This window comes from Shouchella xiaoxiensis, from assembly GCF_016907895.1.
GTDB lineage: Bacteria > Bacillota > Bacilli > Bacillales > Bacillaceae_D > Shouchella > Shouchella xiaoxiensis.
This window is the reverse complement of the sequence record NZ_JAFBCV010000004.1, coordinates 54,179-169,521: the sequence shown is the minus strand read 5'-3', so window position 1 is coordinate 169,521 and position 115,343 is coordinate 54,179. Positions and strand designations below refer to the sequence as shown.

General features: G+C 40.1%; 118 protein-coding genes, 1 tRNA gene, 1 riboswitch and 2 other annotated features (2 of these 122 running past the window's edge). Of the genes, 33 read left to right on the top strand and 86 right to left on the bottom strand.

Annotated features, from left to right (window positions below; all coding sequences use genetic code 11):
* Window positions 1-188: the 3' portion of a YitT family protein gene (locus JOC54_RS08380; RefSeq protein WP_204465669.1), read on the top strand. It extends 427 nt beyond the left edge of the window; the window shows 188 of its 615 coding nt (coding positions 428-615); its start codon lies off the left edge, out of view; the stop codon is at window positions 186-188.
* Between the two features lie 171 nt (window positions 189-359).
* Here JOC54_RS08380 and mdh read toward each other — a convergent pair whose 3' ends face one another.
* From mdh to JOC54_RS08325, 11 genes are all read right to left on the bottom strand, one after another.
* Entirely contained in the window at window positions 360-1,304 is a 945-nt protein-coding gene (mdh, locus tag JOC54_RS08375; protein ID WP_204465667.1) for a malate dehydrogenase, read from the bottom strand.
* Between the two features lie 61 nt (window positions 1,305-1,365).
* A complete protein-coding gene (gene icd / locus JOC54_RS08370; protein WP_204465666.1) occupies window positions 1,366-2,631 on the bottom strand; it encodes an NADP-dependent isocitrate dehydrogenase in 1,266 nt (421 codons plus the stop codon).
* A gap of 55 nt (window positions 2,632-2,686) precedes the next feature.
* The gene (citZ, locus tag JOC54_RS08365; protein ID WP_035421543.1) at window positions 2,687-3,802 is read right to left on the bottom strand and encodes a citrate synthase; all 1,116 of its coding nucleotides are present in this window, start codon (window positions 3,800-3,802) and stop codon (window positions 2,687-2,689) included.
* A gap of 421 nt (window positions 3,803-4,223) precedes the next feature.
* Window positions 4,224-4,619, bottom strand: coding sequence for an FxsA family protein (locus JOC54_RS08360; RefSeq protein ID WP_204465664.1), 396 nt, complete (start codon window positions 4,617-4,619; stop codon window positions 4,224-4,226).
* A 59-nt stretch (window positions 4,620-4,678) separates the two neighbouring features.
* Entirely contained in the window at window positions 4,679-6,433 is a 1,755-nt protein-coding gene (gene pyk / locus JOC54_RS08355; RefSeq protein WP_204465663.1) for a pyruvate kinase, read from the bottom strand.
* 23 nt (window positions 6,434-6,456) lie between these two features.
* A complete protein-coding gene (gene pfkA / locus JOC54_RS08350) occupies window positions 6,457-7,416 on the bottom strand; it encodes a 6-phosphofructokinase (protein ID WP_204465661.1) in 960 nt (319 codons plus the stop codon).
* Window positions 7,417-7,563: 147 nt separating this feature from the next.
* Entirely contained in the window at window positions 7,564-8,541 is a 978-nt protein-coding gene (gene accA / locus JOC54_RS08345; protein ID WP_204465659.1) for an acetyl-CoA carboxylase carboxyl transferase subunit alpha, read from the bottom strand.
* 15 nt (window positions 8,542-8,556) lie between these two features.
* Window positions 8,557-9,402 carry an acetyl-CoA carboxylase, carboxyltransferase subunit beta gene (accD, locus tag JOC54_RS08340; RefSeq protein WP_035421537.1) on the bottom strand — a complete coding sequence of 282 codons (846 nt, stop codon included), beginning with the start codon at window positions 9,400-9,402 and terminating at the stop codon, window positions 8,557-8,559.
* Window positions 9,403-9,425: 23 nt separating this feature from the next.
* On the bottom strand, window positions 9,426-10,085 hold the full coding sequence (locus JOC54_RS08335; protein ID WP_204465657.1) for a FadR/GntR family transcriptional regulator: 660 nt from the start codon (window positions 10,083-10,085) through the stop codon (window positions 9,426-9,428).
* 9 nt (window positions 10,086-10,094) lie between these two features.
* On the bottom strand, window positions 10,095-11,327 hold the full coding sequence (gene ystJ, locus JOC54_RS08330; protein WP_054794900.1) for an NADP-dependent malic enzyme: 1,233 nt from the start codon (window positions 11,325-11,327) through the stop codon (window positions 10,095-10,097).
* A gap of 129 nt (window positions 11,328-11,456) precedes the next feature.
* Complete coding sequence (locus tag JOC54_RS08325) at window positions 11,457-14,729, bottom strand: DNA polymerase III subunit alpha (protein ID WP_204465654.1); 3,273 nt, start codon at window positions 14,727-14,729, stop codon at window positions 11,457-11,459.
* A gap of 110 nt (window positions 14,730-14,839) precedes the next feature.
* On the opposite strand from JOC54_RS08325, the gene JOC54_RS08320 reads away from it, so the two are divergent.
* Both JOC54_RS08320 and ytrI read left to right on the top strand, forming a co-directional pair.
* Window positions 14,840-15,172 (top strand): YtrH family sporulation protein, encoded by a 333-nt coding sequence (locus JOC54_RS08320; RefSeq protein WP_035421532.1) that lies wholly within the window; start codon window positions 14,840-14,842, stop codon window positions 15,170-15,172.
* On the top strand, window positions 15,172-15,690 hold the full coding sequence (ytrI, locus tag JOC54_RS08315; RefSeq protein ID WP_051991967.1) for a sporulation membrane protein YtrI: 519 nt from the start codon (window positions 15,172-15,174) through the stop codon (window positions 15,688-15,690). The genes JOC54_RS08320 and ytrI overlap by 1 nt, the downstream gene beginning before the upstream one ends.
* Window positions 15,691-15,716: 26 nt before the next feature.
* Here the strand turns inward: ytrI and JOC54_RS08310 are convergent, their stop codons facing one another.
* A complete protein-coding gene (locus JOC54_RS08310) occupies window positions 15,717-16,646 on the bottom strand; it encodes a DHH family phosphoesterase (RefSeq protein WP_204465652.1) in 930 nt (309 codons plus the stop codon).
* Window positions 16,647-16,733: 87 nt separating this feature from the next.
* Between JOC54_RS08310 and JOC54_RS08305 the strand changes: the two genes are divergently transcribed.
* Window positions 16,734-17,018 (top strand): YtpI family protein, encoded by a 285-nt coding sequence (locus tag JOC54_RS08305; RefSeq protein WP_051991962.1) that lies wholly within the window; start codon window positions 16,734-16,736, stop codon window positions 17,016-17,018.
* 24 nt (window positions 17,019-17,042) lie between these two features.
* Here the strand turns inward: JOC54_RS08305 and JOC54_RS08300 are convergent, their stop codons facing one another.
* The 3 genes from JOC54_RS08300 to JOC54_RS08290 form a co-directional block, all read right to left on the bottom strand.
* A complete protein-coding gene (locus tag JOC54_RS08300; RefSeq protein ID WP_035421530.1) occupies window positions 17,043-18,350 on the bottom strand; it encodes a DRTGG domain-containing protein in 1,308 nt (435 codons plus the stop codon).
* A gap of 74 nt (window positions 18,351-18,424) precedes the next feature.
* The gene (locus JOC54_RS08295; protein WP_204465650.1) at window positions 18,425-18,667 is read right to left on the bottom strand and encodes a hypothetical protein; all 243 of its coding nucleotides are present in this window, start codon (window positions 18,665-18,667) and stop codon (window positions 18,425-18,427) included.
* A 90-nt stretch (window positions 18,668-18,757) separates the two neighbouring features.
* Complete coding sequence (locus JOC54_RS08290) at window positions 18,758-19,444, bottom strand: metal-dependent hydrolase (protein ID WP_204465648.1); 687 nt, start codon at window positions 19,442-19,444, stop codon at window positions 18,758-18,760.
* 113 nt (window positions 19,445-19,557) lie between these two features.
* Here JOC54_RS08290 and JOC54_RS08285 point away from each other — a divergent pair, with 113 nt between their 5' ends.
* Window positions 19,558-20,670, top strand: a complete 1,113-nt coding sequence (locus JOC54_RS08285; protein WP_204465646.1) for a M24 family metallopeptidase — start codon at window positions 19,558-19,560, stop codon at window positions 20,668-20,670.
* 44 nt (window positions 20,671-20,714) lie between these two features.
* Here JOC54_RS08285 and JOC54_RS08280 read toward each other — a convergent pair whose 3' ends face one another.
* The 10 genes from JOC54_RS08280 to tpx form a co-directional block, all read right to left on the bottom strand.
* On the bottom strand, window positions 20,715-21,092 hold the full coding sequence (locus JOC54_RS08280; protein ID WP_204465644.1) for a hypothetical protein: 378 nt from the start codon (window positions 21,090-21,092) through the stop codon (window positions 20,715-20,717).
* A gap of 49 nt (window positions 21,093-21,141) precedes the next feature.
* Entirely contained in the window at window positions 21,142-21,912 is a 771-nt protein-coding gene (locus JOC54_RS08275; RefSeq protein ID WP_235194704.1) for an SDR family oxidoreductase, read from the bottom strand.
* A gap of 132 nt (window positions 21,913-22,044) precedes the next feature.
* Window positions 22,045-22,188, bottom strand: coding sequence for a hypothetical protein (locus tag JOC54_RS08270; protein WP_204465642.1), 144 nt, complete (start codon window positions 22,186-22,188; stop codon window positions 22,045-22,047).
* Window positions 22,189-22,266: 78 nt separating this feature from the next.
* On the bottom strand, window positions 22,267-23,643 hold the full coding sequence (gene argH, locus JOC54_RS08265; RefSeq protein WP_204465640.1) for an argininosuccinate lyase: 1,377 nt from the start codon (window positions 23,641-23,643) through the stop codon (window positions 22,267-22,269).
* Window positions 23,640-24,851 (bottom strand): argininosuccinate synthase, encoded by a 1,212-nt coding sequence (locus tag JOC54_RS08260; RefSeq protein WP_204465638.1) that lies wholly within the window; start codon window positions 24,849-24,851, stop codon window positions 23,640-23,642. Before JOC54_RS08260 ends, argH begins: the two co-directional genes overlap by 4 nt.
* Window positions 24,852-25,068: 217 nt before the next feature.
* Window positions 25,069-25,821, bottom strand: coding sequence for an EcsC family protein (locus JOC54_RS08255; RefSeq protein ID WP_204465636.1), 753 nt, complete (start codon window positions 25,819-25,821; stop codon window positions 25,069-25,071).
* The gene (locus JOC54_RS08250; protein WP_204465633.1) at window positions 25,818-26,741 is read right to left on the bottom strand and encodes a CMP-binding protein; all 924 of its coding nucleotides are present in this window, start codon (window positions 26,739-26,741) and stop codon (window positions 25,818-25,820) included. Before JOC54_RS08250 ends, JOC54_RS08255 begins: the two co-directional genes overlap by 4 nt.
* Window positions 26,742-26,888: 147 nt before the next feature.
* Window positions 26,889-28,073, bottom strand: coding sequence for an acetate kinase (locus tag JOC54_RS08245; RefSeq protein WP_054795117.1), 1,185 nt, complete (start codon window positions 28,071-28,073; stop codon window positions 26,889-26,891).
* A 157-nt stretch (window positions 28,074-28,230) separates the two neighbouring features.
* Window positions 28,231-29,214, bottom strand: a complete 984-nt coding sequence (locus JOC54_RS08240) for a class I SAM-dependent methyltransferase (RefSeq protein ID WP_204465631.1) — start codon at window positions 29,212-29,214, stop codon at window positions 28,231-28,233.
* A gap of 89 nt (window positions 29,215-29,303) precedes the next feature.
* On the bottom strand, window positions 29,304-29,801 hold the full coding sequence (gene tpx / locus JOC54_RS08235; protein ID WP_035440260.1) for a thiol peroxidase: 498 nt from the start codon (window positions 29,799-29,801) through the stop codon (window positions 29,304-29,306).
* A 168-nt stretch (window positions 29,802-29,969) separates the two neighbouring features.
* Here tpx and JOC54_RS08230 point away from each other — a divergent pair, with 168 nt between their 5' ends.
* Window positions 29,970-31,154 carry an MFS transporter gene (locus JOC54_RS08230; protein ID WP_204465629.1) on the top strand — a complete coding sequence of 395 codons (1,185 nt, stop codon included), beginning with the start codon at window positions 29,970-29,972 and terminating at the stop codon, window positions 31,152-31,154.
* Window positions 31,155-31,195: 41 nt separating this feature from the next.
* On the opposite strand, the gene ytfJ is transcribed toward JOC54_RS08230, so the two are convergent.
* The 9 genes from ytfJ to ezrA all read right to left on the bottom strand — a co-directional run bounded on the left by ytfJ (window position 31,196) and on the right by ezrA (window position 40,040).
* Entirely contained in the window at window positions 31,196-31,627 is a 432-nt protein-coding gene (ytfJ, locus tag JOC54_RS08225; RefSeq protein WP_054795119.1) for a GerW family sporulation protein, read from the bottom strand.
* A gap of 15 nt (window positions 31,628-31,642) precedes the next feature.
* Window positions 31,643-32,290, bottom strand: a complete 648-nt coding sequence (locus tag JOC54_RS23355; protein ID WP_204465627.1) for a DUF2953 domain-containing protein — start codon at window positions 32,288-32,290, stop codon at window positions 31,643-31,645.
* 95 nt (window positions 32,291-32,385) lie between these two features.
* A complete protein-coding gene (locus JOC54_RS08215) occupies window positions 32,386-32,937 on the bottom strand; it encodes an RDD family protein (protein ID WP_035421899.1) in 552 nt (183 codons plus the stop codon).
* Between the two features lie 10 nt (window positions 32,938-32,947).
* The gene (sppA, locus tag JOC54_RS08210; protein WP_437183523.1) at window positions 32,948-33,919 is read right to left on the bottom strand and encodes a signal peptide peptidase SppA; all 972 of its coding nucleotides are present in this window, start codon (window positions 33,917-33,919) and stop codon (window positions 32,948-32,950) included.
* Window positions 33,900-35,519: an amidohydrolase gene (locus JOC54_RS08205; RefSeq protein ID WP_204465623.1), complete on the bottom strand. Its 1,620-nt coding sequence runs from the start codon at window positions 35,517-35,519 to the stop codon at window positions 33,900-33,902. Before JOC54_RS08205 ends, sppA begins: the two co-directional genes overlap by 20 nt.
* Window positions 35,520-35,622: 103 nt before the next feature.
* A complete protein-coding gene (locus tag JOC54_RS08200) occupies window positions 35,623-35,817 on the bottom strand; it encodes an alpha/beta-type small acid-soluble spore protein (RefSeq protein WP_035421902.1) in 195 nt (64 codons plus the stop codon).
* Window positions 35,818-35,892: 75 nt separating this feature from the next.
* Window positions 35,893-37,095 (bottom strand): tRNA uracil 4-sulfurtransferase ThiI, encoded by a 1,203-nt coding sequence (thiI, locus tag JOC54_RS08195; protein ID WP_204465621.1) that lies wholly within the window; start codon window positions 37,093-37,095, stop codon window positions 35,893-35,895.
* Complete coding sequence (locus tag JOC54_RS08190; protein WP_204465619.1) at window positions 37,092-38,231, bottom strand: cysteine desulfurase family protein; 1,140 nt, start codon at window positions 38,229-38,231, stop codon at window positions 37,092-37,094. The genes thiI and JOC54_RS08190 overlap by 4 nt, the downstream gene beginning before the upstream one ends.
* Before the next feature lie 111 nt (window positions 38,232-38,342).
* Window positions 38,343-40,040, bottom strand: a complete 1,698-nt coding sequence (gene ezrA, locus JOC54_RS08185; protein ID WP_204465617.1) for a septation ring formation regulator EzrA — start codon at window positions 40,038-40,040, stop codon at window positions 38,343-38,345.
* Window positions 40,041-40,280: 240 nt separating this feature from the next.
* Here ezrA and hisJ point away from each other — a divergent pair, with 240 nt between their 5' ends.
* Window positions 40,281-41,075, top strand: coding sequence for a histidinol-phosphatase HisJ (gene hisJ, locus JOC54_RS08180; RefSeq protein WP_204465615.1), 795 nt, complete (start codon window positions 40,281-40,283; stop codon window positions 41,073-41,075).
* Here hisJ and refZ read toward each other — a convergent pair.
* A complete protein-coding gene (gene refZ, locus JOC54_RS08175; RefSeq protein WP_035421904.1) occupies window positions 41,064-41,699 on the bottom strand; it encodes a forespore capture DNA-binding protein RefZ in 636 nt (211 codons plus the stop codon). The genes hisJ and refZ overlap by 12 nt on opposite strands.
* Before the next feature lie 174 nt (window positions 41,700-41,873).
* Between refZ and JOC54_RS08170 the strand changes: the two genes are divergently transcribed.
* Both JOC54_RS08170 and rpsD read left to right on the top strand, forming a co-directional pair.
* The gene (locus JOC54_RS08170) at window positions 41,874-42,359 is read left to right on the top strand and encodes a GAF domain-containing protein (RefSeq protein ID WP_437183522.1); all 486 of its coding nucleotides are present in this window, start codon (window positions 41,874-41,876) and stop codon (window positions 42,357-42,359) included.
* Between the two features lie 223 nt (window positions 42,360-42,582).
* Window positions 42,583-43,185: a 30S ribosomal protein S4 gene (gene rpsD, locus JOC54_RS08165; protein WP_035421906.1), complete on the top strand. Its 603-nt coding sequence runs from the start codon at window positions 42,583-42,585 to the stop codon at window positions 43,183-43,185.
* Window positions 43,186-43,261: 76 nt separating this feature from the next.
* Here the strand turns inward: rpsD and tyrS are convergent, their stop codons facing one another.
* The gene (gene tyrS / locus JOC54_RS08160) at window positions 43,262-44,509 is read right to left on the bottom strand and encodes a tyrosine--tRNA ligase (protein ID WP_204465614.1); all 1,248 of its coding nucleotides are present in this window, start codon (window positions 44,507-44,509) and stop codon (window positions 43,262-43,264) included.
* Window positions 44,510-44,555: 46 nt separating this feature from the next.
* Window positions 44,556-44,754: a binding site (T-box leader), on the bottom strand.
* Between the two features lie 106 nt (window positions 44,755-44,860).
* Here tyrS and JOC54_RS08155 point away from each other — a divergent pair.
* Window positions 44,861-47,404, top strand: a complete 2,544-nt coding sequence (locus JOC54_RS08155) for a transglycosylase domain-containing protein (protein WP_204465613.1) — start codon at window positions 44,861-44,863, stop codon at window positions 47,402-47,404.
* 51 nt (window positions 47,405-47,455) lie between these two features.
* On the opposite strand, the gene acsA is transcribed toward JOC54_RS08155, so the two are convergent.
* Entirely contained in the window at window positions 47,456-49,168 is a 1,713-nt protein-coding gene (gene acsA / locus JOC54_RS08150; protein ID WP_204465612.1) for an acetate--CoA ligase, read from the bottom strand.
* Window positions 49,169-49,385: 217 nt separating this feature from the next.
* Between acsA and JOC54_RS08145 the strand changes: the two genes are divergently transcribed.
* Genes JOC54_RS08145 through JOC54_RS08135 form a run of 3 tightly spaced genes read left to right on the top strand, consistent with a single transcriptional unit; the run spans window position 49,386 to window position 51,888 of the window.
* Window positions 49,386-50,018, top strand: a complete 633-nt coding sequence (locus tag JOC54_RS08145; RefSeq protein WP_204465611.1) for a GNAT family N-acetyltransferase — start codon at window positions 49,386-49,388, stop codon at window positions 50,016-50,018.
* A gap of 50 nt (window positions 50,019-50,068) precedes the next feature.
* Window positions 50,069-50,719 carry an acetoin utilization AcuB family protein gene (locus JOC54_RS08140; RefSeq protein WP_035421910.1) on the top strand — a complete coding sequence of 217 codons (651 nt, stop codon included), beginning with the start codon at window positions 50,069-50,071 and terminating at the stop codon, window positions 50,717-50,719.
* The gene (locus JOC54_RS08135; RefSeq protein WP_204465610.1) at window positions 50,716-51,888 is read left to right on the top strand and encodes an acetoin utilization protein AcuC; all 1,173 of its coding nucleotides are present in this window, start codon (window positions 50,716-50,718) and stop codon (window positions 51,886-51,888) included. The genes JOC54_RS08140 and JOC54_RS08135 overlap by 4 nt, the downstream gene beginning before the upstream one ends.
* A gap of 57 nt (window positions 51,889-51,945) precedes the next feature.
* Here the strand turns inward: JOC54_RS08135 and ccpA are convergent, their stop codons facing one another.
* The 10 genes from ccpA to JOC54_RS08085 all read right to left on the bottom strand — a co-directional run bounded on the left by ccpA (window position 51,946) and on the right by JOC54_RS08085 (window position 62,379).
* Window positions 51,946-52,944, bottom strand: coding sequence for a catabolite control protein A (gene ccpA / locus JOC54_RS08130; RefSeq protein WP_035440243.1), 999 nt, complete (start codon window positions 52,942-52,944; stop codon window positions 51,946-51,948).
* 286 nt (window positions 52,945-53,230) lie between these two features.
* Window positions 53,231-54,322, bottom strand: a complete 1,092-nt coding sequence (locus JOC54_RS08125; RefSeq protein WP_204465609.1) for a bifunctional 3-deoxy-7-phosphoheptulonate synthase/chorismate mutase — start codon at window positions 54,320-54,322, stop codon at window positions 53,231-53,233.
* Between the two features lie 161 nt (window positions 54,323-54,483).
* Entirely contained in the window at window positions 54,484-54,927 is a 444-nt protein-coding gene (locus JOC54_RS08120) for a YtxH domain-containing protein (RefSeq protein WP_035421911.1), read from the bottom strand.
* A complete protein-coding gene (locus JOC54_RS08115) occupies window positions 54,928-55,374 on the bottom strand; it encodes a DUF948 domain-containing protein (RefSeq protein WP_035421912.1) in 447 nt (148 codons plus the stop codon).
* Between the two features lie 135 nt (window positions 55,375-55,509).
* The gene (gene murC / locus JOC54_RS08110) at window positions 55,510-56,814 is read right to left on the bottom strand and encodes a UDP-N-acetylmuramate--L-alanine ligase (protein ID WP_204465607.1); all 1,305 of its coding nucleotides are present in this window, start codon (window positions 56,812-56,814) and stop codon (window positions 55,510-55,512) included.
* Window positions 56,815-56,989: 175 nt separating this feature from the next.
* Entirely contained in the window at window positions 56,990-59,398 is a 2,409-nt protein-coding gene (locus JOC54_RS08105) for a DNA translocase FtsK (RefSeq protein ID WP_204465605.1), read from the bottom strand.
* 63 nt (window positions 59,399-59,461) lie between these two features.
* Window positions 59,462-60,076 (bottom strand): YtpR family tRNA-binding protein, encoded by a 615-nt coding sequence (ytpR, locus tag JOC54_RS08100; protein WP_204465603.1) that lies wholly within the window; start codon window positions 60,074-60,076, stop codon window positions 59,462-59,464.
* A gap of 70 nt (window positions 60,077-60,146) precedes the next feature.
* Window positions 60,147-60,941 carry a DUF1444 domain-containing protein gene (locus JOC54_RS08095; protein WP_204465602.1) on the bottom strand — a complete coding sequence of 265 codons (795 nt, stop codon included), beginning with the start codon at window positions 60,939-60,941 and terminating at the stop codon, window positions 60,147-60,149.
* Window positions 60,942-61,027: 86 nt separating this feature from the next.
* Window positions 61,028-61,345, bottom strand: coding sequence for a thioredoxin family protein (locus JOC54_RS08090; protein ID WP_437183525.1), 318 nt, complete (start codon window positions 61,343-61,345; stop codon window positions 61,028-61,030).
* Window positions 61,346-61,368: 23 nt separating this feature from the next.
* Window positions 61,369-62,379 carry a PTS sugar transporter subunit IIC gene (locus JOC54_RS08085; RefSeq protein WP_204465601.1) on the bottom strand — a complete coding sequence of 337 codons (1,011 nt, stop codon included), beginning with the start codon at window positions 62,377-62,379 and terminating at the stop codon, window positions 61,369-61,371.
* Window positions 62,380-62,524: 145 nt separating this feature from the next.
* Between JOC54_RS08085 and JOC54_RS08080 the strand changes: the two genes are divergently transcribed.
* Window positions 62,525-62,971, top strand: a complete 447-nt coding sequence (locus JOC54_RS08080; RefSeq protein WP_035440241.1) for a YtoQ family protein — start codon at window positions 62,525-62,527, stop codon at window positions 62,969-62,971.
* A gap of 37 nt (window positions 62,972-63,008) precedes the next feature.
* Here JOC54_RS08080 and JOC54_RS08075 read toward each other — a convergent pair whose 3' ends face one another.
* On the bottom strand, window positions 63,009-63,500 hold the full coding sequence (locus JOC54_RS08075; protein WP_204465600.1) for a DUF84 family protein: 492 nt from the start codon (window positions 63,498-63,500) through the stop codon (window positions 63,009-63,011).
* Window positions 63,500-64,570: a M42 family metallopeptidase gene (locus JOC54_RS08070; RefSeq protein ID WP_054793315.1), complete on the bottom strand. Its 1,071-nt coding sequence runs from the start codon at window positions 64,568-64,570 to the stop codon at window positions 63,500-63,502. Before JOC54_RS08070 ends, JOC54_RS08075 begins: the two co-directional genes overlap by 1 nt.
* A 143-nt stretch (window positions 64,571-64,713) precedes the next feature.
* Here JOC54_RS08070 and JOC54_RS08065 point away from each other — a divergent pair, with 143 nt between their 5' ends.
* On the top strand, window positions 64,714-65,016 hold the full coding sequence (locus tag JOC54_RS08065; RefSeq protein ID WP_035421926.1) for a hypothetical protein: 303 nt from the start codon (window positions 64,714-64,716) through the stop codon (window positions 65,014-65,016).
* A gap of 34 nt (window positions 65,017-65,050) precedes the next feature.
* On the opposite strand, the gene trmB is transcribed toward JOC54_RS08065, so the two are convergent.
* A complete protein-coding gene (trmB, locus tag JOC54_RS08060) occupies window positions 65,051-65,692 on the bottom strand; it encodes a tRNA (guanosine(46)-N7)-methyltransferase TrmB (protein ID WP_204465599.1) in 642 nt (213 codons plus the stop codon).
* A 79-nt stretch (window positions 65,693-65,771) separates the two neighbouring features.
* On the opposite strand from trmB, the gene JOC54_RS08055 reads away from it, so the two are divergent.
* Window positions 65,772-66,020 carry a YtzH-like family protein gene (locus tag JOC54_RS08055; protein WP_035421992.1) on the top strand — a complete coding sequence of 83 codons (249 nt, stop codon included), beginning with the start codon at window positions 65,772-65,774 and terminating at the stop codon, window positions 66,018-66,020.
* 36 nt (window positions 66,021-66,056) lie between these two features.
* Here JOC54_RS08055 and JOC54_RS08050 read toward each other — a convergent pair whose 3' ends face one another.
* Window positions 66,057-66,851, bottom strand: a complete 795-nt coding sequence (locus JOC54_RS08050; RefSeq protein ID WP_035421991.1) for a phosphotransferase family protein — start codon at window positions 66,849-66,851, stop codon at window positions 66,057-66,059.
* 394 nt (window positions 66,852-67,245) lie between these two features.
* On the opposite strand from JOC54_RS08050, the gene purU reads away from it, so the two are divergent.
* Window positions 67,246-68,115 carry a formyltetrahydrofolate deformylase gene (gene purU / locus JOC54_RS08045; protein ID WP_204465598.1) on the top strand — a complete coding sequence of 290 codons (870 nt, stop codon included), beginning with the start codon at window positions 67,246-67,248 and terminating at the stop codon, window positions 68,113-68,115.
* Between the two features lie 28 nt (window positions 68,116-68,143).
* On the opposite strand, the gene JOC54_RS08040 is transcribed toward purU, so the two are convergent.
* Window positions 68,144-68,866: an SDR family NAD(P)-dependent oxidoreductase gene (locus JOC54_RS08040; protein WP_204465597.1), complete on the bottom strand. Its 723-nt coding sequence runs from the start codon at window positions 68,864-68,866 to the stop codon at window positions 68,144-68,146.
* A gap of 84 nt (window positions 68,867-68,950) precedes the next feature.
* Complete coding sequence (locus JOC54_RS08035) at window positions 68,951-69,253, bottom strand: hypothetical protein (protein ID WP_051992097.1); 303 nt, start codon at window positions 69,251-69,253, stop codon at window positions 68,951-68,953.
* A gap of 330 nt (window positions 69,254-69,583) precedes the next feature.
* Between JOC54_RS08035 and cysK the strand changes: the two genes are divergently transcribed.
* Together cysK and JOC54_RS08025 are read left to right on the top strand one after the other, a co-directional pair.
* Window positions 69,584-70,519, top strand: coding sequence for a cysteine synthase A (gene cysK, locus JOC54_RS08030; protein WP_035440232.1), 936 nt, complete (start codon window positions 69,584-69,586; stop codon window positions 70,517-70,519).
* Window positions 70,520-70,853: 334 nt separating this feature from the next.
* Window positions 70,854-71,072, top strand: coding sequence for a DeoR family transcriptional regulator (locus tag JOC54_RS08025; protein WP_011247639.1), 219 nt, complete (start codon window positions 70,854-70,856; stop codon window positions 71,070-71,072).
* Between the two features lie 45 nt (window positions 71,073-71,117).
* Here JOC54_RS08025 and JOC54_RS08020 read toward each other — a convergent pair whose 3' ends face one another.
* The 6 genes from JOC54_RS08020 to JOC54_RS07995 all read right to left on the bottom strand — a co-directional run bounded on the left by JOC54_RS08020 (window position 71,118) and on the right by JOC54_RS07995 (window position 77,397).
* Window positions 71,118-71,831: a pseudouridine synthase gene (locus tag JOC54_RS08020; RefSeq protein ID WP_204465596.1), complete on the bottom strand. Its 714-nt coding sequence runs from the start codon at window positions 71,829-71,831 to the stop codon at window positions 71,118-71,120.
* A 39-nt stretch (window positions 71,832-71,870) separates the two neighbouring features.
* Window positions 71,871-73,031, bottom strand: a complete 1,161-nt coding sequence (gene rodA / locus JOC54_RS08015; protein ID WP_035421989.1) for a rod shape-determining protein RodA — start codon at window positions 73,029-73,031, stop codon at window positions 71,871-71,873.
* A gap of 13 nt (window positions 73,032-73,044) precedes the next feature.
* Window positions 73,045-74,187, bottom strand: a complete 1,143-nt coding sequence (gene ftsW / locus JOC54_RS08010; protein ID WP_204465594.1) for a putative lipid II flippase FtsW — start codon at window positions 74,185-74,187, stop codon at window positions 73,045-73,047.
* Between the two features lie 173 nt (window positions 74,188-74,360).
* Window positions 74,361-75,971: a putative polysaccharide biosynthesis protein gene (locus JOC54_RS08005; protein ID WP_204465592.1), complete on the bottom strand. Its 1,611-nt coding sequence runs from the start codon at window positions 75,969-75,971 to the stop codon at window positions 74,361-74,363.
* A gap of 161 nt (window positions 75,972-76,132) precedes the next feature.
* The gene (locus JOC54_RS08000; protein WP_051992092.1) at window positions 76,133-76,999 is read right to left on the bottom strand and encodes an SMP-30/gluconolactonase/LRE family protein; all 867 of its coding nucleotides are present in this window, start codon (window positions 76,997-76,999) and stop codon (window positions 76,133-76,135) included.
* Window positions 76,996-77,397, bottom strand: a complete 402-nt coding sequence (locus JOC54_RS07995; RefSeq protein ID WP_204465590.1) for a secondary thiamine-phosphate synthase enzyme YjbQ — start codon at window positions 77,395-77,397, stop codon at window positions 76,996-76,998. Before JOC54_RS07995 ends, JOC54_RS08000 begins: the two co-directional genes overlap by 4 nt.
* 60 nt (window positions 77,398-77,457) lie before the next feature.
* On the opposite strand from JOC54_RS07995, the gene JOC54_RS22880 reads away from it, so the two are divergent.
* Window positions 77,458-77,715 carry a response regulator transcription factor gene (locus JOC54_RS22880; protein WP_204465588.1) on the top strand — a complete coding sequence of 86 codons (258 nt, stop codon included), beginning with the start codon at window positions 77,458-77,460 and terminating at the stop codon, window positions 77,713-77,715.
* Here JOC54_RS22880 and JOC54_RS07985 read toward each other — a convergent pair.
* The gene (locus JOC54_RS07985) at window positions 77,712-78,893 is read right to left on the bottom strand and encodes a M20 metallopeptidase family protein (RefSeq protein WP_204465855.1); all 1,182 of its coding nucleotides are present in this window, start codon (window positions 78,891-78,893) and stop codon (window positions 77,712-77,714) included. The genes JOC54_RS22880 and JOC54_RS07985 overlap by 4 nt on opposite strands.
* Window positions 78,894-79,027: 134 nt before the next feature.
* Here JOC54_RS07985 and JOC54_RS07980 point away from each other — a divergent pair, with 134 nt between their 5' ends.
* Window positions 79,028-80,287, top strand: coding sequence for a BaiN/RdsA family NAD(P)/FAD-dependent oxidoreductase (locus tag JOC54_RS07980; protein WP_204465585.1), 1,260 nt, complete (start codon window positions 79,028-79,030; stop codon window positions 80,285-80,287).
* A gap of 34 nt (window positions 80,288-80,321) precedes the next feature.
* On the opposite strand, the gene leuS is transcribed toward JOC54_RS07980, so the two are convergent.
* Together leuS and JOC54_RS07970 are read right to left on the bottom strand one after the other, a co-directional pair.
* Entirely contained in the window at window positions 80,322-82,736 is a 2,415-nt protein-coding gene (gene leuS / locus JOC54_RS07975) for a leucine--tRNA ligase (RefSeq protein ID WP_204465583.1), read from the bottom strand.
* 53 nt (window positions 82,737-82,789) lie between these two features.
* Window positions 82,790-83,006, bottom strand: a binding site (T-box leader).
* Window positions 83,007-83,079: 73 nt separating this feature from the next.
* Window positions 83,080-84,279: an MDR family MFS transporter gene (locus tag JOC54_RS07970; RefSeq protein ID WP_204465581.1), complete on the bottom strand. Its 1,200-nt coding sequence runs from the start codon at window positions 84,277-84,279 to the stop codon at window positions 83,080-83,082.
* A gap of 154 nt (window positions 84,280-84,433) precedes the next feature.
* Here JOC54_RS07970 and mnmL point away from each other — a divergent pair, with 154 nt between their 5' ends.
* Genes mnmL through JOC54_RS07955 form a run of 3 tightly spaced genes read left to right on the top strand, consistent with a single transcriptional unit; the run spans window position 84,434 to window position 86,537 of the window.
* Window positions 84,434-85,387, top strand: coding sequence for a tRNA modification radical SAM protein MnmL/YtqA (gene mnmL, locus JOC54_RS07965; RefSeq protein ID WP_204465853.1), 954 nt, complete (start codon window positions 84,434-84,436; stop codon window positions 85,385-85,387).
* Entirely contained in the window at window positions 85,384-85,953 is a 570-nt protein-coding gene (gene mnmM / locus JOC54_RS07960) for a tRNA 5-(aminomethyl)-2-thiouridylate-methyltransferase MnmM (RefSeq protein WP_204465579.1), read from the top strand. Before mnmL ends, mnmM begins: the two co-directional genes overlap by 4 nt.
* Window positions 85,954-85,970: 17 nt before the next feature.
* Window positions 85,971-86,537, top strand: a complete 567-nt coding sequence (locus JOC54_RS07955; RefSeq protein ID WP_035421980.1) for a beta-class carbonic anhydrase — start codon at window positions 85,971-85,973, stop codon at window positions 86,535-86,537.
* Here the strand turns inward: JOC54_RS07955 and brfA are convergent.
* Together brfA and JOC54_RS07950 are read right to left on the bottom strand one after the other, a co-directional pair.
* Window positions 86,468-86,686, bottom strand: a complete 219-nt coding sequence (brfA, locus tag JOC54_RS23540) for a ribosome rescue factor BrfA (protein ID WP_496197761.1) — start codon at window positions 86,684-86,686, stop codon at window positions 86,468-86,470. The genes JOC54_RS07955 and brfA overlap by 70 nt on opposite strands.
* Before the next feature lie 98 nt (window positions 86,687-86,784).
* Window positions 86,785-87,567 (bottom strand): alpha/beta hydrolase, encoded by a 783-nt coding sequence (locus JOC54_RS07950; protein ID WP_204465577.1) that lies wholly within the window; start codon window positions 87,565-87,567, stop codon window positions 86,785-86,787.
* Window positions 87,568-87,656: 89 nt separating this feature from the next.
* Between JOC54_RS07950 and JOC54_RS07945 the strand changes: the two genes are divergently transcribed.
* A complete protein-coding gene (locus tag JOC54_RS07945; RefSeq protein WP_204465575.1) occupies window positions 87,657-88,175 on the top strand; it encodes a gamma carbonic anhydrase in 519 nt (172 codons plus the stop codon).
* 71 nt (window positions 88,176-88,246) lie between these two features.
* Here the strand turns inward: JOC54_RS07945 and metK are convergent, their stop codons facing one another.
* Entirely contained in the window at window positions 88,247-89,452 is a 1,206-nt protein-coding gene (metK, locus tag JOC54_RS07940) for a methionine adenosyltransferase (protein WP_204465572.1), read from the bottom strand.
* A 212-nt stretch (window positions 89,453-89,664) separates the two neighbouring features.
* Window positions 89,665-89,775, bottom strand: a riboswitch (SAM riboswitch).
* Between the two features lie 360 nt (window positions 89,776-90,135).
* Between metK and pckA the strand changes: the two genes are divergently transcribed.
* Entirely contained in the window at window positions 90,136-91,713 is a 1,578-nt protein-coding gene (gene pckA / locus JOC54_RS07935) for a phosphoenolpyruvate carboxykinase (ATP) (protein WP_204465570.1), read from the top strand.
* Between the two features lie 18 nt (window positions 91,714-91,731).
* On the opposite strand, the gene JOC54_RS07930 is transcribed toward pckA, so the two are convergent.
* Complete coding sequence (locus JOC54_RS07930) at window positions 91,732-92,511, bottom strand: alpha/beta hydrolase family protein (RefSeq protein ID WP_204465567.1); 780 nt, start codon at window positions 92,509-92,511, stop codon at window positions 91,732-91,734.
* A 122-nt stretch (window positions 92,512-92,633) separates the two neighbouring features.
* On the opposite strand from JOC54_RS07930, the gene JOC54_RS07925 reads away from it, so the two are divergent.
* Genes JOC54_RS07925 through JOC54_RS07915 form a run of 3 tightly spaced genes read left to right on the top strand, consistent with a single transcriptional unit; the run spans window position 92,634 to window position 95,169 of the window.
* Window positions 92,634-93,629: an ABC transporter substrate-binding protein gene (locus tag JOC54_RS07925; protein ID WP_204465564.1), complete on the top strand. Its 996-nt coding sequence runs from the start codon at window positions 92,634-92,636 to the stop codon at window positions 93,627-93,629.
* A gap of 3 nt (window positions 93,630-93,632) precedes the next feature.
* A complete protein-coding gene (locus tag JOC54_RS07920; protein ID WP_204465562.1) occupies window positions 93,633-94,385 on the top strand; it encodes an ABC transporter ATP-binding protein in 753 nt (250 codons plus the stop codon).
* Entirely contained in the window at window positions 94,372-95,169 is a 798-nt protein-coding gene (locus tag JOC54_RS07915) for an ABC transporter permease (protein ID WP_035440224.1), read from the top strand. The genes JOC54_RS07920 and JOC54_RS07915 overlap by 14 nt, the downstream gene beginning before the upstream one ends.
* A gap of 27 nt (window positions 95,170-95,196) precedes the next feature.
* Here the strand turns inward: JOC54_RS07915 and ytkD are convergent, their stop codons facing one another.
* From ytkD to JOC54_RS07890, 5 genes are all read right to left on the bottom strand, one after another.
* Window positions 95,197-95,676 (bottom strand): RNA deprotection pyrophosphohydrolase, encoded by a 480-nt coding sequence (gene ytkD, locus JOC54_RS07910; RefSeq protein ID WP_204465560.1) that lies wholly within the window; start codon window positions 95,674-95,676, stop codon window positions 95,197-95,199.
* A gap of 60 nt (window positions 95,677-95,736) precedes the next feature.
* Window positions 95,737-96,951 carry an MFS transporter gene (locus JOC54_RS07905; protein ID WP_367617776.1) on the bottom strand — a complete coding sequence of 405 codons (1,215 nt, stop codon included), beginning with the start codon at window positions 96,949-96,951 and terminating at the stop codon, window positions 95,737-95,739.
* Between the two features lie 119 nt (window positions 96,952-97,070).
* The gene (locus JOC54_RS07900) at window positions 97,071-97,562 is read right to left on the bottom strand and encodes a YwpF-like family protein (RefSeq protein WP_035420992.1); all 492 of its coding nucleotides are present in this window, start codon (window positions 97,560-97,562) and stop codon (window positions 97,071-97,073) included.
* Window positions 97,559-97,708, bottom strand: coding sequence for a hypothetical protein (locus JOC54_RS07895; RefSeq protein WP_158332394.1), 150 nt, complete (start codon window positions 97,706-97,708; stop codon window positions 97,559-97,561). The genes JOC54_RS07900 and JOC54_RS07895 overlap by 4 nt, the downstream gene beginning before the upstream one ends.
* Before the next feature lie 51 nt (window positions 97,709-97,759).
* Window positions 97,760-98,980: a MalY/PatB family protein gene (locus tag JOC54_RS07890; RefSeq protein ID WP_367617775.1), complete on the bottom strand. Its 1,221-nt coding sequence runs from the start codon at window positions 98,978-98,980 to the stop codon at window positions 97,760-97,762.
* Between the two features lie 156 nt (window positions 98,981-99,136).
* On the opposite strand from JOC54_RS07890, the gene JOC54_RS07885 reads away from it, so the two are divergent.
* Complete coding sequence (locus JOC54_RS07885; protein ID WP_035420991.1) at window positions 99,137-99,757, top strand: deoxynucleoside kinase; 621 nt, start codon at window positions 99,137-99,139, stop codon at window positions 99,755-99,757.
* 13 nt (window positions 99,758-99,770) lie between these two features.
* A complete protein-coding gene (locus tag JOC54_RS07880; protein ID WP_204465557.1) occupies window positions 99,771-100,403 on the top strand; it encodes a deoxynucleoside kinase in 633 nt (210 codons plus the stop codon).
* Window positions 100,404-100,435: 32 nt separating this feature from the next.
* Here the strand turns inward: JOC54_RS07880 and JOC54_RS07875 are convergent, their stop codons facing one another.
* The 6 genes from JOC54_RS07875 to cyoE all read right to left on the bottom strand — a co-directional run bounded on the left by JOC54_RS07875 (window position 100,436) and on the right by cyoE (window position 104,560).
* Window positions 100,436-101,041 carry a restriction endonuclease gene (locus tag JOC54_RS07875; RefSeq protein WP_204465555.1) on the bottom strand — a complete coding sequence of 202 codons (606 nt, stop codon included), beginning with the start codon at window positions 101,039-101,041 and terminating at the stop codon, window positions 100,436-100,438.
* A gap of 213 nt (window positions 101,042-101,254) precedes the next feature.
* On the bottom strand, window positions 101,255-101,881 hold the full coding sequence (locus JOC54_RS22870; RefSeq protein ID WP_204465553.1) for a phosphatase PAP2 family protein: 627 nt from the start codon (window positions 101,879-101,881) through the stop codon (window positions 101,255-101,257).
* A 162-nt stretch (window positions 101,882-102,043) separates the two neighbouring features.
* Window positions 102,044-102,526 carry a small multi-drug export protein gene (locus tag JOC54_RS07865; RefSeq protein ID WP_204465551.1) on the bottom strand — a complete coding sequence of 161 codons (483 nt, stop codon included), beginning with the start codon at window positions 102,524-102,526 and terminating at the stop codon, window positions 102,044-102,046.
* A gap of 84 nt (window positions 102,527-102,610) precedes the next feature.
* On the bottom strand, window positions 102,611-102,991 hold the full coding sequence (locus JOC54_RS07860) for a DUF1516 family protein (RefSeq protein ID WP_204465549.1): 381 nt from the start codon (window positions 102,989-102,991) through the stop codon (window positions 102,611-102,613).
* Between the two features lie 61 nt (window positions 102,992-103,052).
* Complete coding sequence (locus tag JOC54_RS07855) at window positions 103,053-103,556, bottom strand: CcdC family protein (protein WP_204465546.1); 504 nt, start codon at window positions 103,554-103,556, stop codon at window positions 103,053-103,055.
* A gap of 68 nt (window positions 103,557-103,624) precedes the next feature.
* Window positions 103,625-104,560, bottom strand: coding sequence for a heme o synthase (gene cyoE / locus JOC54_RS07850; protein ID WP_035420987.1), 936 nt, complete (start codon window positions 104,558-104,560; stop codon window positions 103,625-103,627).
* 321 nt (window positions 104,561-104,881) lie between these two features.
* Between cyoE and JOC54_RS07845 the strand changes: the two genes are divergently transcribed.
* Entirely contained in the window at window positions 104,882-105,814 is a 933-nt protein-coding gene (locus JOC54_RS07845) for a manganese-dependent inorganic pyrophosphatase (protein WP_204465545.1), read from the top strand.
* Between the two features lie 35 nt (window positions 105,815-105,849).
* Here JOC54_RS07845 and JOC54_RS07840 read toward each other — a convergent pair whose 3' ends face one another.
* From JOC54_RS07840 to JOC54_RS07820, 5 genes are all read right to left on the bottom strand, one after another.
* Entirely contained in the window at window positions 105,850-107,037 is a 1,188-nt protein-coding gene (locus tag JOC54_RS07840; protein ID WP_204465543.1) for a Ger(x)C family spore germination protein, read from the bottom strand.
* Entirely contained in the window at window positions 107,031-108,494 is a 1,464-nt protein-coding gene (locus tag JOC54_RS07835; RefSeq protein ID WP_204465540.1) for a spore germination protein, read from the bottom strand. Before JOC54_RS07835 ends, JOC54_RS07840 begins: the two co-directional genes overlap by 7 nt.
* Entirely contained in the window at window positions 108,478-109,590 is a 1,113-nt protein-coding gene (locus JOC54_RS07830; RefSeq protein ID WP_204465539.1) for a GerAB/ArcD/ProY family transporter, read from the bottom strand. The genes JOC54_RS07835 and JOC54_RS07830 overlap by 17 nt, the downstream gene beginning before the upstream one ends.
* 138 nt (window positions 109,591-109,728) lie before the next feature.
* Window positions 109,729-109,801: transfer RNA gene (locus JOC54_RS07825), tRNA-Ala, on the bottom strand.
* Window positions 109,802-110,123: 322 nt separating this feature from the next.
* Window positions 110,124-110,360 (bottom strand): hypothetical protein, encoded by a 237-nt coding sequence (locus JOC54_RS07820; RefSeq protein ID WP_204465538.1) that lies wholly within the window; start codon window positions 110,358-110,360, stop codon window positions 110,124-110,126.
* Window positions 110,361-110,721: 361 nt separating this feature from the next.
* On the opposite strand from JOC54_RS07820, the gene JOC54_RS07815 reads away from it, so the two are divergent.
* On the top strand, window positions 110,722-110,946 hold the full coding sequence (locus JOC54_RS07815) for a transcriptional regulator (protein WP_204465537.1): 225 nt from the start codon (window positions 110,722-110,724) through the stop codon (window positions 110,944-110,946).
* A gap of 736 nt (window positions 110,947-111,682) precedes the next feature.
* Here JOC54_RS07815 and JOC54_RS07810 read toward each other — a convergent pair.
* From JOC54_RS07810 to JOC54_RS07795, 4 genes are all read right to left on the bottom strand, one after another.
* Window positions 111,683-113,845 (bottom strand): phage tail tape measure protein, encoded by a 2,163-nt coding sequence (locus tag JOC54_RS07810; protein WP_367617782.1) that lies wholly within the window; start codon window positions 113,843-113,845, stop codon window positions 111,683-111,685.
* Between the two features lie 230 nt (window positions 113,846-114,075).
* Entirely contained in the window at window positions 114,076-114,753 is a 678-nt protein-coding gene (locus JOC54_RS07805; protein WP_204465535.1) for a phage tail tape measure protein, read from the bottom strand.
* On the bottom strand, window positions 114,731-115,099 hold the full coding sequence (locus tag JOC54_RS07800) for a hypothetical protein (RefSeq protein WP_204465533.1): 369 nt from the start codon (window positions 115,097-115,099) through the stop codon (window positions 114,731-114,733). Before JOC54_RS07800 ends, JOC54_RS07805 begins: the two co-directional genes overlap by 23 nt.
* A gap of 65 nt (window positions 115,100-115,164) precedes the next feature.
* Window positions 115,165-115,343, bottom strand: partial view of a hypothetical protein gene (locus JOC54_RS07795; RefSeq protein ID WP_204465532.1) — the 3' portion only. Its footprint extends 130 nt past the window's final position; the window shows 179 of its 309 coding nt (coding positions 131-309); its start codon lies off the right edge, out of view; it ends in the stop codon at window positions 115,165-115,167.

Below are 115,343 nucleotides of genomic sequence, written 5' to 3'. Positions count from 1 at the left end.
GAAAGACAAATTTTGTTTTTGACGCAACCGTTGTACTATTAAGCTTTTATGTAATCGGATTGATTCCAGGGCTGTTTTCTATTTTCTCGATTATTATCATTTCTAAAGTTATTAGCGTGTTTAAAGATAGCTTTGTTAAAAAAGAGAAAGCTGTTACTTTAAAAAAACAACCTGCAAGTGCATCATAATTACCTAAAAAATCAAGCATAAGTAGAGCCTATGCTTGATTTTTTTGATTGATGAAATAGGGCGCCAAGCAAAGCAGCTAACCTACCTTTTATCAATGTTAACCGATCACTTGGGTTGCTGGCAAAAAACCCCCACCTGCGATACAGGTGGGGGTTTAAGTAACATTATGATTATGCTGTTGGTAAAGCGTCCATCACGTTACGGACGGACTGAGCAGATTTTTCAAGCTGCGCTTTTTCTTCATCGGTCAGCTCAAGTTCAATGATCTTTTCGATTCCGTCACCACCAAGAATTGTTGGCACACCAAGATAGAGATCATGGTGTCCATATTCTCCTTCAAGATAAGCGATCGTTGGAATAACGCGCTTCTTATCTTTAAGAATGGCTTCAACCATTTGCGTTAAGGAAGCAGCGGGTGCATAGTAGGCACTGCCATTACCAAGCAAGCTGACAATTTCACCGCCACCTTTTCGCGTTCTCTCGACAATTTCATCCAAGCGCTCTGGCGAAATTAACGTAGATAGAGGTACGCCACCTGCAGCAGAATAGCGAATGAGTGGAACCATATCATCACCATGACCACCGAGAACAAATCCAGTAATATCTTCAACTGACAGGTTTAACTCTTGCGCAATAAACGTTCGAAAACGAGCTGAATCGAGTACGCCAGATTGACCAATCACTCGATTTTTCTCAAATCCAGACTCTTTATACACTGTATAAGTCATTGCATCAGCAGGATTCGTTAAAACGATAATGTAACAGTCAGGCGAATGCTTTACCACTTCTTTCGTAACAGACTTCATAATTTTTGCGTTTGTCGCTACTAAATCATCGCGGCTCATCCCTGGCTTACGCGCAATTCCAGCAGTAATGACGACAACATCGGAGTCTTTCGTATCCTCATAGTTAGAAGTACCGCTAATGACCGAATCCACCCCTTGAACTGGTGTTGATTCTAGCATATCAAGCGCTTTCCCTTTAGTTGGGCCTTCCATATCAGGAATATCGACTAGAACAACGTCACCTAGCTCTTTTTGAGCGACCATCATAGCTGTTGTTGCTCCTGTAAAGCCACTGCCTATTACAGAAATCTTTCTTCGTTTAATCGCCATGCAAAAACACTCCTCAACCGAATAGTGGAACGTAAATTAATCTTCACTCGACCTACTAGTCTTATAGATTCTTAATTAGTTCGTCAGCAAAACCTGAACATGAAACTTCAGTAGCACCGTCCATTAATCGAGCGAAATCATACGTAACTACCTTGCTCTCAATTGTTTTGTCCATTGAAGACATGATTAAGTCTGCAGCTTCTACCCAGCCAAGGTGACGAAGCAATAAATCGCCTGACAGTAATACAGAAGAAGGGTTAACTTTATCAAGACCAGCATATTTAGGTGCAGTTCCATGAGTCGCTTCAAAGATAGCATGTCCTGTATCGTAGTTAATGTTTGCCCCTGGAGCAATTCCAATTCCACCTACTTGAGCTGCAAGTGCATCTGAAACATAGTCTCCATTTAAGTTCATTGTTGCAACTACGTCAAATTCTTTTGGACGAGTTAAAATTTGTTGCAAGAAGATATCCGCAATCGAATCTTTGATTACAATCTTCCCAGCTGCTTCCGCTTCACTCTGTGCTTTATCTGCAGCTTCACGACCACTTGCTTCAACAATTTTGTCATACTCAGCCCAAGTAAAGACTTTATCGCCAAACTCACGCTCAGCTAAATCATAACCCCAGCTCTTAAAAGCACCTTCAGTAAACTTCATGATGTTTCCTTTGTGGACAAGCGTTACGCTCTTGCGGCCTTCATCTAGTGCATACTGAATCGCTGAACGAACAAGACGCTCTGTTCCTTCTTTCGATACTGGTTTAACTCCAATGCCTGACGTTTCAGGGAAACGAATATTTTTTGCTCCTAGCTCATCTTGAAGGAAAGCTACAAGCTTTTTCACTTCATCAGAACCTTCTTTAAACTCAATACCAGCATAGATATCCTCTGTATTTTCACGGAAAATAACCATGTTCGTATCTTCTGGTCGTTTAACTGGTGAAGGCACTCCTGTAAAGTAACGAACTGGACGTAAGCATGTATACAAATCAAGCTCTTGTCTAAGCGCAACGTTGAGTGAACGAATTCCTCCACCAATCGGTGTTGTTAATGGTCCTTTAATAGCAATCAAGTACTCACGTACGGCATCTAACGTCTCTGCAGGCAACCACTCACCTGTTTGGTTATATGCCTTTTCACCAGCTAAAATCTCTTTCCAATGAATTTTACGCTCTCCACCATATGCTTTTTCAACTGCTGCATCTAATACACGAGAAGCCGCTGCCCAAATATCAGGACCTGTTCCATCTCCCTCAATAAAAGGTACGATTGGTTCATTTGGTACACTTAACACACCATTGTTCGTTTGAATTTTTTCTGCTGCCATGTTGTATTCCTCCATATCCATAGTATGTAGAACGGATTTCTCCGCTCTTAAAACGTTATCTAGACTCTACTGAAACATAGTTACGCTTATTTGGTCCGATGTACTCTGCACGAGGACGAATTAAACGATTGTTTGAGTATTGCTCTAAAATATGCGCTAACCAACCAGAGGTACGGCTAACCGCAAAGATTGGTGTAAAGAGATCATGCTTAATACCAAGACTGTGATAAACAGTCGCTGAATAAAAGTCAACATTTGGTAATAAGCCTTTTTCTTTTGTAATCATTTCTTCAATTTGCAAGGACATGTCATACCATTTAGATTCTTTAATGACATCAGTTAATTGCTTTGACATATCTCTTAAGTGTTTTGCACGAGGATCACCGTTTTTGTAAACACGGTGGCCAAATCCCATAATCTTCTCTTTGTTATCCAGTGCTTTTCGTAAATAAGGCTCTACTTCTTCTGGTTTACCAATTTCTAAAAGCATGTTCATAACAGCTTCATTTGCTCCACCATGAAGTGGCCCTTTTAGCGCGCCAATGGCAGCAGTTAAACCAGAATAAACATCAGATAGTGTTGCAACGCAGACACGCGCCGTAAATGTAGAAGCATTTAATTCGTGATCCGCATGAAGAACGAGCGCTTTATTGAATGCTTCAACTGAAAGATCATCAGGCGTTTCTCCATTCAACATGTAAAGGAAGTTCGCAGCAAATGACAAATCTTTATTCGGCTTAATAGGCTCTTTCCCTGAACGAATTCGTTCAAAACCAGTAACAATTGTCGGAATTTTAGCTTGGAGCTTGATTGCTTTTTCATAATTCGCTTCTTCATTCATTACTTCAGCATCTTCATCAAATAGTCCGAGAGTAGATATGGCCGTTCTTAAAGCTGCCATCGGGTGAACTTGTTCAATTGGATAGGCTTTCATTTGCGTGAAAATTTGTTCAGGAACCTCTGCTTCAGAAGCTAGTTTCTCTGTAAACGATTTCAATTCTTTTTGGGACGGAAGCTCACCATTCCAAAGTAAATAAATCACTTCTTCAAAACTTGCATTATTCGCTAAATCATCGATTCCATACCCCTGATACGTTAGTTCATCATCAATAATTGAGCTTACGCTTGACTGTGTTGCAACAATACCTTCTAAACCGCGAGTAGTAGTCACCTATATCTCTCCTTTTCTCTGAAAAATCCTTCACCTGCGTATGGTTTCCTGGTGAAGCGGTTTCGTAAAGAACGACGAAACTCTCAACTCCTTTAATTAGAGCTCAAACAGTTGTAAAAACAATGTAGACCATTTCATTAAAGGAAATGCCCATTACTTCTGTAGCAATGTGGCGATCGTTAATCAATCCATTTCAGCAAATCGATTAACGTTATTACTTTTTCAGCCTGTTCAAACATCAGATTCATATTCAAACAAAAGATGATAGATTAAAACAGAGGGTTCTAGTACAAAAGTTATGTTGGTTAAACTTCTGTGGCAACAATTCGAAAATCCGAATGAACCTCTCTTCCAATCTAGGCACTTCATATAATATCACAATTTCGACATTCCTGCTATATCCAAGCAATGGAAGACCCACTTACCGTCTTCGTAAAACGACAAATTGTCCTTTCGCAATCGCCGAATGAATTCCTTTTAAAAGCCCTGCTTTAACAATTGTTCTTGTCCAAGGGATTAACAAGAATAGACCAATTACATCCATAATAAAACCAGGAAGAACAAGCAGTGCTCCACCGATAAAAATACAAATACTATCTAATAGAGATTGATTCGGCACTTGATTATTCTGCATTTGTACCTGAGCAAGTTTTATTGTTTTTAGTCCTTGGCTTTTTGCAAAAAGTACGCCAATTACGCTTGTTAAAAGCATTAACCCAAGCGTTGACCAAACGCCAATCCAATTAACAAATAAGATAATGACGAAGAGTTCAAGTAACGGCAATCCGATCGCAATTGGAAGAATGAATTTTTTCATGTAAACTTTCCCACCTTACAAGTAGAAAAAAGAAGAGGAACACCTCTTCTTTTTCTTAATTATAGTACACGTGCATGTCCACTGTAAATGTTTCCGGTCACGCTATCAACCGTCACTTCTTCACCGTCTTTAAACAACGTTAAAGCATCTTCAACACCAACAATAACTGGAGTACTTAAGTTTAATCCAACAACTGCCGCATGTGAAGTAAGCCCAGCTTCCACAGTAATAACAGCTGCTGCTTTCTCAAATGCTTCAATCATATCTTTATCTGTTGATTTTGTAACGAGTACAGCACCTTCTGTTATTTTGTCTATGGCTTCTTGAGCATTATGAGCTATAACTACTTTTCCTGCTGCAGAACGTCTACCAATCCCTTGCCCTTTTGCTTTTACTTCCCCAAGCATATGGACTTTTAATAAGTTTGTCGTACCTGTTTCACCAACTGGAACACCAGCTGTAATAATAACTAAATCACCTTGTTTCACATAACCAGCACTAACGGAAGCTTCAACCGTGCGATCAAGCATTTCGTCTGTCGTGCTTGCCTTTTCACCAAACAATGGTGTAACGCCCCAAACCAATGCCATTTTACGAAGAGCTCTTTCATTGCTCGTAATCGCCAAAATTGGCGATTTCGGACGGAATCTTGACGTCATTTGTGCGGTATAACCACTTTCAGTTGCCGTCAATATTGCAGCTGCGTCTAAATTAGAAGCCGTGTGAGCAACAGATTGTCCAATCGCACTTGTAATCGTTTGTTTCGATTCCTTGCTTTTTTTACGTAAAATTAAATCATAATTAAGTGCTTGTTCCGTACGGCTTGCGATATTATGCATTGTCCGTACAGATTCAACAGGATAGTCACCAGCAGCGGTTTCTCCTGAAAGCATGATGGCATCCGTACCATCAAAAATCGCGTTCGCCACGTCACTTGCTTCCGCACGAGTAGGGCGTGGGTTCCGTTGCATGGAATCAAGCATTTGTGTAGCTGTAATAACTGGTTTTGCAAGCTCATTACATTTCTTAATAAGCAGTTTTTGAACAAGTGGAACTTCCTCGGCAGGAATTTCTACTCCAAGGTCACCACGTGCAACCATTAAACCGTCTGATACTTCAAGGATTTCATCAATATTGTCTACACCCTCTTGGTTTTCGATCTTAGGAATAATCGCAATATCTGCTGCGCCATTGGTTTCAAGCAACTCCCGAATCTCTAATACATCAGATGCACGACGAACAAATGAAGCAGCAATAAAGTCAACATTCTGTTCCACGCCAAACACGATATCGGCTGCATCTTTATCAGTCATACCAGGAAGGTTTACGCTGACATTAGGTACGTTAACGCCTTTTTTATTCTTTAACGTTCCGCTATTACGGACAATGGTTTCAAGTTCATTCTGACGAACTGCAGTTACTTCAAGCTCAATTAAACCATCATCAAGTAATAACATGCTGCCAACTTGAACATCGTTTACCAACCCTGGGTAAGTAACAGAAATTTTTTCTTTTGTTCCAGTTACTTCTTCCATTGAAACGATTAGGTTTTGCCCTTTTTCTAACAAAATGGCTCCACCTTCAACAGTCTGTGTGCGAATTTCCGGTCCTTTTGTATCTAATAAAATGGCCACCGTTTTACCAGTTTGCTTTGATGCCTCGCGGATGTTTTTAATACGAGCTCCATGCTCTTCGAAATCTCCATGAGAAAAATTGAGGCGGGCGACATTCATTCCTGCTTCCATTAACTCTACTAGCTTTTCGATCGACTCACTTGCCGGTCCTATTGTACAAACGATTTTTGTTTTACGCATTTTTTTCCTCCTAAAATCTCCTGTTAGATCGATAATTCTTGTGAAAGCTTGTACATATCTGTGTCTATTTTATGTGGAAGTTCCAAGATATCATTAATCGGATGATGAACGAGTTGATTGTTTTGAATACCAACCGTTACGCCCGCTTTTCCTTCTAGTAATAGATCAACTGCTTTAGCAGCTAAACGGCTTGCTAAAACGCGATCAGAACCAGTTGGGGAACCACCACGCTGAATATGACCAAGGACAGTCACTCTCGTTTCCATGTTCATTTCTTTGCTAATCCGTTCTCCGAATTCAAAGCCTGAGCCAACACCTTCTGCAACGATGATGATGCTATGTTTCTTACCCCGATCTTGTCCACGTTTAATATTGGCCAAGATTTGGTCCATGTCATGTTCTTCTTCCGGAATAATTATGGTTTCTGCACCATCTGCAAGCCCAGCCCAAAGCGCCAAATCTCCAGCATGTCTGCCCATAACTTCAATAACATACGTTCGTTCATGAGACGTAGCCGTATCTCGAATTTTATCAATTGCATCTATAATGGTATTTAGCGCTGTGTCAAACCCAATTGTAAAGTCTGTTCCAGGAATGTCATTATCAATTGTTCCTGGTACGCCAATCGTTGGGAACCCATGCTCACTTAGCTTTTGAGCGCCACGATAGGACCCATCGCCACCAATGACAACAAGGCCTTCAATCCCAAACTTTTTTAACTGGGCAATTCCTTTTTTCTGGCCCTCAAACGTTTTAAATTCTTCACAACGAGCTGTATATAACATGGTTCCACCACGATGAATAATGTCACCTACTGAACCAAGTTCCATTTTCTTGATGTCGCCTTCAATCAAGCCTTGATACCCATAAGAAATTCCATAAACTTCTATACCGTGATAAATCGCTTTTCGAACAACAGCGCGGATGGCAGCATTCATTCCTGGAGAGTCACCTCCGCTTGTTAACACACCAATTCGTTTCAACTTTTTTCCTCCTAACACACAATGAAAAATGAAGCACGAGCGTCCATTTCTTCAGTCTCTGCTTGTAAAGATACCACTTTGATTTCATGAATACAAGTAGTTCCCTACTGCAAAAAGTGCTTTCATATCAATGAAAGCACTTCCATCTTATTTAGATCCTGTTTCGACTCGTTTATCTGAAATTCTGCCCATTTTCATGAACTTTTCATAGCGTTCATCAAGTAGTGTTTCAACTGATTTTGCTTTTAATTCTGCAAGCGTATTTTTAATTATTGCTTCTATTTTTGTTGCCTGACTGCATACATCTCGCTGTGCTCCACCCTTAGGCTCTTCAATTATCGCATCAATAATATTTAAGTCAAATAAGTCCGGAGCTGTAATTTTCATTGTTTCTGCAGCTCGCTTTGCCTGAGTTGAATCTTTCCATAAAAGAGCCGCAGCTCCTTCAGGTGAGATAACGGAGTACGTAGAGTTTTCCAGCATAAAAATACGATCTGCAACACCGAGCGCTAATGCTCCGCCACTACCGCCTTCGCCAATAACAATACTGATAGTCGGTACTTTCAAACCAGCCATTTCAAGAAGATTACGGGCAATTGCTTCGCTCTGTCCTCTTTCTTCAGCTGACTTCCCTGGATATGCTCCCTTTGTATCAATAAAACAAATGATTGGGCGATTAAACTTTTCAGCTTGTTTCATGAGACGAAGTGCTTTTCGATAACCTTCTGGATGGGGCGATCCAAAATACCTTAAGATATTTTCTTTCGTATCTTTTCCTCTTTGATGGCCAATAATTGTAACAGGTTGTCCATGAAATGTAGCGATTCCGGCTACGATCGCTTTATCATCTCCAAATAAACGGTCACCGTGCATTTCTAAAAAATCATCAAATAGCGCGTCAATATAATCGAGCGTCGTTGGACGTTCATGATCTCGTGCAATCTGAACACGTTCCCACGGTTCCAAATTTGCATAAACCATTTCTTCAAGTTCAGTTAATCGGTTTTCCATCTTTTGAATTTCCGTGCTTAAGTCTAACTCACGCTCAGAAGCAAACAAACGTAAATCTTCAATCTTCTGCCTTAATTCAATTACTGGTTTCTCAAACTCTTGTTCAGAAGACAACAAAACTCCTCCTTACTACTGATGAATTGCTAATACAGTTGTTAGCAATTCTTTCATTTCTAATCGCGGTACAACTCGATCAAGTTGTCCATGCTCCAGCAAAAATTCTGCTGTTTGAAAGTCTTCTGGAAGCTCTTCACGAATTGTTTGTTCGATTATTCTTCGTCCAGCAAATCCAACCAATGCTTTTGGTTCTGCAAAATTATAATCACCTAATGAGGCAAAGCTTGCAGAAACTCCTCCAGTAGTCGGATGCGTCATAATCGAAATAAATAAACCACCACTGCGGTCTAATCTTTCTAGGGCAGCACTCGTTTTAGCCATTTGCATTAAACTAAGCATACCTTCTTGCATACGTGCCCCACCAGAAGCGGCAATAATAATAATTGGAAAACCCGTGTCAATTGCTTTTTCAATTGCTCTAGTTAACTTTTCACCAACAGCTGAACCCATACTTGCCATTCTAAAGTCAGCGTCCATCACTGAAAGTATAACCGGATAACCATTTATTTGACCTTGACCAGAAACACAAGCTTCATTCATTCCTGTTTTTATGCGATCATTTTCAAGCTTTTCTTCATAACCTGGAAATCCAAGTGGGTTTCCACCAATCACTTCAGAATCCAGCTCTTGAAAGGTCCCTTCATCAATTAAAGCTTCAATTCGTTCCCAAGCTCCCATCCGATGATGATGCCCGCAAGTTCTACATACGCTTAAATTTTTCTTTAAGTCTTTCGTATACATAATCGTTCGACAAGAAGGACACTTCGTCATTAATCCTTCAGGCACTTCTTGTTTTGCTCGATCTGAAGGAATCGTTGCATACCTTTTTTTCTTTTTTTGAAAAATATCTTTTAACACGGTATCACTCCTTGCTTCACCCATTAAAAACGGCTATTTTTTAAATGCTGTCTCATTGCCTCTAGCGCTTGTTCAACACTGCGTGTTTTTATCGCTTCTACGATCAGCTCATGTTCTTTAATTGACACAGGAGGTCGGCCACTTCTCTCAAGCGACTGCTTAATCGCTTCTTTATTGAATGCAACAAGCGACTTCCATATGTTATAAAGGAGTACATTTCCACAAGCTTTCACAATTGTTTCGTGAAACTGATAATCCTCTTCTACTGGATAGTCGCCATTTTTCCATTCTTTTTTGGAACGAGTAATAAATTGCTCTAGCCTCTTTATTTCATTGTCCGTTATTCGAATACAGGCCAATTTTAAAGCTTCCAACTCTACTATTCGTCTTGTTTCACTCAAATCCTGCTTTGCTTGTTCGTCTTTTAAGATAAAAGAAAGAAGCAAGTCTACAAAGCGGTAGCTGGAGGTTGCTTTCATATACGTGCCCTCTCCTCTTCGTGTTTCAATAATATCGAGTAGCTCCAGCCCTCGAAGTGCTTCACGAATAGAGGAGCGACCGACTGCTAGTCGGTCGCTAAGTTCACGCTCTGATGGAAGCCTGTCCCCGCTTACTAAGCCATCGTGTTGAATCATCTCGCTCAGTGCTCGAATAATCTCGATGTAACGCTTATCAGCTGACATAGCCTCTCCTTAATCAATAATTGTTAGTTTTCTAGTTTTCTCAGCAACTTCTTCAGGGTCTACCTTAACTCTTGCAACACCTGTTTCCATTGCTTTTTTAGCGACTGCTGCCGCTACCGCTGGCGCAACTCGTGGATCAAATGGTGCTGGAATGACATAGTCAACTGACAACTCACTCTCAGCAACTAAGTTTGCAATGGCATAAACGGCTGCCACTTTCATTTCCTCGTTAATATGCGTCGCTCGGACGTCAAGAGCTCCTCTGAAAATACCAGGAAAAGCAAGAACATTATTCACTTGGTTTGGAAAATCAGATCTTCCTGTTCCGATAACAGAAGCGCCTGCAGCTTTAGCATCTTCAGGCATAATTTCTGGTACTGGGTTGGCCATCGCAAAAATAATTGGGTCCACATTCATACTCTCTACCATTTCTTTCGTAACGGCACCCGCAACTGAAACTCCGATAAAAACATCGGCGCCTTTCATAACGTCAACTAGCTGACCTTCTTGTTTGTTCGGATTTGTCCGTTTTGCAACAGCTTCTTTTACACCATTCATTCCGTATGGTCGACCTTCGTAAATAGCCCCTTTAGTATCGCACATTACGATATCACGTACACCCATACGTAGCATCAACTTAATGATAGCAATTCCAGCAGCACCTGCTCCATTGGCAACAACTTTAATTTCAGATAGTTTCTTGCCACTAATTTTCAGGGCATTAATTAACCCTGCAAGTGTCACAATCGCTGTACCGTGCTGGTCATCATGGAAAATAGGTATATTTGTTTCTTTCTTTAATCGTTCTTCAATAACGAAACAATCTGGAGCAGCAATATCTTCTAAATTCACCCCACCAAATGTAGGCTCGAGCATTTTTACCGTGTTTACAATCTCATCAACGTCATTTGATCGTAAACAAATTGGAAATGCATCAACACCAGCGAACGATTTAAACAGAACGGCTTTTCCCTCCATTACAGGTAAAGAAGCTTCGGGGCCAATATTACCGAGACCTAAGACTGCCGTACCATTACTAACAACTGCAACCATGTTACCCTTCATTGTATATTCGTATACCGATTCCACGTCTTCAAAAATTTCTTTACATGGTTCAGCAACTCCAGGTGAGTAAGCTAAACTTAAATCACGCGCATTCCTAACTGGAACTTTCGCTTTTGATTCTAGCTTTCCTTGATTAATTCGATGCATGTGTAGTGCTTCTTCTCTTGTAGTAGGCATAACGTTCTCTCCTTTATATTCAGCCTTACTGGTCTGACCACTCAATCTACGTTCTCTATTATAAACAACTCATCGCCATCCGCCAATAGGAGGATAAGAACTTCTTCTATTTTTATTAAAAACAACCCTTCAGCTCTTATCTTTTAATACAACATTTTCCTTTCCAAAAAGCTGACTTAGCAACTGGATGGTTTTGCGACTTGGAGCTACTGAATACTCATCAGCCAGTCGCTTCGTTGTTTTTTCTCTTTCACGATGTAAAATAACCGGTGTCACACCTGAATCTAAACTCAGAATGTATTTTAAATCACTTAGTTTTGTCGGCGTATCCAGGTTCGCTTTCATGCGCACGTATAGTGCCTGTTGTGTCTGGCCTTGACCGACTTGTTTAATATCAATTGCTTTTTGAACAATAAACTGTTTCTTACCGGTTCTTTCTTCCATAAATCCTTCCAAGAAAACAAGTGCATGGTCTTGTAGCACCGATTCGTAAGCTTTCCAAACTTGGGGGAATGCAACACAACTGCATTCATCCGATTCATCACTAGCCGTAAAGAAAGCCATCGCTTCTCCTTTTTTAGTCGATATTTTTTTTACATCAGATAACAGCGCAGCAACCCGAACTTTTTTGCGAGAAGGCCGGCTGTCTGCCAGTTTCGTTCTCCCAAACTGCACAAGGCGCTCTTGCTCATTTTCAATCGGGTGCCCCGTCAAGTAAAAACCTAACACCTCTTTTTCCCATTCCAATTCCTCTATTTTAGAAGAAGGCTCGACTGCAATATAATTTGGCGTAGCAGGCTTAATGGTGAAAAGATCTCCGGCTGATTCTTTAAAATCCATTACTTGATCAGCAAATGCTTTTGCTTTATCTAAGTTGGCTAATAATACCGACCTCGGCTGATTCCATTCATCTAAGGCTCCCGCTTTTATGAAGGATTCGAGTACGTTTTGATTGATCGCAACAGCGTTAACACGGGCATAAAATGAAAACAAATTTTCATCTTCCTCTGTGCGAACCGATTTCAACAATTGAACAGCTTGCAAATTAACACGAGCAATTGGCAGAAGACCAAAACGAATGGCTTCGCCTTCAAGTGTAAAAAGAGCATCGCTTTTAAAGACAGAGGGAGGGAGAACACGAATCCCTTCTCTCCTTGCTTCGTATAGATAGGCATATAATTTGCTGTGGGACTGCCAGCTAGATGAGCAGAGCGCCGCAAAAAACGCTGCTGCATAATGGACACGTAAGTAAGCCAACCAGTAGCTAATAAAGCTATAGGCTGTTGCATGACTCTTTGGGAATCCATAGTTTGCAAATCGTTCAATTAAAGAGAATATAAACGCCGCCTCTTCTTTTTGTAAGCCATTTTGTACGGCCCTTGTCACAAATTGATCTTCATTCATCAACTGACGGTCTTTTTTTGTGATCGCTCTTCGGTAAACATCTGCTTCCGCTAAGCTATAACCCGCACTAACTTGTAGCAGTTTAATAATTTGCTCTTGGTATACGACAACACCTAACGTTGGTTTTAAAATCTTATTGATTTCTTCATTTGCTGAATAACAATCTTTCGGCTGAGCTTTTCCTTTTATATATTCAGGGATAAAGTCCATTGGCCCTGGCCGATAAAGTGCACTTGTCGCTACGATATCACCAAAATGGGTTGGCTTTAATTGTTTTAAGACACTTCTCATTCCAGCTGATTCAAGTTGAAAAATACCTGTTGATTTACCTGCTTGTAACAACCGAAAAGTAGGTTCATCATTAAAAGGAATGCTTTGCAAATCAATCGACTGTCCTGTTTGTCTATAAATTAAATGTAGAATCTGTTCCAGTAAGGTTAAATTTCTTAATCCAAGAAAATCAAATTTCACCAAGCCAAGCGCTTCTAAACTATTCATATCTGCTTGCGTGATAGGAACTTGATCGCTTCCGTGTTGAAGTGCAACCTTATTTTGAAGCGGAGCGTCGCTAATAATGACACCAGCAGCATGTGTTGACACATGTCGTGGAAGCCCCTCAAGTTGCCTTGCAAAAAACAGCAACTGATCAAGTTCGGGTGACTTTAACGATTTAAAAAGCCCTTTCTCAATGGCTTCGATTAATGGAAGCGAGGCAGGAGTTAACGATTTTGCGACTTGATCGACAAAAGAGCTCTTTAAAGAAAGCGCCTTGCCTGCATCACGTATCGCCGCTTTACCAGCAAATGTCCCGAAAGTTAATACCTGCGCTACTTTATCCCTTCCAAAGCGTTCTTTTACATACTGGATCATTTCATCTCTGCGGTAGTCAGGAAAATCAATATCAATATCGGGAAGGCTAATACGTTCTGGGTTTAAGAACCTTTCAAACAGCAAGTCATGCTTTAGCGGATCTACATCTGTAATAAACAAAGTAAAAGCGACAATAGAACTTGCAGAAGAACCACGCCCTGGTCCAGTTAAGATCCCTTGTTCTTTCGCATAGCGCATAAAATCAGCAACGATTAAAAAGTAAGATGAGTAGCCCATTTCTGCGATTACATGCAGTTCTTTTTTTAAGCGATTATGCTGTTGTTCAGTTGGGTCTTCACCATAGCGCTTCGTTAAACCAACTTCACACTCCTCTTTTAGTTTAGCATCTGCTTCCTCTTCTGAGAGCGAATCATATGAAGGGATGTGCGGTTCATTTAAAGGAAGTTCTGTCTCAATTTCTTTGGCAAGTTTATTGGTTGCCTCAAGAACCTCTGTTGAGAAAGACTGTTGCAGTTCTTGAATAGAAAGAAGATAAGCGGATTCCATCCCATCGTCTACCGAGATATGTTCAAGTGAAGACCCTGCGTCAATTGCTCGCACAAGCCGATACACAATAGAATTTCCCTTCTGAAGGAAGCGAATTGGCGGAGCAGCAATACACGTTAACTGGAATGCTTTAGCAAACTGACTCAGCTGATAGTCATCATCTCCCGATAGCTCTATCACACCTGTCGCCCCACTCGTTAAAGCTTGCCAACGCTTTGACCAGTTTTTAGCGCTATAAAAGGAATCTTTAAAGAGGCATACAACGCACTCTGTTGTTTCTTGTTGAAAAAAATCAAGATTGATTCCCTGATTTTTTGGGTCAAGATTTATTTTTGAACTGATAGCGACAAGCTGTCTATATCCTGCCTTACTTTTAGCAAGTAATCGGACTGGCACACGCTGATCACCGGCCATTACGTCGCATTCAAGGCCGATAATTGGCTTAATCCCCGCTTTTATACAAGCTTTATAAAAAGGAACAGCACCATACAACACGTTGCGATCAGTTAATCCCAGTGAGCTATAGCCATTCTGTTTTGCATAAGCTACAAATTCTTCAATTCGATTAATTGATTGAAGCAAACTATATTCGCTGTAAATATTTGAAAGCAATGCTTGCATTTAAATACCTCCTTTCTTTGAATTCGCTCCATGACACTTAAAAAAACGTCATATTTTCGTTAGTTTGTCCTTATATATAAGTATACGTAAAATCGGGTGGTGAATCGACCATGTTAACAAGAGAAATGCTCGCCCATTTAGTTATGAATTTTTTTATCGCGTTCGGCGTTATGATTGGCGGTGCTTTAATTGGTGGAATTGGTGCCTTCTTAATTAGTAAACCGATTTTAAGCGAAATCTACAGTTTATCAAACAGTTTAAAAATATGGGCGATCGTTGCCGCAATCGGCGGTTCGTTTGATGCCATAACAAAAATTGAAAGCGGGTTGTTCAGTGGCGTACACGAGGACATCTACAAGACGTTAGCCATGCTGTTAGTTGCATTTTGTGGCGCTCAGTCTGGCTCAATCGTACTTCGCTGGATTGTTGGAGATCCTGTCTAATGTACATTCCTAATTACAAAAAGCATCGGGGCTGGCTCAGGTTTTTTGCGGGCATTCTAATAGGTGCCCTTATTGGTTGGGGATTCTTTCTTGCTGAATACGGTCAAAAACATGACCATTTCCACGGTGAACTCGGAAAAAAAGAAATCCTTATAAAAGATTTACAAGCAAAAAACGCTCAGTTTATAAACGACCTTACAACACAAAACGAAGAAAATGCAAAACAACTCATTGTTCAAACGCTTTCTGTTACCATTTTAAACGCCGACAAGTACCATTTAAGTCAATTGAATCTATACGAATTAAGGCAACAGATTCTGAAAGAACTTCAGCATTTACAAGGAACCAGCATTGAAACCATTGCTCATTTAACGGAGGTTATGGAAAGTGCTGTACAAAACAAATCTTATTTAATCAATGATAACGTATATACGATTGAAATAAAGCGCACTTACGCATTGCCAGATTTTAGAATTGATGTAGACATCATAAATGAAGAAGCGAAAAGCAGCAATTAAAAAAACAGGCCATGGCCTGTTTCTTTTTATTTCCTGCAAGCATCGATTAGCTTTTTCACAATCAGATCAGTCTCATGCCAACTAAATGCCGTTGCACCAGCTGCAACAGGATGTCCACCGCCGTTATGTTCTTTAGCGATGGTATTAATAACCACGCTTTTAGAACGAATCCTACACCGAATGGTCTCTCCTTCTTCGACAAAAAACACCCATGCTTCCAGTCCTTCTACATCAGCAAATGTATTAACGAGTAAAGAGGACTCATTAGCTGTGACACCACATTCTGTTAATAAGGAGGCAGGTAAACGCATCACACCAACATTTCCATTATGGATTTCAAAATTCTGCAGAATATGTCCTTCTAATCGAACCATTGGTAAAGAGCGCTTGTATAAATGCCGATAGAAATCTTGCGTATCAAAGTCCATCTCCAACAAACGCGCTGTTCTCAGTAACGTCTTTCCTGTCGTGTTGCGAAAACGGAAACGTCCAGTATCGCCAACAATCCCACCATAAAGAAGAAAAGCAGCTTCTTTTGTTAGAATAAGCTCTTTCGTTTCTTCTAAAAGTGCAACAACAAGTTCACTAGTTGAACTAACAGTTGTGTCGACATACACAATGTCACCATACGGTTCTTCGTTCGGATGATGATCTAATTTCATAATCTTCTCGCCCAGCTGATAACGACTATCACTAATACGCGCTGTATTTGCTGTGTCACATACAATGACCAGGGCACCTTCATACATCTCATCAGTAATGTGGTCCATTTCCCCAAGAAAAGATAAAGAGTCTTCCATTTCTCCTACAGCAAAAACGTTCTTTTCTGTGTATGTGGCTTGTATAATCGACTTTAACCCTAATTGAGAACCTAATGCATCAGGATCAGGTCGAACATGACGATGAATAATAATTGTTTTGTATTCTTTTATTTTCGTTAAAACATGCTTTAACATCTTCTCGCCTCTCTCTAAATAAACTAGTCAAAACGTAATAATCACGCTACAATAAAGGTAGAAGCGTTATTTTTGGAGGTTACATGTATGGATCGAATTATGGTCATTCTTGCAATAGGTACTTTTTTATTTTATTTAATGAGTCGCATTCGTTCATTACGATTAGCGGACTCTCTTGAAAAACGAATTTTAGAATCGCGATCCAGAATTGCATTAGGCGTAACGTTAATTGCATTGAGCGTAAACATCCTATTTTTGTCATCCTTCACTGCTGTTCAAATCATTGTAGGAACAATCTTCATTCTATTCGGCGGTGCTAATGCCATATATGGTTTTAAAGCTCATAAGCATTATACAGCACAATTAGATTAAACTTCCTCGAGCAGGAAGTTTTTTTCATTCTATTAATTGTGCTGTAAGAAGCCCTTTGCCAACTCGTTCGCCTTCACGATACAGTTCTACATCAAACTTGCCATGCTTTCTCCCAATTTCTAATATTTGAGGTAAAACTTTTATTTGACTTTCAATCTGCACAGGCTTCAAAAAATAAAGCGTTAGATTCTCTAAAACAATATCCCCTCGTTTATGTTTTCTCATCATTCTTTTAGCCGCTTCAACCATTAATGTGACAACGACCCCGTAAGAAATGGTTCCCATTTGGTCTGTCATTTGCGGCGTAATATCAACCGTAAACTCAATTTCTTGCTGGTTTTCTACTTCTTCCATTCGACTTGTAACAATCTCCTCGATCGTTTCACCCACATGAGGCTGTCGTTGCGTCGTTTGCATCGCTTTTAGTACATCTTGACGACTAACAACACCAATAAGCTTACGCTGACTATCTGTAACTGGTAGCAATTCAATTCCTTGCCAAACCATCATATGAGCAACTGCAGCAATCGAAGTTCGCTCATTTACCGTTATTGGACTAGAGGTCATGACCTTTTCAATTACTAATTCTTTTGGTTGATCAAACACATCTTTTGCAGCAACCATTCCACGAACTTTTAACGTTTGATCAACAACCGGGTAGCGACTGTGTCCAGTTTGCTCATTTAATTCTTGCCATCGGCTTATAGGTGACCCCATTTCCAAATAAAACGTTTCGTCTAACGGAATTAAAATATCGTCTACTAAAATAATTTCTTTTTTTATTAACTGGTCGTAAATCGCTCGATTAATCATTGCTGCCACTGTAAATGTATCATAGGAAGTAGAAATGACTGGCAAATTTAGTTCATCTGCTCGTTTAATAACATCAGAGCTCGTATCAAACCCTCCGGTTATCAAAACAGCAGCCCCCGTTTCAAGCGCTATCTTGTGGACTTGATAACGATTTCCGACAATTAATAAATTGCCAGCCGTAACGTAGCGCATCATTGCTTCCGTTTTCATTGCACCAATGACAAATCGATTAAGCGTTTTATGTAGGCCTTGTCTACCACCTAAGACTTGTCCATCCACAATGTTTACGACTTCAGCATAGGTTAATTTTTCAATATTATCTTTTTTCTTCTTCTCGATTCGTATCGTTCCAACTCGTTCAATTGTTGATACGAGTCCTTGAGTTTCAGATTCTTTTATTGCCCGGTATGCTGTTCCTTCACTAACGGACATGGCTTTTGCAACTTGTCGAACAGATATTTTTCCGCCAATTGGAAGTTGCGAGATGTATTCAATGATTTGTTCATGTTTTGTTGTCACGTTGGGCACCACTCTTTCACCGATTCACTCGTTCCTCACAAGTATACGACTTGATATGGTACCCAAGCAACTTCTTATCCAAACTGACGTTGTTTTTCATGGACGACGTTCGTTTTGCTTTGCGTCTGCCTCCCTTTCTGTTTTTTGACTGAGTGAATAAAGGCTAGTCCATTGCCTACGATGACTACTGCACAAAATCCCAACCAACTATAAGCAAAAACCTGGTTTAAACCGCCCTCATCAAAAGGCAGTCGCTCAAAAGCGTAAGCACCTAAAATGCATGCAAGCAGTATACAAATGATTGAACGTTGTTTCATTTTAGTCCCCTCCTTGTCCTACTTTATGAAATTCCAGCAAAAAAAAGACCAACAAACGGAGCACTTACGCTCCGTCATGTTGGATTTATTTTACAGATTTATGCTTTCACCCACTGCAAGAACTTGCCCTTTGTTCGAGTCTAAACTTTCAACAAATGCTTGTGGGTCTTGTTTTATAGGCGGGAACGTATTGAAATGAATTGGAACTGAAACGTTTGCACCAATCCACTCTACAGCAGTTTTTGCATCTTCTGGACCCATGGTAAAGTTATCACCAATCGGGACAAACGCTACATCAATTTGATTGCGTTCTCTAATCAGCTTCATGTCACTATATAATGCTGTATCCCCCATATGGTAAATAACTTTTCCTTCAGCCTCAAATAAAATTCCTCCAGGCATTCCTGTATAAACGATCCGTTGTTCTTCCTCCTCTGTGTATGAAGAACCATGAAAAGCTTGAGTGAATTTCACACGACCGAAATCAAATTCATACGCACCACCAATTGACATTGGATGAACATTCTCAACCCCACGAAAACTCATGTATGTCGCAAGTTCTGCAACTGCCACGACTAGCGCGCCTGTCCTCTTTGCGATCTCTACCGTATCACCTACATGATCATTATGTCCGTGCGTGAGCAAAATAACATCTGGCTGTTCCTTGTCTGGTACTAAATCTGTTAATTCATTACCTGATAGAAATGGATCAATCAAAATCGTCTTATCCCTTGTTTTTATTTTTACTACTGAATGACCATGATAACTAACTTCCATGTTTAATACTCCTCTCAGATTTACTATCATTAATCTCAATAACCTTTTCACCTTTCCCCTAAACATTCAGACAGATTTCAACTATAATAGAGTTTGAGAAAGGGAGCGTGATGATGGAACTTTTAAGAACAAAGACATTACAAAACGAATTGGTACAGAAACAAGCTGCATTTGCATTTCTAACGAGCAAGGAGAACGTTTATTATTTAACTGGATTACGGGCAAATCCTCATGAAAGGCTGATCGCGCTTCTTGTTTTCAAAGATGAATACTTCCTTGTTATTCCGAAAATGGAGGAAGAGGTTGTACGCGAAGCTGGATACGGTGGAGAATTGCTAACCTACTATGATCATGATAATGTTTGGCAACTGATTAAACAGCGTGTATCTCATTTGCTTTCGCCTGGATCCCTCATTTTAATTGAAGAACGAACCCTCTCATATGAACGAGTTTTAGCATTACAATTATTAGATCGTGATGTAACGTTTGCTGACTGTGAGTCATTAATGATGAAGCAGCGTTTAATCAAAACAGATGCAGAATTAGAGACGCTGCAAGAGGCAGCTGCATTTGCGGATGCTGGCATTGAATTTGGCGTAAACGCACTTTATACAGGCATAACAGAGCTTGAAGTTATTGCGGAAATTGAGTATCAGCTAAAGAAACAAGGTATTCGTGAAATGTCGTTTCAAACAACCGTTCTTTTCGGAGATCATGCTGCTTCACCACATGGCAAGCCTGGAAATCGCCAACTTAAAGAAGATGAATTTGTCTTATTTGATTTAGGCGTTGTTGTTGATGGCTATTGCTCCGATATTACTCGGACTGTCGCATATGGTGAAGTATCGGAAGAAGCTGGCCAAATTTATCAAACGGTCTTAAATGCACAGCTAGCGGCTATTGATAAAGGAAAACCAGGTACCGTTATCGGCCAACTTGATTTAACCGCACGATCTGTTATTGAAGAAGCTGGTTATGGTGCTTACTTCCCCCACCGACTTGGTCACGGATTAGGGATTGATGTTCATGAGTTTCCTTCAATGAGTCAAGCAAACGAAGATGTTTTACTCGAGGGGATGACGTTTACAATTGAACCAGGAATCTATGTACCTCAAGTTGCAGGTGTTCGCATAGAAGATGATGTCGTTGTTACAGCTGACGGCTTAGAAAGCTTAACTATTTTCCCAAAAACTTTATTAACCATCCCTGTTCGTTCAAAAGAATAAGCAAACAGCCTTCCTACAAGTAGGAAGGCTGTTTTTTAACGTGTTTATATGCTCATTTTCCAAACAAATCGCTCACTATCGCGGTTCATCCAATGAATTTCAAATTGTTCTAGCTCGGGAAACTTATGTTTAAGAATAATGGCATAATCCTCTTTTGTTTTCTTTTCTGAAAGCTGGAGCTCTTTCAGCAAGCTTGTTACCTCTGCTTTAGCTTTTTCACCTTTTATCACCGTATTTCCTTTTTCATATTCATAGCGATTTGGATTATCAAACTCCCATTCATGCTCAAGTTCGTTCTCCACGATTGTTATACGAACGGAAAAACAGTTCATCAATTCTGTCCCTGAGGCAGCATGAACTGACAAAGATTGGATAAGCATAAAAACAATGGTAAAAAAAATCATTCTGCTCACGTTTTTCATCACGTCACCTCTTTCTTATAAGGTGCGTTAAAAGAATTTATTTTATTCTCTAACGATAGCGATGAATAACGTCCACTCCACCGGTCACTTCGATTACAGTTCCAGTAACCATATCAGCCTCATCTTCGCTCAAAAATAAAACGGTACGCGCGATGTCTTCTCCAGTACCTGAACGACCGATTGGCGTGTTGTTATCAGTTTGATGCCTTGCTTCTTCAATTGAGGCTTCCTTCATCTCCCCCATAATATTACCTGGACAAACCATATTTGCGGTAATTCCATACTCAGCTTCTTCAATTGATATTGTCTTCATTAAACTAACTAAACCAACTTTAGCTGCTGCATAAGCTGATCGGTAGATCCAACCAGGAGCATTATTGGCTCCTTGAAAGCCATAAAAGACAATTCTTCCAAAATGTTGCACTCTCATAGCAGGCACAATTTGTTTTAAAAGATAATATGCGGAATGTAAATTGCCATTAATCATCTTGTTCCACTCGTGATCTTCATAATCAACCAATTTTTTCTTCTCAAAAATATATGGGCCAGCATTATGAATGAATAAATCAATTCTTCCTTTGAAAAGGAGGGCATTTTTTACAAGCATCTCACAATCTGCTTTATTTCCAACATCGGCCTTTATAAGCTGCAACACATTCTTATCCCATTGATTTGCTAATTCAGCAGCTCGCTTTTCATCACTATAATATGTAACTGTTACTGAATAGCCATTTTTCAACAAAGCCTCTGTTACTTTTAAACCGAGACCTTTTGTTCCAGCTGTAATGAGCGCATGTCTCATAAATGATCCACCTCCCATTCAAAGATACAACATCTTTCAGTTACAAAGCAAAATTAAATGACTATTAGTGTTAGCTTCTGAAAGGATTATGGTTCTCTGTAATAAAAAAAAGCACAAGAAAAATCATATCCTTGTGCTTCCCCTATCTTCTTATTCATTGCTATTCGTACTTTCTTTCTTTTCTACTTCATTTTTTTGATTGTCAATCGTACCTTGCTCATAAGATGCAAGAAGTTGGTGGTGAATTATATCTTCTCCCTCTTCAAGTTGACTAGCAAGTTTATCCTTATCCAATTGAATCGCCTCCTACAATTAGCCTTCCTTCAATTGGTGGAATTTATGACAAAGAAAAAACCCTTTTTAAAGAGTTTTTTAAGGATGAATAATTGTTTTCGCTTTTTCTAATGCTTTCTGAACTTGATCAAATCCCGTTCCACCTGCACTATTTCTACGAGCAACGACGGTTTTCGGTTGGAGCACTTCATAAATATCTTCTTCGAAAAATGAACTAGCCTGTCGATACTCGTCCATTGATAAGTCAAGCAAGTAAACGCCTTTTTGAATGGCCGTTAACACAAGCCGTCCAACGATTTCATGCGCATCACGAAATGGCACACCTTTGATCGCTAGGTAGTCGGCAAGTTCCGTTGCATTAGAAAAATCTTGTGAAACGGCAGCGTTCATCTTTTCTTCTTTTACTGACATCGTTTCAATCATTCCGGCAAAGATTTGAAGTGAGCCCTTTACCGTTTGAACAGTATCAAACATTCCTTCTTTGTCTTCTTGCATATCTTTATTATAAGCCAGTGGTAAACCTTTTAATGTCGTTAGTAGTGCAAAGAGATTTCCATAAACGCGACCCGTTTTTCCACGAATCAGCTCTGCCATATCTGGGTTCTTTTTTTGCGGCATGATGCTTGAGCCTGTGGCAAACGTATCATCCATTTCAATAAACTGAAATTCTTGTGATGACCATAAAATAAGTTCTTCACAGAAACGAGATAAGTGCATCATTAAGGTCGAAGAAGCCGCCAAAAATTCAATAATAAAATCGCGATCGCTAACCGCATCAAGACTGTTTTCATAAATACCCTCGAACCCTAACAATTGAGCGGTCATTTCTCGATCAATTGGGAAAGTGGTACCCGCTAACGCGCCAGCTCCAAGTGGAGAGACGTTTACACGCTTCAAACTATCTTTAAGTCGTCCAAAATCCCGCTCAAGCATCCAGAAATAAGCAAGCAAGTGGTGGGCAAAAGAAACCGGTTGTGCTCTCTGTAAGTGTGTATATCCAGGAATTAATGTTTCCACATGTTGCTGGGCTTGAAGAACGATAGCTTCTTGCAATGCGCGAATCGATTCCATTATTTCTTTCGTTTCAGTCTTAAGGTAAAGATGCATGTCTGTAGCAACTTGATCGTTTCTACTTCTTCCAGTGTGAAGTTTGCCCCCCACAGGTCCAATCTCATCGATCAATTGTTTCTCAATATTTAAATGAATATCTTCTTGCGCTACTTCATAGTCAAGCTGCCCTTGTTCCGCTTTCTGTTTAAGCGTCTTTAGGCCAGCTATAATTTGATCCGCTTCTTCTATAGAAATAATTTGACAGGCTTTGAGCATCGTTACATGGGCTAAACTGCCTTGAATATCTTGATATACAAGTTTTTGGTCAAAGCCGATTGATGCACCAAATTCATCGACCCATTTTTCAGCGGATTTAGTAAATCGACCGCCCCAAAGCTTTGTCACGATGTAACCTCCTTTTTCTCTTGAACGACTTTGCTATGCACCTTTGTTGGCAGGCCCCATAGAGATATAAAGCCAACAGCTGCGTGATGATCAAATTCATCGTCCGCTGTATAAGTTGCTAGCTTCTCATTATACAGTGAATAAGGAGATTTTCTGCCTTCGACAACAGCGTGGCCTTTAAATAATTTCACACGAACAACGCCTGTTACATGCTGCTGTGATTCTTTTAAAAATGCGCGTAATGCTGGTTGAAGGCTTGAGAACCATAGTCCCTCATAAATGACTTCAGTTAATTTCTTTTCAATAATCGGTTTAAAATGAGCAAGTTCTTTTGGTAACGTTAAATCTTCTAATTCTTTATGTGCTTTAATTAATGTCATAGCTCCAGGGCATTCATATACTTCGCGTGATTTAATACCAACAAGTCTGTTTTCAACGTGGTCAATTCTTCCAACGCCATGCTTTCCGGCAATCTCATTTAGCTCAAGAATGAGCTGATCAAGCGGCAATAAAGTTCCATTAATCGCTACTGGTTTTCCTTGATCAAATTTAATTTCAATTACATCCGCGACATCAGGAGTTTGTTCAAGAGGTGCTGTTAATTCGTAAGCACCTTCTGGTGGTGTTGCCCATGGATCTTCTAAAATGCCACATTCATTACTTCTTCCCCATAAGTTCTGATCAACGGAATACGGATTGTCTAAATCAACCGGAATTGGGATATTATGCGCTTTTGCATATTCAATTTCCTCATCTCTTGACCAAGCCCATTCTCGTACAGGTGCCAATACTTTTAAATCTGGATTTAACGCTTGAATGGACACTTCAAAGCGAACTTGGTCATTTCCTTTGCCCGTACAGCCGTGTGCAACAGCGGTCGCCCCTGTCTGTTCAGCAATTTCAACTAATTTTTTGGAGATAAGGGGACGAGAAAGTGCAGATACAAGCGGATACTTTTGTTCATAGAGTGCATGAGCTTGTAATGCTGGAAGCACAAAATCCTCCGCAAACTCTTTTTTCGCATCAATTGTGTACGATTGACTCGCTCCAACTGTTAATGCTTTTTGTTTCACAAATTCAAGATCTTTGCCTTCTCCGACATCAAGTCCAACTGCAATAACATCGTACCCTTTATCAGCTAACCACTTTACTGCTACAGATGTGTCTAATCCACCAGAATATGCCAATACTACTTTTTCTTTTGTCATTTAAATTCCCCTCCACAATGAATAAACATTCTCTTTTTATTATTTTTATACATTTAGTTTTAAAAAATAAACCGAATACACGTGATCGGTTTGCATAAAAAACAAATTAAATTAATTAATATACATTACTTTAACAGTCTTGATCTTTTTTGGCAAGAGATTTTTTAAGAATGAATTCCGAAAAAATAGGCCCCATTTATGAGAGCCTATCCTTGACTTATGTATTCATTATTAACCAACGTTTACTATAAAACATTCTAGAATCAATGGTCGTTGTTTTTACTTGCCGATACGTTGTCCCTGCATTTATAACACCACTTAAAAATCGTTTCCCCGGAAGCTTTGAGTGATTAATTTGACTGATAATGGCCCACTTTGCAACTTGCTTTATTAATACTTGGCCCGTCTCTTGACTAACAATGTCTTCTTTTCCAAAATAAAGCGGCTGGTTGTTTCTTGCATCATTCATTTCTTCAGCTAATAAGTTCCATTCTTCCAGCTTTGCTTTGCTTGGCAAAAAGCTGTAGTTGAGAATTCGCATCGTATAGATTGCCTCAAACGAAGAACGCGATGAAAATCCATAGAAGTGAGCAATACGCTGCACAGCACGTAAACATGCCCATATTTGTAAAGGTAAATCTATACTCATTCGCTTGTTCGATTTCGATAATAGAAAACCTTGTCCAAACGTTATCATTCTTAATTTAGTTAATTCTAAGTCGAGCTGCGCTTCTTTTTCTTGAAAAATTGTAGGCGAATCGGACCGATGCAACTGCACACTTGATTCATTCTTTTTAAGAAAAATCTCTTGATTTAACACATGGTTCAATTGCATACATAAAGGCTCTATCGACTTAATCCAGTCATGTTCATATGATTTTTTTTGTAATGGAGAGTAATCAAGTGCATCACTAAGCAACGTTTTTTCGTACGTCTTTATGCGCTGATTAATCTGTTGATTCACATTCATTCCTTATCGCCCTCCTGCCATTTGGAATAAACGACCATATTCCTTTTAAATAGATCGATGTATGGAAAAATATCCTCTTGTTCACCCATTTGTTCCAGTACTTTTAATTCCGTATTCATTTTCTTAATATAATAATAGAGCAGCGCTTCCGCTGTTTTAGGTTGAATTTGGCCACCTTCAGCTGATGGGTATTGAGCTAAAACACCGTGTTTCAAAGCTTGTAATTCATCTTGATTAGGGTCAATCTCTTGTGAAACTGCTGCTTGATTAATCATTTCAACTGTAAGAACCAACTGTCCTATTAATTCACCTGTCTTTGTGTAGCTTGGGGTTAGTGGATCAGTTAATGCTTTAATTTTGCCAATATCACCAAGCAAACAAAGTGCCAACACAATGTCTTTATTAACTTGCCGATAAAGTGGCAGTACTTGCATTGCTGCGTACATTAATTCTACAATTTGCTCTAAAAGTCCCGCATAATACGCATGATGGTACTTTTTGGATGCAGGCATTGTTGTTATTTTTTCTCGAATTCCACGGTCTCCATAGACTACTTTTATTAATTGCTGAAGGATAGGTGATTCTACTTCATCCATCATCATCCGTAACTCATGCCATAAATCTTCTCTCGATAAACCTTTTTTAGAAATCAATTCTGTTCGATTGATTTGATCTTCTTCTGTTGCTAATCTAATTTTTTGAATCGTTAGTTGCTGTTTTGATCGATATGTCTCCAACGTTCCTTCTACTTTGATTACGGATTTTAACACGAATTTTTCCTGCTGCTCCTCCGTTATATCCCACAGCCTCGCTGATAGAAGGTGATGCTGTTGTTGCAAAGTAAAGTTAGCATATAGAGAACCGTTTGATGCTTGCTTTATGTCTCGATCTCTAATCATATAAAACCCTGTAGTTGTCATTACACGCACCTCTACTTTAATAGTAGCTGACGGCACAGAAAAAGGCAAAACGAATCATAATCATAGGTAACATAATAACTTGAATTGTCCTGGTACTAATTCTCCTTTTTAAGAAACAAAAAAAGCTAGGCTTACGCCTAGCTTTTATCATGTTAAACGCACAGTATCACGAGCAATCATTACTTCTTCATTTGTCGGGATAATCATGATTTTTACTTTTGAAGAATCCGTATGCAGCATGGTTTCTTTTCCACGCACGTTGTTCTTAGAAAGATCCGCTTCAACACCCATAAACTCTAAACCTTTAAGCACTCGTTCACGGATTGTTGAGCTGTTCTCTCCAATACCAGCAGTAAAGATAATGACATCGACTCCGCCCATTCTCGCAGCATACGATCCGATGTATTTATGGATGCGTGATGTGAAAACATCTAAAGCAACTTGTGCACGATCGTTACCTTCTTCAGCTGCTGACTCGATATCACGCAAATCGCTTGAGAAACCAGTGATTCCAAGAAGGCCACTTTTCTTATTAAGCGTAGACACAACTTCGTCAACTGTCTGATCTGTTTTCTCCATAATGTAAGGAATAAGCGCAGGATCAATATTCCCTGAGCGAGTTCCCATTGTTACTCCTGCAAGTGGCGTAAAGCCCATTGACGTATCAATTGATTCGCCGCCTTTAATTGCTGCAATACTAGCACCATTACCAAGATGACAAGACAGAATACGAAGATCTTCAACCGGACGATCTAGAATTTCAGCTGCACGCTGGGATACATATTTGTGTGAGGTTCCGTGAAACCCATATTTACGAACACCGTACTTCTCATAGTATTCATAAGGCAAGCTGTACAAATAAGCACTTTCCGGCATTGTCTGGTGGAAAGCTGTATCAAAAACCGCTACAGCTGGGACAGAAGGAAGAACCTCCTTGAATGCTTTAATTCCAGTTATATTGGCCGGATTATGCAATGGCGCAAGCTCTGTGACTTCTTCAATTCCAGCAAGAACTTCATCCGTAATTAAAATAGAGTCATTAAATTTCTCTCCACCGTGAACAACACGATGTCCAATTCCTTCAATCTCATCTAATGAAGCAATAATAGACAAGCTTGTTAGTTGCTCAAGCAATAATTTCACTGCATCTGCATGATTCGCTATATCAGTTGTTGTGACATGTTCATCGTTATTTGCTTCAATCGTAAATACAGAATCCTTCATTCCAATACGCTCGACTAGCCCTTTTGTGATTACTTTCTCTTCAGGCATCGATAAAAGTTGAAATTTTAACGAAGAGCTTCCTGCATTAATCGCCATAATAGTTGCCATGATTTTTTTTGCACTCCTTTTTTCTATCCATCTATACCATTTAAGCATTGTGAAAGCTTGATTTCAAGCGGGCATAATTGGTAAAGCGCATACATTAAATTAGTGCCAAAAAAGCATGAATTTCGTCTTTTTCGAATACAAAAAAACGCTAGACCTCCTAGCGTTTTAATTGCTCCTCAAACCAGCGATTAATTTGTTTCACCATATCCTGCATCGCTTCTTTATTTGAGAAAGTCGGTAACTCAGCAAATAGCGCTTGTTGCGGCACTGGAATTCCCTCTTTTTTCTTTTGTAGCAGCAAGATACTTTTCTGTTGCTGAACATTAGAAAACATCGATGACGGTAATTGTAGAAGTCCCAATACAACAGCATCCTTTTTTAAATAAGCATGCAAAGCCGCTGACTGATCACTTTCAAACAAGAAGTTTGGAATAACAAATAGCGCAAACCCTCCATCATTTAGGGATTTAATTCCTTGTTCAATCATCAAATGATGAATATAAGAGTGACCTTCTTTCGCTTTTAACTCAAATGAAGAAGCCACATCATCTTTCGGGTAGTAACCTATTGGTAAATCACTGACTACCAAATCTGTTTTCTGAGGGACAACTTGCAAGCTATCTTGGTGATAGAGATGAATCTGATGCTGTTGTAAATTAGCGCTTGAGTATGCGTTTTTTAATAACGTCTCGTCAACTTCAAATCCGCTTGCTTCAATTGGAGTTGTCGCGTTGTTGCAAATAGCAAACAATAAGTTACCCGATCCAACCGCTAAATCGAGAAGCTCTGTATTTTCACGATCCTGTACGAGTTTATTCACTAAGTAGCTTATAAACAAACTGACGGCATCTGGAGTCATGGAGTGATTGGGCTGGACCGCTCCCTTCATCCCTTTTATTACCCCAAGTTGAAATGCTTTGCGTACTTCTTCCTGCTTCCACTCAAGTTGCTTGACCTTATCTAGCAACTCTTGCACTTCTTCCTCGTCTGCAGGGGAAAGAGATTGCAAAATGGTTCCCTCAAATAAATTATCCCCTGCTTCCGCTAGTGCTTCTAAATAGGTTAACTGTGATTGATGAGCTAACTTATCTGACGTTTGGTCAAGATACTCAAATAACTTTGTTACATTCGTTGTTTCCATTATTATCACCTTTTCTGACGCTTTGATCTGCATTGTATTGTACAAGCTTGACGTAAATAAGTCCACTGACTAAGCAGTGGACTTGATCGTTATGCGTTTTTCGCTTGCTTCAGCGCTTCCTCGTAATCTGGATGATCGGTCACTTCTTTTACGTACTCTGCATGAACCACTTCATCCTTTTCATTAATAACAAAGACTGCCCTTGCTAACAGGCGCAATTCTTTGATCGCAACCCCGTAAGCTTGTCCGAAAGAAAGGTCACGGTGATCCGATAACGTTTGGACCTGTTCAATCCCTTCAGCAGCACACCATCTTTTCTGAGCAAACGGTAAGTCAACACTTACTGTTAGAACAACCGTATTTGTTAAGTCTGAAGCCGCTTCGTTAAATCGTCTTGTTTGTGCATCACACACACCTGTATCAATTGACGGAACAACACTTATTAAACGAACCTTGCCTTTCGAGTCATTTAATGTCACTTCAGATAAATCGTTAGCCAATACAGTAAAATTCGGGGCTTGATCTCCCACCTTTACTTCATTTCCAATTAACGTTACTGGATTTTGCTTAAACGTAAGTTGTGCCATTTTAAAACTCCTCCTTTAATCGCTTTTATCTCTTCTAAATAGTACACAGGTTTGGCATTCTAATGCAAAGGACTTGCTCACATAAAGCATTAATCATGAATTTGACTGAAATTGATTTTCATTCTAAACTTGTAGAGCGATTCGTCTATAAAGTGAGGAAGTGACCTTTTGTCTAAACAGCCTTTGTGGACACCCACATTTTTGTTTATTTGCTTTAGTGCATTTACATTGTTTATGATCTTTAATTTATTTATTCCTACCTTACCACTATATGCTCTAACCGTTCTTAGCGTATCTGAAACACAAATTGGCCTCATTATGGCCTCCTTTATTGCTGCTTCTGTTATTGCCCGTTTGTTTGCAGGCTTAATTATTGATCGCTTTGGTGAAAAAAGAGTATTGTTAACATCGTTTTTCGTCGTTTTTATTTCTGCAGTACTTCACATTTGGTCATTATCCTTTGAATGGCTTCTTTTTTTACGCTTCTTGCAAGGATTAGGGTTTGGTGTTGCAACTACTGCAGCAGGTGCTTTGGCGATCGTCCTTTCTCCGGCTAACCGTCAGGGAGAAGCGGTTGGATATTATAGCATGTTCATGAGCTTAGCTATGGTCATTGGTCCTGTTGTTGGCTTACAAGTCGTCGAGCATGGCTCCTTTACTTGGTTATTTATACTAACCGTTGGGCTATCTGGAATTGGTTTTCTTCTCGCTACATTGATTGTTTTTAAAGCAAATCGAAAACCTCCAGAACCTTTGTCCATTAATCGCTTTATTGCACCAAATGCGATGTCTGTTAGCTTTATTTCTGCTATCGCCTCATTCGCTTACGGCGGTATTTTAAGCTTTATAACGCTGTACGCTACATCACTGCAGTTGGAATCAGCTGCAAGTCTCTTTTTTATTGTGTACGCCATTGTTCTTTTGATCTCACGCTTCTTTACCGGAAGACTATTCGATCGCTTTGGTGAAAATGCCGTTCTCTATCCAACATTACTCTTATTCGCATGTGGCTTATTTCTTTTGTCACAAGCAACGAGTTTAGTCGCCTTTTTAATAGCAGCCATATTTATGGGAGCAGGCTTTGGTTCAGTGTTACCAAGCTTTCAAACACTTGCTGTTCAATCAGTTACGCGTAGCCAAGCTGTACAAGCAACAAGTACATTTTATATTCTGTATGACTTAGGAATTGGTGTTGGGTCATTCACATTAGGGTTCTTAGTTACTGGAACCTCATATTCGTTTATGTATTTTGTATCTGCATTCGTCGTTTTGTTAGCCGTCGTTGCCTACCGCTTATTGCATCATCGCAAACTGAAAAAACTGCAAGTAAGAAGAATGGCCGACACACAGTAGCGGCAGAAAAAAGAGAGAAAGCAAATGCTTTCTCTCTTTTTTTAAATTAAAGGATCTTCGTATGGTTTATGCGTTTCATGATGTTGTTCACCGTCATGCTTAAATAAATGTTGAATCTTATCAAACGCCTGCGGAGCTAAATCTAATAGGCGATCATAGAGGTGAGTTGAACTATCTAAATGCACCATATTAATTCCTTTGCTATTCACTACAAGAAATGCGATTGGTGTAATCGAAACACCGCCGCCACTTCCTCCACCAAAAGGATGCCCATGTTCATCATGTGCATGAGAATGTTCTGTGTAAAACTCACTACCACCTGCTGCGAAACCAAAACCTACTTTAGAAACAGGCATGATAATGCTGCCATCAGGAGTCTCGACCGGGTCACCTATAATGGTGTTTACATCAGCCATCGCCTTAATATTCTCCATCGCAGTTTTCATTAATCCTTGAATTGGATGTTCAGACATTGTTTCCACTCCTCCTTATCCTGCTGCTTCTGCATGAGAAACGTTGGATTTTCTTGCTTTTTTTCTTCCACGGTAACTTACCAAGACATATAGAGCTGTATACATAGCGTGTCCGACTCTAAACGACGCTATGCATGAAAAAGAAAATTTAAACCCTGCTGCTTGAAAGTGTGGGATGACGAGAACCTCTTGCTGAGCCTTCCATTGAACTTTTGTTGAGATCCAGCCTATTACATATGAAACCACACCCCAAATAACACCACTCATTTGAGCTGTTAAAGCAGCATCACCAGTGCCAAACTCGGTTTTTAGTGAAAAGGTATGTATGGTAGCATGTTTCAAAAAGCGGTATAACCCTCTTTTAAATGCAGGAAAAAGCCGAACCCACTCTCTGCTCTCTCTTATCATTTTTTTTACTGTGTTAAATGTAAATCGTTTTTTTTTAGTCTTTTTTCTTCCAAGGTTTTGTTGATTTTCTGTTACAGAAACCGAGGTGGTTTTCAGATCTAAATCGATTAAAGGTGCATCGAGTTCATATATTTTCTTTCCAGCAATCGTTATTTTCAACGTTAACTGATCGTTTTTTTGATGTTTCGTATAAAATACTGACAGACGTACACGCAAATTTAGAACAATAATGAACAAAACAACAACAGCTAACACACTAATAATGGACCAAATTGGCAACGTCTCTGCCCCCTTTATTCTCTACTATGTACAAAAACGACCAAAAAAAACCAACTGAATCATTCAGTTGGTTAATCTATATGGACAACGTATGTTTCTGCAATTAAGTCATGAACACCTTGTTTTTTGGGTGTGCATGCAATTACGACATACATAATTAAATTAAAATTGGCAGGAAGTGGCGCTTGATGTAAAAAGCGGCCGACACCTTCTCTAAAGATAATAGTTGACCACGTCAGTCTTCTACCATCCTTTTGCACTACCTTTATCCCGAAAATCATTTTTCCCAGTGTTTGAGAAAAATATCTTGTCATTAAACTAAAGTAAAGAAAGAATAAGGTTGCGTATAAGAACGATGGAATGACGACAACAGACCAAATCATTTCCATCATTGAACTATCGCCCTGAATAAATGGCAACCAGGTACCTACTATGGCACCATTGATTGCACTTACGAGCAACAGGTCAAATAAAAATGCCCACAATCTCATCCAAAATCCTGCATAACGGACCGAATCTATTTTTTCAACCTTGTCTACAGATTCAGAGATTGCATCGCTTATGATTTCTTTCCTTAAATGACGCTTTACCCTTCCATTGCTTGTCACGACGCTTTTATCCAATTAAACCACCTCACTCATAGTTATACATATAAAGTGGACGTGGTTGATTAAAGTCCATTTTTAACTCAGTGTCCCCAAACAACCGATCAACCGTCATGCCAAATAAACCACCGAATCCTTGATTTACTTGAGACGTTACCACTTGATAGTTAGCTCCTAAATGTGCCTGCATCTCATCAATTACATCGTCAATGCTGCCCAAATCGTCAATCAAGCCCTCCTCTAACGCTTGCCTACCAGTGTAAATTCGTCCATCGCCTAGCTCACGTACACGATCTTCATCCATTCCTCTTCCGTCTGCAATTATGTCAACAAACTCCTGATAATATTCATCTACTATTGCTTGAATAATCTCATCCTCTTCTTCCAAAGGCTCACGTGTTGGAGACAAAATGTCTTTATATGGTCCACTTTTATAAACATTTTCTTCTACACCAATGTTCTCTAGTAATTCACTGACGTTAATTGAGCTCATAATAACACCAATTGATCCTGTAAGGGTTTGAGGATGAGCAAAAATTCGTTCAGCCGGTGCTGCGATATAGTAGCCTCCAGAAGCAGCCATTCCTCCCATTGAAACGAAAACGGGTTTTTCATGGACTGACTGTGCTTCCTCAACCAAACGATGAATTTCCGCTGATTCCAGTACCCCTCCACCAGGTGAATCTACACTGATTATGATGCCCTCGACTTGGCGATCAGTCATTACCGCATTTAAACCGTTTAAGAACGACTGATGATTATAGCCACCACTAGCAAAAAAACCTTCTTCTCCTGAGTTGATAATGGGACCACTTATTTCTAGTAAAGCAATTTGACCACTTGTATTCCCTTCACGAACAACCGTTTGCTCACCCCCACTTAAGGCAGTACCTTGCGTGTATGTTTGTAAAGCAAATGATATAGTCGTAATAAATGAGAATATAAGCACAAAAGCTCCAATCCCCAGTGCAATCCATCGTCTAGCTTTCAATTCGTTCATCTCCTATCTCTTCAAACCTCTCGTTATGATAAACCGTTTTTCCATTCACAATCGTCGCCACCACTTCTGCGTTCAAAATGGTCTTTTCATCAGCAATTAAAAGATTTTGATCTAGAATAGTAAAATCTGCATCAAACCCGGGTTTTATTTGTCCTCTTTCATGTTCTTTTCCAATTGCAAAAGCGCTGCCAGTTGTAAATAAAGAAACAGCTTCAAAAGGAGTAAGCTTTTCGCTTTCGCCGTAAACTGGTCCATCCTTACCTGGTTCCTTACGGGCTATTGCAGCGTGAATGCCGAGCAGCGGTTCAACCGGTTCAATTGGAGCATCTGAACCGCCTGCACAAGGTATCCCATTTAAAAGAAGTGTTTTCCAAGCAAATGAGTAAGGTAACCGATCTTGACCAAGCCTTTCAATGACCCATGGAAAATCAGAAACAACAAAGCGTGGTTGAATATCAACAATTAATGGCAGTTGTTTTATTCGCTTAAACAAATCTTTTCGAGCAATTTGAACATGAATTAATCGGTCGCGCATCGAAACGACCGGAGCCTCTTCAATTGCCGTCAAGGCCATATCTAGCGCTTGATCCCCAATGACATGAATTGCTACACCCAGTTGTCGTCCTCTCGCACTCTCAACAAGGTTTTTAAGCTTATCTTCCGTATGTATTAACAAACCTGTCGTTTCTGGATCATCCGAATAGGGTGAACTAAGGGCTGCTGTTCTTCCTCCTAGGGCTCCGTCTGCAAATATCTTTAAAGCACCTAATTCAATAAAAGGGCTGATCTCTCTTTTATTTTTGTAATGAGAATAATCATAGGCATCAAGCTCCTCATGATGAATAAGAAGGTGAGCCCGAAATGGTTGCCTATCATTAATTGTTTCTTCATAAATCTCCATCGTTTCAACGAGTCCATTGTAATAATGGAGATCTTCTGTGTGACCGCCTGTTAATCCATGACGATAACAATCTTGTATAGCGGTTTCTAACGCTCGTTTGACACTTTGTCTAGATAATGGCGGCATACAGTTTTGAACAAGTGTAACCGCAGCGTCATGTAACACGCCTGTTAGGTTCCCATCCTCGTCTCTTTCAATACGACCACCCGCTGGGTCTGCAGTTGACTCGTCAATTCCTGCCATTTGCAATGCTGTTTGATTAACATATGCTGCATGTCGACAGATTCGCATGACAAAAACAGGGCGCGTCTGACTAATTGCATTTAAATCATCGATCGTTAACGTATCATGATTCGGATCATTGTGCTCGTTCCATCCTAACGCTTCTATCCATTCAACATCACGAGCAGACAATATTTTTAACTGATCAAGCGCCTCTTGCTTGTTACACTTGGATAAATCTAATCGCAGAAGCTTTTGTCCATGACCGATTAAATGCAGGTGACTATCAACAAAACCAGGAAAAACAAATGTACCATTTGCATTTTTTTTATGTAGAATTTCATTTTTCCATTTCTCTAACAGCTCATGTTTTGATCCACAATCAATTATTTTTCCATCTCTTTCATAAATTGCTTCAAACGTCTCATGCTCTTGCCCCATTGAGATAAAGGTCCCGTTAAACCAAAGCGTACCCACCTTCAACTCCCCCTTTCATCTCTGGTTAGTATATCACTGTTACTTTTACGTTGGAATTAAAAAGGAGCAGGGGATGTCCCTGCTCCAAGTCATATATATATAATTACTTTTGGTAACCACCCATTTGTTGCTCAGCTTGAGCGACAAGACGTTTAGTGATTTCTCCACCTACAGATCCGTTAGCACGAGCAGTTGAATCCGGTCCAAGATTTACTCCAAATTCAGAAGCAATCTCGTATTTCATTTGATCAAGAGCTTGTTGTACACCAGGTACGACTAAGTTGTTTGTGTTAGACATGTGTTTCACCTCCTTCGGTACTTCTAGAATGCGCGAATGGAGGCAGAACATACATGATTTAAAACTGGTAAATTTTTAAAATAACATCTCAAGTTCAGACTCGTTTGTTGATGCTGTTATTTCGATTGTTTCAATTGATGCTACAGCTTCTTGACACTTCATTTCAACTTCAACATACTGCTCAAACTTCGCAGCACCTTTTCGTTTTGGTTTTGTTTTCGAATCCGTCGGTAAAAAGATTGTGCAACAATCTTCATACGGCAAAATCGATAAGGAATACGTACCGATTTTTTTTGCATGAGCGATGGTTGCTTCTTTGTCTACAGCAAGTAAAGGACGTAATACTGGCAGCGTGGTTACTTCATTAATTGTATTCATACTTTCTAAGGTCTGGGATGCAACTTGACCGAGACTTTCTCCGTTAGAAATCGCTAAGATTCCTCTTTGTTCTGCCACTTGATCTGCGATTCTCATCATCATTCTTCGCATAATCGTCATCTCATAGTTTGAAGGAACTTCTTTGTGTATATGCGTCTGAATATCAGTGAATGGTACAAGATGGACCTTAATAGTAGATCCATACTTTGTAAGTTGTTTTGTTAAATCAAGGACTTTTTGCTTTGCTCGTTCATTCGTATAGGGTGGACTATGAAAGTGCAGCATTTCTACCTCTGATCCTCGCCCCATTAACATATGAGCAGCCACAGGTGAATCAATTCCACCTGAAAGTAAATGAAGGACTCTTCCGCTTGCCCCAACCGGTAATCCTTTTGCGCCTTGAACGGCACCACCGGTAATATACGTAGCAAGTTCCCTAACGTCAACTGTAATATCAACATCTGGGTTATGAACATCAACTTTTAATGTTTCTTCCATATTCTTTAAGATAAAACCACCAACAAGGTGATTTAATTCTTGAGAGTTTACATGAAATGTTTTATTGGCTCTTCTAGCAGAAACCTTAAACGTTTTCACGTCATTTTGCTGCTGAAGCAAGTAAAGTGCTCCTTGTTGAATCGCATCTAACTCATTTTCAACCTTAAGTGCTAAACTGAATGAATAAATTCCAAAAACGGACGTTAGTGCTTCTTTAATCGGTTCATACTTCTCTTCGTTTAATTGAATAATAATTCTTCCTTGAATGCGCTTTGCTTTTACATCTTTAAATGGTTTTAACACTTGTCTAATATTAGCTAATAATAATTTCTCAAAATGGCTTCTGTTCTTCCCTTTTAGTGCAAGTTCTCCATATCGTACAACGATGTGATCTAATTTCATCCTGACTTTACCTCCTGAAGCTTTGGTACAATCGATTTTATTGCTTGAATACACGTTTCAATTTCTTCTTCCATAGTCTCAAAAGATAAACTAATTCGAATTGCGCTCTCTGCAATTTCCTTGCTTAAATCAGCCCCTAATAAAATGCGACTTGGTTTACCTGACTTTACTGAGCAAGCAGATTGTGTCGATACGTAGATATTTTTTTGCGCTAAAGATTGAACGAGCACTTCCGCCTTCAAACCTGCAATTGAAAAATTAACAATGTGAGGTGCTACATTTTCCAAAGGGGAGTTTATGCGTATACCGTCTACATCCTTAAGCTCCAAAAAAAGTCGTTTTTGCAAGTTGCCTAATCGAACCGGTTCAGTCTCCAGCTTTTTAGCTCCAATACCAAGAGCTTTAGCAAAACCCGCCGCTCCTGCTACATGCTCTGTGCCTGGTCGAATCAATTGCTCTTGCTCTCCCCCTCTGTAAAGAGAATCAATACTTTTTGCATTTCGAACATAGAGCATTCCAGTTCCTTTCGTGCCGTGAATCTTATGTGAAGATAAGCTTAACAAATCAACCTTGGCATGATTTATAGAAAAAGGCACTTTGAGTAAGCTTTGAACAGCATCAACATGGTACTTCACTTGAGGATAATGTTGGAGAAAATCACCGATTTCGTCAATCGGCTGTATTGTCCCGAGCTCGCCTTGTACATGACATATACTAACAAGTGCTGTATTTGATTGCATCGCCTTTTTCACTTGTTCAACCGTTATAAAACCATATTTATCAGCTTGTAAGTACGTAACATCATATCCGTTTTGTTCTAACAGCTGCATATTTTCGTATATTGAAGCATGCTCTACGGTTGTTGTAATGATATGCGCCCCTGGTTTTCGTTTAACCGACCCATGAATAGCTAGAGCATTTGCCTCTGTCCCACCTGAAGTAAGCACAATTTGATCTGTTGCACAATGAAGAAACGCACCCAAGCGTTTTTTTGCTTGTACTAAAACGTTTTCTGACTCCATTCCTAGCGTATGCAGTGACGAGGGGTTGCCAAAGTAATTTCGTGCTATTGTTGTGTATACTTGCAAAACGTCTTCATAAGGACGTGTTGTTGCACTATTGTCTAAATAGATCATGATTTTTGGAAAACTCCTTTACCTTATACAGTTGAAGCTCAACGACTATCTTAGCATATAAGCTAAACGATTGTTAAAAGAACTAAAAAACGTAGCTAAAAAGCTACGTTTTTATGCACTCATATGTCTTGTTACTTTATTAATTAAATCAGGTTCATATTTTGATACCGCTTTTTGAACAAGGTCTAATGCCAGATCATATTCATAGCGCAAAAAAGCTTCCTCTGCTTCATTTAAAGCTTCACGCACTGTCTCACTTTGCCCACGGAATCGATTGCTATATTGAATGGAGTGCTCAGCTAGCTTTGCTGTTTCCACCATCTGAGTAATCTCTTTCGCGTTTTCTTCTATTTCAGTTCCCGCTTCACTAACCAAATCTTCCACTTCATTCATTTCTAAAGGTAATTGACTCAGCGCTTCTTTTGCCTCAGTCAATTTCCCTTCTGCTTGATCAAGCGATTCTAAATGAGAAACTGGAACCCCTGGCAAATTGCTCTTATATACGATTCGTTTTGTTTCTAAAAGCACTTCACGAAGCTGGTTTACTTTTTCTTGCGCCTTTATTTCTTCCTTCCGCAAACGCTGTAACCGCTCAATGCTTTCCTTAATTCCATTTGAAAGGCTTTCCATCTGCTCAAGCCATTTTTCCGCCATTTCATAAATAGAAGAAAAAGTTTGCTTTTGATTTTCCGTTACGTCAACAATCACATTTAATTGACTTTGAGATTGTCTTAGGTCTTTTTGCAACGCCGTTTGAAGCTGTGTCTCTTCTTTAGCAATTAAATAACTTTTTTGCACATGTGTGGTTTCATGAAGTAATTTCTGCATTTGATCACTTGCATCTGCTACCTTCTCGCGCAAAACGGGCAGCTTACTCTGCAATTTATTTTTAAAAGAAACTTCATCCTCTAGGGTTTCATACATTTGCTCCGTTTCCTGCTGGATTGTTTCTAAGATCGTATTAGCCTCGGTTACTTTTAATTCTTTTAACGCCGCTCCCGCACGCTCTAATTCAGATTGGAAGTGATCTATTTTTGTATCAAACGAAAAAGAGCCCAGATGATAGCCATCATCTTCCATCTGCTTAATCCCTATCTGTAAGTTTCTTAGTTCTCCAGGCAAAGTCGTACGCGCTTGAACAAGAAGAAACGGGATTCTATCCATTTGCTCGTTTAATGTAGTTAATCGCTCTTTTATCTCAATTAATTGTTTACGCGCTTGCAGATAGCTACCATTTTCGGTTGATTCTTCAAAAGACGTAAGCGCCTCTTTGTTTTCTTGCATCTCATTATCTAACTCACGAATAACTTCTCCATACGAACCACGCCGCTTTAATAACTCACTTGATAATTCTTGATACATTTCTTTTATCGAGGAAATTTCAGCTCTATTTTTCTGCTCTGCTGAAACAAGTCGATCAATATCCTCGACCATAATATCCAGCTGTTGTTCAACAGTAATTAACCGATTTTCCACCCATGATAATTGTTCTTTCGCCTTTCGAATTCTATATTTCCCAGCCAATTCCTCAATATCAATCAATTGTTCTTCAATACTTGGGAGAATTGACTCAATAATTTCATCCCAGTCTTTACGCCAAGCTTCAAATTTTTGTTCTGTCTCACCTGACATACGTAGTTTTTTCACTTTGGCAATTTCATCCGACATATTGCGGTTAAGTAAACTTGTTTTACGTTCATCTAATTCGTCTACTGACTTATGTATCGTTCGCCTAATAAATATACCTACAGCTGTACCTACTGTAATGAGGACTAATAAAATACTAATAATGATAACCAATATATCCACGCGAAACTCCCCTCTGCTGCCCTTCTTCACTTCAAGTACCTTCTATTTAAACCATTCCTACTTTATCACTGTTCTATTACGTAATATAATAGCACGAAAGCGACAATTTGTGTGCATATTCACCATATAGTGTTCGACAAATTGAACTGTTTTTCATATTCGTTACAAAAGGTAATTCTACCTGTTCTTTCGGACAATTATTTACTAAACTTAAATTAAAAAACAATATGGGAGGTAAATATGATAAAAAGAGACGGACATATTCATTCGCCTTTTTGCCCTCATGGCTCTTCCGATACCATGGCTTCCTATTGTGAACGCGCGATTGCACATGGAATCGAGACGATAACCTTCACTGAGCATGCCCCACTTCCAGCAGGCTTTACTGATCCAACACCGGCTCAAGACAGCGCCATGAAAGAAGCTGATTTGCCGCACTATTTTTCGTTAATTGATCAACTAAAAAAAGAGTATGCCTCTCATTTGGACATACTCACCGGTTTAGAAATTGATTACTTAATTGGTTATGAACAAAACACAACAACCTTTTTAAATGATGTCGGACCTTTTCTTGACGACAGCATCTTATCTGTTCATTTCTTGCTTATCAATGGCTCTTATTATTGTATGGACTACAGTCCAGCTGTTTTTAAAACAATGGCTAAACAATTAGGATCAGTTGACCTGCTCTATAAAAAGTATTATGAAACGGTCTTATCCTCTGTTAAAGCAAATTTAGGTAGCTTTAAGCCAAAAAGAGTTGGTCATATGACGCTTTGCCATAAATTTAGAAAAAAACACCCTGCAAAGTTGTCTTTTAACCATGAAATAAATTTAATCCTTGATGCCGTTAAACAAAACCATATGGAACTTGATTACAATGGCGCAGGAGTTATGAAACCAGACTGCGGAGAGACATATCCTCCAGCTTCTATTGCTCAAGCAGCTTTAAATAAAGGAATTAAGCTTGTTTATGGTTCTGACGCTCACTCTGCTTCTGCACTTCTTGCAGGTGTCGATCAATTACACATGTAACAGACGAGACTTCGGTGTTTTTTCAGGTAATTGAAAGACCGTTTTCATCCATGCTTGAGTATGTTGAACATAACGCTTAGTAAATAAATGATCTGCGGGTGTTAATAAAAACAATTCTCTTAAATATTGTGGGGATGAATATGGTAGAATAAGCATATTTCTTAATTGAAGAACAACTAAATCTACAGGCAACTTATTTTGCTTTAACTGAGCCATACATCCTGCAACAACCTGCTCCAACAAATACTGTTCTTTTCTTAAATACGTACTCATTAATTCGCGTACAAGTGTTGAATCCAGCGTCATTTCACGATGAGCCATTCGTGCTAACAAGTGACAGGACTGTTGATAAGTAAGTACTCGTTCAATGATTTCACGTAAAGCTTTGGTCGCGTCATCCTGACATGCATGAAGAGTGGTTTCAATTGTATGAACATACCCTTCAAAGAATTCAGTTACAAGAGATTCAAATAAAGCTTGCTTTCCACCATAATAGTATGAGATTAAAGCTTGGTTTACTTTTGCTTTTTTGGCAATATCTCGGACAGACGTTCCATGAAATCCATTGGCATAAAACAATTGAGTTGCAGCATCTTTGATCAAAGCTTTGGTTTGTTCACTCATCATGACACCTCCAGTTTCACTTTTTATTGACGAACCTCAACAAAGATTTATATTATATTCTTTATTCGGGCTAAATTCCCGGCATCCTGTTTTTAAAAACACATTCTTACAAAAAATATTTAGACAAAACCCGCGTACTGTTGCGTATTTTGTTTACTGAGAGGGGAAATTGTCGTGTTTAGCAAAAATGTCTACCCGAGCGATAAAAAAGCCGCTTATGAAATGCTGATTAAGCAAGCCGTTGCTCTATTAGAGGATGAACCGGATGGCTTGGCAAACTATGCAAATGCTAGTTCCCTTCTTTCTCAATTCCTATCAGAGGTAAATTGGGTCGGTTTTTATTTCTTTAAAAACGGAGAATTGGTTTTAGGTCCCTTTCAGGGATTACCAGCGTGCACACGCATTCCTCTTGGCAAAGGAGTATGTGGAACAGCTGTTTTAGAAAATAAAACAATGCGTATTGCGGATGTTCACGCATTTCCTGGTCATATCGCATGTGATGCTGCTTCTAACTCAGAAATTGTTATACCTGTCCGTAAAGAAGACGACGTAATTGCTGTACTAGACATCGATAGTCCAGTAAAAAATCGTTTCTCGAACGAAGATCAGTTTTATCTAGAAGAATTTGTTCAAACAATTGCTCCCTTCCTAGTAAAATAGGTTGACAATTTAAACGAGTTCCGTTATGATTGTTCGGTGTGAGTGACAGCCCCAACAAACTGTTTTACGGCTTATTCTATTCCTCAAGCGGCTGATTCCTGAGGTGTATCGCGTAACTTCTAGCTGTCGAAGCGATGGTACATGAAAATGGAATAACTTAATTCAGAGATTGTTAAGCAGGTTGTTATTTTGCAACATCAAAATAACAAGGAGGAGACTACTTATGTCTCGTTATACAGGTCCATCTTGGAAATTATCTCGTCGCCTTGGTGTTTCACTAAGCGGCACTGGTAAAGAACTTGCGAAGCGTCCTTACGCTCCAGGTCAACACGGTCCAAACCAACGCAAAAAACTTTCAGAATACGCGCTTCAGCTTCAAGAAAAGCAAAAGCTTCGTCACATGTACGGAGTAAATGAGCGTCAATTCGTTCGTATTTTTAATGATGCTGGCAAAATGTCAGGTATCCACGGTGAAAACTTCATGATTCTTCTTGAGTCACGTCTTGATAACCTTGTTTACCGTCTAGGTCTTGCGCGCACACGTCGTGCAGCTCGCCAACTTGTTAACCACGGTCACGTTCTTGTTGACGGATCACGCGTTGACATCGCATCTTACCGCGTTAAACCTGGTCAAGCAATCAGCTTACGTGAGCGTTCACGTAATCTAACTGCTGTAAAAGAATCACTTGAAGTGAACGATTTTACACCAGGATATGTAACATTTGATGAAGAAAAGCTTGAAGGAACGTACTCACGTTTCCCAGAGCGTTCAGAGCTTCCTGCTGAAATTACAGAAGCCCTAATCGTTGAGTGGTACTCTCGTTAATAACGATTATCAAAACCAGCTATATAGCTGGTTTTTTTTATGCAAAAAAAGAAGGAGCTCCTTGAGCCCCTTCTTCTTAAATCGTAAGCTTTGTGAATTTACGCTTACCAACTTGCAGAATCATTCCATCTTCAATTGTAACAACTGCTTTTATATCCTCTTGCTTTACTTCATTGATCTTAACACCGCCACCTTGAATCATCCGTCTTGCTTCTCCTTTGGTAGCTTGCATGTTCAACTCAACTAGTAAATCAATTAATGAAACGTCGCTATCGCCTGACCACTTAACAACAGGCATATCATCTGGTAATGAGCGTTTTTGAAAAACCGTTTCAAAATAGGCTTTTGCTTCATCTGCTTGTGCCACACCGTGGTACATTTCAACGAATTTATAGCCCAATTTCATTTTTGCATCTCTTGGGTGAACGGTTCCGGCAGCAAGACCTTGTTCGAGCATTTCCAGCTCTTCCATTGGAATATCCGTTGCCAGTTTATAGTATTTCATCATCAACTCATCTGGTATAGACATCGATTTTCCGAACATTTCATTTGGAGACTCGTCAATTCCAATATAATTATTAAGGGACTTAGACATTTTTCGCACGCCATCTAATCCTTCAATGAGTGGAAGCGTCAGCATCGCTTGCTTTTCTTTTCCATAAGCATCTTGTAGTTGACGGCCCATCAACAAGTTAAATGTTTGGTCAGTTCCACCCACTTCAATATCCGTATCCATTGCTACAGAATCATAGCCTTGCATAAGCGGGTAGAAAAATTCATGAACAGAGATTGGTTGGCCTGTTTTATAGCGCTTGTTAAAGTCTTCTCTCTCCAGCATTCTTGCAACCGTCATTTGTCCAGCCAGTTTTAATACGTCTTCAAATTTCAGCTCACCAAGCCAATGGGAATTATAAAGAATTTCCGTTTTGTCCATATCCAAAACTTTCCCGTATTGCTCAACATAAGTCTGAGCGTTAAGCTTAACTTGTTCATCCGTTAAAACTTTACGCGTTTCTGATTTTCCTGTTGGGTCGCCAATTTTTCCTGTAAAATCACCAATTAACAATTGGATATGGTGGCCAAACTCTTGAAATTGACGTAGCTTTTGCAAAACAACTGTATGACCAATATGAACGTCAGGCGCTGAGGGGTCCATCCCCAGTTTTATATTAAGTGGCTTACCTGTAAGAACACTCTTCTCAATCTTTTTTCGAAATGCTTCCTCGGGCACAACTTCAACAACACCGCGCATTAACGCTTCTACTTGTTCATTTACTTTTACCTGCTGCTCTTGCGTTAACACTGCTTCATTCTTATTACTCATATTTTCTTCCTCCTTTAAAAATAAACACAAAAAAAGCCCCTCCCTAAAAAGGGACGAACGTTCGTCGCGGTACCACCCTTGTTGAAGGCAAGCCTTCCACTCATTTGATAACGGATTTCCCGTCTTTGATCAACAAAGAAAGCTCCAAGCTGTAATTCTGAATTATGTTCTGTACTAGCTTTCACCAACCGCTAGCTCTCTAGAATCAGCCACATATTCATACTTCGACTCTTCAGCGCTTATTCCTATTCAAGTTGCTTTTAGTTTTATCACAACTATTCTAACCTGTCAATAGAACGCATATGCGCTTATGGCTATTTATGGTATACTCTTTCTAATAGGGGGGAAAACATGAAGCAGTTTCTTTCAACTTGGAAGAACAAGTGGAATGACTTTATTGAAAAGCTTTCAGAGAAGCAGTTCTTCCGAAAAATAGGAATCACTTACCAAGTATTATGGAATTTATTGCTCGTTACATTTATTATAGGTCTTATTTCAATTATGTTTGCGGGAGGAGCAGCGGCCGGTTACTTCGCTTCACTTGTTTACGATGAACCTTCCTATTCTGAAGAGGATATGAGAATGCATGTCGGTTCATTAACTGAAACAAGCGAAATCTATTTGGCCAATGATGTCTATTTAGGAAAAATCCGCAGTGACGTTGAGCGAGATTTAATTAATCTTGATGAAATTGCAGATGACGTAAAGCACGCCATTATTGCAACAGAAGATGAACATTTCTATGAACATGAGGGAATTGTGCCAAAAGCCCTTCTTAGAGCTACCATGCAGGAGCTGTCAAATGCCTCGGTTCAAACAGGCGGTAGTACATTAACGCAACAATTAATTAAACAACAAATTTTGTCTAATGAAGTTTCATTTGACCGCAAAGCGACAGAGATCATGCTTGCGATGCGTCTCGAACAGTTTATGTCGAAAGATGAAATTTTAGAAGCTTATTTAAACGTTGTCCCATTTGGCAGAAACGCATCAGGAAGGAATGTTGAAGGAATTGAATCGGCAGCCCAGGGAGTGTTTGGTGTTCCAGCCAAAGATCTTAACCTGCCTCAATCTGCTTATTTAGCAGGTATGCCGCAAAGTCCCTTTGGCTACACGCCTTTTCATGCGAGTGCTGAATTAAAGGATGAAGATGGCTTACGTCCAGGATTTAATCGTTACCGTACAGTCTTGAATCGCATGCTTGAAAAAGACTATATTACACAAGAAGAGTATAGTGAAGCCCTTGAATATGATTTGGTGGCTGACTTTACCGAAAATGCCCCTGACCCTATGTCCCGTAACCCGCGCTTAACTACTGAAATTTTAGAGCGTTCAACGGATATTCTTGTTGAAGAAGCAATTAAGGACTATGAAGGCTGGGATCAATTAAGTACAAATGCAAAAGATATTGAAAGACAAGCCATTCGTACACAAGTTAGAGAGCGGATCGAAAACGGCGGTTACAAAATCTCCACAACGATTGATCAAGAACTCTATACGGCAATGAACGAACGTGCCGGTGAACTTAATCACTTGTTTTTAGATGATCCAGGAGTAAATGAAACACATAGAGAAGAAATTGGTGCGGTTATGATTGATAATCATACGGGGGCAATTTTAAGCTTTGTTGGTGGGCGCCAAGAAGACTTGGATAATCAGTTAAATCACACAACACGCTACCGCTCACCTGGCTCAACAATTAAGCCAATCCTACCATTTGCTGGCGCAATTGAAGCCGGTGTAACTCAGCCAGGACTCGTGATACCTGATACGCCTGAAACATATGAGAGTAATGGAGATCCGATAAGAAACTGGGATGAGCAACATGATGGCAATTTAACGGTGCGCGAATCAATTAAAAGGTCTCGTAACGTTCCAGCGGTTCGCGCTTGGTGGAATGTACCAGATACCCTTAAGAACCACTTAATTGACGCCTCAGGATTAAATGGTATGCAAGCAGTTGAAGCCGCTGCGATTGGTGGTGGTGGAGCAACAGTCGAACAAATGGCTAGTGCATATACAGCTTTCGGTAACGATGGCAGTCGACCAGACCCTTATATGATCGAAAAAATTGAAACCTATACAGGCGAAATTTTATACGAACACGAGCAAGTAGAACATTTCTTTGTAAGCCCGCAAACCAACTATCTTGTACTTGATATGATGCGCGATGTCATTTACGGCGGTGGAAACGCAGCTCGAGTGCAAAGTATGTTAAACTTTAATGCCGATTGGGCCGCTAAAACGGGAACTTCTCAAAGGCAATGGGATTCATGGTTTATTGCTGCTAACCCCGATGTTTCATTTGGTGTATGGTATGGCTACTCAGGTCCAACCGAAATAAGCCTCCCATCAGAAGTAAACGGAGTAGGCCTAAGCGCCCGCACCCAGACCATCTGGGCAAACCTTGCTAACGCTGCTCATTCCGTCAACCCGTCACTAATGACAGCGGAAGGACAACGGTTTGTACGTCCAAGTGGCTTATCAGAACGTCGCGTCTGTGGATTGACCGGCGGTTCATCGAATCGTTTCTGTGAAGCGGAAAATCTTGTCACGACTGATTTGTATGCGAACGATATGCTAAGTAAGATTGATGGTTTAGCGCCATTCCAAGCTGAATTTAAGCGTACGATGGATCAATTGCTTGAAGATCTACGCAATCAAGAGGCAGAAGAAAGACGCCGACAAGAAGAAGCAGAAGCCGAAGAACAACAACAAGAAGACACGACTGATGAAGAGGAACCTGAGCAACAAGAATCAGACCAGCAAGAGGACGACTCATCAACAGAAGAAAACGAAGAATCGACAGAGGATGAAGAAGCTGTCGTTGAAGATCAACAAGAAGAAAACGAAGAAGATAGTGAAGCTGATTCAGAAGAAGACGCAGAAGAATAAAGAACTACAGTAAAAAGGAACAGTGCCAAGGCGCTGTTCCTTTTTTTTAGCTTAATCTTCCATTGTTGATAAATCACCTGTTGGTAAATCAAGTTCCCAAGCCTTAAGCACACGGCGCATGATTTTCCCACTTCTTGTTTTTGGCAAAGAAGAGCGAAATTCCATTTCTCTTGGAGCCGCATGAGCTGCTAAGCCGTTTTTCACAAATTGACGGATTTCTTCTTTCAGATCGTCCGATACTTCATAACCTTCACGTAAGGCAATAAACGCTTTTATTATTTCCCCACGTACTGGATCTGGTTTGCCAATTACACCCGCTTCTGCTACGGCTGGGTGCTCTACTAATTTGCTTTCTACTTCAAATGGACCAACTCGCTCACCTGCAGTCATGATGACATCGTCAATTCTTCCTTGGAACCAGAAGTAGCCATCTTCATCCATATAGGCAGAATCTCCTGAGATGTACCAGCCATTTAATTCGAAGTAGGTTTTATATTTCGCTTCGTTATTCCAGACTGCCCGCATCATTGACGGCCAACCTTCTTTGATCGCTAAATTGCCCATTCGGTTTGGCGGTAATTCATTACCTTTATCATCAACAATCGCTGCTTGTACACCAGGTATTGGTTTACCCATTGAGCCTGGTCTAATCTCCATCGCAGGGTAGTTGCAAATCATTTGCGCTCCCGTCTCCGTCATCCACCATGTATCGTGAATTCGCTGGTCAAATACTTGAACGCCCCATCGAACAACTTCAGGGTTTAATGGCTCACCAACGCTTAATACATGACGCAAGGAGGACAAATCGTATTTCTTCACAAGCTCGTCACCAGCACTCATCAGCATCCGGAAAGCAGTCGGAGCACTGTACCACACTGTTACATCATAGCGTTGAATCGTTTCATACCAATCAGTTGGTGAGAACCTTCCACCACGGACGACATTTGTTACCCCTGCTAACCACGGACCAAATACGCCATATGAGGTTCCCGTCACCCAGCCTGGATCAGCCGTGCACCAATAAATATCATCGTCTTTTAAATCTAAGACAACTTTAGCCGTATGGTAATGTTGAACCATTGCTTCATGAACATGGAGTACACCTTTTGGTTTGCCAGTTGAGCCAGATGTGTAATGTAAAATTAAGCCATCCTCTTTATCAACCCATTCAATTGAATCAAGCTCAGAGGAAGCGTCATCTAAACGGCTATTTAATTGCAAAAATGAATCTTGATCATTATAACTTTTATCATCAAGTAGAACTTTTTTAAGCTCTGGTAAATCTGAGAACGGCACGCGCTCTAATAGTGAAGGCGTTGTTACCAACACTTTAGCTCCACTATCTTCTAATCGATCCCGTACAGCACCTTCCATAAATGCTTCAAACAACGGTCCAACAATAGCACCTAGTTTAATAGCACCAAGTAGAACAAAATAAAGCTCTGGAGAGCGCGGCATGAAAATGAAAACACGATCGCCTTTTGTCACACCAATATCTTTTAATACATTTGCTGCTTTATTCGAATACTCTTTCATTTCTTGGTACGTGTATGACTCATCACGGCGCGCATCACTATAGTAGAGCGCAACTTGATTCGCCTTTCCATTTTCTGCATGGCGATCTATTGCTTCGTAAGCCATATTTATTTTTCCTGTTTTAAACCAGGATAATTCTTTCTCAATTGAATTCCAATCGAATTGTTCAACTGCCTCTTCATAGTTTGTAAGATTGTGTTTACCTTCTTTTGCAGGAAGCGCTTTCATAATAGCTTCACACCTCTCCCTCTCTAATTTAGTTCATTATATACAACGCTAGTCGAAATTTCAAACGAATCCTCTTCCAATCGTCAAATTTTTTTCATTAGATTACATATTCTGTGTAAGGGTTTTTCTGGAATAAAAGATCGTCCTTACGAATTCCTTTGATTTTTTTTTAGACCATGTATAATGAAAGAGAAGATTGTCAAATTGAGGTGAAGCTATGGAGCATCCAAAAACTTTTTTTCAAGAACTCTTTCATTTTGATAACAAAGAACTATTTTTAGAAGGACCATTACAACCTGAAGTTATTGCCAATTATACTCTTCACCCTAACCTCACGTCTTTTCGACCCGTACAAGCTCAGAAAGAAGCATTGGTTGAAATTGCTGGACTGCCTGAAGGTCGGATTAATGTAATTAGAGACAAGGACTGTATTGTTGGTTATGTAACGTTTGTTTACCCGGACCCATTAGAAAGATGGTCTGAAGGAAAGATGGAGAATCTAATTGAATTAGGTGCAATTGAGATTGCTCCTGCATATCGGGCAAAAGGATTAGGAAAAGAACTAATTCGCTTGTCCATGCTTGATGAAGCGATGGAAAATTATATTATTATTACAACTGAATACTATTGGCATTGGGATTTGAAAGGCAGTGGATTAGACGTTTGGGAATATCGCAAAGTGATGGAGAAGATGATGAATGCTGGAGGGTTGACCTGGTTTGCAACAGACGATCCAGAAATAAGCTCTCATCCTGCCAACTGTTTAATGGCACGCATTGGTAAGAATATTGACCAGGAGTCCGTTGAAGCTTTTGATCAATTAAGATTTGTTAATCGATTTATGTATTAACAGTAAGGAAGGAGGTATATGTTCTGTCATGATAACAGAGCATAGTTGCCATGAAATTAAAAACCATTATGCATGCTCATGTGTATTTTTTAGATGAAACAGCGTCCATATTAGAAGCTATTCAGTTAATGGAAAGACAGTCGATACGCCATATCCCCATTGTTAATGCCGCACACCACGTTGTTGGTATCGTATCTGACCGTGATATTCGAGACATCCGTCCATCTATTTTAGTACCTAAGACAGATGAGACGTTATTCATGAAACCGATTTCATCTATCATGAGTGTTCCAGTTCTCACTGGCCACCAAGAAGATGATGTACAAGAGAGTGCACGATTATTTTTTCAGAATCGTATTGGTTGTCTTCCTATTACGACAAACGGCAAATTAGTTGGTATTGTTACTGAATCAGACATGCTATATAGTTTAACCAAACTGCTTGGCGCAGACAGACCTACATCAGTTGTTGAAGTGTGTGTTAAAAACCAGACAGGTATGCTCGCTGATGTATCTGCCGTTTTTAAAGCTGAAAAAGTAAATATCGTTAGTGCAGTTGCCTATCCCAGTGAAAAATTAGGCTTTCATATGCTTTCATTCCGTGTTCAGACGATTGATCCGAGGCGCGTCATCTCGGCCCTTGAGGAAAAAGGCTATGAGGTTTATGGACCAGCGCTTCCAGATTTCGGAGGAATGTTATGACAGAAAACCAAGCGGCATTGATATACGGAAAAACCGAATACCCTTATTTGTTTCATGACACACATCCTTTTCACCCACTGCGTCTTGAACTTACGTACTCCTTGTTACATGAAATTGGTGCTTTAACCAATCAAACCATTATTCAGCCTCAAATGGTTTCTAAAGCTACGCTTGAACTTATACACGATCCTCAGTTTATTGAAGCAGTTCAATTAGGAGGTCAAGGTCAACTGTCAGAAGCCAGGGCACAGGCACATGGTCTCGCCACAGAAGACACACCTGCGTTTTCGCATATGCATGAAGCTGCTTCTTATTTAGTAGGCGGTACGATCGCTGCATGTGATGCGGTGCTTAAGGATGGTTTTGACCATGCCTTTCATCTGGGTGGAGGTCTCCATCACGGATTTAGAGGACGTGCATCAGGGTTTTGTATCTACAATGATTCATCTATTGCAATTGAATACATGAGGAGAACATACGGCGTCAAAGTTCTTTACGTGGATACAGATGCTCACCATGGAGACGGTGTCCAGTGGTCTTTTTACGAAGATCCTGACGTGTGTACACTTAGTATCCATGAAACAGGTCGGTATCTATTCCCAGGTACAGGTCATGTAACGGAAAAAGGATCCGGAAAAGGCTACGGCTACTCAATTAACGTTCCTCTAGACGCTTTTACCGAAGATGATTCTTTTCTAGAGGCATATGAACAATCCTTTCGTGAAGTTATCGAATTTTTTAAACCAGATGTTATTTTAACTCAGAATGGCGTAGATGCTCACTTCTACGACCCTTTATCTCATTTGCGAGTCTCTTCTAAAGTCTTTAAAGAAATTCCTAAGCTTGCTCATCAATTAGCTCATGAATACTGCGAAGGAAAATGGATTGCCGTTGGCGGTGGAGGATACGATAGATGGAAAGTAGTACCACGGGCGTGGTCATTTATTTGGCTTGAAATGACGAATCAATTAAATTTAGCCAACGATCCAATTCCCCACGAATGGTTAACGCATTGGGGAAAACAAACGGACGAAGTTCTTCCAGAAAGTTGGCTTGATCACCCCTTCCCTGAAGTTCCAAGAAAAGCAGAAATTACGGCAAAAAATAAGCTGACCGTTGATAAAGCCCTCTACCATATTCGCACAGAAAGAAAAAACAGCCTCGGTTAGTACAAACTTCCTCCTGTTAAATAGACAGGGGGACGTTTGTACTCGAAGCTGTTTTCATTATTTGGTTGAACCACGGTCTTCAATTCGGTGTGGTAATGTTACCATTTGTTCTGTCACTTCTTCTTTATTCATTAACTTTGTTAATAACCGCATTGAAACTGCGCCGATGTCATACAAAGGCTGTACCACAGTTGTTAATGTAGGACGAACCATCGTCGCTAAACGCGTGTTGTCAAAACCAACAACTTCATAATCTCCTGGTACAGATAGACCTAAATCTTGGACCCCATGAATGACGCCAAGAGCCATTTCATCATTTGACGCAAAAATTGCTGTTGGTTTGTTTTGAATTTCTTGGAATGTTCCCATCGCTTCCATACCAGAATCATACGTATAATCGCCTATAACAACTAGATCTTCATTAAACTCAATGTTGTTTTTCTCAAGTGCTTGACGGTACCCTGCAAATTTTTGATACCCATTAATTGGATCCTCTAAAGAACCACTTAACATCCCTATTTGCGTATGCCCTTTGTCAATTAAAAATTGAATGGCATCTTCTGCTGCTTGTGTATAGTCAATATTTACAGAAGGGAAACTACGCTCCCCATCTAATGTTGCAGCGAGAACAATCGGAACTGGAGAGCGCTTAAATTGTTCAACATGCTCGTCCGTAATTTCTCCACCCATATAGACAATCCCGTCAACTTGTTTTTCCAATAACGTATTAATCAAATGAATTTCTTTATCCTTGTTCTGATCTGAATTACAAAGAATGATATTGTATTTGTACATTGTCGCAATATCTTCTATTCCTCGAGCTAATTCGGAAAAGAAGATACTAGAAATATCCGGTATAATCACACCAACCGTTGTTGTTCGTTTACTCGCAAGCCCTCTTGCTACTGCGTTTGGCCGATAACCTAAACGCTCAATTGCCTCTAATACTTTTTTTCTAGTAGTTGGCTTCACATTCGGGTTGCCGTTCACCACTCGCGATACAGTTGCCATTGAAACACCAGCTTCGCGTGCTACATCATAAATAGTTGTATTCATTTTAAATCGCTGCTCATTAATTAAAAGTCACAGCTCCTCCTCACATTTATAAATAGAGTGCAGTTAATTGTGTATTAATGCATCTTGTTTATTCTGTTTTTCATTCACTTAATCTACTCAATCATACGATAGACAAGGTTCTTCTGCAATAAATATGAATCATGTTTCATATATTTTCATAAATGAAAAACAGTTTCTGCCAGCTAGTAGAACAGTATACATTACTAATGTGCCCGCTTTCATTCATTTCTAAACAGAAAAGAAGCTCAACTAAGAGCTTCTTTTTTTATGAGTGTTTAACTGGTTGTTTGTATAGACCAGATTCTTCTAATGCATCAAGAAATGCATGAAATTCTTCAATGTTCATTTGCTGAGCAGAATCCGATAATGCGACAGCTGGATCAGGATGTACCTCTGCCATCACGGCATCTGCACCTATTGCTAATGCTGCTTTTGCAGTCGGCAGCAACAAGTCTCTTCGACCAGTTGAATGCGTAACATCTACCATAACAGGTAAGTGTGTCTCTTGTTTAAGGATTGGGACTGCCGAGATATCCAATGTATTGCGTGTTGCTTTCTCATAAGTTCGAATGCCACGTTCACATAGAATTAATTGATCGTTCCCTTTAGAAACCACATATTCCGCTGCATGGATAAATTCTTCAATTGTTGCTGAAAGACCTCTTTTTAAAAGTACCGGCTTATTAACTGATCCGGCTTCTTTTAGCAATTCAAAGTTTTGCATATTGCGTGCTCCAATTTGAATAACATCAACATACTCCAAAGCAACTTCAATGTCTGCAGGTGTGACGATTTCACTTATGACAGACATATTCAGTTCATCCCCAACTCTCTTCAAAATCTTAAGCCCTTCAAGGCCAAGTCCTTGGAAATCATAAGGAGATGTTCGAGGCTTAAATGCTCCTCCTCTTAAAATATGTTGCCCTCGTTTTTTCATCGCTTTTGCAACGGTCAACACTTGTTCGTAGCTTTCAACCGAGCAAGGACCAAACACAAATCGTTGTTGACCATCACCAATCACTTCATTTTTTAACGCTACCGTTGTATTTTCTGGCTGCTTCTTACGTGAAACGAGCAGCGCTTTACTATTGTCTTCTTCTTGTAATTCAAGGCTTGCTTTAAAAATTTGCTTAAATAAATGCTGAAGGGTTGCGGTCTCAAATGGCCCTTGGTTATTTGTAGCAATTAAATCAAGCATACTTCTTTCACGCACAGGGTCAAATCGAGCAATTCCTTGCTCGCGCTTTAGCTCCCCAATTTCTTTAACTAAACGAGCACGCTCATTAATTTGTTCTAAAAGTGAAAGATTTACCTTGTCTAACTGATCTCGTAATTCATCAAGCTGTTTATTACTCATTTCTCTCCTCACCTTTCCTTCCTATCTACTCTAAATAAAGCTTTTGTTTATTATATCTGAGTCCATTTAAAATGTCACGAACTTTTCTTTATTACTTAAACGCTTTTATGTGGTAAAGTAAACCTATTAAAAAAACAGTGGTTTCCCACTGTTTTCCTACTTTATTTTTTGGCAGCAGCTTTTGCTTTCTTTTCAGCATCATCTACTTCATTTTTAACTGTTTCAGCAATGTTTTTCCCAGCTTCTTTCGCATCCTCTTTTAAATCTTTAGCTAGGCTTTTTGCTTCAATCATTTGGTCTTCTGCTTCTTGCTTTGCTGATGTACTCAAATCTTTCACTTTATCAACTACTTGTTGAGATTGTTCTGAAACGTTTTTGGCAATACTCGTGGATTTTTCTTTTGCAATATCCACCCATTCGTTTCCTTTTTCATAAACGTCATTCGTAATTTGTGCTGTTTTTTCTTTTGCAAGATGCGCTTGTTCACTTATATCGCTACGTAATTCTTTCCCAGATTTAGGTGCTAAAAATAGAGCTGTTGTTGCACCTACAATACCACCAATTAATGTCCCAATTAAAAAATCTTTCGTATTCATGTCACCCATTTACAATTCCTCCTCAGTTGTTTTTCTTTCCAATTGCTGTTTACGTTGCTTGTACTTTGTATAGAAATCTAAAACAGCCTGGCCCCATTGAACGGCTTGAGAAACTGTCTCAGCATTTCGACTTGTTTGGTCACTTACTTTAGTAGATACCACGCGAACCGATTGGTTAAACGACTTCATAGAATGACCTAAATCTTTCGCAGACTCAAACACGACATCAACTGCATCTGATTTGCGTTGGATATCATCTGCTAAGGCATTCGATTTCTCGAGTAATAACTTAGACTCAGCCGTTATGCCATCAATTTGTTTCTTTAGCGCGTCAACAGTAGCTGTGGTCTGCTCTAGAGCTTTTGATGTAGATTTGAGCGTCTTAATAATATAGATAACCAAAAGTCCAACAGCAACTGCAACAATTAACGCACTTATGTACAACAATTCCTCCACTCATCATACCCCCTCTTCACTTACTTTACCCGAGTTTACTATCTTAAAACCAGAATTTCAAATAAGGGTGTAATCTTATATGTTCGATAACTCCTTTTAATTTCCTGCTTAAGCAAACAAAAAAAGTAGCTTTCGCTACTTTTTTTGTTTGCTTTCCTCATATAAACGCTGGTACTTTTGAATATCTCCTGCTCCCATAAACAGTAATACTGCATCATCGTACTGAAGAAGTTGATCCACTTCATGTTCGTTTATGAGTAATGCATTGTCTATTAAGCATTGCAAGTTTTCAATTGTCAATGTGCCTTTTTCTTCTCTAGCTGAACCAAAAATTTCACATAAATAAACTGTATCTGCTTGACTCAATGCATCAGCAAATTCTTGTAAGAATGTTTTTGTTCGCGTAAACGTGTGAGGTTGAAAAATGGCAATGACTTTCCGATCTTTGTATTTCTTTTTCGTTGCTTCGATCGTCGCTGCAATTTCTGTTGGGTGATGTGCATAGTCATCGATTAGAATTTGAGATCCAGAAACTTTTTCACTGAAACGTCGTTTGACACCCAGAAAAGTTTGCAAATGTTTCGCTACATCTTCGTATTGCAACCCTTCATAATGGCAGAGCGAGATGATAGCAAGTGCATTTTTAACACTGTGATCTCCAAACCCAGGGATAGTAAATTCCCCATACAGGTCTCCTCTAATATACACATCAAATACAGTACCCTGATCCGTGTTCTTAATAGACCTTGCTTGAAAATCGTTATCTTCCTCTAAACCGTAATAGACGATTGGTACATTTGCCTGCAATTGTTGCAAATGAGGATCATCTCCACACGCAATAATTGCTTTCTTTACTTGCATAGCCATGGACTGAAACGCCGATACAACATCGTCAACACTTGAAAAATAATCAGGATGATCAAAATCTATATTCGTCATTACGCAGTAATCAGGTGCGTAATTAAGAAAGTGACGTCGATATTCACAAGCTTCAAAAACAAAATATGAAGAGTCTTTCGTACCTTTCCCTGTTCCATCTCCGATCAAATAAGAAGTTGGACGAATTGATCCAAGTACATGGGACAATAAACCCGTTGTTGATGTTTTTCCATGTGAACCAGTAATTGCTACACTAGTAAATTGAGAAATAAACGATCCGAGAAAACTCGGATATAGATCAACCTGTAATCCTAATTCTCTTGCACGTTTTATCTCTTCGTGTGTCTCACTATACGCAGCCGACATAATAACATGTTGGTCACCTTTAATATTTTCTGCTGAGAATGGCAATAAAGGAATCCCTTTTTTCTCCAAAGGTTTCTGTGTAAAAATGGTTTCCTCGATATCCGAACCCTGAACCTGTTGGTTTAAATCATCAAGAATCTGCGCTAGCGCACTCATTCCAGAGCCTTTAATGCCGGTAAAGTGATAGGTTGTCAATAGTGAAGCCTCCAATCATAAAACCTAGAACATCATTCTAGGTATAGACCCAACTGCATGAGTTTTATTAATAATCATTAGTATATGCCGAAACCTTCATTTGGTCCGGTCATTTTAGAAAGCTTGACTCACACAATTCATCCATTACATATCATATAAAACTTTATCTTAATTCTCAAGTTCCAGTTGAATTGTTTTCTTGCAAGAACAGCTCATTCATTTCTTCATTGCTTATTAAAACTTGTCTAGGCTTGCTTCCCATCGCCCCAGAGATAATTCCTTTTGCTTCCATTATTTCAATTAAGCGAGCTGCTCGATTATACCCAATCCGGAATCTTCTTTGCAAGCTTGACGCAGATGCTGTGCCTTGTTCAACTACAGCTAGACAGGCCTCTTCAAAAAGTTCATCTTCGCTTTCTTCTTTCTCAAAAGCTTTTTGGATTGTTTCCGTATTAAAAGCGTAACTCGGCTCTCCATATTGCTTGGCATATTCAACAACCGCCTCAATTTCCTCATCTGAAACAAAAGTACCCTGAACTCTTATCGCTTTTGCCGCGCCATTTTCATGAAACAACATATCGCCTCTGCCTAACAATCGCTCCGCGCCCCCCATATCAAGTATGGTGCGAGAGTCCGTTTGAGAAGATACAGAGAAAGCAATTCGAGTCGGTATATTGGCTTTAATTAAGCCAGTAATAACATCAACTGATGGACGCTGGGTTGCTAAAAGTAAGTGAATTCCACAAGCACGCGCCTTTTGCGCAATTCGACAAATGGAATCCTCTACGTCCTGTGGCGAAACCATCATCAGATCAGCAAGTTCATCAATTACAACTAGCACATAAGGTAGTGCTGGCTTATCACTCGTTGAGAATCGTTCATTGTACTTGCCAATGTCTCGAACTCTCTGTTTGCTAAATAGCTCGTAACGCCGCTCCATCTCTTGGACGACCCATTTTAATGCTCCCGTCGCTTGTTTTGCATCTGTTATAACTGGAGCAAGTAAATGAGGGACATCATGATAAGGAGCTAATTCAACCATCTTTGGGTCAACTAAGAGCAACTTCAGTTCCTCTGGTGAAGCTTTATAAAGTAAGCTGACGAGGATGGAGTTAATACATACACTTTTACCCGATCCTGTTGCACCTGCTACAAGCCCGTGTGGCATTTTCTTCAAATCGGTTACAACCGGTTTTCCTGATATATCTAATCCCAATGCAGCAGTGAGTGGAGATGAAGGATTTCGAAACACATCTCTTCTCAAGATTTCGCGCAGCATCACCGGTGCAGACGTTCGATTTGGTACTTCAATACCAATTGCATTTTTACCTGGAATAGGTGCTTCAATCCGAATGTCTTTAGCCGCCAAAGCTAATTTGATATCATCTGTTAAGTTCGTTACTTTATTGACTTTCACACCTTTACCTGGCTGTATCTCAAACCTTGTAACGGCTGGCCCTTTTGTGCGGTCAATGACTTTAGCATCCACATGGAAATTGGCGAGTGTCTCTTCTAACAAATGAGCCTGTTGATCCAACCAAATGGTATCATCTTCCTCCGTTTTTTGAGGGATGTTTAACAAATGGATTGGTGGTCGATTATACGTGTCTTTCCCGCCCTTTGACTCTGCTTGGGTTTTTGATCGATCTTTTGGCAACATAAGTACATTAAACGGAATGGATGCCTTAGCTTGTTTTTTTTCTTCACTTCTTCCAGTTTGATTTTTTTTCGTTTCTGTTCCTTGCTTGCTGTGTGCAGGTTTCGTAGGAACAATGTCTTCAACTGGATGATCTTCTTTGTCGGTCTCGATTAGATCAACCTGCTTGCTTCTCTTTTTTAAAAGCGGAACAGCTTGAATTACTTCTTCTTCTTTCTCGAGCACTAATTCATCTTCCTCCAAGACTAAATCACTGCTCATTAATTCGTCTTCGTCCGGAGTTTTTTTGGGAGAATCTATTGCCTGTGCTGGCTCCTCTTGATATGTAGAGCTTAGTTGCTCTTCTACTTCGGACCTATCGCTTTTCTGTTCTTCCATTCCATTTAATGCTTTTTCTGCGTTTCTTCTTTCTGCGCCCATTAATTCTAAAGCATCCTCTTCATATTCTTTCGGCTCTTTACGCCGTAAAGACTGATCTTGATGAAATGCTGATTCATTTGATTTTTTATAAAGGCGTTCTGCAAATGCAGCTTGGCTTTCTTTTGTTTGATCAATTAGCCAATCGTAATCACTATTTTTATGCTTATCCTCCTGTTTTAAAATTCCATGAACGGGAGAAGGAATGACACTTGCTTTAAACGTTCCCTTAAAAAAAGTCGGATGGACATTTTCTCGTTCTACGGAATGATCCTCTTTATTTTTTTCAGCTCCTGAAGGACTGTGAATACGCCCTTCTTTTTTTGGTTCAGTGGACTTTCGTTTTGTTTCAAGCTCTTTATTGGCGTAATGATAAATCATCCGTGCGTCTTCGAGTTCTATCTCGTCTTTTTGTTTTTTCTCTTTAGAGGTCTGATCCAGATCTTCTATTTCTTCTTTAATTTCATCCTCTACCTTAAACCATTTCATCCATTTTTTCCAAATATCCATTTTATTGCACCGCCTTATATAAAAAAACTGGCTGTCTTTTCAGAAAGCCAGTCATTACTTCACTTATTTAATTGAAGGCGAGAAAATAGAGCCAATTTCTTCATCAGAGGTAAGGACTAAAATACCTTTTTCATTTGACGCACCCTCTAGATCAAGCTCTTTTGCCGAACAAATCATTCCCTTAGATTCTACACCCCGTAACTGAGTTTGTTTAATAACAAGTCCACTTGGCATGACAGCACTCTCTAACGCGACAACTACTTTCTGACCAGCGTCTACATTTGGTGCCCCACAAACGATTTGCACCATTTCTTCTTTGCCAACACGCACCTGACATACTGAAAGCTTGTCCGCATTAGGATGTTTTTCTTTTGATTCAACAAGACCGATCACAAAAGATTGACTTTGATCTAACTGAAGATCCAATACTTGTTCGTTTGCTTCAAATGCTTTCTTTACTAGTTGACGAATCGACTCATTTATTTCAATTGCCCCAGCGCCGTCTATTTCTCCATAGTTAGATGCATTTAATAAGTTTATTCCAACTGTTTTATTATGCTTGTTTTGAACCTTTACGATGCCTCCGTATTGTTCAATTTTCCGTTCTTCAATTGACAATTTCTCTGTTGCTAACAGTAGTACGTCGCCAATTCCCTCTTTATTATAAAAAGCGTTCATTCCGATTCTCCTCAAACCATACATTATCTGTACAGCTAATATAGTATAGCATAGGAATTGTTTATTCCTATCAGCCTTTAGGCTTCTTTTGCGCTAAAATAAAAATTGGTTCAAGTTCACCATTATTTACAGAGAAAGGCAGGGCCGTCACTGGAATTCGACCAGCTCCAAAGAACTGTAACGCCATTTGACCTAATACATCATATCCAGTATCGTTTTGAATATCTGCGAAAATCAGAGCATCTTGATGAGGAATTGAAACCGCTAACTCACCATTCGCTTGCTGTTCCATCTTTTCTATAAGTGTTTGATCAAGAATTCGACTTGCTACATAGCCATCTTTTGATTGAAGAAAATAAAACGTATTACCAGCAACTGTATCAGACTTTAAAGGCTGGTTGAGAGAACGCACGTTGAAAAGAGCCATCTCTTTTAGCTCTTGTTTAGTATAACTACTCTCTTTTACTAACGTTTCATCAATTAGTGAATAGGATTCACCTAAATCCACCGCGTAATAGATTCGCGTCTCAGCTGTATGTTCGTCCCAAATAAGATGCTTTCCACCTGATTCAGTCGGAAAAGAGGCAGCTCTTATTACAGGGTAAATCGCCTTCTCGTTTCCAGTTAATTTTAATTCCAGTTTCATCGATTCAAGCCCTTTTTGAATATGACGAATTACTTCTTCTACAGAATCATATTCTTTTCTTTCCCATTTTGCGAGCAATGGTTTTAAAGCAAGAGTCGCTCCTTTGTTAATTGATGGGTCTTCTACTCTCAAAGTAGATTCTTTATGATCATAACGAATGGTCCAACCATCACGTTCGAGCTTTTTCTCTATTTTTTTTCGAAATGCTTGAAGTTCCATAATAGCCCTCCCTTTACACTTAATTAGTTTAACATGAAATGCGTGTAAGCCCAAAAGAAAGGCAAACAAATAAGCTAAGGGAGACCTTAGCTTATCTCTGCTTCTGCTTTTGTTAAGAATGATTCAATCTCTTCTTCTGATTTTCGATCTTTCGAAACAAATCGATCCACTTCGGCACCATTCGCGTAAACTAAAAAGCTTGGTATTCCAAAGATGTCATGCTCAACACAAACATCAATTAATTTGTCACGGTCAACATAATAAAATGTAAAGGTTGGAAAATCAACTTCTAATCGAGGTAAGAAAGGCTCGATCACTCTACAATCTGGACACCAATCAGCCGAAAATAAGAAAACAGCTGTTTCTTCTTCTTTAATTTGATTAAAATGCTCAACACTTGTAATATGTTCCAATTTACTACCTCCTGTTATGTCCCGCTGATTTTCATATCATTTGCTTTAATCCAATTGCGGCTTCTCATCCACTCTGATACTGAAAGAGCGACTACTGCCGGAATAATACAATAGCATATTAGCACTTGTAAGAAAAGTACCCATGTAAATCCCATCTCCGTAAAAGTCATAATCGGACCTACTAAACCACTTGTCCCCATTCCTGAGCCAGCTGCATTATTGATTAAATTAAATGCCATCGTTCCAATTGGGGCTGCAATTAAACCTGCTACAGTAGGTGGAATTAGGATTAAAGGATTTTTTATGATGTTTGGAACAAGGAGCATTGAAGTTCCAATACCAATTGACATTAAACCGGCTATCCGATTTTCACGGTAGCTGGCAACAGCAAACCCAACCATTTGTCCAGCACAGCCGATTGCCGCCGCCGCTGCTACACTCCCTTCTAAACCAAGCATTAGACCAATTGCTGCGCTTGAAATAGGAGCAGTTAGAGCCCATCCCATTAAAACCGCAACAATTCCACTCATTATAAGTGGTTGTTGGGTGGTAGCCCATGTAATCGCCTCTCCGATCGAGCTCATTGCATATTGGATGGGTTTTCCCAAGATCAATGCAGTAAAATATCCAAAAACAATTGTTGTGACTGGCGTTACTAAAATATCAATTTTTGTTTCACCAGCTACAAGTTTACCAACTTCGGCTCCTACGATTGATGCAATCAGACTTCCAGCAGGCCCACCATACATAGCTCCTGCGGCCCCACAAACAATTGTTGCGAGCATAACAAAGGAAGGTGCTCCTAATGCAAGCGCAACCGCGGCTCCAATCGCTGCACCATATAAATCCATCGTAAACTGTCCTAATTCTACTAATTCGTTAACTGCAAATTGCTCTCCTATGGTCCTAATAATCATTCCTATAATCAATGTAGCAAACAAGCCGAAGGTCATTTGTCCCATAGCTTTTATGAAATAAAGTTTTAATGAAGGTTGTACTCCCTTTTTCTTTAAGAACCCTTTCATTCTTTCTTCACATCCCGCTTCGCAAATTATGTACTTTACTAGGATACTCTATGTATATTCATGTGACAAGACAGTAAAAGTGTTTTTTTTTTCGAATATCGGTTATTTCCATTAGATATAGACGAAAAGTGAGGAGTGTATTCAAATGGAATTGACCGTATACTTAGCTGGTGAGATTCATTCGAATTGGCGCCAAGAAATTAAAAAGTTAGCAAATCAAAAGAATTTACCGGTATCTTTTAAAGGACCAATGGAGAATCATGAAAAAAGTGACCGAATTGGCGAAGATATTATTGGAGAACAACCTAATAACATACTTAAAGATGAAGCTGCCTCAAGCATTAACAATTTGCGGACGCACATTTGGCTAAAAAAAGCAGACATTGTTGTAGCCCTTTTTGGAGAAGAATACAAACAATGGAATACGGCAATGGATGCAGCCAAAGCCATTGAAGCAGGGATTCCGGTTATTCTCATTAGACCTGAGAAACTACATCATGCCTTAAAAGAACTATCAAATAAAGCACAGGTTGTAGTAGAAACACCTTTACAAGCAATCCAAACAATCGAATATATTTTTGCTGAAGAATAGTAAATAAGCTAGCGTTCTCATGAACGCTAGCTTATTTTTAATGAACAAGGTATTGTCCGTAACAGGCACGGACAATGTGGGTAAACATTTCTTTTCGACTAATTCGTCCATTTGTAAGGACACCAACTGCACCTTCCTGTTGAGAAGCGTTCGCCGCTAAAGCAGCAGACAGTTCATAGCCCTGCTCAAGCTTCTCAACCATGTAAGTAGGAAGCTGCATACGTAAGCCACCAGCTGTATAAATTGCTTGTTCCGGAGTAACTAAAGCACCCCAATTACACAAATATAGGTGACCATTCTGTCTATAGACACCGCCTTCTAAACCAATCGAAAAAGCAGCATCGGCTGAAGCAAGTGCCTGCTTTGCTCTATTTATTGCCCCTGTTACTGTTTCTTCATCACTGAATGGCTGAGCAGATACGAGTGATGGAACGTCTACTGAATGTACTTCAAAAGGTTCTTTAATCAAAACCTCTTGAACAGCATGGACTTTTGCAGGGTTCTTAGATCCCACTATAACGTGTCTCATTAGCCTGAAATGATACTTTCATACATCGATTTATCTGTTGTTTTTACTAATTTAGTGACTAATTCTTTTGCTGCTGCATAATCTTCAATATGCAAAATGGATGAAGACGTATGGATATAACGAGCACACACACCAATAACTGCTGAAGGTACGCCAGTTCCAGAAGTATGAATTCTACCTGCATCCGTTCCACCAGGTGATATAAAGAATTGATACGGAATGTTGTTGCTCTCTGCAGTATCTAAGATAAACTCCCGCATTCCTTTATGCGTAATCATCGTGCGGTCATGAATGCGTAATAAGGCCCCTTTTCCTAAATGCCCAAATGCGTCTTTACCTCCAGTTGCATCATTAGCTGGACTTGCATCTAATACATAACTAATGTCAGGTTTAATCATTTCAGCCGCAGTCGCAGCGCCACGTAAACCAACTTCTTCTTGAACCGTTGCACCTGAGTAAAGGATATTAGGAAGTTTTTCTGCCTTTAAAGCTTCGAGCAATTCAATTGACAGACCGACGCCGTAGCGATTGTCCCAAGCCTTGGCCATAATTTTCTTTTCATTAGCCATTGGTGTGAAAGGGCATTCTGGTACAATTGGTTGTCCTGGTTTAATACCTAAAGAAATACAGTCTTCTTTATCATCAGCACCAATATCAATATACATCTCCGTAATTGGCATCGGCTTGGAACGTTGGGAATCTTGTAATAAATGAGGAGGCGTAGAACCAATTACACCAATAATAGGTCCCTTATCTGTTACTATCTGTACCCGTGTTGCGAGCAAGACTTGAGACCACCAACCACCTAGAGTTTGAAATTTTATTAAACCTTTTTCATTGATTGAGGTAACCATAAAGCCAACTTCATCCATATGACCTGCAACCATTACTTTCGGTCCTTGTTCATTACCTCTTAAAACACCAAAGATACTACCCAATTTATCTTGAATAATTTCATCTGTATGTTTAGTGAGCTCACTTCTTACAAATGCACGAACATCATGTTCAAAGCCTGGTGGTCCAATTAATTCTGTTAACGTTTTAAATAAAGCCTTCGTATTCTCGTTCATATGTACCTCCCGACAAATTTCGTTCCATTTTATTTTACCGAAGTTTAAACGGATAAGCCAGTACAGTTTCCCATAGCTATTTTTGTTTTGTTTCGCTATACTAAGAATATAAATATTTTTTCGGAATAAAAGGAGTGGTTGATATGAAGCGCCTTACTCTTGGAGTCGGAGTTGGAATTGCGATCGGAATCCTCGCGAGTAAAGCATGTAAATCAGAACAGCTATCACCAGAGTCTGTTCTTAAAAAAGTTAAAGCCGTTGTTAAACAAGAATACATTATTAACGGGTCTTGGATACATATGCAGCCAGAAATGGTTGACCACCTTGGCTTAACGTTTCAAGCATACCGGGGTGGCTTAACAAGTTCAACGGTAGATGGACCAGTTCAATATGAATTTATTGCTGACGTTAAATCAGGTGTTTTATTAAACTTAACAAAAGTATAAAAAAGAAGCTCCGTTTCTAAACGGAGCTTCTTTTTTATTGAGGATAAGTTGCTTCTAAACGATAAATTCGCATTCCCTTTTCTGAAAACCGCTCTTCATATTCCGTCATTATATTATTTTCTATTGCACTGTTATGCAAATCCAAACTAACATTTTTTAGCGAGAGCCCAAATGTTGACATGCTATGAAGAGAATACTCAAACAAACCTTGGTTATCCGTTTTAAAATGAATTTCTCCATCTTTTTTTAATACCTGTTTATAGATCGCTAAAAATGTTTTATAGGTTAACCTTCTTTTTTCATGTCTTGATTTTGGCCAAGGATCGGTAAAGTTAATGAAGAGGCGATCCACTTCATTTTCCGCAAAAAATTGGTTTAAATTTTTTACATCCTGCCCTAAAAATTTTAAGTTTTTTAAGCCAGCCAATTCGGCTTTTTCCATTGCGGTTAAAAGCACACTTTCGTAGCGTTCAACCCCAATAAAATTAATGGTTGGATTTTGTATTGCCATATTCGTAATAAATTGACCCTTTCCAGTGCCAACTTCTATGTGAAGGGGTTGATTTTTCTCAAACACATCTTTCCACTTCCCCTGAAATGAAGCTGGATTTTGAATAACAAGATTTGGACGCTTGTCCAACTCTTCTCTTGCCCACGGTTTATGTCTTAAGCGCATTGTAGTTCAATCCTCTCTTTTGATATATCGGTATAAATGTTTTTTGTTAGCAAATCCTATCTAAGTAAGGAGGTGCATAATGCCTTTATCTAATAAACATAAAATAGGCTTAGTAATAGACCTATTAGAAAATCAAAAATCTGCTCACTTTTTAACAAGAAATGAACAAAGTCAATTGAATCACCTATTAGCAAAGCTCTCATCTGATCAAAACCTCGATCCAGAGCTTATTACGACCATTGATGAGATTGCAAGTGCATCAACCACTAATACAATGGATCATTTAGCCGTTGAACACTGGCTTTCAGAGATGTCACATTACGTATAATTTCCTGGGAAATGTGTCAGGAAACAGAGGAATAGCTCATCTTGGACAAGATGAGCTATTTAATAAATAAGATAATCTCTCTCTGTATTCTTGTACTTGTTCATATTTTTTCCGGTTTTGATTCCAGAGCATTTCCGAGATAGTGTAAGCAACGACATACCAATGCATTCTCACACGTAACGATGTCGTTAATGCCACTCCATAGTAACTGAGCCAGTCTGCCCATCTTTCTTCTGGAATGTAAGAATACAAAAGCAGCCCAAGATCTAACGCGGGATCAGCAACTGTCGCACCATCCCAATCTATTAAATAAAGGTTTTCCTGTTCATCATGCATCCAATTATTATGATTCATATCGCCATGGCAAACGACATATTGGACGTTCTCCAAACGATTCATCGTTTTTTCCAAAAAACTTAGTCCTTCGGTTATTAATGTATCATCAATCGCATACAACGATACTTGCATAAACATATTTTCAACCATAATGGCTGGATTTAACGGTTCATTCCCCATTCGAGTGAACATATCTAATAACTCACTTGAGCCATGTATGTGCGCAAGCATTTTAGCCGTACTAGTATCCTTCATTTCCTTTGCTTTCAATTCCCTACCCTGAATCCATCGCTGAGCAGTAATGACATCACCACTCTCAAGACGCTTAGTCCATAAAAGTTTCGGAACAATTCCTTCTGCAGAAAGAACCGCAAGAAAAGGAGATGAATTTCGTTTTATGAATAATTGATAGTCGCCTTGTCTGGCTATATATGCTTCGCCAGTCGAGCCCCCAGCAGGCAAGACGTCCCAGCCTTCTCCTAAAAACAATTCCACCATTTTCACCTTCAATTTCCTTTTCTTTTCGTCCACATCTTAGGTGCGCTTCATACAGTATACCTCAATCACAACTAAAAAGAATCCACCAAAATAAGCAGAGCACAGGTTTAGGCTCTGCCTTTATTGAATTCTGTTCTTATTGTCATGTATCCGTTATGATTTTCCGTCTTATCTTAATTAATAGATGCATACAATGGTACCAAAGAAGCATGAGAATCGTCAACGACATTCTTCAAAATTCCCTCTAAATAAAGAGCCTTTTTAAAAGAATAATTAAAATAAAAATGTATCATCTTAAAAGCGACGCACTTCATCCATTGACAAGTGGTTTCTTCATTTGATTCAATGTATAGGTTATTAATTTTGCTTTAAATGAACTGGAGGTACTTTTTTGATTAGTCATAATCGAGAGCAACGAGCAAGACTGCTTGTTTCTTGCCCCGATCAACCTGGTATTGTTGCCCATATATCTACACTCTTATTTACACACAAAGCAAACATTGTACAATCTGATCAATATTCTACTGATCCTGAAAACGGAACTTTCTTCATGAGAGTGGAATTTGAATGGAATGAATCGGATACATCGTTCGAAGCAATCCACCATGCGTTCGTGTCGCTTGCTGGGGTACATTCGCTTCAATTTAAACTAGAGAGAGCTTCTCGGAAAAAAAGAATGGCTCTATTTGTATCTAAAGAAAACCATTGCTTATCGGAGCTATTATGGAAGTGGAAAGCTGGCGAGTTAGTTGCTGATATCCCGCTCGTTATTAGCAATCATGATGATAACCGAATTGAAGTAGAATCTTACGGGATCCCCTTCTTCCATATACCATCAACGAAAAACAATCGTAAGGAGGCAGAAGAAGAAGCACTGACGCTGCTAAGAGAACATCGTATTGAGTTAGTTGTTTTAGCTCGTTATATGCAAATTCTAACTCCCAACTTTGTTTCTGCGTACCCTTATAAAATCATTAATATTCACCATTCGTTTCTTCCAGCGTTTATTGGCGCCAATCCTTATGCAAAGGCCTTTGAACGAGGTGTAAAGTTAATTGGCGCAACAGCACATTATGTAACAGATGACCTTGACGAAGGTCCTATCATTGAACAAGACATTATGCGTGTAAATCATCGGCATACAGCGAGCGACTTACGTATTGCCGGCAGAAATATTGAGCGGATTGCATTAGCAAGAGCAGTCAGTTGGCATTTAAATGATCAGCTATTGGTTCACGGGAACAAAACCATTGTTTTTTAGAAAAAGCTTAAGCGTCTGCTTAAGCTTTTTAATGCTCGTAGATCATTTTCTTCGTCATCCCACCGTCAACTATAATCGTTTCACCATTAACGAATGTATGTTGAGGATTTGTGAGAAACAAACACATTCTTGCAATGTCTTCTGGCTTTCCGACTCGTTTCGAAGGGTGTTGCGAATGATCAATTTCACGTAATAACTCTTGATCTCCCGTATGAATCCATCCCGGGGCAATGGCATTAACTGTTATGTTTTCTTGTTCTAATGAAATGGCCATGGCATGAGTAAGCGCATTAATTCCACCCTTTGAAGCCGCGTAAGCTTCTGAATTCGGCTCTGACATAAATGCTCTTGTCGATGCAATATTGATAATAAAACTAGGCTGAGGTGTTCGACGCATTTGATTTGCAGCCAATTGAGAAGCGATAAAAACACTGGTTAAATTCGTTTCAATCACATTATTCCATTCTACAAGTGTGGTTTCTAAAAAAGGCTTGAATTCTGAGATCCCGGCATTATTAATTAATATATCCACAGGCCCATAGGTCTTGTCGATAAAATGAAACGCCTCTTTTAATTGTTCTTCCTTTCTCACATCTGATTGTAAAGTTAGGATTGAACCATCTTTCGCTTCTAATTCAATCTTCTCTTTGTCTAAAACAAATACTTGATCCCCTGCTTCTGCGTACATGGAGGCAATGGTTTTCCCTATACCATTTGCCCCACCTGTGACTAAGACTCGTCTTTTGCTCATCCTACCATCTCCTTTCCTAATCGTATTAATCTCTTCCCTATTTATCATTGAGAAAAACAAAAAAGCATGTATATGTACATGCCTTCAAGCTTGATCAAGAGCCAGTAACTCTTGATTTATATAAGAAAATTCATCTTTTGTCATAGGTTGTTCAAGCATAATTAATTGTGCATAAGGTGTTATTTCAGGCAAGGCCGACTCACCATTATTTCTTACCCATAATTGAATACTATCCTCTAAATGACGCTTAGCTTCTGTGAATGTGTCTCCATATCCAATACACTCTTCCAAGCCAATTAATTCAATCATATATTCGTAACTACCTACCCAATTAAATACACGTTTAACACGCAAATCACGTGCGGACCATAAGCTGCTCTGATCCATCTAAACCCTCCTCTATTGCTGAACAGCTCTTGACAGAGAAAAACAATCTTTCCCTAAATCTAGGCAAAAGATTGCTACTAACGTTCAAAATCACGACTTTTCTATTATAGCTTTAATAGTGGACAGTTTCAACGTCTTTCAAAAAGATTTTGCCTAATATACGTTTATAAAGGATGATCGACGCTTTAAACGGACCAGTTAAGGTTACACTACATTTACTCTTGTGTTTCTATTCCTATAGGTCTTTGTTCTTTTCTCAATAGCTGAAACAATCGTTATTCAACTAACTATGTTAAAATAATTAAATGGAACTAGAATGAGGTGACTGTGATGAATGTAGTAAACAATATTGCTGAATTAATTGGAAAGACACCGTTAATTCGTTTAAACAAACTTGCTGATCCAAATGGGGCTTCTGTTTACTTAAAGCTAGAAATGTTTAATCCAAGTGGAAGTGTAAAAGATCGAGCTGCATACTCGATGATTGTTCAGGCAGAGAAAGATGGATTATTAAATTCTCAATCAACAATTATTGAACCAACTAGTGGGAATACTGGGATTGGATTAGCAATGAATGCTGCAGCGAGAGGGTATCGAGCCATCCTGGTTATGCCAGATACAATGAGTCAAGAACGCATTAATCTGTTAAAAGCGTATGGTGCAGAGGTCGTTTTAACCGATGGAGAGAAAAAAATGCCTGGTGCGATTGATAAAGCCAAACAGCTCGCAGATGAAATTGACAATTCCTATATGCCTATGCAGTTTGAGAATGAATCAAATCCGGAGGCTCATCGTCATACAACAGCAATTGAAATTAAAGAGAGCTTAGATTCTATAAATGCCACTCTCTCTGCTTTTGTTGCTGCTTCAGGTACTGGCGGTACAATTACAGGTACGGGAGAAACACTCAAAAAAGTGTATCCCGATGTGTTAATTCATGTTGTTGAGCCTGCTGGCTCACCTGTTTTATCTGGTGGAAAACCAGGTCCACACAAGCTTGTTGGAACAAGCCCTGGTTTTGTTCCACCAATCTTAAATGTTGATATCTACAATGAAATAAAGCGAATTAGTGATGAAAATGCCTATCAAACAGCTCGTGATTTAGCTCGATTAGAAGGCATTCTTGTCGGTCCATCTTCTGGAGCAGCTTGTTATGCTGCACTCGAACTTGCGAAAACAATGTCAACAGATGATCACGTTGTTGCAATTGCTTGCGATACGGGAGAGCGTTACTTATCCACCGATTTATTTCAATTTGAAAGCTAGCATCTGCTAGCTTTTTTTGATTCGTTGCAACAATTTACAATCATTTAACAAAAAAAACATATAATCGTTCGGTTTTAAACACTGTTCGTTCCGTATAATAAAGAATACCTCCATAAATTAACAGGATTTCTTCTTTGCTCTTTTTTTTATTTTAGTGTACACTATAAGTGTCTTATGATAGAGAAAAGAAAATCATAAGTCGATGCACGAAAACATGGGACCATCGCCTCACCTATCTTAAATGCAATAAGCAAATTGAACTTACTAATTTGCATGTAAGCTGCATAGATTAGCGTATAGGTATTAGAGACGAAAACGAAGAAGGAGTGGTTTTTTGCAAACTTCAACTGATCGTATGCTGACTCGAATTAAGTCCATCTACTTGTACATCAAACAGAAGGGAACCGTCACGACGAATGAATTGGTTGAAGAGTTCGGCATCACACAACGCACAGTGCAACGTGATTTAAACGTACTTGAGTACAATAATCTCGTAACTAGTTCGGCACGTGGCAAATGGAAAGCAACGAGTAAAAAAACAAAGGTTTCTTAATAAAAGCAAAGACCACTTGAACAAGTTACAAGAGGTCTTTGCTTTTTATATGCGTTTTTTTGCTAATTCAATTTCTTCTACTGTCATTTCTCGATAAGAACCGCGTTTTAAAGATGGATCAATCAGTAACCCACCAATTCGTAATCGCTCTAGTTCCAGAACGGTTTTATTAACCGCTTCAAACATTCGTTTGATTTGATGAAACTTGCCTTCAACAACTTCAATTGTCACGATGGAGTTAGCGGCTTGTTCTTTTATAACAAGCGTTGCCGGTTTTGTTTGATAACCATCATTTAAAATGACACCGGTTTTAAACGAGTCTTGGTCCTTTGAAGTAACAAAACCATCAACAACCGCTCGGTATAGTTTAGAAACATGTTTTTTAGGAGACATGAGCTCATGTGAATAGTGACCATCAGTCGTTAAGATAAGTAATCCTTCGGTGTCCTTATCGAGACGACCAATTGGAAAGAGTTTTTTATGCCCCCATGTTGGGGCCACTATATCAATGACTGTTTTGTGCAAATTATCCTCAGTAGCAGATACAACACCTTTTGGCTTATTCAACATTAGGTACACATCTTGTTGATACTGAACAGGAACTTGATTAAAAAGGATGTGTTGTTCATTTGGGTCTACTTGCGTTTTTGCATCCCTAACTCTGACATCGTCAATGATAACCAGTCCCTGTTTAATTGCTTTCTTAACTTCGGATCTTGTTCCGAAACCTGCATCAGCAAGCACTTTATCAATGCGCATCGGTTTCTCTCCCCCTCTGCTCATTTATCAACACCTATGTTAACTATATGTTTCCTTACTTTTAAACATATAATCCTTTGTTCTGAACTGGACATTCAAGACAATTCCAATTGCTAGCATGTTTGTAAGAAGTGCGCTACCTCCATAACTAATAAAAGGTAATGCCAGTCCAGTAATTGGCATTAGACCAATGGTCATCGCAATGTTTTGAAAAACTTGAAATACGAGTAAACCTACAATACCTGAAACCAAGTATGTCCCGAAAAGATTGTTACAGGTTAAAGCAATCATGATCATCCGGTAAAATAATAGAAAATAGACTACAAGTAATACCATGGCACCTAAAAAACCAAACTCTTCCCCAATCACAGTGAAAATAAAGTCAGTGTGTATTTCAGGAATGGCATCACCTTGTGTTTGCACCCCTTCCATAAAACCCGTCCCAAATAATTGTCCAGACCCAATACCGAGTATGGCTTGGCTTAACTGATAACCAATACCACTTGTATCTTCATCAGGAGAAAGCCATCCATAAATACGTGCAAGTTGGTGAGGTTCAATTAGATATGAACTAAAAAATTCAAAGTGAGCTTGGTGAAGGTAAACCATTACAGCCAAGAAAAGAATACCTAACCCTGCTAACGACAATAAGATTCGCCAGCGAATACCTGACATTAAAACCATAGTCCCGATGACTGCTGCAATAACAAGAGCCGTACCTAAGTCAGGCTGTTTTAAGATAAGAAAAAAAGGTGGAACACCAACTGCAAGGATTTTTAACAAAATGATAAAATCGGCTTTTAGGCTAAAGTCATTCCGCTCATGTGTAAGTCGATAAAGCAAATGAGCCAACGCGACTAACAAAAAAATCTTCATAAATTCGGAGGGCTGAATGCCAAAAATCCAACGTTGCGCTCCGTTTCTTTCCGTTCCAAAAAACTCAACTGCTAATAGCAAGAGCATCCCAAAAGAATACATAGGTATAGTTAGATTCTTATAAAAATCAAAATCAACAAGCAAGATACCTGCAACTATAACTGCACCAATACCAAACCATAGCAATTGACGAACAACAAAATAGGTAGGATTTTCTGAGAAATATTGACCAGCACCACTGTAAATAGCCAATAAACTAATACACATTAACAAAAATAAAAGGAATAGCAAGGTATAATCTATTCCCTGTTGTTTACGTTCCATCTAAAGCCCCCATCTAAGCAGAGAGCGATTCATTTTCGGCTTGCTTCCGTTTTTGTCGCTCATTATTTTGATGAATATTAGCCAAGATTGCAATACTCGTCAATGTTATAAGTAAGGATGTTCCCCCATATGAGATAAGAGGCAATGTTACCCCTGTTATTGGCAACATACCTGATACAGCTCCAATGTTAAAAATAATTTGGATTGTAAGAGAGAACACAATACCAAATGCAAGTAAACTTCCGAATGGTGTTTTACACTTGGCACCGATCGACACGCCACGGAAGAGAATAATACCATAACAGATAAAAACTAATCCTACACCAAGAAACCCTAATTCTTCAGAAATAACGGTTAGAATAAAATCAGTGTGACCTTCTGGCAAAGACCTCATCTTTTGTAGACTTTGTCCTAAACCAAGACCGCTTAAGCCCCCATTAGATATCGCTAAATAACCATTAATTAACTGAAACCCATCGCCCATCGGATCGGCAAACGGATCCATATAGGAAGTCAAACGTTCCAAACGGTACGATTCAAATATTGCAAGGAAGGAAAATACAAATGCTCCTACTCCAGCCAAACCAATTAAATGACGCCATCTAGCTCCAGAAATAAACACCATTAAAAGTGCCGTTATCATAATCGATGTTCCAGTCCCTAAATCCGGTTGGCGCATAATAAGCGCAAACATCATTCCAACAATAATTAACGGTGGCAATACACCATTAACAAAGTTATCAATGTAAGCTTGCTTACGAGAGTAGACATGAGCCAAGTATACAATCAGTCCCAGTTTTACAAATTCAGAAGGTTGTAATCCAACAGGACCAACTCGAATCCAACGATCAGCTCCAACATCTTCTCGTCCAGTTCCAATGATAAGAACAAGAAAAAGAAGAATAAACGATACAAGAACAATCAGTGGAGTCAGTTTTTGAAAATGTTTATATTGAAAATGCATCAAAATAAAAAAGATTACGGCTGAAATGCCAACCCACATAGCTTGTCTCATCACGTAGTAATGAGGATTAGAAAATAACATATAGCCTTCAACAAAACTTGCACTGTACACCATTAACAGGCCGAATAAAACAAGCACAATTGTCGTTCCAATTAAAAGCCAATCATTGTCTTTCCGAAAGGAATAATTCATTCGTCCTCCTAAGAGCTTTCGTCACTCTTACTTAAATTCTGTAGCGGTAAACTGGCTTTATTATACCAAAGCTTTCCCTTCTGAAAAAGAGGCTTTTATGAGAAACAAATGTCGAAAATCATCTAGTTTATGGGGAAATCATGAAAAAAGAAACGCTCTTACAAGCGTTTCTTTCAAATTTTAAATCGATCTCCTAACACTTTACCAGCTAAATGCGATCGAATGGCTAGATAAAAGTACACAATAACGCCAACTGCTACATTTATCAATAATGGAATAAACATTCCTACTCTTGATAATTCCGGTAGCCAAATGTCAAATCCCGCCGAAACAATCCAAACTGCAATTGCCATTAAGAGCGTGAACATACCAATCAAGATCGTTCTCCGATAAACAACTGTATAATTAAATTGTGCATATTTACCAATAGCATATACATTCATCGCAATTCCGGCGGCAAAACCAATATAGGTTGTCCAGATTGCGCCAAAAGGGCCAAACCAAACGATAAATAAATACGTTAAGCTCAATTTTAGGATTAACGCTACAATTAATGAAATCACAGCATTTTTTTGTCTGTTCATCCCTTGCAAAATGGAACCTGTGACGGCATAGATTGCAAAGAAGAGCGTGATTGGTGCGTAATAGCGCAACGTTTCCACGCCTAATTGAAAGCTTTCTTCTGCACCAAACAAGAAATAATAAATCGGTTCTGCCAAGATCGACATCCCAATTGAAGCCGGTACAGTAATAAAAATAATAACTTGATACGTTTGCGTAATATAGTTTTGTAATTTTAACGTGTCGCCTGCTGTGTACGCCCTCGTTATCGTTGGAACAAGCGTTATGGATAATGCCGTGGCAAGCGCCATTGGAATAAGAACAATTTTGTGAGCCATCCCAGTTAAAACAGCTACAAACGGCTTGGCCATTTCCTCTAAATTCGCTGCCGCCATTGCTCCTTCAATTGTATATACATCGATATTTTGAAACAGAGGGATCGATAAACCAACAAATGATAACGGTAATGCGTAGGAAACTAATTCTTTATACATTTTTGGCAATGATTGTTTTGACCGATTCTCTTGCTTTGATCGCTCAACACGCTCGAGAATTGATTTACGTTGTTTTAAATAATACCAGATGAGTACGGCTAGGCCACCAAAGCCACCAACAAACGCTCCAAAAGTAGCGAATCCTACAGCGAGTGGCATATTGCCACTTCCTCCCCGCATAATGAGAAAAGCCGCGACTAAAATAAAAACAATACGAACGACTTGTTCAACTACTTGTGAAATCGACGTCGGAACCATTTGGCGAAAACCTTGGAGGTAGCCGCGCATTAAGGCCATTACGGGAATAATGAGCAGTGCAACGCCAACCATCCGTATGACAAAAACGACGTTCTCATATGTATATTGATCGTTAGGGCTCGGTTCATAGCTTAAATTGGCCAATAACGGAGCACTAAAAAACATAAATAGATACGCAAGTACACCGGTTAAAAGCATTAATGGAATGCCTGATTTAAACAACCGATGGGCCGTTTCATAATCACCTAACGCATGATATTTTGAGACAAACTTTGACAAGGCAACCGGTACACCCATTGTAGCCAAGGTCAACATAATCATATAGGGCATATAGCCATTTTGATATAATGCAATTCCTTGTTCACCAACAAGTGGCAAGAAGGGAATAATATAGATAAAACCTAATGTTTTTGATGTAAGTGTCGCAAGCGTTAATGCTTTTGTTCCTTGCATTAATTTCGTATCGGCCATGACTTCCCCCGTTCAGCACATCACAAAAAAATAATCTCTTTTCGCATTTTAGCACAGTTTCTGTCGCTTTTCCTCATCCTTCTCTTTTTGAAGGAAAAAATTCACTTTTACGACAAAAAAGTCGCCTCATTTCAATGAGACGACTAGTATTGAAAAGTTTTCTATGTTTGTAGTGATCGATACGATTGTGATTTTACACCAGCAACATCTGTTCTACAACTAAACAAGGCCCCACTGTTTAACTCGTTTTCTTTTGAGGCCGTTGTAATAAACAAGGTCCGATAATCGCCTCCACCAAATGTACAAGAAGTTACGTTCGTTGCGTCAACCACAATTCGTTCTAGAACCTCTCCTGTATCAGGATTTAGCTTAATAACAGATGCACCGCCCCATAATGCCACCCAGAGGTTTCCTTGCACATCAATTGTCATACCATCAGGAGAACCGCCATATTGTTTGTAGTCAATTGGAATTGTTCCTTTTTTCTCTAAAGACTCCTGATTGTCTTTGTACTCATACACTGTCGTTGTATTGGAAATGGTTTCGGTATGATAAAACAATCCCCGTGCAGTATCCCAAGCCATTCCATTAGAAATGGCTAACCCTGTCAACAGCTCCGTTGTATTCTCTTCTTGATCAAGTAGGTACAGTGAACCAATTTTTGATTTTCCATCAAAAGCCATTGTGCCCGCCCACAACCGTCCATCTGGATCACATTTCGCATCGTTGAAACGAACGGTTTGCCCGCCATCTGGATGAAGATAGTACGGTGTCAAACGATCACGGTAGTAAGAATACAAGCCGTCCTTCATCGCAAGCAATAAACCACCACTTTCCTTTTTTACAACAGCTGTGACATGTTGCGCGAACGGAAGTGACGTATTTTCTTCGGTATCTGGGTTAAAAATATGCAGTTTATATCCTTCTATATCAACCCAGTACAGTTGCTGCTCAAGCTCGTCCCAGAATGGGCCCTCTCCTAAAGTCGCTTTTCCGGGCCAAACAATTTTTGCATTTGCTGTCTTCATTGATGTACCCCCTTAACAACATAATTACGATTTTTTCGCGGACCATCAAATTCACAGAAATAGATCCCTTGCCACGTTCCTAATACTAGCTCGCCGTTGCTAACAATCACCAGTTGAGATGATCCTACAGTGGACGTTTTTAAATGAGCGGCTGTATTCCCTTCCATATGTAGATCGCTTTCATGATGCCACGGATACACTTCATCTAATCGTCTTAAAAAATCTGTCATAACATCTGGATCTGCATTTTCGTTCACTGTAATACCCGCCGTCGTATGGAGGGATTGGACGATGACAAAACCATTCTGAATTCCCTGACCTTTTATTTCAGCTTTCACCTTATCAGTAATATCGATCATCGCACTGTGTGCATTTGTATCGATCGTATACGTTTTCATCTTTTTATCGCCCCTTTCCTTCTGTCATACCCGTGTACAACTTGAAACTAACCTTTCATCGTGACATTTGTCATTGGAAATGATACGTCTCGCCATCCTTCGAATTCGGCGCTATCACTCACAAAAATCCTCCTTACCCCTCATGAAAAGAAGCTGTTAACACAAGCGCAATGCGGTGCAACAACGAAAGAAATTGCAAAAGAGATGCACCTTTCTCCAGAAACGAGTCGCAATCAACTATCGCACGTAATGACGAAACTTGATTGTACAAATCGATTGGAAGCTGTGCATCTCGCAATGAAAAAAGGCTCGAATTAATTTTCCACTAAGTAGTGATTTGTTAATGCAAGAAATAATGATGTGATATTCTTTAGTGCCTTCTCATCAAAATCAAATCGAGGATGGTGATGAGGGAACTGAGTATATTCCTCCTCCGTTCGCCCGCCTACATGGAAAAAGGCGCCAGGTTTCTCGGTTAAATAATAGGCAAAATCTTCTCCACCTAAAATAGGAGGAGCCATGATTACACTATTTTCACCTAATGTTTCAGTAGCTAATTGACGGACAATCTTGCTTTCTTCTTCACTATTTACAAGGGTTGGATAACCGTTTAAATAATCGATTTTAGTGGACACATGAGCGCTTTGCTCTTTTCCACTCACAATCGACCGCATTTCTTCTTCAACTTTTTGTCGAACATCAGGATCAAATGTACGAACCGTGCCTTCAAGCGTTGCCGTATCCGCTATTACGTTAAACGCGGTTCCTGCTTGAAACACGCCAACCGTCACAACTGCTGGTGCCATTGGATCAATTCTCCGACTTACAATGGTTTGCAGTTCATTCACAAGCTGACTTCCAACTACAATCGAATCGAGTGTGGTGTGTGGTTGGGCGCCATGTCCACCTTTCCCTTGGATATGAATCTTAAATTTATCGACGGCAGCCATAACTGCACCAGGCGTACAGCTCACGTTGCCTAAAGGGAGATGGCTTGATACGTGGGCACCAAAAATCGCATCGACTCCGTCTAAACAACCATCCGCTACCATTTCTCTTGCGCCACCAGGAGGCAACTCTTCTGCATGTTGAAAAATGAGCACAATCGTCCCCGCTAGTTGATCAACCTGCTCTTTCATAATCGCAGCAAATCCTAATAAAGCGGCGGTATGTCCATCGTGGCCACATGCGTGCATTATTCCAGGTATCTTGGAAGCGTAAGCCACTTCATTCTCTTCTTCAATCGGTAAGGCATCAAAATCCGCACGAAAGGCAATCGTCTTTCCTGGCTTAGCTCCTTTAATTCTTGCTACAATGCCACGGCCGCCTACACCAGTCGTGATAGCTGAAATGCCTAATTTCCTTAACTGTTTTTCGATATAGATTGGCGTCTCTACTTCTTCAAACGATAATTCTGGATGTTCATGTAAATGTCTTCGCCACATAACCATTTGTTCAAATACATGTGTAACTTTTTGATTCGCCTCCAACAACATTTCCATCACCCTTTCTCTCTTCTTCTTTCACTTTCGCTCTTTTTCAACGATTTCCTGCAATGTTTTCATGCTTTTGTTTTTCGTCAGAATGTGTACAATAGAAAGATACTGTTTAAACGATAGGTGGAAAAAAGATGTACGATGTCGTCATTATTGGTGGAGGTCCCTCCGGTTTAATGGCAGCTGTTGCTGCTGCTGAAAACGGAGCAAAGGTCCTTTTACTTGATAAAGGGAATAAATTAGGTCGAAAACTAGCCATTTCTGGCGGTGGACGTTGCAATGTCACCAACCGAATGGAACGGAAACAATTAATTGAGCACATCCCAGGAAACGGACGCTTTATGCATAGTCCTTTTTCGGTTTTTGATAATGAAAACATTATTACCTTCTTTGAAAACTTAGGGATTCAATTAAAGGAAGAAGATCGAGGACGCATGTTCCCTGTTAGTGATAAAGCTCAAACGGTTGTCGATACACTGCTCAATCGCATTCGTGCCTTAAACGTAGATATTCGCACAAACACCGAAGTAAGCGATATGCATTTTTCGGAAGAAGATCCACATTCCGTTTTGTTGAAAGATGGAACAACAATTGCCACTAAAGCGATTATCATTGCGACAGGCGGCAAGTCGGTTCCTCACACAGGGAGTAATGGAAGTGGGTATCCGTGGGCTAAAAAGGCTGGCCACACGATTACAGAGCTTTATCCAACCGAAGTTCCTATCACAATCGATCAACCATTTATAGCAAATAAAGATCTACAAGGCCTCTCGCTTCGGGAAATTGAGCTTACTGTAACAGCACCAAACGGCAAAAAAATCAAAACCCATGAAGGTGATATGATTTTTACCCATTTTGGCATATCAGGGCCCGCTGCCCTTCGCTGTAGCCAATATGTCGTCAAAGCATTAAAGAAATACAACGCGCAGTGGATACCGATGAGCATTCAGCTTTTCCCTGGTTCTTCCCATGAAGACCTGTTTCAACAACTCGTTAAATTAATAAAAGCTGAGCCAAAGAAAGCATTAAAAACGGTCTTAAAGGGCTTTGCTCCTGAACGCTTGCTCACGTTTCTTTATAAGGATCTAGACATTAACGAGCAAGAAGTATGTGCCAATACATCTCACGAAGCATTACGAAAACTAGCACAAACCTTAATTGCTTTTCCTCTAAAAGCAAATGGAACCTTATCAATTGAAAAGGCATTTGTTACAGGTGGCGGCGTAAGCGTGAAAGAAATTGAGCCAAAAACGATGCAGTCTCGGAAAACAAAAGGGCTTTATTTCTGTGGGGAAGTACTTGATATCCACGGCTATACAGGTGGATATAACATTACATGTGCCTTTTCTACTGGCTATACAGCTGGTTCTGGAGCGGCATTGAATAGCAAATAAAAAAGCAGCGTGCGATGAGCACCCTGCTTTTTCGTTATCCGACAACAATATTTACAAGCTTTCCTGGAACAGCAATTATTTTACGAATGGCTTTATCGCCAATGGCTTCTTGAACTTTTGCATCTGCTTTGGCAGCTGCTTCTAGTTCGTCTTTCGAAGCGGTTTTTGCTACAACCAATTTGGCTTTTACTTTGCCATTAATTTGAACAACGACTTCAATTTCATTTTCAACTAATAGTGACTCATCGTACGTTGGCCACTCCGCATAAGCAATTGATTCACTATGGCCAAGCTTTTGCCAAATTTCTTCAGCGATATGCGGCGCAATCGGAGAAAGCAACTTTACGAAGCCTTCTGCCAATTCTTTAGGTAAAACATCTTGTTTATTTGCTTCGTTAACGAATACCATTAGCTGCGAAATACCAGTATTAAAGCGAATTTCAGTAAAGTCCTCGGTTACCTTTTTCACCGTTTGATGATACGTTCGTGTCAGCACGTCTGTTGCCTCTGCCTCTTGAACTTTATCGTTCAATTGCCCCGTTTCTTCGTTTACAATCAGTCGCCATACACGTTCGAGGAAACGTCTAGAACCATCAAGTCCATTTGTCGACCAGGCAATTGACGCGTCAAGTGGCCCCATAAACATTTCATAAAGGCGAAGCGTGTCAGCACCGTGACTCGCAATGATGTCGTCTGGATTAACGACATTTCCTTTTGACTTACTCATCTTCTCGTTGTTGTCGCCAAGAATCATCCCTTGATTAAACAGCTTTTGGAATGGCTCTTTCGTTGGAACAACGCCAATATCATATAAGAACTTGTGCCAGAATCGTGCATAAAGCAGATGAAGAACCGCATGTTCAACGCCACCAATATAAATATCGACTGGCAACCATGCCTTCGCTTTTTCTGGATCTACAAGCACATCTTCATTCGTTGGGTCAATATAGCGCAAGTAGTACCAGCAGCTACCTGCCCACTGTGGCATCGTGTTTGTCTCACGACGGCCTTTCATACCTGTTTTAGGATCTGTTACTTCAAGCCAGTCTGTTGCGTTAGCAAGCGGTGATTCTCCTGTACCAGAAGGCTTAATCTCATCAAGTTCTGGTAACATGAGCGGTAGCTCACTTTCAGCGACGGTCGACATCGACCCATCTTCCCAATGGATCACTGGGATCGGCTCGCCCCAATAACGCTGTCTGCTAAATAACCAGTCGCGCAGGCGATACGTAATCTTTTTCGAACCAGAACCGTTTTCTTCAAGCCACGCTATCATTTTTGTGATTGCCTCTTCTTTATGAAGCCCGTTTAAGAAATCAGAATGTACATGCTCGCCATCCCCAGTGTAGGCTTCTTGAGACAAGTCTCCTCCAGCAACGACTTCTTTAATTGGAAGCTCAAACGTTTGTGCAAATTCATAGTCACGCTCATCATGTCCAGGAACCGCCATTACAGCGCCTGTACCATAGCTGATCAATACATAATCTGCCACCCAGACCGGAATTTTTTCTCCATTAACTGGATTGATCGCATAGGCACCTGTAAATGCGCCAGTCTTTTCTTTCGCAAGATCCGTTCGCTCAAGATCACTTTTTAACGAGACTTGTTTCTTGTACGTTTCAACTGTTTCCTTCTGCTCGCTTGTTGTGATTTGATCCACAAGTTTATGCTCAGGAGCAAGAACCATGTACGTTGCGCCAAACAATGTGTCTGGACGAGTCGTAAACACCCGTACGTCTTCACCGTTAATGTCGAACGTTACTTCTGCCCCTTCTGATTTGCCGATCCAGTTGCGCTGCATGTCTTTCAAACTTTCAGGCCAGTCAAGTTCTTCTAAATCCTCTAGCAAACGATCAGCGTATTCTGTGATCCGTAGGACCCACTGCTTCATCGGACGACGCTCGACTGGGTGACCTCCACGTTCTGAAACGCCATCGACAATTTCTTCATTTGCTAGTACGGTGCCAAGCGCAGGACACCAGTTCACAGCCACTTCGTCCACATAAGCAAGGCCTTTTTCATACAGTTTAATAAAGATCCACTGCGTCCACTTATAATAATCTGGATCTGTTGTGCTAATTTCACGATCCCAGTCATAAGAGAATCCTAGTTCTTGAATTTGGCGCTTAAAGGTTTCAATGTTTTCTTTTGTAAAAATCGCAGGATGATTTCCTGTATCAAGTGCGTATTGCTCCGCTGGTAAACCAAACGCGTCCCACCCCATCGGGTGTAACACGTTGTACCCTTGCATTCGTTTCATACGAGCAAGTATATCTGTTGCGGTGTAACCTTCTGGATGGCCAACATGCAAGCCCGATCCTGATGGGTATGGAAACATGTCCAGCGCATAGAAGTTTGGTTTACTCTGATCTTCTGTAGTTTTGAACGTTTTATTGTCTTGCCAAAACGTTCGCCATTTCTTTTCAATTTGTTGATGTGAAAATGACATTCATATTCCTCCTTTTTCCAATCCGATAAAACACAAAAAGCCCTCATCCCTATAAAAGGGACGAGAGCTGTTAGATCCCGCGGTACCACCCAGTTTATTAAGCACATTCGCTTAATCACTTACACATAACGGTGTGTGCCGTTAAGAACTACTTAACGTTCATTCTTAATCACTAAAAGGTGAGTTCGCTACGCTATCTGACTGACTTGCACCAACCGTCAGCTCTCTTCTTTCCAAGCGTTCACTACTACTCCTTTATGACTGTGTTATCATTATCGATTATTATCGTCATTGTATGCAAAGTTATGTCCAATGTCAAGCAGGCATATACCTATTTTCCCTATTATGAAGCGGATTGCTGCGCTTCGTCTTCTTTTTGCAGAGGTCGATCATAAATACTAACAAGAGGAATTGATAGTAGCAAGAGCCCACTTATAAGTAGAAATAACCATTCAATGGAATAAAAATCAACGATTAAACCGCCCAACAATGGTCCAATCATTCTTCCTCCTGTTGAAATGCTGTTTACGATCCCTTGATAAGCCCCTTCTCTTCCTTTAGGAGCAAGTTGATTCGCAATGGTAGGCACTGCTGGCCAGACAAACATCTCACCTATGGTTAAAATTAGCATGGCAACGAGAAACATTGTAAAGACACTCGCTTGTGTTAACACTAAGTAGGACAAGGCAAAAATAATAATGCCAGCTGTCATCTGCCCTTTGATTGTTAAGTGGAACTTTCGTATAATCAGGGCGATCAGAGGTTGCGCAAACACGATCATGAGGCCATTAATCGTCCAGAGTAAACTATAAAGAGGAAGCGCAATGCCTAAGTCTTGAATATGGACGGAAACATTGGCTTGCCACTGGGTATAGCCAATCCATGAGATGAGAAACGCTCCACAAATCAAAAAGAGTGCGTGCAAACGATACTGCTTTTTAAACGGAATTTTATGTGAAACACGTAGCGTCGTATCCGCGGTTCGACCAAGTTGTCCATCCCATTTGCGAAAGAAAAAAGCAATAAATCCTAGCATGAAGACATGGACAGCTGCATTAGCAATAAACACATCGGTTAAACGGACAAGCGTCACCACGCCAATTAATGCCGTTCCGAGGGAAACACCGACATTTTGCGCGACATAAATCGCATTAAACGGCCGTCTGCCTCCTTCTGGCCACAGGCTTCCAGCTAATGCATACATGGACGGTGCCATCATCCCCGAACCAAAACCCATACAAGCTAAAAACAAACCATAAAGCACGTACGTTTCAAAAAAGAATGCAAGTAAGATTGCTGCACTTGCAGATGTCGTTGCGCCAATTAAAATCGTTCGATAGGCGCCTAATTTATCAAATAAACGTCCACCGATTAAACTCCCAATCACGCCAGCGCCTGCATTGATCATTAACACAAACCCTGAGGCGGTTAACGTTTGTCCAAGAACTTGCGTCATAATGACAGCATTTAGCGGCCATAGAAACGAAGCACCAGTGATATTAATCGCTGTCGCAATAATAAGTATCCAAATGGATTTAGGCATAAACCCGCCTCCTTTATCATGTCAAAACCCTCATCAGTTTAGAAGAAAATCAAGAATTAAGCAACAACTTTCCGTTGACACCATCTAAGAGGAAGACTTCTAACGGAAGAGATGATACACTAAGCTTATTCTTTAAAAGGCAACGGTGATAGAAATGGTACAGGATACAAAACCAACGAACCTTAATGGGAAATTTTATTATACGTGGAATGAGCATCTGAAAGATTATTTCGGTTCAAAAGTAATGAAAATATCCCTAGACGCAGGCTTTGATTGCCCAAATCGTGATGGAAATGTTGCGTACGGAGGCTGCACATTTTGTAGCCAACGAGGGTCAGGGGACTTTGCCGGTGACCGAAAAGATGATTTAGTTACGCAATTCCACACGCAAAAAGATAAAATGGCTCGTAAATGGAAAACCGATAAATATATCGGCTATTTTCAAGCTTACTCGAATACATATGCGCCAGTTGAAACGCTTCGAAGTTATTTTGAAACGATTTTAGCGCAAGAAGGGGTTGTCGGCTTATCCATTGCGACAAGACCTGATTGTTTACCTGATGACGTGGTTGACTATTTAGCTGAATTAAACGAGCGAACGTACTTATGGGTAGAATTAGGTTTACAAACGGTACACGAAAAAACCGCACAGCTCATTAACCGTGCGCATGATTATGAATGTTATCAAGAAGGTGTCGCAAAATTACGAGCGAAAGGCATTCGCGTATGCGCTCATATTATTAACGGACTGCCTCTTGAAACAGAAGCGATGATGCTTGAAACCGCAAAAGAAGTGGCCAAGCTCGATGTGCAAGGCATTAAAATTCATTTGCTACACTTACTGAAAAAAACACCGATGGTCAAGCAATTTGAAAAAGGATACGTCGACTTTATGGACCAAGAGAGCTACACAAAACTTGTTGTCGATCAACTTGAAGTGTTACCTCCGTCTATTATGGTTCATCGTTTAACAGGAGACGGACCTGCAGATTTACTAATTGGTCCACTATGGAGCACAAATAAATGGTCGGTCTTAAATGGGATTGAAGCTGAATTTAAGCGCCGCAATAGTTGGCAAGGAAAACACGCTGGAGGGTTAGTGAAATGAAGTTGGCAGGCGTCTTACCTTATGCTAGGTCGTTGCTCCAATCGTCGGTTGAACCAGGCGACATCGTTGTTGATGCGACAGCAGGAAATGGCCATGATACACTCTTTTTAGCAAATCTAGTTGGTGAAACAGGGACGGTTATTAGCTGTGACATACAAGCCGAAGCAATTCGAGCAACCAAAAATCGAATTGAGGCTGCTGGACTAGAGAGCAGAGTTTCCTTATTTAATCAGGGGCACCAGAGTTTAAACACAATTTCTTTGTTTAACAAAGCACCAATTAAAGCAGCTATTTTTAATTTAGGCTATTTACCTAAAGGGGACAAAAGCATTACGACAAATGGCAATACGACAATAGTGGCGATTGAGCAATTGCTTGAGCGCATAGTCCCCCAAGGCTTAATCATTCTCGTCATCTATCATGGCCACCCTGAAGGAAAAGTAGAAAAAGACGAAGTCATGTCCTACCTCCAGACCATTCCACAAGAAGAGGCTCACATTGCTTCTTATGGTTTTATCAATCAGAGAAATGCCCCGCCATTTGTTGTAGCAATTGAAAAACGATAATAAAGGAGACTATCCATATGAGCAAACTTGATTCAATCCTTGCCTTTAATGAACATTTTGTTGAAGATAAGCAATACGAACGTTTTGTTGTAAGTAAATTTCCGCAAAAAAAGATTGTTATTTTAACCTGCATGGACACAAGACTAATTGAACTATTGCATTCTGCAATGGATTTAAAAAATGGTGACGCAAAAATAATTAAAAATGCCGGCGCTGTTATCTCTCACCCATTTGGGAGTATCATGAGAAGTATCCTTGTTGCGATCTATGAACTGGGAGCAGAAGAAGTTTTTATCATTGGTCATCACGGTTGTGGAATGACCGGCCTTTCATCTTCATCTGTGTTAAATAAAGCAGAGGAACGTGGTATTAATATGGATCAGATTAAATCACTTCAATACGCAGGGGTTGACATTGATTCATTTTTAACTGGGTTTGAAGATGTAAGCGACAGCGTGAAGCATAGCCTTGATATGGTTGTTAATCACCCTCTGCTTCCACCAGATGTACTCGTTCATGGACTTGTCATTGATCCTGAAACTGGAAAACTTGATATCGTACAGCGGGATTTAAGTCCCTCATAAAAAAACTCATCGCTTTCGTATAAGCGATGAGTTTTCTTCTTTTGTTTTTCGAGTGATTCTTTTTTTGTTTTTGTTCGCTTTGTCGTTAAATCCGCACAGGCGTAAATGCCTCTGTTTAATTCAGGATTACGCTTGCCTTCCCTAGCCATTTTCTGTCTTTGTTTTTTTGCTCTTGATTTGCTCATTCGCTCACCCCTTCATACCTATTCTACACGAAAAGAAAGGAAAGTGAACATTTACGAGTAAATTAAGGAAAAAGCATGTTTACAAATCCGATAGTATATGAAAATACTTCTTCTCGCTCAGGCTCATTGTAAAGCTCATGGTACAAGCCATCCCACTCTTTGTACATTTTATGGCTGATTTCTAAATGATTAAACCAAGCAAGACCTGCTCGTTTATCAACAACATAATCTTCTCCAGCCGCCAAAAGAAGAACAGGAATAGTGGGCATTTTTTCTGGATAACGACGTGTTGCAATCATAGCTTTACTCAATTCATGATACCAGCGTGCAGACACTTTTGTTACACGCAGAGGATCTCGCGCGTATTCCTCCCTTATCTGCTCACTTCTTGTCGTTAATTCCGGTTCAAGCCCTGACTTCATACTTAATGCTGGGGCAATGTGATTAAGCATTTTAGCGGCAGCTCTTTTTGGAGCTGGCACAGGCATACTAAGCTCCAAACATGGTGAGGAGAGCACAACCGCTTGAATAAATGTATTATCCCGCTCAATTAATGTCCGAACTGCAATCAGTCCACCCATACTGTGACCTAATAAAATGATTGGAAGCTGTTTTGTTCGAGCATGTTTTAACCAACGGTCTACGGTTTTTATGTATTGTTTAAATGAATCAATGTGGCCACGCTTTCCACGTGACTCTCCTTGTCCAGGCAGATCTCCAATTAAGCAGTCAAAGCCGTGAAGATTCCACTTCTCAATTAGCCATTTATAGCGGCCGCTATGTTCACCAGCACCATGAACAATAACAACAACACCGCGCGCTTCTGGTACATCAAAATAGTGCACGACATCGCCTCCTTAACTAGACTATTCTAATTTTTATACGTTACACTTAGTATAGCGTTTTTTTTATTAGAGGAAAAGGATGTGTTCTTATGATTTTACCTTATAAACACCATAAGCCAGCAATTGACCCCACTGTCTATTTGGCAACAGGCGCTATCGTAACTGGTGATGTGACAATTGAAGCTGACTCAACCATCTGGTTTCATACCGTTATTCGCGGGGACGTCTCTCCAACTAAGATCGGAAAACGGGTCAACATTCAAGATCAATCGATGCTGCATCAAAGTCCGAATAAACCGTTGCTCATTGAAGATGATGTGACAATTGGCCATCAAGTCATCTTACATAGCTCGATTATCCGCAAAAATGCACTAATTGGAATGGGATCAATGATATTAGATGGAGCTGAGATTGGCGAAGGCGCGTTTGTTGGAGCAGGGAGTTTGGTTCCTCCAGGTAAAAAAATACCTGCTGGTGTGTTAGCTTTTGGCAGACCAGCAAAAGTCATTCGAACATTAACCGAGGAAGATCGAACCGATATGGAGCGTATTAGACGCGAATATGTTGAAAAAGGTGCTCTCTATAAAGATATGGAAGATAATCAGTAGGCGAGAAACTACACGAAGACTAATCTGAGAAAAAGCGAAAAAACCACTTTTTTCAAAGTGGTTTTTTTCGCTTATTTAGCTGCTTCTTCTTTTAAAACAGCTGCTTTATCTGTAGCTTCCCATGGCAATGCCACATCTTCGCGACCAAAATGACCGTAAGCTGCCGTCTGCTTATAAATGGGACGACGTAAATCAAGCATTTTAATAATACCAGCTGGGCGTAAATCGAAGTGCTTACGTACTAATGACACAAGTACCTCTTCACTTGTTTTACCTGTACCGAACGTGTCAATTGAAATGGAAACAGGTTGCGCAACACCAATTGCATACGCTAGCTGTACTTCACATTTATCAGCTAATCCAGCAGCAACGATATTTTTCGCTACATAACGCGCTGCATAGGCACCGGAGCGATCAACTTTTGTTGCATCTTTCCCAGAGAAAGCGCCGCCACCATGACGTGCATAACCGCCATATGTGTCAACGATGATTTTTCGACCTGTTAAACCTGCATCCCCTTGAGGACCGCCAATAACGAAACGTCCAGTCGGGTTAATGAAATACTTCGTTTCTTCATCAATTAGTTCACTAGGAACAACTGCTTCAATAACGTGTTTCTTTAAATCTTGTTTAATTTGATCCAATGTCGTTTCAGGCGCATGTTGCGTAGAAATAACAATCGTATCGACACGAGCCGGTTTCCCGTTTTCATCGTATTCTACGGTAACCTGAGTCTTTCCATCAGGACGTAAATAATCAAGCGTTTCATCTTTTCTCACTGCACTTAAACGGTGCGCCAACTTATGACTTAGTGAGATCGGCAAAGGCATTAACTCGCTCGTTTCATTTGTTGCAAAACCAAACATTAATCCTTGATCCCCTGCACCAATTGCTTCAATCTCGGCGTCTGTCATTTGACCTTCACGAGCCTCTAGTGCTTGGTCAACTCCTTGAGCAATATCGGCCGATTGTTCATCAATCGATGTAATCACGGCACATGTTTCTGCATCAAAACCATATTTAGCACGTGTATAGCCAATTCCTTTTATCGTTTCTCGCACAACGCTTGGAATATCAACATACGTACTCGTAGTAATCTCTCCAGCAACAAGCACTAAACCTGTTGTTACTGACGTTTCACAAGCCACTCGCGCATTTGGGTCATTTTTTAAAATCTCATCTAAAATAGCATCTGAGATTTGATCACATATTTTATCCGGATGACCTTCCGTAACAGATTCAGATGTAAATAAATGCTTACTTCTTTTTTCAGACATTCGTAAAATCCTCCTTCTTTTTTTAAACCATTGTTGCTACATAGTTTTCCATGTATTGGATATAACGAACGAATCAGAGATAAATTGGGCATTCATTAGGCTAAAGGCATCCTATGCCATATAGCGTTTCCGCGTACCTTATCCTTTATTAAAAAGAGCAATGAGAAAAGCCCTTTTCAATGAAGAAAAGGGCTTATATCTATACCTATCGCCTCTTATCTCCCAGAACCATTAAAATGATTCTGCAGGTTAGCACCTTTCCACTTGACGTGTTGGTTGCTGGGTTTCTTCGGGCCTGTCCCTCCACCATCTCTGGATAAAAGCGTTATGTTAACTGCATATTCATCAGTGTAACCCAATTTGAAGAATCATTGTCTAAGTGATCCAAGAAAAAACAATTCTTGACCGTAACAATTTCTCTTAAAAAATTGGCGCCTCGTTCGTTTCGCGATTTAGTGTACCATATACAGCTACAGTTGAAAAGTGATTTAGGAACAATTCAAGGGATAAAACAAGAGAAGATCGAGTAAGTCGATCATTTATTAACAGATCCATTAACAATGTTTTAGTATTGGACATATCTTTTAAAATAAAGTATGCCTTTTCACTCACTTTAGTATGGACTATTAAATATAATGTGTTATACTAATCACACGAATCTTCATGAAAAAGGAGCTTATTTGATGAAAATTTTACAAGGATCTACTCAATTAGAACAATTGCTTTCTAGCCCTCGAACAGTCCATCAATTATCTGTTCCTTCATTGGTAGAACGCGCATTAATTAGTCAAGAAGGCGAATTAACTGATACAGGCGCTCTTTCTGTGCAAACTGGTTTATATACTGGACGCTCACCAAAAGATAAATTTATTGTTGATGAGCCATCAACTCAGGATAAAATCGATTGGGGTCCTGTTAATAAATCCATTTCAGTGAAAACATTTAAGCGCTTATACGATAAAGTACTAAATCATTTGCAGCAAAAAGACGTTCGTTATGCATCAACCGGATACGCTGGTGCAGATCCTTCCTACCAATTACCAATCACCTATATTAATGAATTTGCTTGGCACCATCTATTTGCACGTCAATTGTTTATTCGTGAAGGAGACGCAACTCAAACCAATCAAGCTCCTTTCACAATTGTAAGTGCACCAACATTCAAAGCTGATCCTGAGATAGATGGAACAAACTCTGAAGCATTTGTCATCGTTTCTTTTGAGGAACGCATCATCTTAATTGGAGGAACAGAATATGCTGGTGAAATGAAAAAAGCGATTTTCTCTGTGATGAATTATTTGCTTCCAGATTCAAAAGTATTACCGATGCACTGTTCTGCTAATACAAATGAAAACGGTGAAACCGCCCTATTCTTCGGTTTATCAGGTACAGGTAAAACAACGCTGTCAGCCTCCAATAATCGTTCATTAATTGGTGATGACGAGCATGGCTGGTCTCAGAATGGTATCTTTAACATCGAAGGCGGTTGTTATGCGAAATGCATTAATCTGTCTCAGGAAAACGAGCCGCAAATTTGGAATGCCATCTCCTTTGGATCGGTGCTTGAAAATGTTGTTGTTTCTGGTGGTAAGGCGAATTATGACAGTACCGATCTAACAGAAAATACGCGAGCGGCTTATCCAATTAACGCCATACCGAATGCCGTTATTCCTGGTGTTGCTGGCAGTCCAACCGCGATTATCTTTTTAACTGCAGATGCGTTTGGTGTTCTTCCTCCGATCAGCAAGCTCACGAAGGAACAAGCAATGTATCATTTCCTATCAGGTTATACGAGTAAATTAGCCGGCACCGAGCGCGGGATAACAAAACCAGAAGCTACCTTCTCAACCTGTTTCGGAGCGCCTTTTTTACCGCGCACACCTGAAACGTATGCATCAATGCTTGGTGAAAAAATAGAGAGCGACAATGTGGATGTGTTTTTAGTCAACACTGGTTGGACCGGTGGTAGCTATGGGACTGGTAGCCGTATGAAATTACGTTATACACGCGCAATGGTTGAAGCTGCATTACAAGGTGAATTAAGCAACACAGATACAGAAATAGACCCGATATTTGGTTTAGCAATGCCCGTGCGCTGTCCAGGCGTTCCAGATGAGCTGTTAAATCCTCGACATGCATGGGAAGATAAAGACGCATATGATCAAACAGCAAAACAACTGGCTACGCAATTTATTGAAAACTTTAAGCGCTTTGATCATGCTAAGGAAGCCGTTCGGTTGGCAGGACCCATTCAATTATAAAAAAGAGCAGCCCTTACATTAAGGGTTGCTCTTTTCCTTCATCCATTGAGCCGCTCTTGATAATGTCCATGCCTGTTCTGCCGGCGGGAAATGATGACTAAACTCTGGGAAGATCCATGTATGTGCTTGGTTAGACGACGGTAAGGATTCTACTAATTGATGTACATGCTCTACGGAAACATGTTTGTCCTTTTCACCATGTATAATCAGAAGCTGTGGCTTAAATGAGTCTAAATGTGCAAGTGGCGTTCGATCAGCATATCGTTCTGGATACTTCCAAGGCGTTCCTCCAATTACTCGCTTCATCATTTTTCGTAAATCAATCCTCTCTTCATATGTAAGCACCATGTCCGTTACTCCATTCCAACTTGTAACAGTCTTCGTTTGCGGGCGCTTAATTCCCGTCCAGAGAGCCATAATACCTCCTCTTGAAAAGCCGACCACATGTATACCTGCTTCAACAGACAACTTCGGGTGTTGTTCTAAAAGATCAAACGCCTGATAAGCATCTTCACGATCATCGCCGCAGAAGTCCTCTCTTCCTTCACCACCGCGGTTCCCCCGATAATAAGGTGCAAATACAATAAACCCTTCATGAGCCCACTGAACGATACGCTGGACTCTGACCATTCCAACTGATTTTATCCCGCCCCTTAAATATAGCAACCCTGGTAAAGAGTCTGAGCACGTTGGTTCTGCCATGAGACCAATGACCTTTAATCCATCACTCAAATAGGTTACTTCAAAAAGATAGATGCCAGGATGCGGGGAAGGCACTCTTACTTTCTTAATAATCATCTCACTTCTCCTTCTTTTGTATAAGCATGGGCATACACCCTTTTTCGTTTGCTTGCATAGTGTGCCAATAAAGCTATTTTCCCATTACTCGTTTGAAGAAAACACTAAAGGAGTGAGAAGAGTTGAAACATCTATTTTACACGATATGCGGTCTAGCATTCTGCTTTGTGATTTCGGGATGTGCCTCAACGGATGAGGCTGATTCTGTTCAAGTTGCTGAGGTAACTCGCTCTGTATTCTATGCCCCTTTTTATGCTGCATTAGCAGAAGGGTATTTTGAAGAAGAGAACATTGAAGTTGAACTGACAACCACTTGGGGTGGAGACAAAACGATGACCTCACTCTTATCTGGAGGCGCAGATGTCGCATTAGTTGGCTCTGAAACTTCTATTTATGTGGCCGCTCAAGAAGCTGCTGATCCTGCAATTAACTTCGCTGCCCTAACTCAAACGGATGGCACCTTTTTAGTGGCAAGAGAAGATCTCTCTAATTTCGACTGGAATGACCTCAATGATAGTACGTTCCTAGGACAACGTAAGGGAGGAATGCCTCAAATGGTTGGAGAGTATGTGCTCAAGCAAAAAAACATCGATCTAAAAAATGATTTAACCCTCCTACAGAATGTTGATTTCGGAAACATTCCAAGCGCATTTGCATCAGGAACAGGTGATTTCGTTCAGCTTTTTGAACCACAGGCATCGACATTTGAAAAAGAAGGTATTGGGAAAGTTATTGCCTCTTTCGGAGCAGAATCCGGTCTTGTTCCCTACACTTCTTTCATGGCTAAAGAAAGCATGTTGGAAAAAGACCCTGATTTATTTGTCCGCTTTTCAAAAGCCTTATACAAAGGCCAGCAATTGATTCAGAACCAAAGCGCCGAAAAAACTGCTGAAATGATTGAATCCTATTTTGAAGATACGGATCTCGATATCCTTATAAGCTCTGTTGAACGCTACAAGGAACAAGATTCTTATGCCAGTGATCCCCTTTTAACTGAAGAAGCTTGGCAAACGTTGTTAGACATCATGGAAGAAGCTGGGGAATTACCTGACCGAGTTCCTTTTGATGACTTAGTAGACGTTGACATAGCCAAAAAAGCAATGAATGAAGGTGGCTAAACCGTGTCTCGCGTTGCAATTAAAGGACTCTCATTAACGTATGTAAATGAAGCTGGAGCTTTTCCTGCATTGTCCGATGTTTCGCTCGATGTAAAAGAAGGAGAATTTGTTTCTTTTATTGGACCAAGCGGCTGTGGTAAAACAACGTTACTATCAATCATTGCCGGGTTAATCAAACCGACAGCTGGAAGTGTGTTTATTAAGGACCAGCAATCAATAGGCTACATGCTTCAACATGATTATTTGTTTCCATGGCTAACAATAGAGGATAACATTACTCTCGGACAACGCATCCTAGGTATCCATAATGAAATATCGAATAAAAAAGCACTGCGTTGGTTAGATCGATTCGGTTTAAGCGACAAACGACAAGAACGTCCTCAAGCACTATCTGGAGGCATGCGCCAACGGGTCGCTCTCGTGCGAACGTTAGCAACAGAACCCTCTCTCATGTTATTAGACGAACCTTTCTCTGCTTTAGATCAGCAGACAAAGCTTAAACTGGAGGATCTTGTTTCAAATACGTTAAAAATGGAAAAGAAAACAGCCATTTTAGTCACACATGACATTAGCGAAGCAATCGCCATGAGTGATCGAATTGTCTTATTTACTTCTCGTCCTGGTCGAGTCGCACAATTATTTACAGTACCGCAAGCAATTCGAGCATTATCTCCATTTGATAGCAGACAACATCCAGAGTTTCAAAACCAATTCCAATTAATTTGGAAGGAGTTGGAACGTTTTGAAACCAACTGATTTGTATCAATCTTATTTACAGTCAAAACGCAAAGAGAAAAGGTCGGTTCGACTAGTTCAAATTACAATTCTCATATTGTTTTTTAGCTTCTGGGAATTAGCAGCAAGAATGACTTGGATTGATCCTCTTTTATTTAGTATGCCAACACGGGTCTTATCGCTGTTGTACGAACATATTATGGCAGGAACTTTATGGTTACATGCTTCAGTTACGATGTTTGAAACGGTATTAGGCTTCCTCTTAGGAACCATTGTCGGCACATGTTTAGCAGCTTTACTGTGGTGGTCAACCACCCTTGCAAAAATAGTTGATCCCTTTTTAGTTATTCTTAATTCAATGCCTAAAGTTGCCATCGGTCCGATTTTAATTGTCGGTATTGGTCCGAATATGGGCTCCATTATTGCAATGGGCATGCTTGTATCTGTCATCATCACAACAATGGTTGTTCATACGGCTTTTAAAGAAGTTGATGAAAACTATATTAAAGTTATGCGAACCTTTTCTGCGAATAAAAAACAAATTTTCCGCCAAGTTATCTATCCTGCATCCATACCCGTTATCGTTTCAACGTTAAAAATGAATGTAGGTTTAGCCTGGGTTGGTGTTATTGTTGGTGAATTCCTTGTTTCTAAACAAGGTCTTGGCTATTTAATTATCTATGGCTTCCAAGTGTTTAATTTTAATCTCGTTTTTATGAGCCTATTTGTGATCGCTATTCTCGCGACGTTTATGTACTTGGCTGTAGAATATGCAGAAAAACGAATGACTCGGTTCCACCCATAAAAAACGCCCATTTTGAATGGGCGTTTTTTATGACATGAGCCCTTGCTCAATCGCAAATTGAATGGCGCTAGTTACAACTTCATCCTTCATAATAAAACTAAATCGGTCATCCGCTTTTAAACCAACCGGTAGCTCCTGCATATAAACTGGACCATCTGTTTCGTAATAATGGCTTCTTTCTTCGACTTCATCGAGAATAGAAAAATAAATGGTCTTCCAGAACGTTTTTCCTGAATCTGTTACTTGATATTGACCAAGATAGACGAGTTTTTTTACGATGCCGCCAGTCTCTTCCCGTACCTCTCTCATAGCAGCATCTTCCACGGTCTCGTCACGTTCAACCTTTCCACCAGGAAACTCAAATCCACGCTCTTGATGATCGGTAAGAACCCACTGGGACTTGTGTCTAGTCAGTACAAGGACGTGATCGGGTTTATTTGTAAAGGGCTGCTCATTGCCAAGCACGAGCTTAACATCATTGCCATTCACATCAAGAAAGTGTTTCATTTAAACTCACCCTTTCATTTACTTCCTTAAAGTATAGCCCAATAAAACAAAATCCGTCTATTACCACCACGTTCTGACCGCTTTTTTTTGCGGCCGAATCCCCCAAAAAACAAGAACAATTGTTACAAGGATGAGCAATGCATTTCCAACAAACGTATATAAATGACTTCCTTTCATAAACAAAGCAAATAAAGGAGGACCAACCGCTACACCGATAAAACGGGTACTATTATAAAAAGAAGAAATCGAGCCTCTTTGTTCTGCTGGAATTCCTTCTGTCACAAAGGCATCAAGGCTTGGTAACGTTGCACCAATGCCAATTCCAGCTGCAAATAATGCTGTGAGCATCATATACAATTCCTTATTGAATGAGACAATAAATACAGAAATCGCGAGTAACGATAAACCAGCGATGGTTACCCACCGCATTTTCGACTGATCTTGCCCAATTAATTTACCAGCTCCAAATGAACTAAGACATAGTGCAAGTAAAGGAAAAGCAAGAATAACCCCTTTTCGAATTCCGTGGATATGATGTGACTCCTCTAAAAATGTCGATAAATAAAAAAGCACACCAAATAAAATATACATACATACTCCACCAGCAATAAATACAGTGTATAGCCAGCGTCCCTCTCGCTTAAAAATCTTCTTAATCGACTTTAAAAACTGTCTGAAATTTTTTGGCTTTTTCATTTTCTCAGGGGTTTCAACAAGAAAGATCACTAGCAAAATAGCTAACGTACAAAACACTGGAAATGCAAAAAAAGGCATAAACCAAATAAATGATGCGAGTAGCGCACCGAAAATAGGACTTAACACTTTTCCAAACGTATTTGATGTTTCAATCAGACCGAGCCCTTCACTTACCTGCTGTTTGTCTTTAAACAAATCCCCTACAAAAGGCATGACAATAGGTGCTGCACCTGCCGCGCCAATCCCTTGCAACAATCGACCTATCAGGATGACCCAATAAGGATCAGCCATCTTCCATGAGGCAACACCTGCAATGAATCCGCCTACTCCTGCAATGATTAAACTCGGAACAATGACTTGTTTTCTTCCTATATGATCTGACAAGTAACCAGCGATTGGAATAAAAACAATTGCTACAACTGAATAAGCGGTGATAAGTAAACTGACCATAAATGAACTAATTTCTAACTCTTTACCGATTGTCGGTAATACGGGAATGAGCATGGAATTACCCAAAGTCATAACAAGCGGAACGGAAGATAGGGAAATGAGTCCCCATGTTTTTTTGACATTTGCCACGACGAATGTGCCCCTTTTTACGCTTTAGATAAATGTAGTATTGGCAATTATGTCAACGCTATGCAAGCAGTAAAAACAAGAAAAAACACATGAAGGGCTTTTGCCTTCATGTGCTTATTTTATAGGAGTTGATAATTCTTATCTTTTTTATAAGTATCATACACTTCTGCAATTGTCTTATCAGAGTAGGCTTCTAATTTTTCCACACGTCGCTTAAATTCATCTAAAACCACTTCTCGATTAATACCTTCTTCTAAAATATCTTCAAATACGTCTTCAAGAACATCATCACGACCAGAAACGATTTTCCCTTTTAAAACGACGCTTTTGCCCTCGGCTAATTCTGTGATCGACTCAATTGATGTAATCATAACTGCTGGATGATTGTTTTTACTAGTAATAACAACACTTACTAGCATATGGCGATCTGCCTCTTGTTCATTTTCAAACTGAATGGCATCTTCCTTTGAAATAACCGCATCTACAAACCATGTATGCTCATCATTCTCCATGTTAATAATTAATCCGTCTTTAAGCGGAATCAAGTGTTGTTTCATTTGTCCTTGTTGGCCGTCAATGACTTGTAAAGCGTGTAATTTAAATGTTTTCATGACACCCTACTCCTTCTAATGCCTGCATAAGTTTGTTGCTCCATCCATTGCAGCAACGCTTTTTCTTCAGTAGACAACTCTCTATTTAACTGTCGTGCGAAGTCTTGCTCTAATTTCTTAGATACACAATTAGAAGGTTTACTCATGGTTTCACGGCCCCTTTTAACTGATACATTCTCTACCTTATAATTCGCTCTTTATTGCTTCATTCCTGCATCAACATTGATCTTTTTATATGCATCATGGATTCTGTCCATCGCTTCTGCCAATGTTGTTCGAGGAGTAGCCAAATTCATTCGCTCGAAATGTTCCCCTTCTTCGCCAAAGATGGGCCCATGATTTAATGCGACTCTTGCCTCTTCTGTTAACCAGCGTTTCCGCTCATCTGCAGTGAAGCCAAGCTTTTCAAAATTAAGCCAAAGTAAATACGTTCCTTGCGGTTTAATCGGCTTGATTTCTGGCATGTGAGTGACTAAGTAATCCTCAACAAATTGGTAATTCCCTTGTACATAGTCCATTAATTCCGATAACCATGGCAAACCATGTTCATATGCTGCTTTAGTGGCAATCTGTGAAAACATATTTGCGCTATTCATAAATGTTAAAGCTAATGTTTTTCGATAATCAAGTCTGAGTTTGGCGTCCTTTATTACAACGTATGCACCTTGAACTCCAGCTAGATTAAAGGTTTTTGTAGCGGCCATCGTCGTGAACACTCTTTTTTCCAAGGATTGTAACACATTTGCAAATGGTGTATGCGTATAGCCATCAAACAATAAATCAGCATGAATTTCATCCGAAATCACATACAAATTGTGCTTCTCACAAATCTCCGCAAGCTGATACAACTCATCTTTTGACCAGACACGACCACCAGGATTATGCGGGTTACACAGCAATAATATTTTCGTTTTTTCTGTAATAATGGCCTCTAACCCTTGGAAATCCATTGTATATTGTTCGCCATCAAACCGTAGCGGATTTTTAACGACACGTCGATTGCTTTTCTCAATAACATCATAAAAAGGATAGTAAACTGGTGTTTGTATAATCACTTCATCATTTTCTTCTGTGAACGCTTTGATCAAATGATTAATCGCTGGAACGACTCCTGTTACATGAACAATATCAACTGGTTCAATTTTCCAATTATATTGATTGGAGATCCAGTTCACAATGGTATCATTTATGTCTGCTGATGGAGCTGGGTAGCCATAAACACCATGCTCGACCTTTTCCTTCAATGCTTGAATCACTTCTTCTGGAGCTTTAAAATCCATATCCGCAACCCACAGAGGAATTAAGTCATCTTTTCCAAATCGTTCTTTCGTTGCATCCCACTTCATACTGTCCGTGCCTTTACGTCCGATTACTTTATTAAAGTCATGTGCCATAAGCGCTTGGTATGCTCCCTTCACTATTGAACATTCTTTTTTAGTAGTTTAACACATTTCGACCTATTTCACTTTCTAGTCCGCTTTTTCGATAAATCATGATACACTAACTCAGGGATTACCTTACTAATTATTTTCTTATCTGTTAAGTAGGTCTGTTGCAAAAGGAGTGAATCAAGTATGACCACACCATTTATTTGTATAGAAGGTGTTATTGGGGTTGGAAAAACCACCTTAACAAAAGCAATTGCAAAGCATTTTCAAGTTGATTGTTTACTTGAAATTGTAGAAGAAAACCCTTATCTTGAAAAATTTTATGAGGATATGGATGCATGGAGTTTTCAAACGGAAATGTTTTTTCTCTGCAACCGTGTGAAACAATTAGAAGATATACATCCACTGCTTTTGCAAGGAAGACCCGTTGTTTCGGATTACCATTTAACGAAAAACGTTTTGTTTGCAAGAAGAACGCTCCAATTAAAAAAATGGAAGCAGTATGAGCGAATTTATCAGATCTTAAATGAATCATTGCCACAAGCAAGTGTCATAATTTATTTGAAAGCAAGTGTAGATACATTAATGGAGCGCATTCAACATCGAGGTCGAGCATTTGAATTGAAAATTGATCGTGATTATATTGCTCAGCTGGCTAGTGATTACGATGAGGCAATGAATACGTTAAAAACGCACACGACAGTCATCACAATTGAAACGGACCATTTAAATGTAATTGATAATCAAGCTGACTTGAACTTTATCATTGATCAGGTACAGCCGTACATATCCTCATATTTAAACTAAGGAGATTCGTCTTATGTCAGCAATTATTCCAACTAACTCAATTATTACCGTCGCAGGAACGGTTGGTGTCGGTAAAACGACGATGACTAGAAAACTTGCAGAAGCACTACAATTTAAAACTTCATTCGAAAAAGTTGATAATAACCCCTATCTCGATAAGTTTTACTCCGATTTTGAACGGTGGAGTTTTCATTTACAAATTTACTTTCTGGCTGAACGCTTTAAAGAGCAAAAGCATATGGTGGAGGTCGGAGGCGGCTTTATTCAAGATCGCTCCATTTACGAAGACACAGGAATCTTTGCGAAGATGCATGCCGATAAAGGAACAATGACGGAAATAGACTACGAAACATATACGAGTTTATTCGAAGCGATGGTGATGAATCCTTACTTTCCAAAACCGAATGTTCTTGTCTATCTTGAAGGAGATTTAGATACAATTCTTTCCCGTATCCAATCACGCGGTAGAGAAATGGAGAAACAAACACCTCTTTCATATTGGCAAGAGATGCACCAGCGCTATCAGGACTGGATTGATTCGTTTGATGCTTGTCCCGTCCTAAGACTAGATATAAGAGAATATGATTTGATTAACGATGATCAATGCATTAAGCGAATTGTAAACGAATTAGAAATCTACTTTTAAAGAAAAGGCGATCCACTCAAGGATTGCCTTTTTTATTTATAATAAAAGTCACCTGCCTGGATGCGACTTTTCGTTTGATCAACAAGCGTTAAAGCAGGTGTTGATTTTTCACTCTCTGCGTGATGAGGGCTTGCCAGTAACCAATACGCTTCTTCTAACCTGCCTTTACGTAAATGAATTGTCAGCTCCTCAAGATCCGCGCGTAGCAGAAAGCTTGTGTTTGTTTTGGAGGCGAGTTGCCAGCATGAATCGGTTACACCTTCTGCTGAAGTAATGACCATCGATTGATCAGCTCCATAAAATACCTGTGCAGCATAGGCTTCTTGAACACATGATAAGCCTAATTTAGCGTTGTACCGCTTCACTTGGACAATTACTCGCTTTTCTTCATCATTTATAATATAAAGGTCAGCTCCAAAATCTCTACTCTTTAACGTTTGATACGTTTGAAAACCAGCAGACGCAAATGCTACCGCGATGTAATCCTCAAACTCAATGCCGTCCATTCGGTCGATGTCACGTAACGTTATTTTTCTAACGTCAAAGCGTTTCCGCCGGCTTTGTTTCACATAAAAAACGACAATCAGCACAATAGCTAAACTTATGAAAAGCAGCCACAGTGGTTGAAATGATTCCACAAGCAGTCCCTCTTTTATCTTTATATATCGCTTAGTATAACACAGAAAAAAGCAGTCTGTTCGAATGAACAGACTGCTTTTTTCGTTTATCCGTCAAAAGACTCGTCAAACTTATAAACGAAAACCTTCACTGATTCAAGACCAATATTCATTATCGTTTATAAGTACCATTCTTGCCCTAATAAAAAAAAACTACAAGAACCCTGTTGCCGGTTAAACTTGCTGTTTTCTCCCGTAAAAAAACCAATAAGTAAAAGCAATAATTGCCCCACTCATTAAAAATCCACCCATAATATCCGTTGCATAATGAACGCCTAAGTAAACCCGTGAGAAGCCCATGACAAGAATAATGACTATAGCAAGACTTAACATCATCACTCGTAATGCCCCAGAAGGTATTCGCTCCCAAAGCAGAAAAACCAAAGCTCCATATAACGAAAGGGCGCCCATTGAATGACCGCTTGGAAAGCTATATGTTGTCAGCTCAATCATCATAAAATCTTCGGGCCTAACTCGAGCAATCGTATATTTTAATGTTGTATTAAACACGGCCGTAGCCGCCATTATTGTTCCTAAAAAGAAAAAGTCTCGCCAAGGCGCTTTTATAATAAATAACCCAATAAAAACAATGACAGTTAACACAACAACAGCTTCACTTGAACCGATAAATGCAAACCATTCCATAATAACCGTTACCCATCCAGCTCTGATACTCATCGCCGCTTCCAACATGAAAAGATCAAAGCGTTCAACAACATACAGCTGGAGAGTAAATGCAAGTAGAACAAATAACACTAAGCATGCGCTACCGATATATAGTGGTTTCGTGCTCTTATTCACGATACTCCCCCTCACATAATACTAGCCTTATTTTACTTCTTATTTTTAGTTTAACAAGTGGTTTATGGCCCTTTGACGTGAAATTTTCATGACCTTTACTAACTTAGTACGAGGAAGCCTAACCAAAAAACAGCCTTTGACTGAGAAGGCTGTTTTCAGAACTTATTCAGTCGTGCCGAAGAATGGCTCAAACCAATGTGATGCATAAACAGCAATAATGCCTAATATGACCGACCAAATAACTACGCCAGCAATCGTCCAAAAGAGAACCCTTCCTTTTGAGACGCCTAAGGCAACTGCTGTTGCCGCAGACAAATGGCTACTTACTAAAATAGATCCAAGAATACCTACACCCGGCATTCCGTATTTATTTAAAAAATATTTCGTCCGTTCTTTCCGCTTGTTATCTTTTGATGGACGCTTCTCTTGACCTCTACGTTTCTGCCTAGCCTGTTTCACTTTTGAACCTAAAAATACAACTGCTGCTACTCCTAGACTATTTCCAATGATTGAAACGATAACAACCGGTACAACGGGTTGTCCCAATAGTAAAATACCCACGGGAACGGTTATCATATACTCAATTAAAGGAATGAACGAGCCTATAAGCAACAAAAGCATTAAGACACTAGTATACTCTTCCACAACTCGCACCTCTTTCACCATAATAACCAGTTAACACCCGTTTTTTGCAAACAAAAAGAAGCATGCAGTGCATGCTTCTTTTTGTTAGAACTGAATTACACCGAATCCCATCAGCACAACGACAACAAGCAAAAGCAAAACGATAAATAACGAGCCTAGACTATTCTCATTTCGCTTCGCTTTACCAGCAGCGACTTCCATGAATGCGAGCATTAAAATGGCAATTAAACCTTTTGTTACATAAAATAAATCAAAATTTAAGGCAGCTAGCATTCCTATTCCTGAAACGAGCATGAGGACGTAAAAGAGTCTAGCAATCATATGTAAAATCGTACCTGCTTTGACTTTTCTGCTTCTATAAAGCAAATAGGCAATAAGAAAAAAGATTGCTAAAATTGCCCAAGAACCCTGGTGTATTCCTTGAAAGATTGAATAATACTCACTAAAAAATCCATCTGAACCCATTTTATAAATCCCCCTCTCCTTAGATTATTACCTCTATTATACAGTTAAAGTAGCAAAAATGCTATTTAGAAGGTGTTATAGAGGATTTATACGTATCTTGTTTCATCTTCGTATATTTCACAAGCATCGCTACTCGCCACGGCAATAACATACCGAATGCTAATAAGAAAAACATACCTGAAAGCTCAACTGGATTAATGTCTTGTCCAACAAGCAACCGCAAAACGATACGAACAAGTAAAAGGCCAATCAATATAAATGCGAATGCTTTGGAGCGCTTTAAATAAATATCTCCATTTTTCACTTCAAATTTAGATGTGTAAATTAATAGGATTGAAAAAAGCAAACCTGCTGCTAACGCTTCCATCACATGAAAAGCCGAGGGCCGCGTAGGTTCATAGAGAAACATAAGAAATCCCGTAGACATTGCTAGAGGAGGAATCATAATTCGTTTTGCTGATGTTGGTTTTTTGGACGCCCTCATTCGGATAACGAGTGCTACAGTTCCCATTAAAAAAGCCATTACTGTCGGTATAACGATATAGATCCAGCTCGTATCATCCATCGTAATCACCTTCTTTCCTTAGATTAAACAAAAGATAGTGCCTTGAATAAAAACAAGGCACTATCTTTTTAAAACAATGGGGCGAGTAACGAATAACCGATAATCGCTGTAAATAAAATCACCAAATGATTTAATGAAAAGACAAACATTAACGTGGCCCACTTTTTTGGCTCCATTCGTTTATGTCCGACAATGCTCACAACTAACCATGCTAATGCCAATAAAAACGCCACAAGCGTAATTACCCAGCTAAACGAAATAAACAAGAAACTGGCTAATACAAGCGCAACTAAATAAATATTTGTTTGCACAAACGTCCGTTTAAATCCTTTAACAACAGGAAGCATCGGTACGCTCGCTGCCTTGTATTCATCGTGTCGACGAATTGCAATTGCATAGAAGTGTGGCATTTGCCAAATAACCATGACTACAAACAATCCAACAACTGCTGGATGAAACATTTCTGCAGAGATAGCTGACCAACCAATCAGTGGTGGTACAGCTCCACTGATACTGCCAATCTCAGTGTTGTAAATTGTTCTTCTTTTCGACCACATTGTATAAGGTACTACATACAAAAACAAGCCGAGAAAACCAAATAACGCGGCAAGCGGCGTAGCTAAAAGCAATAGTATGATCCCTACTATTGAAAGCGAAATACCTAGCATTAGTGCATTAAATGGTTGCATTCTTCCTGTTACCGTCGGTCTATTCTTAGTTCGATCCATTATTGCATCAATATCTCTGTCATATAAATTGTTAAATGCACCTGCAGCACCGATAACTAAAGCAGACCCAAGAACTGCAAAGAAAATTTCAGGAATTTTTTCGCTGAATGAAGTGCCTGTAATATATAAAGCCAGACTAAGCCCTGCCATCATCGCTAATAAATTCGATTTAATAATCCCAGTCTTAAGCGTCTCTGATAATACTTGTGAAAATGCCTGTTTAGGCGCAGCAAGAGAGGTATTTTGGATGTTTTTTTCTATTTTTACCGTTCTCATAGATCCCCTCTTCCCCCCTATCTATTTAATTAGTTGTTATTTATTATTACAGTTAAGTTTATCATAACGAATCCAATACATAGTTACTTGGAAGAACTGTCGCTTCCTTGTCACGAAGTTATGGCTAAACGATGAACTTAGGCTTGTCTCTAATCACACACTTCTCTCATTATACGCTTTTTATTCATTAATGCAAAGCTTCAATCGGTTCGAATGAAACGGACTTTAGAGCAATATGTCAATTTCAATGTTTTCGACCGTATTCATAAAACATGTTATGATGTGGTGGACAATCACACTATGCTAAAGGAGACTGCCTTTATGTCTAAAACTCTTATTTTCGGTCACAAAAATCCTGATACAGATACGATTTGCTCTGCCATCGCTTATGCTGATTTAAAAAGTCAACTTGGTCACGATGTTGAACCCGTTCGTTTAGGAGAAGTAAACGGAGAAACTTTATTTGCATTGCAAACTTTTCAAACAGAGGCACCACGCTTCGTTGAAACAGTCTCTAATGAAACGGAGAACGTTATTTTAGTTGACCACAATGAACGTCAGCAAAGCGTTAGCGATATTGAAGAAGTTCACGTTAGAGAAGTAATTGATCATCATCGTATTGCTAATTTCGAAACGTCTGACCCAGTCTATTACCGTGCAGAACCCGTTGGATGTACAGCAACAATCATTTATAAGATCTACAAAGAAAATCAAATAAGCATCCCGCAATCAGTAGCCGGTTTAATGTTATCTGCTATTATCTCCGACTCTCTTTTATTTAAATCTCCAACATGTACAGCTGAAGACAAGGAAGTAGCTGAAGAACTTGCTAAAATTGCGAATGTCGATGCTTCCTCCTACGGTTTGGACATGCTTAAAGCAGGGGCGGATGTTTCAACAAAAACGTCAGAACAACTTCTGTCAATTGATGCAAAAGAATTTTCAATGAACGATTACGCCGTTGAAATCGCACAAGTCAACACGGTTGATATCAATGATATCCTTGTTCGAAAAAGTGAGCTTGAACAATCGATCCTAGCGATTAATGCTGCTAAAGAGCTCGACTTATTCGTTTTCGTTATTACAGATATTATCGAAAACAACTCTGTAGCTCTAGTTTTAGGTAAAGAAACAGCATCATTCGAACAAGCCTTTTCCGTTCAGTTGGATCAACATACTGCCTCTTTGCCAGGGGTTGTTTCACGCAAAAAACAAGTTGTTCCTCCTTTAACGGAAGCATTTCTAGCAAAATAAAAAACAAGGCTGCGTTAACAAACGCAGCCTTGTTTTTATCTTCGTTGCTCGCTTTCTGGCACACGATCGCGGTAGAATTCATATTCACCTGTATGCTCAATCTTTATTGTAACCTCAATGCTAAGCGGTGTATTTTCGTCTAAAGTAAATGAATCCCGCATGGTATTATACGATTGAACATGTTGGCGATAAAACACATTTTCTAAATCATAGATGTCTTTTCCTTGCTCAATTCCCAGTAAGAACGTTCTTTTCACTTCTTGCTTAATTGTCTCTTCTGATAACGCTTTTAATTCATTAATTGTTTTTGAAGCACCTAATGAAGGATCCGGTGGAAAATCTTCAATATCGGCGTTGGCATCAATTCGAATTCGAAATGCGGGAATATCGCCATCCAACTCTGAGGTAACCGTAGCAATTGGTCGCACGATATTTAGCGCAGCGATGGTGTTCTCATTCTCTTTTAGTACAAGAGGAGCATTAACTGTCGCATGATTTAACCAGCGTAAACCGATTAGTTGCTCGTCAGAAAACAAGATTGGTTCCTTCCCACCTTTTATTACAAAAGCACCGTCTGCAAAAAGTGACGTGTTTGTTTCGCCTTGATTACTCTTCCAGTTTTTTTCTAGTATTGATAAATTAGGTAGCTTAACCGACCTACCTGCCTCGGGGTATTCTCTCATTAGCTCATGTAAGGTGATCGGTTCAATAAAGGAACGCTCATGAAAAACCGCTTGCGGATTAAATAACTCAGTATGAATTGAATCTCCAAAGATATTTGTGACCATTAATACTTCAGTCAAATTTTCAGTTGTACCAAAAACCCATGGCGTCATCCGAACTTGCTGGAAGCGATACAACCCCTCGTTCATTTCAATTAAGGGATTATGTGCTAACGCTGTCTGACTGTAGACGATAGCATGTACATGTCCCCAATTTAATTGTTGATTTGTTCTTGGAACCAAGTTACTCAACGCAGATAATACCGTTTCTCCACGTGATATGCCAACCCATGCATTAGCGTTTCCATTTTGTCCTTCAGCACTGTTCACTGATAAATTGCCAAAATTGATGCTCTGACCATGTATTTCAAACTGCTTTTCTTTTTCATTATAATCAATCGCGATTGCCGTTATATATTGCATATCTTGCAAATCAACCGTATCCCAACACCCGCTTAGACAAAAACAAACGGTTACTATAAAGATTGCTTTTTTCACCATTCGTCTCTCCTCCTAGTTGAATCAACCGTATGAAGTGTTTTTGGTCGCCGTTTACGCCACATCCACGGTTTTGCCAGAAGACCAGACACAAAATCCTTTTTGCTAAAAGGAGATAGCGGGGATAAATAAGGCAAGCCAAACGATTCTAGACTAGCTAAGTAGAGAATAACTGAAATGACTCCAATACAAAATCCAAACATACCTAGAAATGCAGAAAGGATCAGTACATAGATGCGCATAATCGAAATTGTTCCAGATAAAACTTGACTTGTAATTGCAAAGGTCGAGACAACGGTCAAACCAACAACTACGAGCATCGTAGGTGATGTTAAACCAGCTCGAATTGCTGCATCACCAATAATCAGTCCACCTACAACAGCAAGTGTTTGTCCAACCGATTTCGGTAAGGTTGTTCCTGCTTCTCGGAAAAGTTCAAACAAAACAAGCATTAGGAAAATCTCAATTGTGGAAGAGATCGGCAAGCCTAACCGCGACACAAAAATAGTTGCCAAAAAAGGCAATGGGAGCTGGTCAACATGGAACGTGTTTAGAGCGATCCAAAACCCTGGCAAAAATAATGCAAACACCAGCCCTAAAACTCTTAATAAGCGTTGAAAAACGACAGCGAGAAAGGAGTTATGTAAGTCTTCAGCCGTTTTCAACACAAACATTAAATTAACAGGAGCAATGACTGCACCAGGAGAGCCATCGGTAATAACAACAAAGCGTCCGTTCTCTAGGCAGGCTGCAACAAAATCAGGTCGACTCGAAAAAACAGTTAAAGGAAAAAAAGTAAATTTTGTATTTGACATTCTTTCTTCAATTTCAGCCAAACTTAAGACAGAATCAGTATCAATCTGTTTAATGCGAGTTCGTGCTTCGTTAATAATCTCAGGTCTTGCCACATCTTTCATATAAAGCAATGACAATTGAGTTTGTCCACGTTTGCCAACCGTGAAACTTTCATTAATTAATGCTTTTGTTCTTAAACGTTTTCGAACTAACGCAATGTTCTCTTCTACGTCTTCTGTAAATCCATCACGTGGTCCGCGAAACGATATTTCTGTATTTGACTCTTCTGGACGTCTTTTTGGAAATTGAGCGAGCAAAACAGAATAGAGACAGTTATACGTTTCAATTAAGAAAAAAACTTCTCCTGAAAAGATTCTTTTCGCTAACTCATCCCAACTGCTCTCTGGTGATACATCTTCTAATTGAGCTCGTCCTAATTGATTTGCTTGTTGTAAAATAGCATACCCTTGTTCCTCGACCATCTCATGCAGGACAGAAACGACATCTTTCCTTAACGATTTCACATCAACAATCGAACGACAATAGATGATCTCTAATTTCTCTTTCTTGTCTTTATCGAAGTAATAAGTCTCAAACTTAACATCATCACTGTGTCCAAATACGCGTTTAAAGTCTTCAATTCGAAATTTAGTGTGTGGCTTCATGAGTTTGTTTTCCTCTCTCAATTCGCTTATGTTTCTTCCTTTTTTTCAAACTAACTAGAAACAGCCACAGTATAATCAGCACGGCAGAGAACAACGAAAAAGGCATGTAGAATCGGCTTAAATAGACAATAAACGTCGGCTCATCAAGGGGAATAAAAATTGTAAGCCACAACAAGAAAGTTAAAGAAAGGATGAGAACAAGTCGGCTTTTTTTTGTTTTAGCACCAAGTAAATCAACCGCAATATATAAACCTATTGCTTGTCGTGTAAAGGCACCAGCCAACCATTGAAAAATAGAGAAAAAATCCAATCGAGTTAAATACTGACCGAGTTCTAATACTCTCCATTGAGAGAAAGCAGGATATTTTAATCGCTCGGCCTCTTCAATCCCAAAAATAGTAATTGCTCCAACTAGTGGACCTAACGCTAACCCAAAGAGCAAAAAAGCTAAAACAAACAAATAACCTGTCTTTAATTTCGTTCGTGCATGGTGTTGGATAAATAAAATAAAAATCAATTCTGCAAACCCGCACATCACAAGAAAAGATGCAACGAACATATCACCATAGCCTTTTTCAAATAAAGGTAATAGCAAGGAATAATCTTTAATATGATAGTTGCCAATCCCAACTAGAAAACCTAAAGCAATAACAATTGGTAACAATATACCTGCAGTAAACACAATCGAACGTATTCCGTAATATGCAGCGAGACCACATAAAATAAGATAAGGTAAAGCGATGATCGCATTTGGGGTTAACTGCATGTATGTACTAGTGGTCCAAGTAATCGTATTAAATAACGTCACATATGCAAAAACAGCGAGATAAAAAAATAAAAATGCTTTAAATAAAGCTGAACCAAGTTTGCCTGTTCTACCTTGCACATAATCAGTAATCCGTTGTTGTTTTGTCCGCCTGCTTACAAAGACAATAAGCGGAACCCAAATAAGCAAATATGCCGCTGATAAGAGCACGCCAATCCATGAATCTCTTTCACCATACTGAAGAACAATCGGCATCATAATAACATGATTCATTAAACCGCTTGATAAAAGAATCAGCGGAAATAACTGTAGCATTGTTACTGACCTCATCAAGTCACCTCTTGGTTTTATGTCTATTGTTACTATTCCAGAGATGGTTAAATTTATGCAGTTCTTGGCTTTAATTACGAACAACGTATGGGCACTTAAGCACAAAAAAAGCATGCTCAATTGAGCATGCTTTTTATATGGAGCCTAGGGGGCTCGAACCCCTGACCTCAACGCTGCCAGCGTTGCGCTCTCCCAGCTGAGCTAAGGCCCCCGACTATGTAACCGTAATAAACCCCGGTAAGTCAACGTTAAGTCTACGATAAGCCCCGCCATAATCACGATATGAGACGTGCCTACCTATCCGATTCCTAGAGATTATAGCACGTTGTAGCGTTGCGTTGCAATAGTTAGGAGCGGAACGCTACGTACATTTTTCGATGGGGTAGCGGTTAGGTCACAACCACACGAAAGCAAGCGTGAGCGCGGCGAGTATCACAATCGACCACTGTTCATCGGTCAGCCAACGCGTCTTAACGACGTAGCTACCGTAACTCCCACGCACCTTTACGAGTTTGAGTTCCCGCGGTCTTACCTCACAGCTTGAGCGTGATTCCTCCGCGGAAAAGCGACCTAATGCGTCCCTGCTTCGGTTCAGCGGCTTCTTGCGCCCGATTGTCTGCGGCGGCGACTCCGTTTCCTTCTGCGACTCTTGCGCGATGATTACTTTCATCGTTGACGTCCCCCTCTCCGCGCTTACTTTCTTTTTCTAGTTGCGGGCTTTGTTCCCGCCATAGTACGGTATCTGCGCGGTTCCAACGAGGGGAGGGCATAGGGACGTCTCGCTTAAGATGCGGTTTAAGCTGCGCTAGGAACTCCGGGGAATGCGCCGCGGTGAATAAGGCTGCGCGGATTATCTGTGATCGGTCGAGCGTGGTGGCGTGGAACAGGTCGTTTACATACTCTTTGTAGATCGGCGCGTATCGTACGGTCGGGCGGTAAGGTGAATCGGTTTTGTTTGTCATTTTATAGCCTCCTTGACGTCTGATAATTACGTTTATGCGGAGGCGCTTGTCCACTATGCACAAAAAATCGTGCATCATGCGTATATATTCGTGCGTCGCGGTCAAGGCTATGTTTAATTAGCTGATATGTACAATTTACATAGCAGGTCATACAATAGGAGGCGTTAGGATGTTTGGATTAGGGAAACCGCGGAGTAGATTCGGCAAATGGCTCGATAAAAATAGTATTAGTACGGTGGAGTTTGCGGAGGAAAGCGGTGTAGGACGTAACACGATCGGGATAGCCGCGAATGATAAAGACTACGTTCCCGGGGCGTCAGTTACGCGTAAGATCATGCGGACGGTGCGTACCATCGAAGAAGATGCGGAGGTTTCCGACTTTTGGCGTGTGTAGCTAGGCGCGAAAGGTACGGTGGAGCCCGACGCGTTTACGATATGGCGGAGTGCGAACGGTATAACCCCCAAAGTGAAAAATTTTTGCTCGTAAGGTAGATACGTCAGGCAAACGAGCTGGCGCGTACCCCTCCCCCCCCATACGTTCGACCCCGCCCGAGAGTTTTTCGCCTCAAATTCAATGAATATAATATACATGTTTATACAGAATTAGGTTCCGATAACCTGCATTATGTAAACTTGGTACTTCTTGAACCCTAGTCATACCAACGTTCTTCGCTTAGGTTCCGTTGTGTTGTGTTTACGCGTTTTATGCAGTCGTTAAACCCGCGCCACATCAACCTCGTATCTTTTACCGTTGACGCAAGCGATGTATAAAATCATGCATAAACAAAGCGCTCATTTGGCGTCGAAATCACGACCCCCTGAAGTGTTCGGAGGGTCACGCGTCGAGGCGCCTCGCCCGGTAATACTCTCAATCAGCTACCGCTAGACCTCGTTTATATGTTGCATTATATCGCACGAATATATGACGTAATATGAACGAATAATAGGCGAGAATACTTACGAAATATGTGGCTGTAATAGTCCGATAATAACCGACACCTATGTCGAGTTCCTTCATTATATGTCGCGAATAAAGTACACCGAATCCTCGGCTTTATTCCGTTGGTAATACGTATGTAAGAACGGGACAGAATCGCCCCGTTATATAGCGTGCAATACTCACGCAACAATTATCCTCGTCCTTGCAAAACATGACGCTTCTCTCGCGCAATATGTTCGGATGCAATTCGCCCAATTTCCTCGGCTTGCTGGCGGTTATATCGTTCGCCTCCGCTATATTCTACAGTAACGTTAATCGTCGTGTCCCCCTCGCTGTGGTAGCGTGAACCTCCGCCCATTGATCCGTTGTACCCTCCACTTACTCCGCTGACACTTGGCGGTGCAATGCTTACCGGAGATAAACGCGGTGGATCGATCTCAGTCGGCATCAAACCTACCATGGCGTCAATTGAACGCCGGACATCTCTTGTTGCTCCGTCTATGCCGTCCGCTAATCCTTTGGGAATCCACTGACCTATATCGTCGCGAAATGTACGTGATGGCGAATTAATCCTAAGAACGCTTTTAATACCGCCTACCATCGATTCGCCTACGCCTTTAACCGTTTCAACGACTGAGCCAACCATGCTTCCGATCCCATCAATTAAGCCTTGAATGATGTTCGCACCTATCTCGTATAGATCGATCTTCTCGAAAAAGCCCTCAATATTATTCCATATATCTTGCGCGATTCCGCTTATAGCTTCCCAAGCGCCTTCCCAATCTCCCTTGATTAAGGACATAGCAGCATCAATGATACCTTTTACAATATCAATAGCCGTTTGAACGTACATTTCAATTAGTCCCCAAGCTATTTGAACTATTCCAGAAATGATAGGCCAAACAACTTCAAATATACCTTTTATGATGTTAAGAACTCCGCTTATCTTTGTTTGGATCACTTCGAGCGCAGTTGCAATAATATCTTTAACTGACTCAAAAGCCCATGTAACGATAGCCATAATTGTCTCGCCATGTTTATCCCATATCTCAGATATAGCGCTCGTAACGGAATCAATGACACCTCGAACGGTCTCGATTACTGTTTCAACTACGTTCTGAATAGTTTCCCACGCGGAAGTAACGAAATTTATCACTGTCTCTCCGTGTTCATCCCATAAGTTAGTAATTGTAGTTAAAACCGCTTGGATTATAAACCAAATAAACTCGATCGCAGCCATTACACCTGCTTTAATTATTTCGTAAGCTCCAATTAAAGTTGCAGTAATCGTTTCTCCATGAGTAGTAAGAAAGTCTTGTACAAAAGTTAAGCCCGCCATGATTACCCCGCTTACGTAATCAATAACGGTTGTAATCAATTCGCTTATAAAAGTAAAGGCACCGCCAAAGACGTCAACAATAACCGATCCGGCACCTGCGAAGTCTTCTTTAATGTATTCTATTACTGGCGATATGATTGCCATTATCTGACCGAAGACCTGCGTTATGATGTCCCATATCGCTGTCAACGCGGTTGTGATCGACTCAACTACGCTATTCCAAGCCCCTTGCACCTTATCGCGAAATTCTTCGTTAGTCTTATACAGATAGACGAAGATCGCAATTAGACCGGCTATGGCGCCGATAATGAGCGTTATTGGACCGAACAGTGTCGCGATGATAGCTTTAATGACCGCGAACGACCCTCCTGCCGCCGCAACCGCCGCAGTTACCTTCGTAAACAGTAAGCCAATTGCCGAGAATCCACCCACTATTGACGGAATCATCCCGACTAGAATCATCAATGGACCGACCAACAACAAAAAAGCCGCCACTCCGGCAGCAATCCACGTAATAACAGATTTAGTTGAATCGCTAAGGTTGTTGAACAAGGTTACTAAGCCTGTCAATAAATCCGCAACCGCTCGGACAACTGGTGATAACGTGTCACCGATGGAGATAGCCGCGCCCTCTATCGCAGACTTAAGGTACAAGAACGAGCCTCCGAGGTTATCGAGCTGTTTGTTTGCGATCTCCTCCGCTACTCCCCCACTGTTTTCTAGTTCCTCAGTAAACTCACGCATCGTCTCCGGTCCGACGTCCATTAACGCCAAGAATGACGCGGAAGCACGGGAACCAACGAGCGTTTTAATAGCCGCTAGTTTCTGAGCCTGACCCATTCCGTCAGTAGCAGCGGTTACGTTCTCGACTATATCCGCAAGGGACTTCATAGAGCCATCCGCGTTGACTACTTCAATTCCTAGCTCTTTCATGAGTTTCGAAGCCGCGGGAACTGGACCGGAGAACCTTTCGATCATCCCACGTAACGAGGTACCCGCCATACTTGCCTGTATACCAGCATTCTTTTTCTTATGAGCGACCGTTTAAATCGCTCCTTACCTTTCGATAAGAGTCGGACTATATCATTACCCTCGGCTTCACGTTAGGGTATCGCGCGCTCTTGGACGTTTCTTCCGGTCTGGAATACTCCGTCTAGTCTCTGAACCTTCCGCCTATTCCTAGTCGGCTTGGATGCTGATTAGCGTAGCTTGCGCCGTAGCCTTCCAGCAGTTCACGCGATAGTTTATGCCGCGAGTTTCCCCACGACCGGGCAATGCTTACCCAAAAGACCAGTAGCCGCCGCCATTTCTTCGAGCGAGTAGCCCGCCGCAGCAGCGTTCGGTCCTACATACTTAAGAGTTTCGCCAATATCGGTGAGCGTGACGTTACTACTCGTAAAAGCAGCCGTCAATACGTCCGCTACCTTTCCGGTGTCCTTCGCAGCGATACCGAATGATTGCAGGATGTTCGATGTTATATCGGCAGTTTCGCCTAAGTCCATCTGACCAGCCGCAGCGGTATTAAGGAGTCCAGAAAGGGCATCCATCGATTCCGAAGCAGAATAGCCCGCCATACTGAGAAAGGAAAGTGCCTCTGCGCTTTGTGTAGATGTGAAGGAAGTTGTGCGACCCATCTCTTTTGCGGTCTCGGTCAACTGCCTAAGCTCGTCGTCGGTCGCTCCCGACAAAGCGCCTACCCTCGCCATTTCCGTCTGGAAATCCATCGAAGTTTTAACAGCGAAGCCAAGTCCACCAGCCAGCGCCACTCCAGCACCGGTAACGACCTTTCCCGCGGTCCCAATCGCTTTAAATCCCGCCTCGGCATCGGAAGAGAACGTCTTTAGTTGCGACTGCGCTTCGCTGATCCCCTTGCTGAGTCCCGATATGTCCCCGCCAATCTTAACTAATATTTCGTGATTCAATATCGCGCACCGCCTTGCCTAAAACGGTAATAGCGTAAAGTGACATCATCCCGTCTGCTTCCTTCGATAGCTCCGCGGCTTTAGCGTTGTTTGTGCCCTTTGCCGCAATTTCTAAACTTTTCGCTAACAACTCGAACCCTTTACGTAGACGACTGAAGTGGTATCGCTCTCCGACTGGCAAACGAAGTTTCTTTAGTTTCTGTTCGCCAACTCTTACGCGTTCAGCGGCTTCCGTCGCGATCTTCTTAATGTCCGGGTTGGGTGCGGACCCCTCGCGGTATACATGACGTCTGACAGCAAGATAGTGATTTTCAATGATTAGCTCTAAGTCTCTTTTTGTGTTCATTTTTACCTCTCCTTTGACTTTGATTAACTTTGACCTTTATGATAAAAATAAAAAAGCCCGCTGTATTAGCGAGCCTTAAACGTAACCTCTTTAATTTCCTTATGAACTGAATATTTATCATTTAAATACTGTTGGATGCTTTCGGGTGTCTCGAAGCCTTCTGCTTCAATAATAACGACACTAACGTCTTTCAGTCTTCCAGCAGCCAGCCTATAAAACCCGGATTGAAGCGAGATTTCAGCAA

Coding starts and splice junctions, on each gene's coding strand:
- JOC54_RS07860 (WP_204465549.1), bottom strand. CDS start 102,991: ATGGGTTCAGATGGATTTTTTAGTGAGTATTATTCAATCTTTCAAGGA.
- JOC54_RS08240 (WP_204465631.1), bottom strand. CDS start 29,214: ATGGAAACAACGAATGTAACAAAGTTATTTGAGTATCTTGACCAAACG.
- JOC54_RS08070 (WP_054793315.1), bottom strand. CDS start 64,570: ATGAACGAGAATACGAAGGCTTTATTTAAAACGTTAACAGAATTAATT.
- JOC54_RS07855 (WP_204465546.1), bottom strand. CDS start 103,556: ATGGATGATACGAGCTGGATCTATATCGTTATACCGACAGTAATGGCT.
- cyoE (WP_035420987.1), bottom strand. CDS start 104,560: ATGAGAACGGTAAAAATAGAAAAAAACATCCAAAATACCTCTCTTGCT.
- JOC54_RS08035 (WP_051992097.1), bottom strand. CDS start 69,253: ATGGATCAGAGCAGCTTATGGTCCGCACGTGATTTGCGTGTTAAACGT.
- pckA (WP_204465570.1), top strand. CDS start 90,136: ATGAAAATTTTACAAGGATCTACTCAATTAGAACAATTGCTTTCTAGC.
- JOC54_RS08125 (WP_204465609.1), bottom strand. CDS start 54,322: ATGAGTAATAAACAGCTTGATGAATTACGAGATCAGTTAGACAAGGTA.
- mdh (WP_204465667.1), bottom strand. CDS start 1,304: ATGGCGATTAAACGAAGAAAGATTTCTGTAATAGGCAGTGGCTTTACA.
- JOC54_RS07800 (WP_204465533.1), bottom strand. CDS start 115,099: ATGAACACAAAAAGAGACTTAGAGCTAATCATTGAAAATCACTATCTT.
- JOC54_RS08120 (WP_035421911.1), bottom strand. CDS start 54,927: ATGGGTGACATGAATACGAAAGATTTTTTAATTGGGACATTAATTGGT.
- ytpR (WP_204465603.1), bottom strand. CDS start 60,076: ATGAACGCTTTTTATAATAAAGAGGGAATTGGCGACGTACTACTGTTA.
- JOC54_RS08005 (WP_204465592.1), bottom strand. CDS start 75,971: ATGGCCGATACGAAATTAATGCAAGGAACAAAAGCATTAACGCTTGCG.
- JOC54_RS07840 (WP_204465543.1), bottom strand. CDS start 107,037: ATGGTGAAAAAAGCAATCTTTATAGTAACCGTTTGTTTTTGTCTAAGC.
- JOC54_RS08190 (WP_204465619.1), bottom strand. CDS start 38,231: ATGATCTATTTAGACAATAGTGCAACAACACGTCCTTATGAAGACGTT.
- metK (WP_204465572.1), bottom strand. CDS start 89,452: ATGTCTGAAAAAAGAAGTAAGCATTTATTTACATCTGAATCTGTTACG.
- JOC54_RS07980 (WP_204465585.1), top strand. CDS start 79,028: ATGTACGATGTCGTCATTATTGGTGGAGGTCCCTCCGGTTTAATGGCA.
- trmB (WP_204465599.1), bottom strand. CDS start 65,692: ATGCGCTTAAGACATAAACCGTGGGCAAGAGAAGAGTTGGACAAGCGT.
- JOC54_RS08305 (WP_051991962.1), top strand. CDS start 16,734: ATGGATCGAATTATGGTCATTCTTGCAATAGGTACTTTTTTATTTTAT.
- rodA (WP_035421989.1), bottom strand. CDS start 73,031: ATGGAACGTAAACAACAGGGAATAGATTATACCTTGCTATTCCTTTTA.
- JOC54_RS08095 (WP_204465602.1), bottom strand. CDS start 60,941: ATGGAACTTCAAGCATTTCGAAAAAAAATAGAGAAAAAGCTCGAACGT.
- JOC54_RS07900 (WP_035420992.1), bottom strand. CDS start 97,562: ATGAAAACATTTAAATTACACGCTTTACAAGTCATTGACGGCCAACAA.
- JOC54_RS07845 (WP_204465545.1), top strand. CDS start 104,882: ATGTCTAAAACTCTTATTTTCGGTCACAAAAATCCTGATACAGATACG.
- tyrS (WP_204465614.1), bottom strand. CDS start 44,509: ATGAGTAATAAGAATGAAGCAGTGTTAACGCAAGAGCAGCAGGTAAAA.
- ftsW (WP_204465594.1), bottom strand. CDS start 74,187: ATGAATTATTCCTTTCGGAAAGACAATGATTGGCTTTTAATTGGAACG.
- sppA (WP_437183523.1), bottom strand. CDS start 33,919: ATGAACGAATTGAAAGCTAGACGATGGATTGCACTGGGGATTGGAGCT.
- JOC54_RS07895 (WP_158332394.1), bottom strand. CDS start 97,708: ATGAGTAAACCTTCTAATTGTGTATCTAAGAAATTAGAGCAAGACTTC.
- refZ (WP_035421904.1), bottom strand. CDS start 41,699: ATGAGTGAACAAACCAAAGCTTTGATCAAAGATGCTGCAACTCAATTG.
- JOC54_RS08280 (WP_204465644.1), bottom strand. CDS start 21,092: ATGAAAAACGTGAGCAGAATGATTTTTTTTACCATTGTTTTTATGCTT.
- tpx (WP_035440260.1), bottom strand. CDS start 29,801: ATGGCACAACTTACGTTTAAGCAAAATCCAGTAACGTTAATTGGAAAT.
- JOC54_RS08325 (WP_204465654.1), bottom strand. CDS start 14,729: ATGCAAGCATTGCTTTCAAATATTTACAGCGAATATAGTTTGCTTCAA.
- JOC54_RS08040 (WP_204465597.1), bottom strand. CDS start 68,866: ATGAGCAAAAGACGAGTCTTAGTCACAGGTGGGGCAAATGGTATAGGG.
- JOC54_RS07995 (WP_204465590.1), bottom strand. CDS start 77,397: ATGAAAACGTATACGATCGATACAAATGCACACAGTGCGATGATCGAT.
- mnmM (WP_204465579.1), top strand. CDS start 85,384: ATGAAGTTGGCAGGCGTCTTACCTTATGCTAGGTCGTTGCTCCAATCG.
- acsA (WP_204465612.1), bottom strand. CDS start 49,168: ATGAAAGCGCTTCCTGCAAAAGAAGGTAAACACAATCTTACAAACTAT.
- JOC54_RS08155 (WP_204465613.1), top strand. CDS start 44,861: ATGAAGCAGTTTCTTTCAACTTGGAAGAACAAGTGGAATGACTTTATT.
- leuS (WP_204465583.1), bottom strand. CDS start 82,736: ATGTCATTTTCACATCAACAAATTGAAAAGAAATGGCGAACGTTTTGG.
- JOC54_RS07830 (WP_204465539.1), bottom strand. CDS start 109,590: ATGAGGTCAGTAACAATGCTACAGTTATTTCCGCTGATTCTTTTATCA.
- JOC54_RS08285 (WP_204465646.1), top strand. CDS start 19,558: ATGGAACTTTTAAGAACAAAGACATTACAAAACGAATTGGTACAGAAA.
- JOC54_RS08255 (WP_204465636.1), bottom strand. CDS start 25,821: ATGAATGTGAATCAACAGATTAATCAGCGCATAAAGACGTACGAAAAA.
- JOC54_RS07880 (WP_204465557.1), top strand. CDS start 99,771: ATGTCAGCAATTATTCCAACTAACTCAATTATTACCGTCGCAGGAACG.
- icd (WP_204465666.1), bottom strand. CDS start 2,631: ATGGCAGCAGAAAAAATTCAAACGAACAATGGTGTGTTAAGTGTACCA.
- JOC54_RS08140 (WP_035421910.1), top strand. CDS start 50,069: ATGAAATTAAAAACCATTATGCATGCTCATGTGTATTTTTTAGATGAA.
- cysK (WP_035440232.1), top strand. CDS start 69,584: ATGAATGTAGTAAACAATATTGCTGAATTAATTGGAAAGACACCGTTA.
- JOC54_RS08245 (WP_054795117.1), bottom strand. CDS start 28,073: ATGGCAACTATTATGGCGATTAATGCAGGAAGCTCTTCGTTAAAATTT.
- JOC54_RS08360 (WP_204465664.1), bottom strand. CDS start 4,619: ATGAAAAAATTCATTCTTCCAATTGCGATCGGATTGCCGTTACTTGAA.
- pyk (WP_204465663.1), bottom strand. CDS start 6,433: ATGCGTAAAACAAAAATCGTTTGTACAATAGGACCGGCAAGTGAGTCG.
- ytfJ (WP_054795119.1), bottom strand. CDS start 31,627: ATGTCTGAACATCCAATTCAAGGATTAATGAAAACTGCGATGGAGAAT.
- hisJ (WP_204465615.1), top strand. CDS start 40,281: ATGATAAAAAGAGACGGACATATTCATTCGCCTTTTTGCCCTCATGGC.
- mnmL (WP_204465853.1), top strand. CDS start 84,434: ATGGTACAGGATACAAAACCAACGAACCTTAATGGGAAATTTTATTAT.
- JOC54_RS08055 (WP_035421992.1), top strand. CDS start 65,772: ATGCCTTTATCTAATAAACATAAAATAGGCTTAGTAATAGACCTATTA.
- JOC54_RS08020 (WP_204465596.1), bottom strand. CDS start 71,831: ATGCGCATTGATAAAGTGCTTGCTGATGCAGGTTTCGGAACAAGATCC.
- JOC54_RS07885 (WP_035420991.1), top strand. CDS start 99,137: ATGACCACACCATTTATTTGTATAGAAGGTGTTATTGGGGTTGGAAAA.
- ccpA (WP_035440243.1), bottom strand. CDS start 52,944: ATGAATACAACTATTTATGATGTAGCACGCGAAGCTGGTGTTTCAATG.
- JOC54_RS07820 (WP_204465538.1), bottom strand. CDS start 110,360: ATGCCCTCCCCTCGTTGGAACCGCGCAGATACCGTACTATGGCGGGAA.
- JOC54_RS07955 (WP_035421980.1), top strand. CDS start 85,971: ATGAGCAAACTTGATTCAATCCTTGCCTTTAATGAACATTTTGTTGAA.
- rpsD (WP_035421906.1), top strand. CDS start 42,583: ATGTCTCGTTATACAGGTCCATCTTGGAAATTATCTCGTCGCCTTGGT.
- JOC54_RS07985 (WP_204465855.1), bottom strand. CDS start 78,893: ATGTTGTTGGAGGCGAATCAAAAAGTTACACATGTATTTGAACAAATG.
- JOC54_RS08075 (WP_204465600.1), bottom strand. CDS start 63,500: ATGAGACACGTTATAGTGGGATCTAAGAACCCTGCAAAAGTCCATGCT.
- JOC54_RS08080 (WP_035440241.1), top strand. CDS start 62,525: ATGGAATTGACCGTATACTTAGCTGGTGAGATTCATTCGAATTGGCGC.
- JOC54_RS08145 (WP_204465611.1), top strand. CDS start 49,386: ATGGAGCATCCAAAAACTTTTTTTCAAGAACTCTTTCATTTTGATAAC.
- JOC54_RS08065 (WP_035421926.1), top strand. CDS start 64,714: ATGAAGCGCCTTACTCTTGGAGTCGGAGTTGGAATTGCGATCGGAATC.
- ytrI (WP_051991967.1), top strand. CDS start 15,172: ATGTACATTCCTAATTACAAAAAGCATCGGGGCTGGCTCAGGTTTTTT.
- JOC54_RS08310 (WP_204465652.1), bottom strand. CDS start 16,646: ATGTTAAAGCATGTTTTAACGAAAATAAAAGAATACAAAACAATTATT.
- ytkD (WP_204465560.1), bottom strand. CDS start 95,676: ATGAAACACTTTCTTGATGTGAATGGCAATGATGTTAAGCTCGTGCTT.
- JOC54_RS08135 (WP_204465610.1), top strand. CDS start 50,716: ATGACAGAAAACCAAGCGGCATTGATATACGGAAAAACCGAATACCCT.
- JOC54_RS08085 (WP_204465601.1), bottom strand. CDS start 62,379: ATGAAAGGGTTCTTAAAGAAAAAGGGAGTACAACCTTCATTAAAACTT.
- ystJ (WP_054794900.1), bottom strand. CDS start 11,327: ATGCCTACTACAAGAGAAGAAGCACTACACATGCATCGAATTAATCAA.
- JOC54_RS08320 (WP_035421532.1), top strand. CDS start 14,840: ATGTTAACAAGAGAAATGCTCGCCCATTTAGTTATGAATTTTTTTATC.
- JOC54_RS07970 (WP_204465581.1), bottom strand. CDS start 84,279: ATGCCTAAATCCATTTGGATACTTATTATTGCGACAGCGATTAATATC.
- JOC54_RS08295 (WP_204465650.1), bottom strand. CDS start 18,667: ATGAAACAACGTTCAATCATTTGTATACTGCTTGCATGCATTTTAGGT.
- JOC54_RS08200 (WP_035421902.1), bottom strand. CDS start 35,817: ATGTCTAACACAAACAACTTAGTCGTACCTGGTGTACAACAAGCTCTT.
- JOC54_RS08290 (WP_204465648.1), bottom strand. CDS start 19,444: ATGGAAGTTAGTTATCATGGTCATTCAGTAGTAAAAATAAAAACAAGG.
- JOC54_RS07930 (WP_204465567.1), bottom strand. CDS start 92,511: ATGATTATTAAGAAAGTAAGAGTGCCTTCCCCGCATCCTGGCATCTAT.
- JOC54_RS08335 (WP_204465657.1), bottom strand. CDS start 10,085: ATGTCAGCTGATAAGCGTTACATCGAGATTATTCGAGCACTGAGCGAG.
- JOC54_RS08000 (WP_051992092.1), bottom strand. CDS start 76,999: ATGAAGACAGCAAATGCAAAAATTGTTTGGCCCGGAAAAGCGACTTTA.
- JOC54_RS08275 (WP_235194704.1), bottom strand. CDS start 21,912: ATGGGAGGTGGATCATTTATGAGACATGCGCTCATTACAGCTGGAACA.
- JOC54_RS08105 (WP_204465605.1), bottom strand. CDS start 59,398: ATGGATATTTGGAAAAAATGGATGAAATGGTTTAAGGTAGAGGATGAA.
- brfA (WP_496197761.1), bottom strand. CDS start 86,686: ATGGCTAGGGAAGGCAAGCGTAATCCTGAATTAAACAGAGGCATTTAC.
- JOC54_RS07815 (WP_204465537.1), top strand. CDS start 110,722: ATGTTTGGATTAGGGAAACCGCGGAGTAGATTCGGCAAATGGCTCGAT.
- JOC54_RS08250 (WP_204465633.1), bottom strand. CDS start 26,741: ATGACAACTACAGGGTTTTATATGATTAGAGATCGAGACATAAAGCAA.
- JOC54_RS08260 (WP_204465638.1), bottom strand. CDS start 24,851: ATGACAAAAGAAAAAGTAGTATTGGCATATTCTGGTGGATTAGACACA.
- JOC54_RS07945 (WP_204465575.1), top strand. CDS start 87,657: ATGATTTTACCTTATAAACACCATAAGCCAGCAATTGACCCCACTGTC.
- thiI (WP_204465621.1), bottom strand. CDS start 37,095: ATGAAATTAGATCACATCGTTGTACGATATGGAGAACTTGCACTAAAA.
- JOC54_RS07835 (WP_204465540.1), bottom strand. CDS start 108,494: ATGAAGCCACACACTAAATTTCGAATTGAAGACTTTAAACGCGTATTT.